This window comes from Burkholderia sp. LK4, from assembly GCF_001043615.1.
In the GTDB taxonomy this organism is placed as follows: domain Bacteria; phylum Pseudomonadota; class Gammaproteobacteria; order Burkholderiales; family Burkholderiaceae; genus Burkholderia; species Burkholderia cepacia.
In genome coordinates this window covers 1-115,343 of the sequence record NZ_LDUL01000045.1, presented here as the reverse complement: position 1 = coordinate 115,343, position 115,343 = coordinate 1, and the positions used below count along the sequence as shown (strand labels likewise).

General features: G+C 66.2%; 96 protein-coding genes (1 of these 96 running past the window's edge). 55 read left to right on the top strand and 41 right to left on the bottom strand.

All coding sequences use genetic code 11. From position 1 onward, the window contains the following. On the bottom strand, positions 1-1,373 hold the 5' portion of the coding sequence (locus VK92_RS23030) for a TolC family protein (RefSeq protein ID WP_048021818.1). Its footprint begins 43 nt before the window's first position; only the first 1,373 of its 1,416 coding nucleotides appear in the window; it begins with the start codon at positions 1,371-1,373; the stop codon falls past the left edge of the window. Between the two features lie 281 nt (positions 1,374-1,654). Between VK92_RS23030 and VK92_RS41985 the strand changes: the two genes are divergently transcribed. The 7 genes from VK92_RS41985 (at position 1,655) to ppk2 (ending at position 9,284) form a co-directional block, all read left to right on the top strand. After that, positions 1,655-1,828 (top strand): hypothetical protein, encoded by a 174-nt coding sequence (locus VK92_RS41985; RefSeq protein ID WP_006495012.1) that lies wholly within the window; start codon positions 1,655-1,657, stop codon positions 1,826-1,828. A 225-nt stretch (positions 1,829-2,053) separates the two neighbouring features. Next, positions 2,054-2,239 (top strand): hypothetical protein, encoded by a 186-nt coding sequence (locus tag VK92_RS23025; RefSeq protein ID WP_021159490.1) that lies wholly within the window; start codon positions 2,054-2,056, stop codon positions 2,237-2,239. 144 nt (positions 2,240-2,383) lie between these two features. Next, a complete protein-coding gene (locus VK92_RS23020) occupies positions 2,384-4,504 on the top strand; it encodes a peptidase domain-containing ABC transporter (protein ID WP_048021820.1) in 2,121 nt (706 codons plus the stop codon). Beyond that, positions 4,501-5,505, top strand: a complete 1,005-nt coding sequence (locus tag VK92_RS23015; RefSeq protein ID WP_048021938.1) for a hypothetical protein — start codon at positions 4,501-4,503, stop codon at positions 5,503-5,505. Before VK92_RS23020 ends, VK92_RS23015 begins: the two co-directional genes overlap by 4 nt. A 12-nt stretch (positions 5,506-5,517) precedes the next feature. Continuing rightward, positions 5,518-6,813 carry an HlyD family secretion protein gene (locus tag VK92_RS23010; RefSeq protein ID WP_048021822.1) on the top strand — a complete coding sequence of 432 codons (1,296 nt, stop codon included), beginning with the start codon at positions 5,518-5,520 and terminating at the stop codon, positions 6,811-6,813. A 4-nt stretch (positions 6,814-6,817) separates the two neighbouring features. Next, a complete protein-coding gene (locus VK92_RS23005; RefSeq protein ID WP_048021824.1) occupies positions 6,818-8,245 on the top strand; it encodes an OmpW/AlkL family protein in 1,428 nt (475 codons plus the stop codon). Between the two features lie 88 nt (positions 8,246-8,333). Next, a complete protein-coding gene (gene ppk2 / locus VK92_RS23000; RefSeq protein ID WP_021159485.1) occupies positions 8,334-9,284 on the top strand; it encodes a polyphosphate kinase 2 in 951 nt (316 codons plus the stop codon). A gap of 66 nt (positions 9,285-9,350) precedes the next feature. Here ppk2 and VK92_RS22995 read toward each other — a convergent pair whose 3' ends face one another. The 3 genes from VK92_RS22995 to VK92_RS22985 form a co-directional block, all read right to left on the bottom strand. Further along, positions 9,351-9,938, bottom strand: coding sequence for an IMPACT family protein (locus tag VK92_RS22995; RefSeq protein ID WP_048021826.1), 588 nt, complete (start codon positions 9,936-9,938; stop codon positions 9,351-9,353). 248 nt (positions 9,939-10,186) lie between these two features. Then, positions 10,187-10,837 (bottom strand): DUF2625 domain-containing protein, encoded by a 651-nt coding sequence (locus VK92_RS22990; protein ID WP_048021827.1) that lies wholly within the window; start codon positions 10,835-10,837, stop codon positions 10,187-10,189. A gap of 75 nt (positions 10,838-10,912) precedes the next feature. Next, positions 10,913-11,770 carry a LysR family transcriptional regulator gene (locus VK92_RS22985; RefSeq protein ID WP_021159482.1) on the bottom strand — a complete coding sequence of 286 codons (858 nt, stop codon included), beginning with the start codon at positions 11,768-11,770 and terminating at the stop codon, positions 10,913-10,915. Positions 11,771-11,895: 125 nt separating this feature from the next. Between VK92_RS22985 and VK92_RS22980 the strand changes: the two genes are divergently transcribed. Both VK92_RS22980 and VK92_RS41980 read left to right on the top strand, forming a co-directional pair. After that, complete coding sequence (locus VK92_RS22980; protein ID WP_048021829.1) at positions 11,896-12,474, top strand: DUF4865 family protein; 579 nt, start codon at positions 11,896-11,898, stop codon at positions 12,472-12,474. Then, positions 12,471-12,644, top strand: coding sequence for a hypothetical protein (locus VK92_RS41980; RefSeq protein ID WP_155634187.1), 174 nt, complete (start codon positions 12,471-12,473; stop codon positions 12,642-12,644). The genes VK92_RS22980 and VK92_RS41980 overlap by 4 nt, the downstream gene beginning before the upstream one ends. 76 nt (positions 12,645-12,720) lie before the next feature. Here the strand turns inward: VK92_RS41980 and VK92_RS22975 are convergent, their stop codons facing one another. Continuing rightward, complete coding sequence (locus VK92_RS22975; protein ID WP_048021830.1) at positions 12,721-14,922, bottom strand: glycoside hydrolase family 3 C-terminal domain-containing protein; 2,202 nt, start codon at positions 14,920-14,922, stop codon at positions 12,721-12,723. Between the two features lie 810 nt (positions 14,923-15,732). Between VK92_RS22975 and VK92_RS43075 the strand changes: the two genes are divergently transcribed. Continuing rightward, entirely contained in the window at positions 15,733-18,018 is a 2,286-nt protein-coding gene (locus VK92_RS43075; RefSeq protein ID WP_231600506.1) for a hypothetical protein, read from the top strand. A gap of 296 nt (positions 18,019-18,314) precedes the next feature. Here VK92_RS43075 and VK92_RS22955 read toward each other — a convergent pair whose 3' ends face one another. Continuing rightward, positions 18,315-19,496, bottom strand: coding sequence for a polysaccharide biosynthesis/export family protein (locus tag VK92_RS22955; protein WP_124544750.1), 1,182 nt, complete (start codon positions 19,494-19,496; stop codon positions 18,315-18,317). A gap of 717 nt (positions 19,497-20,213) precedes the next feature. On the opposite strand from VK92_RS22955, the gene VK92_RS22950 reads away from it, so the two are divergent. From VK92_RS22950 to VK92_RS22920, 7 genes are all read left to right on the top strand, one after another. Further along, the gene (locus VK92_RS22950) at positions 20,214-22,529 is read left to right on the top strand and encodes a GNVR domain-containing protein (RefSeq protein WP_048021833.1); all 2,316 of its coding nucleotides are present in this window, start codon (positions 20,214-20,216) and stop codon (positions 22,527-22,529) included. A gap of 150 nt (positions 22,530-22,679) precedes the next feature. Then, a complete protein-coding gene (locus tag VK92_RS22945; protein ID WP_048021835.1) occupies positions 22,680-24,107 on the top strand; it encodes a DUF6418 domain-containing protein in 1,428 nt (475 codons plus the stop codon). Positions 24,108-24,233: 126 nt separating this feature from the next. Beyond that, positions 24,234-25,379, top strand: coding sequence for an acyltransferase family protein (locus VK92_RS22940; protein WP_048021837.1), 1,146 nt, complete (start codon positions 24,234-24,236; stop codon positions 25,377-25,379). A 197-nt stretch (positions 25,380-25,576) separates the two neighbouring features. After that, positions 25,577-27,388 (top strand): serine aminopeptidase domain-containing protein, encoded by a 1,812-nt coding sequence (locus VK92_RS22935; RefSeq protein WP_048021838.1) that lies wholly within the window; start codon positions 25,577-25,579, stop codon positions 27,386-27,388. Between the two features lie 96 nt (positions 27,389-27,484). Then, positions 27,485-28,435, top strand: a complete 951-nt coding sequence (locus tag VK92_RS22930; RefSeq protein WP_048021840.1) for an IS481 family transposase — start codon at positions 27,485-27,487, stop codon at positions 28,433-28,435. Positions 28,436-28,819: 384 nt separating this feature from the next. Beyond that, entirely contained in the window at positions 28,820-30,010 is a 1,191-nt protein-coding gene (locus VK92_RS22925) for a glycosyltransferase (protein ID WP_048021842.1), read from the top strand. Between the two features lie 38 nt (positions 30,011-30,048). After that, the gene (locus tag VK92_RS22920) at positions 30,049-31,302 is read left to right on the top strand and encodes an oligosaccharide flippase family protein (RefSeq protein ID WP_048021844.1); all 1,254 of its coding nucleotides are present in this window, start codon (positions 30,049-30,051) and stop codon (positions 31,300-31,302) included. 351 nt (positions 31,303-31,653) lie between these two features. Here VK92_RS22920 and VK92_RS22915 read toward each other — a convergent pair whose 3' ends face one another. Both VK92_RS22915 and VK92_RS22910 read right to left on the bottom strand, forming a co-directional pair. Then, a complete protein-coding gene (locus tag VK92_RS22915) occupies positions 31,654-32,733 on the bottom strand; it encodes a glycosyltransferase family 4 protein (protein ID WP_048021845.1) in 1,080 nt (359 codons plus the stop codon). A 21-nt stretch (positions 32,734-32,754) separates the two neighbouring features. Beyond that, a complete protein-coding gene (locus tag VK92_RS22910; protein ID WP_048021847.1) occupies positions 32,755-33,909 on the bottom strand; it encodes a glycosyltransferase in 1,155 nt (384 codons plus the stop codon). A 716-nt stretch (positions 33,910-34,625) separates the two neighbouring features. Here VK92_RS22910 and VK92_RS22905 point away from each other — a divergent pair. Beyond that, positions 34,626-35,870: a right-handed parallel beta-helix repeat-containing protein gene (locus tag VK92_RS22905; protein ID WP_048021849.1), complete on the top strand. Its 1,245-nt coding sequence runs from the start codon at positions 34,626-34,628 to the stop codon at positions 35,868-35,870. 98 nt (positions 35,871-35,968) lie between these two features. Here VK92_RS22905 and VK92_RS22900 read toward each other — a convergent pair whose 3' ends face one another. Genes VK92_RS22900 through VK92_RS42555 form a run of 3 tightly spaced genes read right to left on the bottom strand, consistent with a single transcriptional unit; the run spans position 35,969 to position 38,386 of the window. Beyond that, a complete protein-coding gene (locus VK92_RS22900; protein WP_048021851.1) occupies positions 35,969-37,489 on the bottom strand; it encodes a mannose-1-phosphate guanylyltransferase/mannose-6-phosphate isomerase in 1,521 nt (506 codons plus the stop codon). Further along, positions 37,486-38,070 carry a GNAT family N-acetyltransferase gene (locus tag VK92_RS22895; protein WP_048021852.1) on the bottom strand — a complete coding sequence of 195 codons (585 nt, stop codon included), beginning with the start codon at positions 38,068-38,070 and terminating at the stop codon, positions 37,486-37,488. Before VK92_RS22895 ends, VK92_RS22900 begins: the two co-directional genes overlap by 4 nt. Further along, complete coding sequence (locus tag VK92_RS42555; protein WP_131723272.1) at positions 38,051-38,386, bottom strand: hypothetical protein; 336 nt, start codon at positions 38,384-38,386, stop codon at positions 38,051-38,053. Before VK92_RS42555 ends, VK92_RS22895 begins: the two co-directional genes overlap by 20 nt. A gap of 1,149 nt (positions 38,387-39,535) precedes the next feature. On the opposite strand from VK92_RS42555, the gene VK92_RS22885 reads away from it, so the two are divergent. Beyond that, complete coding sequence (locus VK92_RS22885; RefSeq protein WP_042975033.1) at positions 39,536-40,927, top strand: sigma-54 dependent transcriptional regulator; 1,392 nt, start codon at positions 39,536-39,538, stop codon at positions 40,925-40,927. A gap of 45 nt (positions 40,928-40,972) precedes the next feature. Here the strand turns inward: VK92_RS22885 and VK92_RS22880 are convergent, their stop codons facing one another. The 6 genes from VK92_RS22880 to VK92_RS22855 all read right to left on the bottom strand — a co-directional run bounded on the left by VK92_RS22880 (position 40,973) and on the right by VK92_RS22855 (position 47,895). Beyond that, the gene (locus VK92_RS22880; RefSeq protein WP_048021941.1) at positions 40,973-43,453 is read right to left on the bottom strand and encodes a glycoside hydrolase family 2 protein; all 2,481 of its coding nucleotides are present in this window, start codon (positions 43,451-43,453) and stop codon (positions 40,973-40,975) included. Continuing rightward, positions 43,450-44,508: a DUF1839 family protein gene (locus VK92_RS22875; RefSeq protein WP_048021943.1), complete on the bottom strand. Its 1,059-nt coding sequence runs from the start codon at positions 44,506-44,508 to the stop codon at positions 43,450-43,452. The genes VK92_RS22880 and VK92_RS22875 overlap by 4 nt, the downstream gene beginning before the upstream one ends. Beyond that, entirely contained in the window at positions 44,505-45,479 is a 975-nt protein-coding gene (locus VK92_RS22870) for an amino acid--[acyl-carrier-protein] ligase (RefSeq protein WP_048021856.1), read from the bottom strand. Before VK92_RS22870 ends, VK92_RS22875 begins: the two co-directional genes overlap by 4 nt. Continuing rightward, a complete protein-coding gene (locus VK92_RS22865) occupies positions 45,476-46,672 on the bottom strand; it encodes an acyl-CoA dehydrogenase family protein (RefSeq protein WP_021159460.1) in 1,197 nt (398 codons plus the stop codon). Before VK92_RS22865 ends, VK92_RS22870 begins: the two co-directional genes overlap by 4 nt. Next, entirely contained in the window at positions 46,669-46,920 is a 252-nt protein-coding gene (locus VK92_RS22860; protein WP_006490451.1) for an acyl carrier protein, read from the bottom strand. The genes VK92_RS22865 and VK92_RS22860 overlap by 4 nt, the downstream gene beginning before the upstream one ends. A gap of 192 nt (positions 46,921-47,112) precedes the next feature. Then, positions 47,113-47,895 (bottom strand): Crp/Fnr family transcriptional regulator, encoded by a 783-nt coding sequence (locus VK92_RS22855; protein WP_175850445.1) that lies wholly within the window; start codon positions 47,893-47,895, stop codon positions 47,113-47,115. A 924-nt stretch (positions 47,896-48,819) separates the two neighbouring features. On the opposite strand from VK92_RS22855, the gene VK92_RS22850 reads away from it, so the two are divergent. Together VK92_RS22850 and VK92_RS22845 are read left to right on the top strand one after the other, a co-directional pair. Continuing rightward, entirely contained in the window at positions 48,820-49,602 is a 783-nt protein-coding gene (locus VK92_RS22850; protein WP_021159458.1) for a Crp/Fnr family transcriptional regulator, read from the top strand. A 32-nt stretch (positions 49,603-49,634) separates the two neighbouring features. Continuing rightward, positions 49,635-51,029, top strand: a complete 1,395-nt coding sequence (locus tag VK92_RS22845) for an undecaprenyl-phosphate glucose phosphotransferase (RefSeq protein WP_048021860.1) — start codon at positions 49,635-49,637, stop codon at positions 51,027-51,029. A 45-nt stretch (positions 51,030-51,074) separates the two neighbouring features. Here VK92_RS22845 and VK92_RS22840 read toward each other — a convergent pair whose 3' ends face one another. Continuing rightward, positions 51,075-51,998 carry a LysR family transcriptional regulator gene (locus tag VK92_RS22840; protein WP_048021862.1) on the bottom strand — a complete coding sequence of 308 codons (924 nt, stop codon included), beginning with the start codon at positions 51,996-51,998 and terminating at the stop codon, positions 51,075-51,077. A 213-nt stretch (positions 51,999-52,211) separates the two neighbouring features. On the opposite strand from VK92_RS22840, the gene VK92_RS22835 reads away from it, so the two are divergent. The 9 genes from VK92_RS22835 to polX all read left to right on the top strand — a co-directional run bounded on the left by VK92_RS22835 (position 52,212) and on the right by polX (position 60,902). Beyond that, on the top strand, positions 52,212-52,874 hold the full coding sequence (locus VK92_RS22835) for an amino acid ABC transporter permease (RefSeq protein WP_021160657.1): 663 nt from the start codon (positions 52,212-52,214) through the stop codon (positions 52,872-52,874). Next, on the top strand, positions 52,871-53,632 hold the full coding sequence (locus VK92_RS22830; RefSeq protein WP_021160658.1) for an amino acid ABC transporter ATP-binding protein: 762 nt from the start codon (positions 52,871-52,873) through the stop codon (positions 53,630-53,632). Before VK92_RS22835 ends, VK92_RS22830 begins: the two co-directional genes overlap by 4 nt. A 44-nt stretch (positions 53,633-53,676) precedes the next feature. Beyond that, the gene (locus VK92_RS22825) at positions 53,677-54,990 is read left to right on the top strand and encodes an aminotransferase family protein (RefSeq protein ID WP_021160659.1); all 1,314 of its coding nucleotides are present in this window, start codon (positions 53,677-53,679) and stop codon (positions 54,988-54,990) included. 11 nt (positions 54,991-55,001) lie between these two features. Beyond that, entirely contained in the window at positions 55,002-55,682 is a 681-nt protein-coding gene (locus tag VK92_RS22820) for a CoA transferase subunit A (protein ID WP_021160660.1), read from the top strand. Further along, on the top strand, positions 55,657-56,319 hold the full coding sequence (locus tag VK92_RS22815; protein WP_048021867.1) for a 3-oxoacid CoA-transferase subunit B: 663 nt from the start codon (positions 55,657-55,659) through the stop codon (positions 56,317-56,319). The genes VK92_RS22820 and VK92_RS22815 overlap by 26 nt, the downstream gene beginning before the upstream one ends. Next, on the top strand, positions 56,316-57,545 hold the full coding sequence (locus VK92_RS22810; protein WP_048021869.1) for an acetyl-CoA C-acyltransferase: 1,230 nt from the start codon (positions 56,316-56,318) through the stop codon (positions 57,543-57,545). The genes VK92_RS22815 and VK92_RS22810 overlap by 4 nt, the downstream gene beginning before the upstream one ends. Before the next feature lie 38 nt (positions 57,546-57,583). Further along, a complete protein-coding gene (locus VK92_RS22805; protein ID WP_051392305.1) occupies positions 57,584-58,357 on the top strand; it encodes a transporter substrate-binding domain-containing protein in 774 nt (257 codons plus the stop codon). 237 nt (positions 58,358-58,594) lie between these two features. Beyond that, positions 58,595-58,987: a TraR/DksA family transcriptional regulator gene (locus VK92_RS22800; protein WP_021160664.1), complete on the top strand. Its 393-nt coding sequence runs from the start codon at positions 58,595-58,597 to the stop codon at positions 58,985-58,987. A gap of 148 nt (positions 58,988-59,135) precedes the next feature. Beyond that, positions 59,136-60,902 (top strand): DNA polymerase/3'-5' exonuclease PolX, encoded by a 1,767-nt coding sequence (gene polX / locus VK92_RS22795; RefSeq protein WP_048021870.1) that lies wholly within the window; start codon positions 59,136-59,138, stop codon positions 60,900-60,902. A gap of 45 nt (positions 60,903-60,947) precedes the next feature. Here the strand turns inward: polX and ald are convergent, their stop codons facing one another. Next, positions 60,948-62,063, bottom strand: a complete 1,116-nt coding sequence (gene ald / locus VK92_RS22790; RefSeq protein WP_048021871.1) for an alanine dehydrogenase — start codon at positions 62,061-62,063, stop codon at positions 60,948-60,950. Positions 62,064-62,364: 301 nt separating this feature from the next. Between ald and VK92_RS22785 the strand changes: the two genes are divergently transcribed. Next, on the top strand, positions 62,365-62,781 hold the full coding sequence (locus VK92_RS22785; protein WP_027791422.1) for a DUF3995 domain-containing protein: 417 nt from the start codon (positions 62,365-62,367) through the stop codon (positions 62,779-62,781). Between the two features lie 9 nt (positions 62,782-62,790). Here VK92_RS22785 and VK92_RS22780 read toward each other — a convergent pair whose 3' ends face one another. After that, the gene (locus VK92_RS22780; RefSeq protein WP_048021873.1) at positions 62,791-63,375 is read right to left on the bottom strand and encodes an RNA 2'-phosphotransferase; all 585 of its coding nucleotides are present in this window, start codon (positions 63,373-63,375) and stop codon (positions 62,791-62,793) included. Between the two features lie 604 nt (positions 63,376-63,979). Between VK92_RS22780 and VK92_RS22775 the strand changes: the two genes are divergently transcribed. The 4 genes from VK92_RS22775 (at position 63,980) to VK92_RS22760 (ending at position 69,828) form a co-directional block, all read left to right on the top strand. Further along, entirely contained in the window at positions 63,980-64,717 is a 738-nt protein-coding gene (locus tag VK92_RS22775) for a gluconate 2-dehydrogenase subunit 3 family protein (protein WP_048021946.1), read from the top strand. Further along, positions 64,717-66,495: a GMC family oxidoreductase gene (locus VK92_RS22770; protein ID WP_021163240.1), complete on the top strand. Its 1,779-nt coding sequence runs from the start codon at positions 64,717-64,719 to the stop codon at positions 66,493-66,495. Before VK92_RS22775 ends, VK92_RS22770 begins: the two co-directional genes overlap by 1 nt. Beyond that, complete coding sequence (locus VK92_RS22765) at positions 66,492-67,904, top strand: c-type cytochrome (RefSeq protein WP_048021877.1); 1,413 nt, start codon at positions 66,492-66,494, stop codon at positions 67,902-67,904. Before VK92_RS22770 ends, VK92_RS22765 begins: the two co-directional genes overlap by 4 nt. 208 nt (positions 67,905-68,112) lie before the next feature. Beyond that, complete coding sequence (locus VK92_RS22760) at positions 68,113-69,828, top strand: cation:proton antiporter domain-containing protein (RefSeq protein WP_048021879.1); 1,716 nt, start codon at positions 68,113-68,115, stop codon at positions 69,826-69,828. 63 nt (positions 69,829-69,891) lie between these two features. Here VK92_RS22760 and VK92_RS22755 read toward each other — a convergent pair whose 3' ends face one another. The 4 genes from VK92_RS22755 to VK92_RS22740 all read right to left on the bottom strand — a co-directional run bounded on the left by VK92_RS22755 (position 69,892) and on the right by VK92_RS22740 (position 74,539). Further along, positions 69,892-70,656, bottom strand: coding sequence for an SDR family oxidoreductase (locus tag VK92_RS22755; RefSeq protein ID WP_048021880.1), 765 nt, complete (start codon positions 70,654-70,656; stop codon positions 69,892-69,894). A 19-nt stretch (positions 70,657-70,675) separates the two neighbouring features. Further along, the gene (locus tag VK92_RS22750; RefSeq protein ID WP_048021882.1) at positions 70,676-71,671 is read right to left on the bottom strand and encodes an arabinose ABC transporter substrate-binding protein; all 996 of its coding nucleotides are present in this window, start codon (positions 71,669-71,671) and stop codon (positions 70,676-70,678) included. A gap of 210 nt (positions 71,672-71,881) precedes the next feature. Next, the gene (locus tag VK92_RS22745) at positions 71,882-73,777 is read right to left on the bottom strand and encodes a peptidoglycan D,D-transpeptidase FtsI family protein (RefSeq protein WP_048021884.1); all 1,896 of its coding nucleotides are present in this window, start codon (positions 73,775-73,777) and stop codon (positions 71,882-71,884) included. 417 nt (positions 73,778-74,194) lie between these two features. Then, the gene (locus VK92_RS22740) at positions 74,195-74,539 is read right to left on the bottom strand and encodes a DUF3564 family protein (RefSeq protein WP_021164050.1); all 345 of its coding nucleotides are present in this window, start codon (positions 74,537-74,539) and stop codon (positions 74,195-74,197) included. 646 nt (positions 74,540-75,185) lie between these two features. On the opposite strand from VK92_RS22740, the gene VK92_RS22735 reads away from it, so the two are divergent. Further along, entirely contained in the window at positions 75,186-76,397 is a 1,212-nt protein-coding gene (locus VK92_RS22735; protein WP_048021887.1) for an SDR family oxidoreductase, read from the top strand. Between the two features lie 55 nt (positions 76,398-76,452). Here the strand turns inward: VK92_RS22735 and hpaR are convergent, their stop codons facing one another. After that, complete coding sequence (hpaR, locus tag VK92_RS22730) at positions 76,453-76,893, bottom strand: homoprotocatechuate degradation operon regulator HpaR (protein WP_021164054.1); 441 nt, start codon at positions 76,891-76,893, stop codon at positions 76,453-76,455. A gap of 152 nt (positions 76,894-77,045) precedes the next feature. Between hpaR and VK92_RS22725 the strand changes: the two genes are divergently transcribed. The 9 genes from VK92_RS22725 to VK92_RS41975 all read left to right on the top strand — a co-directional run bounded on the left by VK92_RS22725 (position 77,046) and on the right by VK92_RS41975 (position 84,516). Next, complete coding sequence (locus VK92_RS22725) at positions 77,046-77,735, top strand: fumarylacetoacetate hydrolase family protein (protein ID WP_048021889.1); 690 nt, start codon at positions 77,046-77,048, stop codon at positions 77,733-77,735. Beyond that, on the top strand, positions 77,732-78,496 hold the full coding sequence (locus VK92_RS22720) for a fumarylacetoacetate hydrolase family protein (protein ID WP_048021890.1): 765 nt from the start codon (positions 77,732-77,734) through the stop codon (positions 78,494-78,496). The genes VK92_RS22725 and VK92_RS22720 overlap by 4 nt, the downstream gene beginning before the upstream one ends. A 22-nt stretch (positions 78,497-78,518) precedes the next feature. Further along, the gene (hpaE, locus tag VK92_RS22715) at positions 78,519-79,982 is read left to right on the top strand and encodes a 5-carboxymethyl-2-hydroxymuconate semialdehyde dehydrogenase (RefSeq protein WP_048021891.1); all 1,464 of its coding nucleotides are present in this window, start codon (positions 78,519-78,521) and stop codon (positions 79,980-79,982) included. 49 nt (positions 79,983-80,031) lie between these two features. Next, entirely contained in the window at positions 80,032-80,880 is an 849-nt protein-coding gene (gene hpaD, locus VK92_RS22710) for a 3,4-dihydroxyphenylacetate 2,3-dioxygenase (protein ID WP_048021892.1), read from the top strand. A 33-nt stretch (positions 80,881-80,913) separates the two neighbouring features. Next, positions 80,914-81,306 carry a 5-carboxymethyl-2-hydroxymuconate Delta-isomerase gene (locus tag VK92_RS22705; protein WP_027791434.1) on the top strand — a complete coding sequence of 131 codons (393 nt, stop codon included), beginning with the start codon at positions 80,914-80,916 and terminating at the stop codon, positions 81,304-81,306. A 20-nt stretch (positions 81,307-81,326) separates the two neighbouring features. Then, a complete protein-coding gene (gene hpaH, locus VK92_RS22700) occupies positions 81,327-82,130 on the top strand; it encodes a 2-oxo-hept-4-ene-1,7-dioate hydratase (RefSeq protein ID WP_021164056.1) in 804 nt (267 codons plus the stop codon). A gap of 12 nt (positions 82,131-82,142) precedes the next feature. Continuing rightward, entirely contained in the window at positions 82,143-82,949 is an 807-nt protein-coding gene (gene hpaI, locus VK92_RS22695; RefSeq protein ID WP_048021894.1) for a 4-hydroxy-2-oxoheptanedioate aldolase, read from the top strand. 212 nt (positions 82,950-83,161) lie between these two features. Beyond that, positions 83,162-84,361 (top strand): SEL1-like repeat protein, encoded by a 1,200-nt coding sequence (locus tag VK92_RS22690; RefSeq protein ID WP_231600507.1) that lies wholly within the window; start codon positions 83,162-83,164, stop codon positions 84,359-84,361. Continuing rightward, positions 84,352-84,516: a hypothetical protein gene (locus VK92_RS41975; RefSeq protein ID WP_155630249.1), complete on the top strand. Its 165-nt coding sequence runs from the start codon at positions 84,352-84,354 to the stop codon at positions 84,514-84,516. The genes VK92_RS22690 and VK92_RS41975 overlap by 10 nt, the downstream gene beginning before the upstream one ends. Before the next feature lie 81 nt (positions 84,517-84,597). Here VK92_RS41975 and VK92_RS22685 read toward each other — a convergent pair whose 3' ends face one another. Then, positions 84,598-85,389, bottom strand: coding sequence for an AraC family transcriptional regulator (locus VK92_RS22685; RefSeq protein ID WP_048021895.1), 792 nt, complete (start codon positions 85,387-85,389; stop codon positions 84,598-84,600). A 95-nt stretch (positions 85,390-85,484) separates the two neighbouring features. Between VK92_RS22685 and VK92_RS22680 the strand changes: the two genes are divergently transcribed. Together VK92_RS22680 and VK92_RS22675 are read left to right on the top strand one after the other, a co-directional pair. Next, positions 85,485-85,736: a hypothetical protein gene (locus tag VK92_RS22680; protein ID WP_048021897.1), complete on the top strand. Its 252-nt coding sequence runs from the start codon at positions 85,485-85,487 to the stop codon at positions 85,734-85,736. Positions 85,737-85,782: 46 nt separating this feature from the next. Next, positions 85,783-86,748: a quinone oxidoreductase family protein gene (locus VK92_RS22675; RefSeq protein ID WP_048021898.1), complete on the top strand. Its 966-nt coding sequence runs from the start codon at positions 85,783-85,785 to the stop codon at positions 86,746-86,748. 168 nt (positions 86,749-86,916) lie between these two features. On the opposite strand, the gene VK92_RS22670 is transcribed toward VK92_RS22675, so the two are convergent. The 5 genes from VK92_RS22670 to pdxR form a co-directional block, all read right to left on the bottom strand. After that, on the bottom strand, positions 86,917-88,008 hold the full coding sequence (locus tag VK92_RS22670) for a porin (protein WP_048021900.1): 1,092 nt from the start codon (positions 88,006-88,008) through the stop codon (positions 86,917-86,919). Positions 88,009-88,168: 160 nt separating this feature from the next. Continuing rightward, complete coding sequence (locus VK92_RS22665; protein ID WP_021164062.1) at positions 88,169-89,236, bottom strand: ABC transporter ATP-binding protein; 1,068 nt, start codon at positions 89,234-89,236, stop codon at positions 88,169-88,171. Then, positions 89,229-91,001 (bottom strand): ABC transporter permease, encoded by a 1,773-nt coding sequence (locus VK92_RS22660; RefSeq protein ID WP_048021901.1) that lies wholly within the window; start codon positions 90,999-91,001, stop codon positions 89,229-89,231. The genes VK92_RS22665 and VK92_RS22660 overlap by 8 nt, the downstream gene beginning before the upstream one ends. Before the next feature lie 122 nt (positions 91,002-91,123). Then, entirely contained in the window at positions 91,124-92,224 is a 1,101-nt protein-coding gene (locus VK92_RS22655; RefSeq protein ID WP_021164064.1) for an ABC transporter substrate-binding protein, read from the bottom strand. A 218-nt stretch (positions 92,225-92,442) separates the two neighbouring features. Next, the gene (gene pdxR / locus VK92_RS22650; RefSeq protein ID WP_048021904.1) at positions 92,443-93,930 is read right to left on the bottom strand and encodes a MocR-like pyridoxine biosynthesis transcription factor PdxR; all 1,488 of its coding nucleotides are present in this window, start codon (positions 93,928-93,930) and stop codon (positions 92,443-92,445) included. Positions 93,931-94,032: 102 nt separating this feature from the next. On the opposite strand from pdxR, the gene VK92_RS22645 reads away from it, so the two are divergent. The 3 genes from VK92_RS22645 to VK92_RS22635 all read left to right on the top strand — a co-directional run bounded on the left by VK92_RS22645 (position 94,033) and on the right by VK92_RS22635 (position 97,591). After that, positions 94,033-95,274: a multidrug effflux MFS transporter gene (locus tag VK92_RS22645; protein WP_048021906.1), complete on the top strand. Its 1,242-nt coding sequence runs from the start codon at positions 94,033-94,035 to the stop codon at positions 95,272-95,274. Between the two features lie 138 nt (positions 95,275-95,412). Next, positions 95,413-96,093: a response regulator gene (locus VK92_RS22640; protein WP_048021907.1), complete on the top strand. Its 681-nt coding sequence runs from the start codon at positions 95,413-95,415 to the stop codon at positions 96,091-96,093. Positions 96,094-96,172: 79 nt separating this feature from the next. After that, positions 96,173-97,591, top strand: a complete 1,419-nt coding sequence (locus VK92_RS22635) for a sensor histidine kinase (protein WP_042978283.1) — start codon at positions 96,173-96,175, stop codon at positions 97,589-97,591. Positions 97,592-97,726: 135 nt separating this feature from the next. On the opposite strand, the gene VK92_RS22630 is transcribed toward VK92_RS22635, so the two are convergent. From VK92_RS22630 to VK92_RS22595, 8 genes are all read right to left on the bottom strand, one after another. Beyond that, complete coding sequence (locus VK92_RS22630; protein ID WP_048021909.1) at positions 97,727-98,593, bottom strand: MOSC domain-containing protein; 867 nt, start codon at positions 98,591-98,593, stop codon at positions 97,727-97,729. A gap of 88 nt (positions 98,594-98,681) precedes the next feature. Beyond that, positions 98,682-99,635 carry an ABC transporter substrate-binding protein gene (locus tag VK92_RS22625; RefSeq protein ID WP_048021911.1) on the bottom strand — a complete coding sequence of 318 codons (954 nt, stop codon included), beginning with the start codon at positions 99,633-99,635 and terminating at the stop codon, positions 98,682-98,684. 37 nt (positions 99,636-99,672) lie between these two features. Beyond that, positions 99,673-100,866 carry a c-type cytochrome gene (locus VK92_RS22620; protein ID WP_048021913.1) on the bottom strand — a complete coding sequence of 398 codons (1,194 nt, stop codon included), beginning with the start codon at positions 100,864-100,866 and terminating at the stop codon, positions 99,673-99,675. Positions 100,867-100,916: 50 nt separating this feature from the next. After that, positions 100,917-101,744 (bottom strand): ABC transporter ATP-binding protein, encoded by an 828-nt coding sequence (locus VK92_RS22615; protein ID WP_048021915.1) that lies wholly within the window; start codon positions 101,742-101,744, stop codon positions 100,917-100,919. After that, positions 101,738-102,844: an ABC transporter permease gene (locus VK92_RS22610; RefSeq protein ID WP_048021950.1), complete on the bottom strand. Its 1,107-nt coding sequence runs from the start codon at positions 102,842-102,844 to the stop codon at positions 101,738-101,740. Before VK92_RS22610 ends, VK92_RS22615 begins: the two co-directional genes overlap by 7 nt. Before the next feature lie 4 nt (positions 102,845-102,848). Further along, the gene (locus tag VK92_RS22605) at positions 102,849-103,910 is read right to left on the bottom strand and encodes an ABC transporter substrate-binding protein (RefSeq protein WP_048021917.1); all 1,062 of its coding nucleotides are present in this window, start codon (positions 103,908-103,910) and stop codon (positions 102,849-102,851) included. A 32-nt stretch (positions 103,911-103,942) separates the two neighbouring features. Then, a complete protein-coding gene (locus tag VK92_RS22600; protein ID WP_021163692.1) occupies positions 103,943-104,782 on the bottom strand; it encodes a class II aldolase/adducin family protein in 840 nt (279 codons plus the stop codon). 22 nt (positions 104,783-104,804) lie between these two features. Continuing rightward, entirely contained in the window at positions 104,805-105,890 is a 1,086-nt protein-coding gene (locus tag VK92_RS22595) for an LLM class flavin-dependent oxidoreductase (protein WP_048021918.1), read from the bottom strand. A 314-nt stretch (positions 105,891-106,204) separates the two neighbouring features. Here VK92_RS22595 and VK92_RS22590 point away from each other — a divergent pair, with 314 nt between their 5' ends. Next, the gene (locus VK92_RS22590) at positions 106,205-107,563 is read left to right on the top strand and encodes an acyl-CoA dehydrogenase family protein (RefSeq protein WP_048021920.1); all 1,359 of its coding nucleotides are present in this window, start codon (positions 106,205-106,207) and stop codon (positions 107,561-107,563) included. Between the two features lie 61 nt (positions 107,564-107,624). Here VK92_RS22590 and VK92_RS22585 read toward each other — a convergent pair whose 3' ends face one another. Then, positions 107,625-108,599: a LysR family transcriptional regulator gene (locus tag VK92_RS22585; protein ID WP_196491065.1), complete on the bottom strand. Its 975-nt coding sequence runs from the start codon at positions 108,597-108,599 to the stop codon at positions 107,625-107,627. A gap of 17 nt (positions 108,600-108,616) precedes the next feature. Between VK92_RS22585 and VK92_RS22580 the strand changes: the two genes are divergently transcribed. Next, positions 108,617-109,183 (top strand): cysteine dioxygenase, encoded by a 567-nt coding sequence (locus VK92_RS22580; RefSeq protein ID WP_048021924.1) that lies wholly within the window; start codon positions 108,617-108,619, stop codon positions 109,181-109,183. A gap of 105 nt (positions 109,184-109,288) precedes the next feature. Further along, complete coding sequence (locus VK92_RS22575; protein ID WP_048021927.1) at positions 109,289-110,914, top strand: rhodanese-related sulfurtransferase; 1,626 nt, start codon at positions 109,289-109,291, stop codon at positions 110,912-110,914. Positions 110,915-110,975: 61 nt separating this feature from the next. On the opposite strand, the gene VK92_RS22570 is transcribed toward VK92_RS22575, so the two are convergent. After that, positions 110,976-112,121: a glycerophosphodiester phosphodiesterase gene (locus tag VK92_RS22570; RefSeq protein ID WP_048021929.1), complete on the bottom strand. Its 1,146-nt coding sequence runs from the start codon at positions 112,119-112,121 to the stop codon at positions 110,976-110,978. A gap of 375 nt (positions 112,122-112,496) precedes the next feature. On the opposite strand from VK92_RS22570, the gene VK92_RS22565 reads away from it, so the two are divergent. Together VK92_RS22565 and VK92_RS22560 are read left to right on the top strand one after the other, a co-directional pair. Then, positions 112,497-113,561: a phytoene/squalene synthase family protein gene (locus VK92_RS22565; protein WP_048021932.1), complete on the top strand. Its 1,065-nt coding sequence runs from the start codon at positions 112,497-112,499 to the stop codon at positions 113,559-113,561. Positions 113,562-114,040: 479 nt separating this feature from the next. Further along, positions 114,041-115,261, top strand: a complete 1,221-nt coding sequence (locus tag VK92_RS22560; protein WP_021159262.1) for a porin — start codon at positions 114,041-114,043, stop codon at positions 115,259-115,261. Positions 115,262-115,343 lie beyond the last annotated feature (82 nt).

Genomic DNA, 115,343 nt, shown 5'->3' with positions numbered 1-115,343 from the left:
ACCGCGATCAACGACTGTTCGTCGAGCGTGCCGAGCACGCTTTTCAGCTTCAGTTGCAGCTTCAGCGCGTCGAGATAGCTGTCGAACAGCTTCTGCCGGATGCCCGAGATGTCGCGCCGCAGGTTCAGCGTTTCGTACGTCGTGCTGTAGCCGACCTGATGCGCCTTCATCGACGAATCGTATGCGAGCCGTGCGGCCTGCAGCGACTGCTGCAGCGCGCGGATGCGCTTGCCGACCGATTCGAGCGCGGACAGCGCCTCGCGATGATCGGTGCCCAGTTGCTCCTCGACTTCGCGCAGTCGGTTGCGGTACTGCTCGGTCACGTGCTCGGCTTCCACCTGCCGGTAGTACACGCTGCCGCCGGAGAAGATCGGGATCGTCACCTGCACGCCGACCGCGCTCTGATGGAAGTCGGAGCGATCGGTCAGGCCGCGCAGGTTCGGGTTGAGCCCGCGCGAATACGACGCGAACAGGTCGACGGTCGGCAAGTGCTCGGCGCTGACGCGCTTCGCGGCGAGCCGCGCGACCTGGACGTCGCGGTACGCCTGCCGGTACGCGGGGTTGTCCTGCGGCGCATAGTCGCCCGACGGAATGCGCGGCGACGAGCCGCGCATCGCGAGCCGCGGCCAGCGCGAGAAATCGATCGTCGACCCGAGCAGCGTCTCGTAGCGCGCACGGCGCGCGTCCACGTCGGTTTGCGCGAGGGCTTCGTCGGATTGCGCAAGACTGCGGCGCGCCTCGATTTCGGCCGTGTCGCCGATCGTCTTCATGCCGAGCTGTGCCATGCGTCGCGTATCGCTTTCGAGCCGGGTGAGCGCGTTCACTTCGTCGTCGGCCGACTGCAGTTTCTCGCGCGCGCTCAGCAGGTCGAAACACGCGTTCGCGACGCGCAGGATCAGGTCCTGCTTCGCGACCTCGAGCTTCTGCTTCGCCGATTCCTCGTACTCGGTCGCGCGCCGCATGTCGTACAGGTAGGGCACGTTGAACAGCGCCTGCGTGACCTGCGCGGAACCGTATGCGGCATTGCTCGATCCGCTGACGTCGATGCCGAACAGGTTCGCGTGCGTGCCGTAGCGTCCCCACTCGAGCTGCGCGGCGGCCTGCGGCAACATCTGCGCGCGTGCTTCGGGGAATTTCTGGCGGGCCGCATCGTATTCGCTGCGCGCCTGCAGGTAGCGCGGATCGTGCACGACCGCGTACTGGTAGGCGGTGTCGAGGCAGAACGCACGCGCGTTCGCCGATACGCCGGTTATCGTTACAGCGAACAATGTCACGGTTGCAAGTCGGGGATTCCACCTAGTCGTAAAACTTGATAGGGAATTACCCGAATTCCGCGTCGCCGATCCGCAATTCGCGCGCCTCGTTTCAAACATGGCCGTCTCCGTCTCCTGCCCGTGCCGCAATGCATTGCGCCGGGATTTAAACGTATTGAAATTGAAATTCAAACAGCGTGAATGCCTGCCATCCGTGGCGCACCGGAAAACGCGCCTGTAAGAGTGTGTCCTCCATTGAATTCCGATGCGCCCGCATGATAGCCTGATTTCGGCTCGTAATCGCAGTGATTATTAGATTAACAAGTCGCTAGGGATTAAAAGCCGTTTGTCTTTCTATGAAGGTTCTTTGCATCATCTTTATTTTTTACGAGGAGAGAATGATGAAGGTCATGACGACGGAACAGGTCAGGAATGTGCATGGCGGCGGTGCGATCAGCTCGCTGGGTAGCCTCGCCGTTGACGCCGCGCCGGTGGTGACCGCGCTCGGCCAGTTCCTGCCGAGCCTCGGCAATTACCTGCAGAACCCGAAGACGTTCAATAACACCGGCAAGTAACCGCCGTGCGCGGGGAGGCGCCCCCCGCGCGAAATGCCGCTAAACAGAAGGAAAAGAATCGATCGCCGAAGTGGCAATAAAGCGAATCCGGAATGCATTATTTCCGGTTCGGGCGATTATCAGGAGGCGGGAGTGCCGGATTATCACCGTAATAAAGTAAACGGCCATTGAGATTGCAATTGGCTGACGGTGGCGGGCATTCCGACAATATAAAGGCCACAACAAATGCGAGACATCACGGAAGAACAGGCCCGCCAGATTCGCGGCGGCGCGTCGCTTTACTCCAATTCGGCCGCCTATACGGTCGATCTCGTCAACCAGTCGATCGGGACCACGCTGCAGGGCCTGATGACCCAGTACCAGGCCCGCGCCGTCGAACAGTTCCGGATGTCGCTCGGCTCGTCGCGCTGAGCGGCCCGCCAGGCGGCCGGTAATACCGGTCTTCCGTCGCAGCCGGCAGCGTGCCGGCTGTGCCCTTGCGTATCGCGCACGACCCGCCACGGGCCCGCACCGGCAGGCCCGGGCGGCGTGTCGTCGCGCCCCGGGTGCCCGACCATGCTCTTCAATACGCGTAAAGTCCGTCCGGTCCTGCAGGACGAGGTGACGGAGTGCGGCCTGGCCTGCCTCGCGATGATCGCGTCGTGGCACGGGCGCGAAACGACGTTGCGTGCGCTGCGCAACCGCTATCCGGTCCGGATCGATTCCGGGCTGTCGTTCTTCGACCTGATGGAGATCTCAAACGATCTCGGCCTGCGCGCACGCGGGCTGCAGTTCGACGCGGGCGAACTCGACGCGCTCAAGACGCCGTGCATCCTGCACTGGGGGATGAACCACTATGTCGTGCTGACGAAGGTCGGCTACGGCAGCGTGCACATCGTCGATCCCGCGCTCGGCGAAACGAAGCTGCCGCTCGCGCAGGCGCTCACGCACATCACGGGCTACGCGCTCGAACTGAATCCCGATATCGGCTTCACGCGGGCGGGGCGGGCCGACCGGATCCGGCTGCGCGACTACCTCGAAGGGCTGACCGGCATTCGCAAGAGCCTCGCGATCGGCATCGCAGGCGGCGTCGCCGCGCAGCTCCTGCTGCTGCTTGGCCCGTCGTACGTGCAACTGACGATCGACGAGGCGCTGAAGAAGACCGACGTCGACATCCTGTACCTGCTGACGATCCTGTTCGCGATCGTGTTCCTGTTCGACACGCTCTACGCGAACCTCGTCGGCAACATCAAGAGCTACCTGCGCAACATCGTGTCGCAGCAGTTGTCGGCGAACATGGTCGGGCATCTCGCGCGGCTGCCGATCGGTTATTTCCTGTTCCACAACACCGGCGATTCGATCTCGCGCGTGTCGTCGGTGTCGGAGGTCGGGCGGTTTCTCGTCGACGGGCTGGTCGGCGGGCTGCTCAATATCGTCACCTGCACGCTGACGCTCGTGCTGATGCTGTACTACAGCCCGGTGCTGGCCGGCATCAGCCTGGCCGGGATGATGCTGTTCGCGCTCAGCCGGCTCGCGATCCAGCCGCAACTGCAGGACGCGATGTCGCAGATCCTCACACGCGGCGCGGAAGCCGACGCACTGCTGATCGAGAACATCCGCTCCGCGCACTCGATCAAGCTGCTGTCGGCCGAAACCGCGCGCAGCAGCCTGTGGGTCAACGCGTTTACGCAGAAGCTGCAGGCGATGCGCCAGCAGGAGCGGCTGCAACTGCTGTTCGATGCGGTGTCGAAGGGGATCGTGCACGTCGAGCAGCTCGCGATCGTCACATACGGCGCGTGGCTTGTCATGCACGGCCAGAGCACGATCGGCGTGATCTACGCGTTCATCCAGTACAAGAACCTGTTCGCGGACAAGTTCATCGATTCGATCCAGCTCTACGTGCGCCGCAAGGTGTTGCAGGTGCACATGGACCGCGTCGCCGACGTGTTGCAGACCGAGACCGAGGAACCCGCGCCGGACGCGGTCGTGCGGCCCGTCGACGGTTTCGACGGCACGCTTTCCATCCGCGCGCTGTCGTACACGCCGAAGGGCGGCAACCGCCCGATCCTGCGCGACATCGCGCTCGACGTGCCGGCCGGCAGCAAGATCGCGATCGTCGGCCGCACCGGCAGCGGCAAGACGACGCTGCTGAACCTGATCTGCGGGCTCGTGCGGCCCGAGCCCGGCACGCTGTTCGTCGGCGGCGTCGATCTCGCGGAAGTGAACCTGCGGCAGTACCGCAAGCATCTCGCCGCCGTCACGCAGTCCGACCAGCTGTTTCGCGGCACGATCCGCGACAACATCACGAACTTCGCGCCCGCGCCGCGCATCGGCGCGATGTTCGACGCGGCGAAGCTCGCGTGCATCCACGACGAGATCGAGCGGCTCGACCATCGCTACGACACGCCGCTCGGCGATACGCAGAAATTCCTGTCGGCCGGGCAGATGCAGCGGCTCCTGATCGCGCGGGCGCTGTATTGCGAGCCGCGCCTGCTGATCCTCGACGAATTCTCGTCGAACCTCGATCAGGCGACGACCCACGAGATCTGCCGCAACGTGCTGACGCTACCGTGCACGATCGTGCTCGTCACGCACGACGCGTCGATCCTGTCGATGGTCGACCGGATCTACCAGATGCACGACGGCGTATTGACCGACGCGACCGATGCGTGGCGTGCGGCCGAGGAGGCACGGTGATGCTCGGGCGACTCTTCCTGCTCAATCCTTTCTCGTATGCGTTTCTGGTGCGGCGCGCGGTGCGGGCCGTCGCGCTGCGCACGTCGCCGGCGCGCGGGCTGCGGCTGATGCGCTGGTGCTCGGGCGCGTGCCTGCGCTGCTTTCCGTGCATTCGCGAGTCGATCGAGCGCGCGGTCGCGTACATGCTGAGCGCGCACCTGAACGACGATCCGCGGCGCGTGCGGGACGTGTCGGCGGCGATCGTGCGCGAACTGTTCGAAGCGGAATTCGCGGGGCTCAAGCTGCGCACGCACAGCCTTGAATCGATGAAGTCGATGATCGACGGGATGGCGTGCGAAGGCGACGAGCAGCTGCGGGCGGCACTCGCGCGCGGCGGCCCGCTGATGCTCGCGGGGCTGCACTTCGGCAACCTGATGCTGTTCGTCACGAAGCTGCGCTTCATGATTCCCGACGACCGCAAGCTGATGGTGATCCTGCACCGGGATGCGCCCGGTGCGTTCTTCGACGATGCGCTGCGGCTCGTCGCCGAATACGGCGCCGGCGAAGTCGAGTTCATCGACATCGAGGAGCGCGTGCACCTGCGGCGGCTGATCACGAGCCTGCGGCGCGAGGCGCCCGTGTTCCTGCTGTTCTCCGACCTGCACGGCAAGTTCGGCAAGACCAACCGCTGCCGGCTCGGCGGCCGCTGGGTGCGGATGGCCGGCGGCGGCGTGAAGCTCGCGGTCGAGCAGGGGATTCCGCTGCTCGTCGCGTATGCGACGGGCGTGCCGTTCCGCGATCGCTGCGCGGTGCATTTCACCGAGCTCGCGGCCAGCCCGCTCGTGCCGATGCTCGGCGCGGACGACGACGCGTCGCCGGTGCGCGCCACGCACCAGCGCATCGTCGACCGTCTCGAACAGGCGCTCGTACGCCAGCCGGAGCAGTGGCATTTCTGGGAACACTTCACGCCTTACCTGATGCCGACGCCGCTGCTCGATGCGGCCGCGCGGCGTCGCTCCTGACGAGCCCGCCCCATGCCGACCTGGAATTCCGCCCTCCGAGAACAGAAGCCGTCGCGCAAGCTCGCGCGCGGTACGACTTTCGGCACCGTGATCCACGGCGTCGTCGACGTGCCGGTGTCGATGCGCTTCTTCTGCTACCTGTCGCTCGCGATGTTCGCGATGTTCGTGACCGCGCTCGTCGAACTGAGCTACGCGAATACCGAGAGCGTGTCGGGGATGCTGACGCCGCGCTCGGGGCTGATCGGTGTCAGCGCGCCGCCGGGCTGGGCCGTGCGCGACGTCTACGTCGGCAAGGACCAGTACGTGAAGGCCGGCCAGCGGCTGCTGGCGGTGACGCGCGACACGAGCTTCGTGAGCCAGGCGAACAACGTGCAGGGGATGCGTGCGGCGCTCGACCGGCAGCGCGTCGAGGTCACGCAGCAGATCGACGCGGCACGCCTCGAATACAGGTCGTCGGTACAGCAGATCAACCAGCAGATCGCCGCGCAGGGCGAGAGTCGCGGGCTGATCGACCGGCAGATCCAGGACCAGAAGCGCATCGTCGACGAGTACGGCGAACGGCGCGCGCGCGTGAAGCAGCTGCTCGACGAACAGGTCGTGACGCTCGAACAGTACAACCAGGTCAACACGCAGTACCTGCAGGCCGGGCAGGCGTACCAGGACCTGCTGCTGCGGCGCGCCGAGCTCGCGAAGAATGCGATGAAGCTGCGCGGCGACCTCGACACGATGCAGAGCAAGTACGACGGGGCGAACGCGGAGCTGAAGATCAAGCAGGAGGAGCTGAACGCGAAGGAATACAACATCGACGAGAACGTGAACCAGGTGCTGTACGCGCCGGCCGACGGGCAGATCGTGCGGCTCGACGTCGTGCAGGGCGGCGTGATCGACCCGCCGGGTACGCGCGTCGTCGAAATCCTGCCCGCGAAGGCCGACGGGCTGATCGCCGAGGTCTACATTCCGTCGTCGAAGGCCGGCTTCGTGAAGAAGGGGCAGGAGGTGAAGGTTGCGTACGCAAGCTATCCGGTCGAGAAGTTCGGCACCTATCGCGGCAAGGTGCTGTCGATCTCGCCCGTCGCGTTTTCCGCGAAGGAGCTGAACCTGCCGGGCGATGCCGCCACGCCGCAGACCTACTTCAAGACCTGGGTCGAGCTGGCCGACCGCACGCCGGCGTTCGAAGGGCGGCCGCTGTCGCTGCGGGCCGGGATGATGCTGAAGGCCGACATCGTGCTGGAGCGGCGCAGCCTGCTCGAATGGCTGTTCGAGCCGTTGTACCGGATCCGTCAACGCCTGTTCGGCGTGCCGGCCTGAGCCGATGGCGAGCCGGGACACGTACCGCCGCCGTGCGCGGCCGGGCGCCGTGCGTCCGCTGTCGCGCTGGCTCGGCGCGACGCTGTTCGCGTGCGCGGCCGCCGCGCATGGCGCGCCGCAGCCGGACGCGGACGCCGAACCACGCTGGCAGGCCGGCGCCGACGGGATCGGCTTCTGGCCGGGCGGCGACGCGGACGGATTCGATGCGAGCGCATGGGCGACCGACGCGGGGCCGGCGCGCGGCGGGCGCGGCAGGCACGGCAGACACGGAGAAGAGGCCGACGGGCCGCAACCCGACGCCGTCCCGTTGACGGCGCGCAAGATCACGCTCGGCCAGCGAACCGGCGGGGCGGGGCGCGCATGCGCGGCAGCACCCGACGACGGCGCGGACGGCATCGGCTTCGACGACGGTGGCGCCAGTGCCTCCGGTGGCGCCGTTGGCGGCTGCGATCCGGCCGCGCCGCGCGACGCGGCGGCGGGCGACATGCCGGCGCCCGGCGTCGTCCACGCCGACCGGATGCCGTACGAACTGCATCCGGTCGATCCGTCGCGGCTGCCCGATCTGCCGGCCGCCCAGGCGCCGCCGTTGCTGACGCAACTGATGGGTGACGACCGCAACATGGTCGGCCTCGGCTGGCACTTCGTCGGCACCACCGGCCGATCGACGCCCGTGACGACGCACACGGACGCACTCGGGCTGAACAGCTTCCAGAACCAGGGGTCGCAGCTGTCGCTCGGCAACACGAACACGCTGGCGTTCACGCTGACGCATTTTTTCTCGGAGAACTGGGCGGCCGAACTCGGCGCGGGCATTCCGCCGGTGCTGACGCTGCGCGGGCACGGCAGCATCGCGCTGCCGCTCGACCGGATCTTTTCAGGCGTCCAGGGGCGCTTTCCGCTGATCGATCTCGCGAACACGCAAAGCAACCCGCTCGCGACCACGCGCGCGTGGCTCGGGTCCGTCGTGTTCAAGTATTACCTCGGCGAGCGCGACGACCGTTTCCGCCCGTTCGCGGGCATCGGCGTCAGCTATACGCGCTTCACGAACACGAACCTGAATCCCGTGTTCCAGCGCAAGCTCGCGTCGCTCGGCGGGCTGCTCGCGGCGGGCGCGGACATCGGCAGCCTGCAGTCGCTGCTGCTCGACCCGGCGCTGTTCCAGCGGATCTGGGATGCCGGCGGCGACCTGCTGCTGTCGGGCAAGACCAACGTGTCGGCGAAGGTGAAGAGCGTGTGGGAGCCGGTGTTCACCGTCGGCGCGAGCTACCAGATCACGCGCCAGTTCTGGATCACCGGCATGGTGACCTATATCCCGTTACGTACGAAGATTACGCTGGATATCGACCAGCCGAACCGGCAGCTCGCGTCGAACACGTTCGACATTGCCGCGAACCCCGTGCTGGCGAGCGTGCTGCTCGCGTTCCGCTTCTGACCGGTGCGCCGGCCCTTTTTCATGAATTTGACGCGCGACGCTGGGATAATGTCGGCGTTTGGCTGCGTCAACGATGGAAGGAGGCCCCATGGGCGACAACGATAACCGCACCGAGACCGACAACCGCGCCGATCTCGAATCGATGGAAGCGCGCCAGCGCCGCTTCGAGGAAGACCTGGTCGACGCTTACGACGAAGAACTCGAGATGGAGCTCGACGATCGCCGCTTCGACGACAGCGACGACCTGCTGTTTTCGCAGGAGCGGCGCGAAGCGCGCAAGCAGTATTTCCGCGAGCTGTTCCGCCTGCAGGGCGAACTCGTGAAGCTGCAGGACTGGGTCGTGAGCACGGGGCACCGGCTCGTCGTCATTTTCGAGGGGCGCGATGCGGCCGGCAAGGGCGGCGCGATCAAGCGCATCACGCAGCGGCTGAACCCGCGCGTATGCCGCGTGGCGGCGCTGCCGGCGCCGAACAACCGCGAACGCACGCAGTGGTATTTCCAGCGCTATGTCGCGCATCTGCCTGCCGGCGGCGAAATCGTGCTGTTCGACCGCAGCTGGTACAACCGCGCGGGTGTCGAGCGTGTGATGAACTTCTGTACCGACGACGAATACGAGGAGTTTTTCCGTTCGGTGCCCGAGTTCGAGAAGATGCTCGTGCGCAGCGGGATCCAGATCGTCAAGTACTGGTTCTCGATCACCGACCACGAGCAGGAAGTGCGGTTCCAGAGCCGGATCGAGGATCCGCTCAAGCAATGGAAGCTGAGCCCGATGGATCTCGAGAGCCGCCGCCGCTGGGAAGCCTACACGGCCGCGAAGGAAGAGATGCTGCTTCGCACGCACATTCCGGAAGCGCCGTGGTGGGTCGTGCAGGCGGTCGACAAGAAGCGCGCGCGGCTGAACTGCATTCACCATCTGCTGCAGCAGGTGCCGTATCACGAGGTGCCGCACGCGCCGATCGACCTGCCGCCGCGCGAGCATCACGAGGACTACATCCGCCGGCCGGTGCCGGACGACATGATCGTCCCGGACACTTACTGACCGACCGACTGACCGGCGCCGGGATTCGTCCGGCCACGCGGGGAACGCAGACGCGTTGCCCGCGCGTCACGTCGCCGGAAATCCCGAGCGCCCTTGCGTCAGGTCGAACAGTTCGGTTCTTGCCGCGGCTTCGGCGTTTTCCGGCAGCTTGATCGAGAGCTTCACCGTCATCCCGTACGCGCTGTCCACGAGCGTGTATCCGGCCTGTTCGATCCAGCGGCGCACGCGTGCCTCGTCCGGGTAGCCGATCTCGATCGCGAGCCGCGTGTAGCGGACACGTTCGACGCGCTGGGCGTCGAGCAGCGCCGATGCGATCGCATCCGTATAGGCCCGCACCAGTCCGCCCGCGCCGAGCTTCACGCCGCCGTAGTAGCGTACGACCGCGCCGAGCACGCCGTCGAGATCGTGATGGCGCAGCACTTCGAGGATCGGCCGGCCCGCGGTGCCCGACGGCTCGCCGTCGTCCGACATGCCCGACTGACCACCCGCCAGCAACGCCCAGCACACGTGGGTGGCCGCAGGATGCTCGTCGCGCAGGCGCTGCAGCGCCTGCATCGCGGCGTCGCGATCGTCGACGGGGATCGCGAACCCGATGAAGCGGCTCTTGCGGATCTCGAGTTCGCGGATGCAGGTGGTGGCGAGCGAGTAACTCATGCGTCGCGAGATGAAAGGTGTAGGGAAATCAAGATGATGACGGCCGGGCGATGCGTTGGATATCGACCCGCGCAGGCCTCGGGCGGCGGCACGAGGGGGCGGGATGAAACAGGAATTTTACCGTGGCGCGCATCGACGCCTTTCGAAGCCGTCAAAACGCGATGCCGATGTGAATGCTCAGGTGCGGCCAAGCGCACCGGCTTGGCCACGCGACTCGACGTCCCGGATTCGAAGGCAGGTCCACCGGATCACGGTTGTCTCGACGTCTTGGCGCCGGCGCCGATCTGGAGCGCATACAGCTCGGCAACGTCGACCGCCCGACGGCTGCTGCGTTCGACCGATCCTTCTTTCGTCCACAGGAATGGATGGAAGCTGAAGCATTGATCCGTCGTCAGGCGCTGGACATCGGCCTGCCAGCCGGGCCAGCGCATGCTCGCGTAGAAGTCGCTCAACGTGTCGCCGAGCGACCATCGCACGAAGTCGCCGTACCCGATCCCGAGGGGCTCCCATTCCAGCGTGTCGGGTGCAAAGTAGTACACGGAGCCCGTGTCCTCCCCGAGTGCGCCGCCATTCAAGGCGAAGAATCCGCCGACGGCATCATCCGCGACCAACAGAAAGCCGGAGGAGCGTCCCTGATTCCAGCCGACGATGTCCCGGGGCAACGCGGGATGGCCCGAGCCGAGCAGACGAAGGTAGCCGCCGTCCACGAGCAGGCCGCCGGTCGAATAGGCGATGGCCCCCAGGAGCGATCGCGTGGTGACCTGAAGGGTGGACAGGATTTCGCCATTCCGGCCCGATGGCGGCAATATCTCGCAACGATCACGCGCTGCCGCCGACCACTCGATCAATGACGGCAGGGCGGATTCACGCTCGTTGACCAGTTCGTCCAGCGGACGCATGTGTCTTCTCTCCAGGTGGTTCGGTTCGGCATGGGTCGAGCCGGGGCGATACGGCCTGCACCGGCTCGTGCGGCATCAACGCGCCCCGACCGACGAGCGCAGTGCCGCGCCGAGCGTGCGCAGTGCCTGCCGGGCTCGCGCATCGGTCAGGCTCGAGTGGAGCACCACGTCGCGCGTCGGCAATGGCGGCAGCCCGTATCGCGCACCGACGTCGACCGTGCCGGCGGGCGCCACGCGATGCCCGAGCGCCGCGACGGCCAGCCCCGCGGACACCGCCGCGCCGATCGTCGCGATGCCGCCGCCGACGAACACCTCCGTCCAGGCGACACCGGCCTGGTCGAGCGCGCCGATCGCCATGCGGCGCACGCTGCAGGGCTCGGCTTGCGTGGCCAGCCGCAGCGGTTGCGGCGGATGGTACTCGAAATCCGTCGCGGCCATCCAGCCGAACGACTCCGACAGGATGGTTTCGCCGTCGAGCCGCCGGCTGTCGTGCTGCAGCGCGACGGCCGCGTCGAGCTGGCCGCGGTCGAATGCATCGAGCACGTCGCGCGACGCGGCGACGCGGATCTCCAGCACGAGCGTCGGCTCCGCCTCGCTCATGCGCCGCAGCAGCATCGGGAGATCGGCGCCGACGACATGGTGGCTGACGCCGATCACCAGCCGCCGCCGGCCGGTGCCGAACGCGCCGACCGCACCGTGGTGGGCGGCCACCAGTTCGCGCGCCGGCTCCAGGAATGCGGTGCCGTCGGCCGACAGGCGAACCTGCCGCGGTGTGCGTTCCAGCAGGCGGCGGCCGAGGCCGCTTTCGAGCCGCTTGATCTTCAGGCTCACAGCGGACTGCGTCGTGTCCATCGCCTCGGCGGCCCGCGTGAAGCTCTTGAGGTCGGCGGTCAGCACGAACGCCTGCACGGCTTCGATGTCGAGCGTTTTCATCGCACACTCATCCATTGAAAAATTGAATCATTGAAATATTCTGCCATCGTATTTTCAAATGATTCAAGGTCTTCTACGCTGTTCTCGAGCCATTCGGAATCTCCGTTTCCGTTCAGGAGTCGATCATGCTGACCGCGTACTACGTGCACCGCCTGCCGGCGGACTACGACCTCGACATCGTCCGCCATCGCGTGCGCGAGCGCGGCAAGCTCTGGGACGACGCGCCGGACCTGGTGTTCAAGGGGTTCCTGCTGCGCGAGGCGGGCCGCTACGGTGCGACGGAAAACGGCTATGCGTCGTTCTATCTGTGGCGTAACGAGCAGGCGTTCGCCGGGTTCGTCACGGGCGGCCGGTACCGGGTCGTGACGGACAGCTTCGGCCGCGCGCCGATCGACGTGCAGGTCGCGCTCGATGCGCGCAAGGGCAGTGCGTCGACGGGGCGCTTCGTTCGTCTGGAAGCCGTCGATATTCCGGCGGATGCCGACCTCGAGGCGACGCTGGCGCGGGAGGTGGCGCGCAATCGCGAAGTGGCGGCGCGGCAGGGTGTGGTGGCGGCCGCGGTCAGCCTGGACTCGCTACGCTGGCGGCTCACGTGTGCCGTCGTCACCGAACACGATCCGGACGACGGCGGCGCAGGCACGGTGTATCAGGTGCTGCATCTGGCGAGGCCGTTGCTCGATACGCTGGAAGGGAGCGGAGCATGACGACGGGTGCCGCGTCGCGATCGCGAGCCGGGCCGTCGGGTGCCGTGAGCGACCCGGCATCCGTGCGATTGCCGGCCGGCCTCGTGGTCGCCGCGCATCTGGCCGGGATCGCGGCGGGGATCGCCGCGATTGCCACGCTCGCGACGCTGCTGGCGCTACTGTTCCGGTGAGGATCGCCGGTGCGCACGGCGGAAGACGGAGGAGCCGGGCGCGACACGCGCGGCTCCTCCGCTGGGTTGGCGCCGCTCAGTGCCCCTGCAACCGGATATCCCGCGACGACGCACCGACGTACACGGTGCCGCCCGGCACGAACCGCCAGCCGTTACGCGACGTATCCCACACGCTCTGCATGCGCGGCGACACGGTCACGCGTACACGCCGCGCCTCGCCCGGATTCAGCCGGATCTTCTCCCAGCCGACCAGCCGCTTCGGCGGTTCGTCCTTGTACGGCACGCCGAGATAGACCTGCGGGATCTCCGCACCGGCGACGCGCCCGTCGTTGCGTACCGTGAACGCGACGCTCAGCGACCCGTCCCACTGCTTCGACACCGACAGCCCCGAATACGCGAAGTGCGTGTACGACAGCCCGTAGCCGAACTCGAACATCGGCTTGATGTTGCGCGCGTCATACCAGCGATAGCCCATGTTCAGCTTTTCCGCGTAGACCGGGTCGTTGTCGAACGTGCCGTTTTGCCCCCAGGCCGGCGAATCCTGATCGCGCGCGGGGAAGGTGACGGGCAGTTTGCCGGACGGATTGACCGCGCCGAACAGCACGTTCGCGATCGCCTTGCCGCCGGCTTCGCCCGGATACCACGCCTCGACGATCGCCGACACGTTGTCCTTCCACGGCATCAGCACCGGATTGCCGCTCTGGACGACGACGATCGTATGCGGATTCGCGCGCGCGACGGCTTCGACGAGCGCGTCCTGGTTCGACGGGTTCGCGAGGCTCAGGCTCTGCAGGTCGCCGAAATCCTCGCCGGCCGGCTGGGCCACCACGACGATCGCGACGTCCGAGCGGCCCGCGAGTGCCGCGGCCTGGTCGATTTCCTGCTGCGTATACGCACGGAACGGCGACTGCTGGTCGCTGTTGCCCGCATACGTGACCTGCGCGGCCGGCGCAAGCGCGCGGATGGCCGCGACGATCGGCACGTCGACCTTCAACCACGGATTGCGCCACCAGCTGCACCCGGTCGACGCGCCGAACGTCAGGCCGCCGCAACCCGCGAACGAACCCGACACCGGGTCGCGCGTGTTGCCCGAGCCGCCGCCGGACAGCACGGCCGCGTCCGCATGGCCGCCGATCACGGCAATGCGCGACAGCGCCGATGCTGCCAGCGGCAATTGATTGCCGTCGTTCTTCAGGAGCACGATCGACTGCTCGGAAGCGGCCTGCGCGAACCGGTTCGCGGCCGCGAAATCGATCGTGCCGCCGCCGGTGGCCGGATCGTCCATCACGCCGACGCGGATCATCACGGCGAGCTTGCGCCGCACCATGTCGTCGAGCCGTGCGGTCGACACCGAGCCGTTCGCGATCGCCTGCTTGACGGCCGTCGGCGTCAGGTACACGCTCGGCCCGACGTCCTCTTCCTCGTCGAGCCCGGCATTGATCGCGGCGGCCGTGCTGTGCGTGGCGCCCCAGTCGGACTGCACCTGGCCCTGGAAGCCCCATTCGTTCTTCAGCACGTCGTTCAGCAGGTGAGTGTTTTCGCATGCGTATGCGCCGTTCAGCCGGTTGTAGCTGCACATCACGCTGCCGGGGCGACCGCGCTTCGCGGCGATCTCGAACGGCAGCAGGTAAAGCTCGCGCAGCGTGCGTTCGTCGATCTGCGTGTTGCCGCCCATCCGGCCGTGCTCCTGCTCGTTGCCCGCGTAGTGCTTGATCGTGGCGATGACCTTTTGCCGCTGCGTGGCGAGCGTGCGTTCGGCGAGCAGGTCGCCCGCGAGCAACGGATCTTCGCCGAGATACTCGAACAGCCTGCCACCGCGCGGCTCGCGCGCGAGATTGGTGCCCCCGCCGAGGCCCATGCCGAATCCTTGCGCGCGCAACTGGATCGCGACCTGCTTGCCGTAGTCGTACGACAGCCGGCGATCCCAGCTCGCGGCGACGGCGATCGTCGCGGGGAACGTCGTGCTGGCCTGCGACGTGCTGCCGGAGCCGGTCGCCGAGTCGACCATGTTGAGATCGGGAATGCCGAGCCGCGGCACGCCCTGGATATAGCCGGCGCCGCCGCCCGGCACCTTGGACATTTCGTATTGCGAATGGATGAACTGGAGTTTCTCGTCGAGCGTCATCTTGCGCACGAGCAGGTCGGCGCGTCGTTGCGCGGCGGCCGACGCGAACGCATCGGTCGCATCGCCTTGCGCGTTGAAGTCGGCATCGCCTGCGTAGGCGGTGGTGCAGAGGGTCGCTGCCAGCACGACGGCCGGCCAGAGTGTGTCCCGCATGTTGCTCTCCTGATCGTATTGCCGATTGTTCGGATGATGTCTGGAGCTGCGCTCGTCCGGTGGATTCGCACCGGACGCATTCGGCTGGCGATGCAGGGTGATTGCGCGTCGGCATGCCAGGCCGGGCGGGGAATCGTTACGGCCGGTTGGGCTCGACCGGTCAACGCGGGCGGCGACGCGCGGGCCGCCCGGCACTGCCGAATCGGATGTAGCGATTCTCTGCAGCGACTAATGGTATGAATGTAGTTTGACTACAGCATCGGTGTTTCTACCGATACGTACGATCTTTATTGCGTAGTCGCGCAGGGTGGGTTGGAAAGGCGGTCATCGTTCCCGATGGTGGGGGTGTGGTCGGGTAAGAAGTACCAGTGTGCTGGTGCTATTGCGAGAGCAACACGCCGCGACTAGTTGTCCGGTTCGTTGCGTGCACATCTAACGGGATCGACATTGACATGTCATCGAATACGACGCGGTTGACCGGATGTTCGAAACGTACTTTTCATATGGCGATGGCGGTATCGCTCAATCACTTGGGTCATTTCACGCACTGTTTGCCGGTGAATCTGTTTATAGTCTTGCGCGGGTGCGTACGCTCGATCGAACTCGCACATCTCTTTTCGATAATCAATAAACCGGGCATCGAATCCGAAGGTGCGACAGGAGTTGATTTCCGCTAAGTCCGACAATCACACGTGCAGGATCGATATGGCATTCCAGCTTCAGGATCGGGTTCAGGAAACGACCACTTCCACCGGTACGGGGGCACTGTCCCTGGCCGGTGCAATGACGTGATTCCGCGCATTTTCGTCCGTGTGCGCCAATGCCGATACTTTCTATTACGGGCTGCAAGCCGTCACGGGGGCCGGTGTTCCGAGCGGGAACTGGGAGATCGGAATCGGCACATACAACGCCAGCGGGAACACGCTAGCGCGTACCACCGTGCTGGCGTCGAGCAATGGCGGTGCGGTCGTGAATCTGGCTGCGGGTACCACGCAGGTATGGATGGATTTACCTGCGGCGCTTCCGGCCAATTTGCCGGTTAGCGCCAAATATTTTGGTGCGAAGGGAAACACCCGGATCGTCAACGACGGCGTCACGACATCGGGATCAACATCGTTTTCGTCGGCCTCGGCGGTATTCACGGCGGCGGACGTCGGCAAGCGTATCGACATCGCGACAACGAACGCCAGTGGCGTTGCAACGCTGGTCGTTTCCACCACGATTGCGGCGTTCGTCAGCGCAACGCAGATCACGCTCGCGAAAGCGGCCAATGCGTCGGCGACCGGGGCGAACGTGGTCTACGGCACCGACGACGGCCCGGCCCTGACAGCCTGGCTGAATTACCTGATGACTATCTGGCCGGTCAAAGGCGACCTGCCTGCCGGGGTCTACTATTCGAGCCTCGTGCTTCCGCCGATCACCAAGCCGATAGCCGTGTTCGGGCATTCGGCGCGCACCTCGATCATTCAGTTCGGAGCCGGCGTCAGCGGCCAATGCCTGACGGTATTGAACGCGGGCTTCAACAACGAAGCGACGGATTTGCCGCAGACCGGAAACGTGTCATGGACGTCGAGCATGGCCGTGCTCGCCGGGTGTGTCCTGCGCGACTTTACCCTTCAGGGCAATCGCGCGTGCGCATCACTGCAACATGGCCTCGTGTTGCAGGGCAACGTGGACTGGCTCGATGTCGCTCACGTGAACTGTCTGTATTTCCGCGGCGCCGGCGTGCTGTGGATGGACACCGGAAGCGGATCGACGCAAGCACGCGCCAACGTGCGCGAGATCAATCTGAACACGATGAAGATCAGGCACTGCGGCGACCTGTCGACGAATACGCCGAGTTTCGGGGTCTACCTTGACGACAGCCCGGCTGCCGCTATGTCCGACTCGTCGAACCTGTTCAACCTGAACAATATCGACATCATCTTCAGCTATGGCACCGCGCTTGCCGTGCAGGATCGGCGCACGTCGAATACCGGCTTCCCGCTGTACGGAATTCAAGCGAGAAACATCGTGCTGCACGACCGGATGACGACGATGGGACTGAGCGGCGGCCGGATGTTTAGCGTCATCGGACAGGTCACAAACTGCCTGTTCGACATCAACGTCCCGCTGAGCGCACGTAATGATTACGCAGCGGAGATTCTGCCGAACCCGAATTTCAATGTTTATCCCACGGACAATGAATTTACCTTCGCATTCCCGAAGACGGTGAAGGGGGTGACGATCGGGAATATCGGCTACAACACGATCAGGTTCAGGAATTATTTCGGATGTGCCGAGGCGGTGTTCATTTCCACCGAGAGCCCGTACAACCTGCGAATCGATTGCGAGACCGACAGTGTGTTTCAGCAGGTCGCATCCGCCCTGATGCTGACGGGGACGGGCGCCGTCGCGATCCCGGGCTGGTCATTCGGTACGACACCGAACCTGTCGATCTTCATGCCGGTCAACGCAGTCAACGGGACCGGCGATACGACGCTGGCGACCATTTTCGGCATCACGGGCACGATCACGCGTTCGGGAAGCGTCACGGCCGGGACCGACACCTATACGTTTACGCCGTCTTCATCCAGTACCGCGTACATTCCCGCCGGTGAATACTTCTCGAAGATCTGCGTCGACGCTTCGCAAGGCAACGGTGTCGCCGGGCGCTACAAATATATTCCGGAAGACCGCTACGGACGCGCTGTCAACAGCGCATGGGCCAGCGGGCGCCTGCTGCAAATGTGGCCGTGGCAATTTCACATCGAGAATGCAACCGGGCTCGTTCGTTACAGCTACGGCGTGCCGACGGCCGACAGCGCGGGTAACGCGATGGCGGTATGGTCCAACGGCTTCGTCGGCACAAGTTCGACGCCCGGGGTGACCGGTATCAGCAAACTGACGGCGAACTACGCGTCGCCCACGACGCTGACCAACCTGATCGGGGGCATCGACGGCCAGTCGGTGAAGATCGTTGCGACCAACGGCAATTGCACGATCGCGAACAACGCGAACATCCAGACGACAACCGGCGGCAATGTCGTCATGGCGAGCGGCCAGGTCCTGACTTTTACGTTCGACGCAACACTGAACAAGTGGTGTGGCGGTTAGCAAGCCGCGGTCACGATCGCTTTTCAGGGTGTGGCACCATTTCCGTATGAAGTTTGGCGTTCGGTGGGGTTGCTCACATACGCGCCGGGCTGGACGGTGTCCAATCGTGTGTCGCCGCGGGAGCGGCCGCGCCGGAGCACGACCGTGACGGCAGATAGCGCGGGGCGCTAGCCGACTGTATATCGTGCCGCTCACGCGAGGCCGCGGCGTATCCCCCCGGATAAATGAAACAGCGTGCGTCACCGGACGGTGTCTTTCCGGTTCGCACGCTGACTTGCCGAGGCCGACAAGCGGAATTACTTGGTGATGAGCGCGCCGGTCAAACCCGCACTGATTGCCGGCAGCAATAGATTCAGCACGCGGCTGGCCCGGACGAGTCCGGTATTGTCGACATAGACGATGTCCTTCGACGCCAGCGGGAACTGATTCGCCAGCAGCATCGAAACCGGTGACTTCATGTCGAGTCGATAGACTACGGGATCGCTGTCGTCGGCCTTGCGCAACACGAAAACCTGTTTGGCATTCGACGTCTGCTGGTTGAGTTGGCCGGCTTGTGCAAGTGCTTCGTTCAGCGTGAGCGAACCGTCACGTTGCGGCGGCACGGCCAGCGGCTTGTTGACTTCACCCATCACGTAGATCGGATTGTCTTCGCGCGCGCTCACATGCAGCAGGTCGCCCGGCTGCAGCATGATGGCGGCGGGGTTCTTGCCCGTTTGCATCATCCGCGCGACATTCACCGGATACGTCGTCCCATTGCGCGTGATCGTGACGCGACTCTGGTCCGCTGTCGGTGCAAAGCCACCGGCGCGATTGACTGCTTCGACCAAAGTCATCGGAATGTCGTTGATCGCCTGCGAACCGGGTGCTCGCACTTCACCGTCTACATACACCTGCTCGGCACGGAACGATGCCACGCGAACGGTAACTTGCGGCTTGATAAACACCTTCTTGAGTTCGGCAGTGACTTCCCGCTGGATCTGCACCGCGTTTTTTCCGGCGGCGTGGATCGGTCGCGTCATGTATGGAAACTGCACGTTGCCGTCGCTATCGATGACGAAACCGGGCGCCGCGTCCGAGGACTTCGTGTTCGGCGTCGGCTGGCCGGCAGCGGTGGCGAATTCCGGGTGATCCCATACCGTGATTTGCAACACGTCTCCCGGACCGAGCCTGTAGCCGCTTGGCCTGCCGAGCAGATTGTCGGGAATGGGCGACGCGGTGCGGTTCTTCTGCTCCGCGCGAATGAGCGTGATCAGCGTCAGATCGATCTGCTTGACCGGCACCTTCATGTCGCTGGTCACGTCACCGTTGTCGTCAGTCGTGACCGGCAATGCAGGGGACGACGCCATGTGCTGTCCGGGCGCATATGCACAAGCGGAAAGCATGGCGGAAATCGCCAGGCAAAGCGCCGCGCGCGTTCGGCGCCCTGTCGGGTCGTTCTTGTTCGGCACCGATGTGCCGAATCGTTCGTGGCTGCTCATGTCGTCATTCAGCATGGTTAAACAAAAAGCCTTGTCATCGATACATTGACGTATTGCGACGAAGACGTTTTTCGGCAGGTGACGGGGGCTCATGAACCTGAGTTCGACCGAAGACCCACTTGTTTCCTCGCTCGCTTGCCGTTCCAGTCGACCGATTATCAAACGCCTCGACCTCATCGCATGCTGCCGGGCGTACCGGCCGATCCGGGATGGGTTCCCGCATGGGCCATGTTGGACGAACCACGGAAAAAGGATGTGCGTTAGTTCACCCAGCCGTGGATAGCAGGCCGGATTGGTCGCTCGCGAGCAGTCGTTGATTCGTCATTTATTTGTGCGGTTGGGGTAGGTCGAAAACAGGGGGGGAACCTTGCGGTCGGGCGCGTTCAAGTAGGCTGGGCCACATTTCTCGAATCGACCCCCGACGTGGCGCGAGAGGGTCGGCGACCCGGTGATTCGCTTACTCGGGGCCGCTTAATGTAAGGCATCGCACTCAGAAAACCGCGCATTTATCGCATAGTGATCCGGACCAGCAAGGTCACTTGTTTTCTGTTCAACGAATTCGACGGTGCGTTCTCGCGTGCAGGTGGTCGGACTCAGGACAAGTGCCTCGCGTGATGTGCCGAAAAGAGTGGCCCGGAGCGAGTGGCGGGACATGCGTGATCAACAGCATGCACGGCGACAGTAAGCCCGTCAGGACGGCAATTTGGGAGCGTATGCATGACATTGGATAGGCCTTCATCGAAGCGATCTCGAGACGGATCGGGAAGTATTTCTCGAAACGGGGTTGACTTCACGCTGGTCCAGCTGCTGGAAAACGTGTTTGATCACTGGCGCGTTTTCCTGGCTGTTTTCCTGGGGTGTTTGCTGTTGGCGATCATGTATGCCGTTGCGGCAACACCGATGTACTCCGTGGACACGTTGATACAGGTCGAGGAAAACAAGCACAGCGCGCTGGGTTCGCTTTCCGAAATTTCAAACGCGCTGGATATCCAGAACTCGGCCGTCGTCGGCGAGATCGATATCGCTCGCTCGCGCGCGGTTGTCACCCAGGCAATCGATGCTACCGTCGCGCAGGTAGATGTGTCGGTCAGGAATACGATTCCGCTCGTCGGCGGTTTGCTCGGTTCGATCTTGTCGAAGGATCGCAATGGCCTCGTCGAGCCATTGTTAAATACGCCGTTTTGGGCGTGGGGCGGCGAGCGGATCGAATTCACGAAATTCGACGTTCCCGATGCGCAGATCGGCAAGAAACTGGAACTCGACTATCTCGAGGGTAATCGCTTCCTGTTGAAAAACAGCAATGGTCAAGAGGTGTTGGCGGGCCAAGTGGGCCAACCAACCGAGGCAAACGGGTATCGGGTGGAGGTATCGCGGATCGTGGCACGCGCCGGTACGGAATTTCGCGTGCGCCGCGTCGCCACGCCGGTGCGACTCGAGGCTGTCCTGAAGAAACTGAACGGGGCCGAAACGAAACGTCAGTCGGGCATCATGCAGCTGAGTTTCGAGGACCCTGACCCCGTGTATGCCGCGCGGTTGCTCAATGCCATTGCTGCCGCCTATCTGGACGCCAAGACAAAGCGGCGCTCGGAGGATGCCGAGCACAGTCTTGCGTTTCTCGACACGCAATTGCCGGTGGTCAAGAAGCGACTGGAGCAGGCTGAGCATGCGTTGAACGAGTTTCGCAATGCACAGGGATCGATCGATGCGCAAGGCGATGTGCAACTGCTGATCGACCAGTTGGCGCTCGTGGAAAAGTCGCGGCTCGAAGCCAAGCTCGAGTACCAGGATCTGGCGTCGAAATATGTCGCCGGACAACCTCAGCTTACTGCGGTAGCCAGCAAGCTGAAAACGCTGGATCAGCAGTCGGCGGAATTGAAAAGCAAGGTCGCGCGCTTGCCGTCGCAGCAGCAGACCTACTTGCGCCTATCGCGCGACGTCGAGGTCAACAATCAACTCTATATCGGCTTGATGAACAACGCGCAGCAGCTGCAAATTGCAAAAGCTGGCACCGTCGGTAACGCGTCTGTTATCGACAAGGCTGATGTCACCGACAAACCGGTTCAGCCGAAACGCTTGCTCGTCATCGTGCTGGGTGCTGCGATCGGTTTGATACTGGGCGTTGCTTCGGCACAAGGCTGTGCGTTGTTTTTCCAAAACGCCCGGAATCCGGAGCATTTAGAGGAGGTGGCCGGCGTCCCTGTGCTGGGTATTGTCCCGACCTCGTTACATCAGGTCGAGGCCGACCTGAATGACAGATCGGCGTTTATAGCTGTAAGGGAGTATCCCGATACGCCGCTGGCCGAAGCGTTGGACGATCTGGCGCTGTTGTTGCGTTACGCGACGACTGCTACGCAGGGTAAATCAAGGATCGTTCTGGTCACGTCTCCCGAGCCGGGTCAGGGCAGGTCGATGATCTCAGCCAATCTTGCGCATTTGTTCTCGCAAAGCGGTCTCAAAACACTGCTGGTGCGTACCGATGCAGACGAATCGGGCGCTGATCGATACGTGTCCACGAAATACCCGGCAGGGATGTCGGATGTGTTGACTGGCTCGCGGGACCTCGGGAAGGCGATCTACCACGTCCGGGAAAATTTCGATGTACTGCCTGCAGGAAAACGTGTCGAGCCGTCGCGGCACCTGTTCGAAATGGAACGGCTCGATCCTCTGATCACCGCATTGCGACGCGAATACGACGCGGTCGTCGTGGATGCGCCAGTGGCGCGCCCGGTCGCGAAGGTCGCGATGTTGTCGAGGCTGGCGGACGTTACGTTGATGGTGGCGCGGCAAGGTTCGGTCAGCTACGCCGGCGTGGCGGATGTGATCCGGAATTTGAACCGGGTTGGCGTGAAAGTGGATGGGCTGGTATTCAACGGCTTTCAGCCTTCACCGTTGCGTCGGCGCCATTACGCGAACATCGAGCCGCATACGAAAGAAGCCAAGTCGCGAAACGCTCCAGGCGACGTCGTACCCGTTGCATTTCTGTTCAGGGCGTGGGAGCGGGTAAGAAAGGGATTGCTGAGAAACGTTGCCTGATATCGCATGCACCAGTCAATTCGCTGCTTCATGGCTGGATCGAGCGAGGGAGCCGGCAGTGCGCTTGCGGAAGGGGGGCGATCTTGCAGCGGGCAGGGCGCGCGCGGCTAGAACGGTGCGTCACCGGTGGAACGAATTTCGGGTTGCAGCATGATAGACAAAACTGCGCGAACAATACAAATCAACGGGGGGGCGATATCCGCAACCGGGGTGACGATATCGACGTTATTCGCGCTTGCGTTTTTGATCAATGCGATGATGCCGGCGCTCGGCGTGACGGAGTCGAGCGCCACGTGCACGTTGTTGCTGGCAACATCGGGACTTGTCGTCCTGGTCAAGTATCGTCCGGTGTTTGCAGTGTCGGTGCTCTATGTACTCGCGATCGGGCTGACTGCATTCCTTGCCGGTGTCGGACTGGAGAACGGTGGATACCTGAGGGAAACCGACATCTCGGGTGAGGCGACCGGCGCTTTCAGCCGGCTTCTTTCGTTCTATCTGATTTTTGTCTTATGTGCGCTCGTCGCATTCGACAGGTTCCTTGATGAGCGCCCGTCGTACAAGCCGATCAGGGCGCGGATCGCGTTGCAACCAATCAGTATGACGATGGGGTTTGCACTTGCGGCCGCGATCATCGTGACCGGTGTGCTGGCGGGGCTGACGTCGGGATTCTCGTTGTTTACCGGCATCAATAGGTATGCGTTGCGCAATGATGCGTCGAACGGCGCGATGTTCAATCTTTTCCTGAACAATCAAACCTTCATGGGTTTTTTGTTGGGCACCATTGCCACCAGTTCCAATAAACGCATCCGGTGGTTGGCGATCCTCACGATGGCGATCGACCTGGGCCTCAATGTGCTGCATGGCGAGCAATTCATGGCGGTGCTGCATATCGGCCTGTGTTCGCTGGCGCCGTTCATCGCGATTCATGCGATGAACGGTAAGCCGGTTGTCCGCTATCTGGGTATAGGTGCCGGGCTGGCGCTCTTGCTCGGCACCGTTTCCATCGTTTACGCCTACCGGGGGCAGGGGCTGGAAGTTGCGGATGTGATCTCGTCGCGCTTTCTGCTGCAGGGACAGCCGTGGTACGTGGTGGACGGTGATGCGCGGATGTTCACGGCACCGGCACTCGGCGGCGCGGCTGCTTTTTGGCGTTTCGTGAACTCTCTCGCTTCCTGGACGATGCCAACCTTTTTCGACGATTCCGAACCGAGTGGTTTGCGCGACTTGATGATCTCGTATATGGAGCCACAGCTCCTCAAGGCCTACATCTTCGACGACGTCACGTTCACGATGGGAAACATGGCGGTACCCGTGTATTGGTTCGGCTATGTCGGGGGGGCAATTTTCGTCGCGATGACCGGCGTCGTATATGGTGCGCTGGCCGCGTTACAGATCCTGGTCACGATGCGTGGCGGGGTCGTGATGCTGTGGCTGATGGCGAAGGTCTTCTCGTATGCGACCTTCGCCGTTCAGCAGGGCGATTACTGGATGATGTTCGGCTCGCGCACGGCATTTTATGCGTTGGCCGCACTGGTTTGGTGGTACGTGATCGACAGGAGGCGTTCCGGCTCGAGTTGAATGCGGCATTCGCTTGGGCCGTTGCACCGAACGGTGCGATCTCGACGACCGGAATCATTTGGGCGGACGCCGCAGGCATGGGTGTCGCGTTGCGATCGAGATACTTGGGTTTTCACTATTTCAGCCATGTCCCACTCGAACGATTCGAAGCGCTTTCACCATGTCGATGCGATGCGCGCGGTTGCCGTGATACTCGTCATATGGACACACTATGCCGAGCGATTTGCTCCGCTGGCAGGATCGCAATACATGCTCGACACGCTTCAACGCTCCATGAATTTCGGGCGTGTGGGTGTGGTCGTGTTTTTCGCGATCAGCGGCATGCTGATTCCCAGCAGCCTGCACGGAGAGATTGGCGCGGGCACGAAGCGGTTCCTCGTTCGAAGGTTCTTCCGGTTATACCCGGCATACTGGTTGGCGCTTCCTTTGGGATATTTTGTTCATTGGTATCTGTTTGATAAAAAAATGGATATCGATGGGATCGTGGCAAACGTGACCATGATGCCCGCCGCATTCGGAGAAAGCCTGATCTTGCCGCATGGCTGGACGCTCGAGACGGAATTGTATTTTTACGGGCTCTGCCTAATCTTGTTCTGGGGCGGCGTACTTCACCGGATGTTCTGCCTATGTGTTGTCAGCATCGGATTGACCGGGCTGTTCGTGACGATCGTCGAGTTGAAACTCGCCCCGGCCGGTATGCCCAGCGAATACAAGACCATGCCGTACCATCTCGGTATCATGTTTTGGGGTGCCTGCTTTCGGCAGGCATACGACACGCCTCTCAAATTGCTGCGCGTTCGATGGCCAGGGCATGGTGCACCGGGTCGAATGGCGCTCACTTACCGGTCGGCGGTAGGTTGCCTGACGGCGGTGATTGCAAGTGTCGCGCTGATGGGGGCGCTCAGCGATTGGCGACATCACAACATGGAACACTTTCCGACTTCGCTTGCTTACTTCATCGGCATCGCGATATTCGTCGCATTGGCGACCGTTCTGAAGCTCCGCATTCGCCTGCTTTCATGGCTGGGCGAGATCAGTTACTCGATCTATTTGCTGCATAGCCTCCCGTTGTTTGCAATGTTCTGGTTGTGCCAGCGTTTCCACGTCACCGGATGGCCGCTTGGTCTCTACATGATCGTACCGGTCCTGCCTTTGATTCCATTGTCATGGGCCGGCTATCGTTTGTGCGAGGCTCCGTTCGTGGAGTTTGCGCGTACGCTCACCGCACGGCGCAGCAGTAGTCTGTTTGCCTCTGGCGACGCTGACGGCTGATCCGTACGGATCGGTCCGGGCGACATTCGGGCCGATTGAAAAAGAGAAACGCGGATGGTTCTCGGGATCGAGAAGCGGACGCCCGATATCTTCCGGGGGATGCTGGATTGCGGCATGAAACGGATATCGGTCGGCACCGCACGATTGAAGTCCATATAGTGGATTTCGTTAGAGTTTATTAAAACAAGGATAAGACCATGACACCTGTCCAGTTTGATGGATGCGTCGGCTGGCTTCACGAGGGCAATCGAACACACGGCATCGTCATCTGCGAGCCGCTCGGTCACGAAGCACTTTGGCTTCACAAGCTCGTGCGTTCACTCGCCGAGCATCTTTCTGACCGTGGCTTCCCGGTGCTGCGCTTTCATTATCCGGCGAGTGGCGATTCGCTAGGCGACGAAAGCGATCCTGATCGCTTCGGGAAAATGCTCGGGAGCGTTCAGTCCGCGGTCCAGGCATTGCGAGAGCGCGTCACGGTGGACCATCTGACGCTCGTCGGGGTACGTGCCGGCGCGGCAGTGGCGCTCCTCGCCGCGGACGGCATCCCCGGGCTAACCCGTTTCATCGCACTCGCGCCCGTCGTGCGCGGTCGCGGCTACCTGCGCGAGCTCTCTGTCGTCGCGCAACACTGGCTCGACAATGCCCCGCCGACCGTGAGATGCGCGGTTCGCGACGAGAAACCCCTGAACATACTCGGACACCTGTACCCAGATGATCTGGTCGAGGCGCTGCGGCGTATCGACCTGCGCCAGATTGCCGGTCAATTGGGCACATTGCCGGCGCGCGCATTGCTGGTCGATGCACCGTACGGCGACAGTGCGACGCTTTCGGACGCGTTGCAGGCGCGGGGTGTCGAGGTAAAGGTTCATGCATGCACCGACTGGGCGGACGCAATGCGAGAGCCGCTCTGGTCGCGGCTTCCGGAGGCATTGCTCGACACGGTTGCGGACTGGCTCGACGACGATCCGGATCCGATCGTTCGCGCGTGCGCGCAATGCACCGACGCCGGCGTGGTACTGAAGGGAAAAGAAAGTATCGAACGAATCGTTCGCGTGGGTCCGCAGCAGATGGTCGGGGTGCTGTGCGAGCCGGCCGAAGGCATCATGCGTGCCGCCGCACCCACTCTCCTGATAACGAATACGGCCGCCAATCCGCGCATCGCGGATGGACGCCTCGCGGTTCGACTCGCCCGGTCGCTTGCCGCGCAGGGTATCTGCAGTCTGCGGATCGATGCCAGCGGAATCGGTGACAGTGGCGCGCGCGCACGTGACAATCAGCAGGACATCCCGTATTCGGATCAGGTAATCACCGATATGGTTTCAGCTGCAGACTGGCTGAAAGAGCACGGGCATTACAAGGTTGTTTCGTTCGGGATTTGCTCCGGTGCGTATACGTCGCTTCATGCCGCGTCGAACGGCCAGTTTGCCGGCGCGATCGCAGTCAATCTCCAGGTCTTCGTGTGGCCGCGCGGAGAGACGCTCACGAATGTGATCAAGAATCAGACGAATTCGATGCGAGGCTATCTAGCGTCGCTGCGCAGCGCTGGAAAGTGGCGCCGTCTGCTGCGCAGTGGTCGTGATTTGCGTCCGGTACTGCGTGGATTGTCGCGCTTCCTCGTCGATTTCATGTCGGTGCCGATCATGCGTATCGCAGAGCGGGTCGGGAGATACCCCGGCAAGGATACGCCGCGAGGATTGCTGCGCGACATGTCGGCGCGTGGCATTCGCACCCATCTTGTCTACGGCATGCTCGATCCGGGCGTCGATACACTGGTACGGCATTTCGGTCCCGCGTCGCGAGCGTTCGCTCATTTGCCGAACATATCGATCGATCTGCAGGAATCCGTCGATCATTCATTGCACGGCACCGCCGCCGCGCAATATGTCATCGATAGGTGTACTGCACTGCTTGCATGTTGGCGGGCTCCGGTGGAGCTAGCGGTGCCGGAGAAAACGAAACACGCGACTGTGTCGCACTCGCGCAAACGGCACACCGAGTCGACGCTCTAGTTGTGAAGCTTCAATGGGTTGTATCGATGGTTCATCCGGACTGAGTCCGGGAGACTGGAAGTCGCCAAACATCCAACCTTCCGGGAAGCCAGCCGGATGAACACCCATAAGAATGCCCGACTCACCTTTGCCCGCCGACTTGAGATGGTTCACGAGATCACCGAATTCGGTTTGAGTGTGCCGCAGGCGGCAGCCGACCGCGGCGTGACGGCGCCGACTGTACGCAAATGGCTGGGACGCTACTTGGCAGGCGGTGCGGCTGCACTGGCCGACGCATCTTCTCGGCCAACTCGTGCGCCCCGCGCGATTGCGCCGGACACGGCTCTGCTGATCGTTGAGTTGCGCCGGCAGCGCTTGTTGCAGCGTCAGATCGCACGCCAGGTCGGTGTATCTGCGTCGACTGTCAGTCGAGTCTTGGTACGTGCTGGATTGTCTCGTTTGACCGATCTGCAGCGGCGCGAACCGATCCAGCGATACGAGCATGAGGCTCCGGGGGATTTTCTGCACATCGATACCAAGAAGCTCGGCCGCATCGCACGCCCCGGCCATCGCGTCACGTGCGATCGGCGCAATTCGGTGGATGGCATCGGCTGGGAGTATCTGATTGTGCCCGTAAATGACCACGCTCGTATTGCCTTCACGGCGATGCATCCGGACGAGAAGCAGGCCAGTGCCGTGCAGTTCTTGCGTGACGCCGTGGCTTGGTATGCAGCACTCGGCGTGCGTGTGCGCTGGCTGTTGACCGACAACGGTTCGGCGTTCCGCTCACGCGAATTCGCTCGCGCCTGTCAGGAATTGGGTATCCGGCACAAATTTACACGGGCGTATCGTCCGCAGACCAACGGCAAGGCTGAGCAGTTCATCCAATCGGCCTTGCGCGAGTGGGCATACGCCTCGACATACCAAAGCTCCGCCCACCGCAGCGATGCCTTCGCAAGCTGGCCGCATCACCACAACCGGCATCGTGCCCACAGCGCCATCGGCGGAATTGCGCCGATGGCCAGACTGCCCGCGTCGAGAAACAACCTCTTGACGCTTCGCAGCTAGGCCGCAGCCTTAGCGTTGTCGGCGGGGCGGGCAGCGTTATGTCGCCGCCGCTATCGCGGTATTCGTTTCGCGCGTTGCGGGGAACGTTCGCGGGCACACCGGGAAGGTATGGCGAAACCGGCTCTGAGTGACCATGCGAACAGATTCGTCATTCTCGGTACGTTATCGTTGCGACGTAGTGTGTCACGGGGCCACTTGCCGTACGTACGTGGCGCCGTGATTCCGCTCAGGAATATCCATGAAACGAAATTGCCACGACTGCCGGAAATTGCGCAAAATTTACTGCTTGCAAGCGGCCTGCGACACCGTGAAGATCTCGCCGCGACGCGAAGACGATGACGATGCGTCGAGCTTCCGGCATCACGTATGTCGAGGTCCTGCGTGATGCGCGTGCTGGTCATCAACGACTTCGTTCGAAGGGGAGGGGCGGAGGAGGTGTACCGAATGTCCGTTGACGTGCTGCGCGCGCGCAACGACGTGACGGTCGAAACCTTCGACGAGCATGCGCTGCCCGCGGTCGAAAATATTCGGCGCGCTCGTGTATGGTCGCGCGCGACTGCGCGTGCGCTCGTCGCGCAGCTCGATCGGTTTCGACCACAACGCATTCTGGTACACAATTATCACAATCTGCTGTCGAGCGCGATCTTGCCCGTGCTTGCCCGCTACAAGCGGCGCTCGGGGTGCAGTTTGTACCTGACTGCGCACGATTACCATCTCGTGTTCTACAATCCGAGCCTGCAGATCTATTCCCGCGGGCAGACGAAACCATTGTCGCTGGACCAGCTGCACAGTGCCCGACGCATCGTCTCCGTCGCCAGTCCGCACGGAATTCTCCACGACGTCGTTAAGAAATTGCATTGGCACACGGTCAATGCACTTTTCGACCCGCTTGGCCTGTTCGATGAAATCCTCTGCCCAAGCCCGTTCATGCGCGACCTGATCGGGCGATTCGGGCGAACCCGTGTCACGCTTCTATCGAATCCGATCGATTCGGCATTGGTTCCGCGCGCGCCGAAACCTGCGCAGCGCGCTCGCCTGGATCTTGCGTTCGTCGGCCGTATTGAAGCCGACAAGGGACTGGCTCAGTTTCTCGTGCTTATGGCCGATTCCGCCGGCGAAGCGATCGAATCGCTTACCGTTTATGGTGACGGATCGGAGCGCGGTCCTCTCGAGGAACGCCACGCGGACCTCGTCAAAGCCGGAAGGTTGCGTTTTGCCGGCCGTCTCGATCACGCCGCGCTTTTCGCCGAACTGCCTACGCACGACGCGCTTGTGCTTCCGTCGATCTGGGTGGAAAACGCCCCCCTCGTGATAGTCGAGGCCGCGGTGCTCGGCCTGCCGGTGCTCGTGAACGACATCGGCAGTCTGTCGACATTCGGCGACGAAATCGGCAACAAGATCCTCTATCGAAACTTCCCCGAAGATTTCTCCCGCGCAATCGACGCGCTACGCACGCACCTCGCCGACGAAAATCGTCACTACGACTGGTCACGTTACTCGATCGATTGCTACGCATCGTCGCTGTATGCCGCGCTCGGCATTGACGAGCCCGTACCACGCACGCGTGCCTGCTGACAGTCGATGCACTACCCATTTTCACTTCAGAAAGCACGATGACCGCCGTTCGAAAAAACTTCGCCATGTTGTTTGCGTTGCAGATCTCGACGTATGTCGTGCCGCTCGTCACGCTACCGCTCTTGACCCGTGTGCTGGGCCCTCAACAGTACGGAAGGCTGGCGTTCGTGCTTGCGGTGACAACATATTTCATCAATCTGGTGAATTACAGCTTCGACCTGACGGCGACACCGCGCGTCGCGCTCGCGCGTGACAAGATCGAGCGGTCCAGAATTTTCTGGACGACCATCAGCGCCCAGTGGCTGATAACCGTCGCGGGCTTCGCGGTACTCGTCGCGATGACGTCGTTGATTCCGTACTTCGAAGCGGAGCGCACGGCGCTGCTGATCGAATTCGGGATGGCAATAGGCGCCGCGCTCACGCCAGGCTGGTACTTTCAGGGCATTCAGAAGCTGAGCGTGTTCAGCATGACGGTGGTCGGGTATCGCGCACTGAGCGTCGCCGCATTCTTCCTGTGGGTTCACACGCCGGACGATATTCTTCATGCGGTCGCCATTAATGCAGCCGTGCCGTTGCTCTGCGGTTTCACCTCGCTTGCTTACCTGTTCTTTTGTCAAGAGATCGCGCGTGTCCGCGTGCGGTTCGCGGATATTGTCGATGCATTGAAAGGCGGCACGCAGGTCTTCCTCGCATCGACTTCAATCTCGTTCTACGCCTCGACCAATACCGTTCTGCTGAGTATCGTTTCCGGTCACGTGGCCGCAGGCTATTTTGCCGCGGGCGACAAGCTGATCCGGGCCGCTGTCGGCATGTTGCAGCCGCTGAGGGCAACCACTTACCCTCATATCACCTATCTGATGCATAACGCACGTGACGAGGCGTTCGCGTTCCTTCGCAAGCTGATTGTCGTGCAGGGTGCGCTAGTGCTCGCAATGTCGGCGGTGATCTACGAGTTCGCGCCGCTCGCGGTCCGGATCCTGTACGGAGACACGTTCGGGCCGACAGTCGGCGTGCTGCGTTGTCTTGCGCTGGTGCCGTTCATGGCATGCATGACCGATCTATTCGGAATCCAGACGATGCTGCCGCTCGGCATGAAGCGCGTTTTCAGTACCATCCTGATCTCGTCCGGCTTGCTGAACGTCACGATACTGCCGCCGCTTGCCTCGCTATTCGCGGAGCGTGGCGCGGCGATCGCGGTGTTGATGGTCGAAACGATCGTGACCGTCGTACTCATGTACGTGCTCTTCCGTGAACGGGTTGGCCTGATCAACATACCGGCAAGATCGAGGTGATGCGGCTCGTGATGGAATCGGTTCGTCTGCGGCGACGACGGTTCGTTGTCCTCTACCGAGAGCACGAAGGGCTGCTCGCGCCATGATCGCAAGTATGGGCAAGGATCGGATGCTGCGTCACTGGTGATTCAGCCGCGTGACATACGCGAATCAGGTTTCCGGTCGAGTATTTGCTAGTCGAATCGGGGGCTTGGTCATGAACTTCTTTGCCTCGGCGCGCAAATGCCGACCCTTTCCATGATTCCACGGCTTGGTGACGGCGCGAGTCTTGGTTGAGACGACCGTCAGAGTGAGTGCGCCGGATCATGCCGGTGCGAATCCTCCGTCGAAGCGACGGCTTGCTTCGATCGCCTACAGCCCTTCGAATATTTCCGTCATCATTTTTGCGCTTTTGCTCCAGCAGTATTTTTCCGCGTGGAGATTTCCCTTCCGTTTGAGCTCGGCTCTGAGTGCGTCGGAACCCAGCACGCGCCGCAATTTTTCCGCAATGTCGTCCTGCGAATACGGATCGCAGTACAGCGCCGCATCGGCGCAGACTTCCGGCAGCGCCGCGGCTTTTCCGACGATCGTCGGGCAACCATAGCGCATCGCTTCAAGAGGAGGGATGCCGAAACCTTCGTAGATGGATGGATAAAGGAAGCATGCCGCATTTTGGTACAGCGCTTTCAGTTGCTCGTCGCTGATATAGCCGACGAACTTGATGTTCGGTTCTGCCGCCAAGACATGATCCTGGTTTCCGAACACGGTGGTGTTTCTCATCCCGACGATGACGAGGTCGACCGACGGATCGTCGATCTGCCGAAATGCCGCGATGAGCCGGCCAAAGTTCTTGGTGGGATTCATGCTGCTGACCGCGAGCACGAACCGGTTCGGCGTCAGCGAGTGCGCGTCGAGCACGCTCGTGTCGGGCTTCAGCGAGTCGAGGTGATCCGCACCAAGCGGAACGACGCTGATTTTCTCGGTCGAGATGCCACAGTGGTAGGCGAGGCGGTCCCGTGAAAAATAGGAGTTGGTCAGCACGCAAGCGGAGGTTCGCGCCAGGATCCAGAACATGATTCGGTACCACACCCGAAACGAACGCGAAAAGTGGGCGGGCGTGTCGAATACCGCCGCATCGTGCATGTAGATGATCTGGTTGCGGATGAAAATGGACGCGGAATTGCCGAGATTGACGAGCCGACCGGGACGGGCGAAAAACGGGAGCACCAGTTGCTCCCACACGGCACCCTTGTAAAAACCGACCTTGACGGTCCGCGCGCCGTTCACCTCTACGCCGGGCTGTGGAGGCATAAGGAGGGTCACCGGTTCTTGAGGCTGAAACTTGATGAGCGCGGCGATCAGCTCGCGTGCGACCCGTTGTACGCCGGTCGTCTTCTGCGTGGTGAATCGACCGTTGTACACGAGATGTTTCGACTTTTTGAAGGCGGTCATGTCAATCATTGGACATTGAACTCAGAATCGGGCTTTGACGTGATCCAGGGCAACCGGCTTGAAGTCGCGAGTGCCGGCGTGAGAATCGACCGCGTCCAGGCCATAAAGCATGTGCCACTGCCGGAAGACCGTGTTCATCGAAAACCTTTGAACCGCTCTCGTGCGCGCTGCCGCCCCCATTTTTTCGCGAAGTTGCCGGTCGTCCCGCAGCTTGGTCAGATACACGGCCATCTCGTCGACGCTCGACGCGATATATCCGGTTACGCCGTGAATCACCACGTCGCGATTACCGACGACGTCCGTCACCACGGCCGGTATGCCCGCAACCTGGGCTTCGATCAATGCGACCGGCATGCCTTCCCAGCGGGAGGTCTGGACATAGATGTCCAGACCCGACGTGAGTGCCAGCGCGTGTGCGCGAGTCACCCAGCCGCTGCAGATGACGGCCGTGCTCTGGCGTGGATCCGGAATCTCGTCGGCGTTGCCGCCGATCCACAGGAAGTCGACGTCAGCCCGCTGCAGTTTGGTGGCCAGTTCGACGAATGCGTGATGGTTCTTCTGGAACGATGCCCGACCGCTCATTCCAACCACTGTCTTGCCATCGTCTCGTGCTCGGCGGGGCAGGATCTCGGCGACATCGACGCCGTTTTCCACGAGAACTGCCGATTTCGCATGGACTTTTTCCTTGATCTCACCGAGTTCGCTGCCGGAGCACGCGACAATGGTTCCGCCGATATGAGCCGCGATGCGTTCGAAGTTCAGATAGGCAAACTGCTTCATGCGGGAAATATCGAAGCGCAGGAATGAAAGGCCGTGAGGGGAATAGAGGACCGTCGCATTGGGCGCGGCAATTCTCGACGCGAGACGCCCGAGTACGCCTGCCTTCGACGAATGCAGATGAATCGCGGCCGGCTTGCAGTCGCGAAGAATCCTGGCCAGCGCGCGCACGCTCAAAAGATCCTGCCTGATGCTGACCTCGCGTGCCATGTCGACGTAGATCAGCTTCACGTCAGGCCGGAACAACGTTGAAAAATCGGCCGGCGTTTCGGGGCGAATCGAGTGCAGTACCGTCACATCGACGCCGGCTGCCGCGGCGTGATTGGCTAGCAGGGTCACCATCGAAAGCACGCCGCCACCAAACGCCTCGGCAATATGAACGATCTTCTTTGTGGTCATCTTTCGGCCTGTCGGTTCGATCGCGTTTTTCATCGATTGCCGTGAAAGTGGTTGGACGGCGGATTGTCAAATAGCCGGCGGGTCGCGCATACGCGACATCCGGCTCAGTGAAATATGGATTCCTAATTCATGAATTCATGAAAATTGCGCGCATTGAATCCATCATGTTGGGATTGAGGTGGATGATCCGTCGGCGTCGACGGTAGAGTCGACGAGGGCAGGCCTCGGGCCACCGTCCCTCGAAATCACGCAACCGCAAGCGCCTGTCGTGGCGCGCGTTTGACGATGAGGGCATTGTGCAGCGCATGCGCGACGCGCTGGGTGCGATGGCTTACCGACGAAGGAATTAATCGATCGCCGCCTGGGCTGACGACATTCACCGAGCGGTTCGTCCTTGTGAGATTCGCGCTATGTCCGCGTAACGATTCGTGGAATGTCGCGGCATCAGAAGAGATGGGGCTGCATATCTAGGTGTGCTGGCGCACCGAGGTCTAGCAGGATCAAATGGTCTAATGGAAAGCATTACCTCGTCCGTTTTGACGAAATCGCCGATCTGCCCGGCGGTCAATGAGTGGCAAGGATGTAGCTTGTTGTCGTCGCCGCAGAAGCAATCGATTTCGCGGCAGCGGGCGTGAACCACGTCGGCCGCGGCAGCGGGTATTCGAGCGCACGGGGCAACCCCCGTGCATCAGATTTTTCCAGGGAACCGATTCGATATGCATGGTTCACGATGCCAGTCTCGCGCGTACGCCGTGATCGCCGGCATCCTGATGGCTGGCGGATTGATGTGGCCCGGGATCGTCGTGGCGGCATCCGACGTGTCGGCCTCAGGTGCGCTGCATGCGAACGTACCGGATGCATACGTTTATCCCGCCCCCGGCCGAGCAGATCAGGCGGATGAGTTGCAACGCGTGCTGGACGGGTTGCGTCCGGGGCAGCGACTGGTGTTCGCGCCAGGGCGGTATGTGATCGGTCGTTCACTGATCGTGCGGCGGCCGAATGTCGTGCTGTCGGGTTACGGCGCAACGCTGATGGCAACCCGCCCGGGTGACCAGACGGTCGAGATGCGGGGCGACGGTACGACGCTTATCGGATTTCGGCTCAGGGGAACCGGCACGACGCGCCTGGCGACGCGGGAGTCGACCAAGGTCGAGGTGACGGGGCACGACGTCCAAGTACTCGACAACGTGATCGAAGGCGGTGCCAGCGCCGGCATTTTCGTGTTTGGAGGCTCGGACGTCGCGATCGTTGGAAACGAGGTACTGTCAACGCTCGCCGACGGCATTCATGTGACGCATGGCGCGCGTGACGTGCTGGTGCAGGGCAATGTCGTGCGTGACACCGGTGATGACATGATTGCCGTGGTGAGCTACCGGGGCGATGGTGTGCTGAGCCGCAACGTCTTCATCACGCGCAACTCGCTCGAAGGCAACACGTGGGGGCGCGGAATCACGGTGGTCGGCGGCGCGGACGTGACGATCTCGAACAACGTCGTGCGCAACGTGCAGGTGAGCTCCGGGATTCTCGTCGCGCAGGAAGACAGCTTCCAGACCTACGGCGCGTCCGGTGTCCGGATCGAGAACAACATAATTGCGAATATCCAGACGGTGACCGGCCGGACCGATCCGCGCCCACTCACGCAGCAGGCAGCGATAGAGGTCAGCACGTGGTCCGGTACCGTGACGCAAGTGGCCGTGATCGGCAACCGCGTATCGCAAGCGCGCTTCGACGGCATTCGCGTGTGGGGAAACGTGTCTGGGGTCCGGCTTGCGGATAATCAATTGTCGGGGATCGGAGGCATGCCGGTACGGGTTGGCCCGAAGCAGGATTGCGCTGTCGGCGACGCGAAAGCCGAGCCGTGCGCGATGGCGCTTCAAACCCGGCTGGTTACGCCCGATGTAGTCGGTGCGGATACGTCGTTGCTGCCGCGCGTTCGCGAATTCGCGTGGCAGCCTCGTTGATTGCCCGGCGCTGTCGATTGACGGCGGAACGCGCACGGCGAACGGCGTCGTCCGCCAGGTTGATCGATCAAGTGAGATCCGGGCGGGCGCCGTATCGACTATGTCTGCCGGGCAGGCAGCGCCTCGACCGCCCGCCCATACTGATCGTCGAACCGAACGATATCGTCCTCGCCGAGATAATCGCCTGATTGCACTTCGATGATTTCGAGCGGAATCCGGCCGGGATTCTCGAGGCGATGCACTTCGCCGACCGCGATGTACGTCGACTCGTTCTCGCACAGCAGGAACGTCTCGCTGCCCCGCGTCACCTTCGCGGTGCCGCGCACGACGATCCAGTGCTCGGCGCGGTGATAGTGCATCTGCAGCGAAAGCCGCTTGCCAGGCTCGACGACGATCCGCTTCACCTGGAAGCGCTGGCCGAGATCGATCGAATCGTAGTGCCCCCACGGCCGCTGCACCTTGCGGTGCTCGCGCGCCTGCGGGCGCCGGTCGGTCTTCAGGCGCTCGACGATGTTCTTCACGCGCTGCACGTCATGCTTGTTCGCGACCAGCACGGCATCGGGCGTCTCGATCACGACGACGTCCTTCATCCCGACGCACGCGATCAGGCGGCCCTCCGAACGCACGAGGCTGTCCTGCGTGTCCTCGAACACGATCGGGCCGCGCGTGACGTTGCCGTGATCGTCCTTCGGCATGATTTCCCAGATCGCATCCCAGGTACCGACATCCGACCAGCCGGCCGCGAGCGGCACCACGATGCCTTCGATGCCGAGTTCGCCGTGCTCCGCGAGCCGTTCCATCACCGCGTAGTCGATCGAGTCCGACGGGCACGTGTCGAACGCCGCCGCATCGATCCGGAAGAACGGGTCCTCGGGGATGCCCGCGCGCCACGCGGTTTCGCAGGCCGCATGGATGTCCGGTGCGAGTGCGCCGATCGCCTTCAGCCAGACCGATGCGCGCGTCACGTAAATCCCGCTGTTCCACCAGTAATCGCCGGATTGCAGGTAGCGTTCGGCCAGCGTCGCATCGGGTTTTTCGACGAAGCGCCCGATCGCGTAGCCGCCCTGGCCACCGTGGCGGCCCGTGCGCGGCTCGCCGACCTGGATGTAGCCGTAGCCCGTCTCCGCGCGTCGGGGCAGCACGCCGAGCGTGACGATCGCCCCTTCCTGCGCGTAGCGCGCCGCGCGCGCGATCGCGTCCTGGAACGCGCCGACGTCGGTGATCACGTGATCGGCCGGCATCACCGCGAGCACGGGATCGTCCGCGAGCTGGCTCGCGTCGAGTGCCGCAAGCGTCAGCGCGGGCGCGGTGTTGCGCGCGGCCGGTTCGAGCAGGATGCGGGCCGGCGCCGCGCGACCGACCACCTGCGCGGCACTCATGATGCGATGCTGTTCGCCGCAGACCAGCAGCAACGTGTCGCCGAGCGACGCGTTCGCGATGCCGTTCAGGCGGCGCGCCGTCGCCGACAGCGGCGATTCGTTCGAAATCAGCTCGATCAACTGCTTCGGATACTGCTCGCGGGACAGCGGCCACAGCCGGGTGCCGGAGCCGCCGGCGAGAATCACCGGCAGGATGCGCGGCAGGTCGGGATCGGGAACCGGGCGAAGGGTGCGGGTCATCGATTGGCTCCGGTGTCGGCGGGCAGCCGGTTGTGTGTACGGCTGTCGGCACGTGTGTCGTCGTCGCGCGACCGGTGTGCCGAAACGACCCGCTGCAGCAGGCCGCGCAGCGCGCCTGCCGCGCGGTCGCTGGGCCGCACCAGGCCGACGAACGGCGCACCCTGTTCGAGATACGGGCCGTAGGCCTTGCGGAATCCGAAACGCTTGTAGAACGCCTGGCGCGGTGCCGGGACGTGCGTGCGCACCGCGGCGTCGGGCCACGCCGCCTGCGCGGCGGTGAGGGCGCGCCCGATCAGCTGCTCGAGCGTCGTGTCGTCGCGTCGGCGCTCGCTCGTCAGCACCTTGTCGATCACGGCGTCCGGGTCGATGTCGTCGCCGGGCAGGATGCGTGCGTAGGCCGCGACTTCCATCGTGTCGCCGTCGCGTACGGTTGCATAGACATGCAGCGCACCGGCGTCCTTGCCGTCGATGTCGAGATGCGTGTGCGCGTCCTCGACCACCAGCACGGCGTTGCGCGCGCGCAGGATTGCGTAGAGATCGACGGCGCCCAGATGTTCGAATTCACAACAATGCCATTCCATGATGCTGTCCTCGCGTGATGCCTTCGGCACGCCGTACCGCGCGGACGCGATCGTTCCGTGCGGTGCGGCGATTCTCATCATCCGGGTGCGCCGTGCGCCGGTCTGTTCGAAAGCGTACTCTCGCTCCGGATTCGCGCGGCCGGCGCGGCACGCACAGCGCGGCCTGCCGCGCGAGCGCCGCAAAGTGCGGTAGCACACACCGCGGCGGCCCGTGCTTTTCCATAATTGACCCATCGTCGCGGCCCGCCTCGATGCGCGGCCAGCCAACATCGAACGTCAATAAAGAACCGGGGCAGGACTTGAAGATTTCGAGCATTCACGACGGGGCGATCGTGCATGGCGGTGCCGGGCACACGCTCGCGGTCGGCTGCATCGCATGGGCAGACCGTGTCGAGCCTCGTCGAATTCCTTCCGGGTCGTGCGCGCCCGCGCGGCACACGCGTCCCTCATCCCCACGCCATTGTCTGCACGCACGCGCCACCGCGGCGATGCGTCGGTGCCTCGGCCGGCGATCAGGCGGTCTGGCGTGGCCGATTACGACAACGGGCGGCCCGCATCCTTACAGACGGATCGCAGGACACGGGCGTGACGCGACCGGGCGTCGCCATGCTGCACTGCGGGGGGCGGCGGTCGGCACGATCGGCATCGCGTCTGGCCGCGACGATTCGCCGGAGGACGACCGGCGTGCGCGGCGGGCGTTTCGCCGTGTGCCGGCACCGCGGAACGGGATGCACGACGCGGTCTGGTTGATTACGGCATGTAACGGACAAGTGCGTGACAAGTGCGGGACAAGAGCAGGACCAGTGCGGGACGAGCAGGCCGCATGCGGTCGCGATACGATGCGGCCTGCCGGCGGTGGGCCCGATTATGTGGAAAATGAAATGCGGTGCCGACCTTTCAGGGGGATTTCGATGGATATCACATGCAATCGACCGCCCCCATCTTGCGGAAAAGTAGTATTTGCCACTGATTGACTGGAATGCTCGTAGATAATCAAATCTCAGTGAACAAACACGCGCGGTGCGGTGCGACAGGTCGCGTAACCGGTTGATTCAGGATTATCTTTTGGTAACACGACCATCTCGAAACGGGGTGTAAATTCAGATGCGGATGAAATGCGGCGGTCATTCCGGAAGCGGGTTGGCGGCCATCCGGTTCGGCATCGGGCGCCACTGTCGTGTACGACGTAACGCACATGCCGGCGGCATTCCCGTCTGCCGACGCGCTCCGCCTTGACGGCGGGTCGCTTCAAAGCGGGAACGTCGTGGCTCCCGCAGCCGCGCGTTCCCTTCGAGTTGGATGACAACGAGGCCGGATGACATCCGGCTCGACCTCCGGGGGTTCTCGCCGTGTGCAGTTTCGATCTTCGCCAAAGCTGCGGAAACGCAGCGCGGAAAGGCGGCCATGCGCCGCCGGCCGCAGCGCACGCGAACGGTTCGCGGAGTGGAGAAAGTGATGGTTCGTTATGAATATGCCAATAACGCGCGATAAGAGCGCCGGCGCGGGGAGTGGTAACGGGCAGCGTCCGCTGATTTACTGGACGCAGTCGCCGTCCGTCATGCTGCGAAAGGAACTGTCGCGACGCGACTGGAAAGTGTCGATCGTCGCGCAGGCGAGCGAGCTGCGCGACACATCCGGCGAGATCACCTGCGGCATCCTCGACCTGAGCGGCGGCCACGCCGACGCGATCGGCAGCATTGCGTCGACCTGCGCGTCGATGCGCGACGTCGTCTGGGTCGCGCTCGTCGACGTCGGCCAGACGGCGTCGCCGAACGTGCGCGCGCTGTTGCGCGACTATTGCTTCGATTACGTCACGTTGCCGGCGTCGCACCAGCGGATCGCCGATACGGTCGGCCATGCGTACGGCATGGAATGCCTGTTCGCGCGCGACCGCGAACGGCTCGAATCCGAAGAGAAAGGCATCGTCGGCACCTGCAGCGCGATGCTGCGGCTGTTCGATACGGTGCGGCGCTTCGCGCGCACGGACGCACCGGTGTTCGTGTTCGGCGAAACGGGAACCGGCAAGGAGTTGACGGCCGTCGCGATCCATCGCCATTCGGAGCGCCGCAACGGCCCGTTCGTCGCCGTCAACTGCGGCGCCATTCCGCCCCATCTGCTGCAATCCGAGCTGTTCGGCTACGAACGCGGCGCGTTTACCGGCGCGAACGCGCGCAAGATCGGTTATGTCGAAGCGGCGAACGGCGGCACGCTGCTGCTCGACGAGATCGGCGACCTGCCGCACGAGAGCCAGGCAAGCTTGCTGCGTTTTCTGCAGGAGCGCGCAATCCATCGCCTTGGCGGCAGCGATCCGGTGCCGGTCGATGTCCGGATCGTGTCGGCGACGCACGTCGACCTGCGCGACGCGATGGCGGAGGGGCGCTTCCGGGCCGACCTGTTCCACCGGCTGTGCGTGATGCGCATCGACCAGCCGCCGCTGCGGGCGCGCGGCAAGGACATCGAGCTGCTCGCGCATCACATGCTCGAACGCTTCCGCGGCGACGCGCGCCATCGCGTACGCGGCTTCTCGACGGATGCGATCACGGCACTGTACAAGCACGACTGGCCCGGCAACGTTCGCGAACTGATCAACCGCGTGCGCCGCGCGGTCGTGATGACGGAAGGCCGCCTGATCACCGCGCAGGATCTCGAGCTCGAATACTGTCTCGATGCAGCGTCGCCGTCGGTGGCCGACATCCGCAAGTCGATCGAGCGTGAGGCAATCGAAACGGCGCTGCTGCGCACGCGCGGGCGCGTCGCGGCTTCGGCGCGCGAGCTCGGGGTGTCGCGCGCGACGCTGTACCGCTGGATGGAGGCATACGGGATCGAGCGTCCGCGCGGGACGGGCTCGTCCGATTGAGATTCGACCGGGGCGCTCGCGGCGTGCGCAGCCGCGAGCGTCGCGTCAACCGGCCTGCGTGGCGCGCACCGCGCGCGCGGCGTTCACGGCGCGGATTTCCACGGCCGGCGGTTCGTCCGCGGCCCCATTCTTCCCGGCTGTTCCAAGCGGAACGAGCACCACGCGCGCCGGCGTGCCGGGCGCGAGATGGAACCAGTCGTCGCGCGGCACGAATCCCGGCGCATCGATCTGCACATGGCGTGCGACGTGCCGTGTATCGATGTCGACGTGCCACGTGTCGCCGGTGCGCGACACACACGCCTCCAGCCCGAGTTCGCGGCGCGCCAGCACCGCCGGATGCGTACGGGACGGGAAGTGGAATGCCTGCGACAGCAGGGTGCCGTCGTCGCCGCGCAGGGTCGCGACGACGGTGTCGTGTTCGCAGGGCCCGAAGCGGTACGCGTAGGTCCAGTCGAAGAAACGGCCGAGCAGCTCGGCCGAACCGATCCGCACGGTGTCGTGCGCGGCGATCCGAACCGGGCAGCCGGCCCGTGCAACCGCCGTGCGGCCGTCGCGCAGCGCGACCAGTTCGAGTGCCGCCGACAGCGGCGCGGGGCGCTCGTTGACGACATGCACGTCGAGCCCGTTCAGGCCTTCGTCGACGAGCAGCACCTGTACGGGTTGCAGCACCTGGCGCAGCGCGTGCCACGCGGATTTCGGCCGGTGCGCGGCGTCGATTACCCCCCAGCCGGCGCCCGGCATCACGTCCTGGAACTGCCAGATGAGCGCGCCGGCACAGCGCGAGCCGGTGCGCCGCCATTCGGAAAACGTCTCGCGCATCAGGTCGGCGACCACCGCGCGCGACAGTTCGAAGTAGCGCGCCGGATCCTCGCGCCGCAGCCGGTCGGGCACGACGTCGTACAGCGTCTGCAGATAGTGGTCGCGAATGTCCTCGAAATCCCACGACGTGCCGGGGTCGCGCGGCACGGCGGCTTTCCAGCGCGGCTCGTGCACGCCGGGCCAGCCGAGCTCGGCGAGCGTCGCGTCGCATGGCACGTTCGAGAACGCGAGGCATTCGCTCGCGAAGCGCACGTCTGCGCGGCGCGCGTCATCGAGCGGGCGCAGGTAGGCACCGACACCGTAATAGTGCGACACGCGTTCGCGCGGCATGAACGGCAGCACGCCGCCGTCGGGCGAATCGGGCACGTACGGGACGTCGGGCCGGCATGCGGCCGCATGGCCGGCCAGCCGGTCGGCGGTCAGCTCGAGGAAGCGCTGCTTCGGCCCGAGCCCGGACATCGCGGCCTGCTGCGCGATCTCGCTGCCGCCGCACAGGACGGCAAGCGACGGCGATGCGCCGTGACGCGAGAGGAACTGTCGGGCTTCGCGATCGACGTTGGCCGCGAACGCGGGATCGTCGAGCGCGTAGTCGAAGTTCGCGAACATGAAATCCTGCCAGACCAGCAGCCCGAGCCGGTCGCACCACGCATGAAAGGCATCGGCCTCGTAGGTCATCGTGCCGCCGACGCGGATCATGTTGAAGCCGGCGTCGCGCGCGAGCCCGAGCAGGCGGGCGTAGGTGGCGTCGTCCGCGTGCAGCGCGAGCGGCGCGGCACTGCTCCAGCACGCGCCGCGCGCGAACACGGGCACGCCGTTGACGCGCAGCCCGAAGCCCTTGCCGTCGGCACCGGGGTCGACGTCGATCGTGCGGAAGCCCGTCGCGCCGAGCGGTCGACGCTCGTCGCCGATATGCAGCGCAATGTCGTACAGCACCGGTTCGCCGTGCGTATGCGGCCACCAGCGGCACACGTTGGGCACCGCGACGCTTGCGCGCAGGCGATCGGGGCCCGCACGTTCGAGCGTGGCGTGGTGCTGGCCGCACGACAGCCGTGCCGCGAGCGCGTCGGGCAGCGGCGCGGCGAACGTCAGGTCCGCGTCGAGCCAGCCGGTGTCGCCTTCGATGCGCGCGTGCAGGTTGCAATCGGCGAGCACGGGCCCGTCGGCCGGATCGAGCACGTCCACGGGCCGCCACGGGCCGGTCGGCACATGCGGCGGAAACCAGCCCGGCATGTGCCCGAACAGCGACGTGCGGATCGTGCGCAGGGCCGCCGGCTCCGCGAGGCGCGTGCGCCAGCGCGCGCGGCGCGGCGCACGCGCGTCGCGCAGGTGCGGGGCGAGCGCGCGGAAACAGAGGGTCAGCCGGTGCGCCCCGTCGAGCGACACGGGCACGTCGTGCGCGACGAACATGCTGTCGGAGCGGAGGATCGGCGTGTCGTCGAGCCACGCCTGCGCGAGCGTCGCGAGGCCGTGAAAGCGCAGTACGCGCGGCCCGTGTCCGCGCAGTTCGATCCGGTACCAGTGGTCGCGCTCGTCGAGCGATACGGCTTCGTCGAGCCGGCCGGCGAGCGCGAGCGACTGGGCCACGGTACCGGGCACGGCCGCCGGAATCCAGCCGTTGCCGGCGGCCGGGAGATCGCGCGGTTCCCGTGCGGCCCCCGCGGCCGTCGCCAGCATCGACCACGCGGGTTGGGCGCGCGTGCGCGTCACCGCATGACCGGCACGGGTGCCGCCGCGTCGCTGTGCACGGGCGTCATGTGCCGCAGCGGCAAGGCGATCTGCCGTGCGCATGCGACCACGTCCGCGTAGGCGGCCTCGATCGCTTCGAGCGTCGAATCGCCGCGTTCCTCCTTGCCGCGCGCACAGGCGCGTGCGAGCCGGAATTCCAGCACCATCGCCTCGGACGCGATGCGGTCGCACGCGGCGCGGATCTCGGCGAACGGCCCGACGCAGCCGCTGGCCTGCAGCCAGCGCGCGTAATGGCCGAACAGCTCGAAGTTCGCGCCGAGCTGCCGCACCGAGTTGAACGAGTACGCATGAAAGCGCTCGAGCGGCGAATCGGCGAGCGTCCGCGCGTCGGTCTGCAATTGCCGCCGGAACGCGGCGATCGGGTCGACCACCGGCAGGCGCCGCAGGTGGCGCTGCAGCGCGGCGAGCGACGTCTCGCACAGCGTGCGCTCGTCGAGCGGTGCAAACCGCCGTTTCGCGCATTCGACATAGGGTGGCAGCGTCATCGGCGAGCTGCCGCCGACGAGCCCGTCGTAGTCGAAATCCTCGGCCACGTAATAACCGCTGTTATGGAAGTAGCCGATCTGGCGATTCGCGCGGTCGATCGCATCGACGCCGATCGTCGTCTTCGTGTGCTGCGTGCGGTAGCTGCTGCCGCGCGTATCGGGCAGGAACCACGCGTCGACTTCGACGATCATCAGGTGACCGCGCGCGACCTGCGTCTCGATGTGCCGGTCGAGCGGTTCGTAGATCGAGTGCTCCTGCACGACGATGCCGTACAGCCGCTCCAGTTCGTCGTGCGGAAACTTGAAGAACGTGAACTGGTCGCCCTCGAAATCGAGCGCGATCGTAAACGGCAGCGCCGCGTACGGATTGAAGCCCCACCACCGGAGCACTTCGAGCCACATGTCGACGTAGCAGTTGGTCTGCTTCCAGACCATCTCCTGGCTGTGCAGCGGATGCGGCCGGTAGTGGCGCGCACGGTGGCGCACATCCTCGAACGACGCGTCTTCGCCGTCGCGGGACACGAATCTCATCGCGTGCCCCACAGCACGTCGCGGACTTCATGCGGCCATGCATCGATGTCGAAGCCGTGGTGGCGGAACAGCGCGAGCGTGAGCCGTTCGAGGCCGAAGCCGACGCAGCCCGTGTGCGCGACCTCGTCCGTCGCGGTACGGATGTTCCACAGCAGCCCGAAATGGTCCATGTGGTAATTGAAGCTCAGGCAGGCGGTCTGGCGATCGTCGTGCTCGATCGGGATCAGCAGCTCGAACTTCAGGTTCTGCTCGCGCTGGCTGTTCGCGACGATCTTGCCGCCGCGCCCGAAGAACGGGTCGTTCGCAAGGTCGATCGCGTTGGGCAGGCGCAGCGCCTCGATCATTCGCGTGCCGCGCTCGATCCAGGTCTCGCGGAACGAGACGATCTGCTCGGGCGTGCCGATCCGCACGTATTCGCGCATCCGGAACAGCTGCATGCGGGTCGGATCGAGCGACGGCTCGTGGCGGAAGCAGTACGAGAATACGTCGACGATCCGGCCGTCGGCCGGCAGCGCGCCCGCGCGTGCGACGACAGGGTAGACGGGGTAACACGCGGCCGGCGTCATCACGACGTAGGTCGGCTTCTGGTTTTCGGTCCAGTCGTCGCCGCGATCGAGACACTGCAACAGGCGCTGGTGCTGATGCTCGTCGCCGCAGAACGCGTGCACGCTGCCCGCGAGCTGCGGGAAGCTCTTCATGTATTCGCTGCGCTCGAACTCGATGCGGCTCATGGCCGGGGGGAAGCGCAGCACTTCGGCCTGCTGGTCGGCGCCGATGCGCGTGACGAACGCGTCGAGCGCTTCCACGACGCGCTCGAACCGTTCGCTGCGGCCGAACAGGCCCTGGATGCCGGTCGAGACCAGCAGGCCCGCGTCGATCAGTTCGTCGCGCAGCGGGTTGACGCCCGCGCGGTCGAGCGGTGCGTCGGCGGGAGCGGAGGCGGCGGAGGGCACGGCAAGGCGATCGTTCACGTATGTTTCTCCAGCGTCGCAGGACGCAGCGCGAGCAGCAGGTTCGAGGTGTTGGTGGCAATGCGGTCGTTGCTGATCATCAGCGGCGCCGCATGCAGGTCGCGAATGTGGCGGCCGATGCTGAACGGCGTGCCTTGCTTGTAGCCGGCCATCCCGCAGATCATCATGGCCTGGTGCGCGACTTCCAGCGCGGTCGTCGACACGTAGGTCTTCAGCGTGTTGATCTCGGCGGCCCAGGCCATCCCGGCCGACCACGAGCGCGCGGTCGCATTCGCATGGAGGCGCAGCACGTTGTCGACGCGGGCCTGCATCGCCTGCATCAGCGCGAGCGATTCGGCGATGCGTCGCGACGCGGGCGACGGTGCGCCGTCGGTCTGGCGTGCCTGTGCGCGGAAGAACTGGTGCGCGCGATGGAACGCGTCGCCGGCCACGCCGATCCAGACCGCGGCCCACAGGATGTGCGACACCGGCACCATCGTTTCCTCGGCGATCTTCGCGAACGGCACCGGCAGGCACTGGACGGCGGCGCCTTGCGCGTCGAGCTCGAAACCGTTGCTGCAGGTGCCGCGCATCCCGAGCGTGTCCCATTCGCCGCGGCGCGTGAGCGTGTAGCCGTCGCGCAGCAGCGTGACGAGCACCTGCTCGGAAGCCGGGGCGTCCGCATCGCGTCGTGCGGTCGCGAGGATGCCGTCCGCATAGTCGCCGTACGAGATCGTCGGCGCGGATTTGCGCAGCCGGAACTCGCCGCCGTCGGTTTCGAGCGCGCACTGGCTCGCGCGCAGGTTGCCGCCGACGCCGTTTTCCGACGTAGCCGATGCGAGCAGCCACTGGTGGCGCACGAGTTGCTGCAGGAACAGCTTGTGCCAGCCCTGGTCGACCGCGTGATCGACGATGCAGGCGACCTGGATCTGGTGCATCGCGAACACCATGGCCGACGACGCGCAGGCCTGGCCGAGAATCGAGCAGGCCGACGCGATGTCCGCCAGCGACGCGCCAGCGCCGCCGAGATGGGTCGGCACCATTGCGCCGAGCAGGCGGCGCGCGCGCATCGCCTCGATCGCCTCGACGGGGCAGCGCGCGTCCCGGTCGACCGCGTCCGCGTGCTGCGCGGCGATCTGTGCGACGGCATGCGCGGCCTCGTCGAGCCGATGCGCATCGCTGTCGGTCGCGAGTTCGGGAAGCAGCGCGCTCATGCGGAATGCTCGGTGCGTTGCAGCGTGGCGATCGTGTCCGCGAGCGCGTCGATGCTGCGGAACAGGTTGCGGTTCAGCATCTCGTCGGGAATCTCGATGTTGAATTGCTTCTCGATCGCGAGCATCAGCTGGATCGTGTCGAGCGACGAGAGGCCCGCTTCGTAGAGGTCGTCCCCGTCGCCGATCGAATCGATCGCGGCTTCGAGGTGGGCGACGTGCTTCAGGATGGTTCTGATTTCGTTTTTCACGTGCTGCTCCGGCGTGCGTGGTGTCGTCCGCTCGGGGCAGACGCGGCATACGCGCTGACGTCCCCCCGGCAGTCCGGCATCAGTAGACCATTGGCAGGCACGGCGTTCTGTTCGCCACCCTACAAACCGCTAACCCTGCTTATCGAGGAAGCGCAGCGCCGAAGCGCCGCGCGGGCAGGTCGGGCAGGCGGGTCAGGCGCGCGAAGCGGCCGGCACACCCGAGTCGGCCGACAGGATGCGCTTCATCTCGTCACGCACGATCGCGCGGCAGCCGCACGACATTTTCTCGAGACCGTCGAGGTCGGCGAGCTCGATCGAACTCCGGTATTGCCGGATCAGGCCCAGCTTCTGGATCTCGCCGGCGGCATCGGTGACCGTTTCGCGCCGCACGCCGAGCATCTGCGCCAGCATGCTGTGCGTCACCTGGATCTCGATGCTGCGGGTCCGGTCGTACGCGAGCAGGAACCATCTGCATAACTGATGTTTGAGCACGTGATGACGGCTGCAGAACGTGATCTGCGAGACCTGCGCCATCAGCAGCCGCACGCAGACGAACACGAGATGGCGAATGACCGGCGACGCGTCGAACGCGGCGGCGAACACGCGCCGGTCGAGCCGGTAGACGAACCCGTCGCGGCAGGCCACGGCCCGGCAGGGCATCCGGCCGCTGCCGCCGATCACGTCGTCGCACGCCACGCTCTCGCTGCCGATCTCCGCGACTTCCAGCGTCATGCCGCCGGACGACACGTACTGCAGCGAAATCGCGGTCGTGACGGGCAGGTAGACCGCGGCGAGCATTTCGCCGGGCTCGCAGAGCACTTGCCCCGATTTCAGGTGGACGAGTTGAAGGTGGGGGACGAATGTCGCGAGATCGTCGCGGTCGACGGCCGCGAGAAACCGGTTCGCATCGAAGCTGTGGGACAGCTCGATCATCCCGTTCGCGTACGCGACGGTGTCAGGGGCCTGGTGAGTCACGGCGCATCCTCGTAGGGTGGCGGTCGCGCGTCGTCTCGGCGATACCCCGAAAATGGGGAATTCGCACGATCGTGCGGACTTGTGTTCGTCAGAAATGGAGTGACGATACTCGCGAAAAGGCTAACACGCCATTGAATTCGATCAATTGCACATTGCGTCATTTCACAAAGTTTGACGATTTTGGGCGGGCGGGAATGTTATCCGGATTTAATGATTCGTTTTAGCGGAATTAATCATCCGGAAATCGAATGGGACGTTCGGCATTCATTCGATGTCGAACGGGAATCAATCGAACGGTGCCGTGCTGCGTGCGAAGAAAGTCCCGGGCGGACATTGAACATTCTTTGACAATTAAAGGGATGTCACGAAAATATCCATAAAAATCAATGTGATGCGGGAGAAGTGTGCGTCAGATGACAGAGCCGGAATTTAGTGTGTCGATTCAAATTTGAGACAGTTTCAAACAGCTGTGCGAGGCATGGTGACGCAGAGAAGTGCTGCCGGGTACATCACGGAAACAATTGAAAATCGACTGTAAGTATATGAGCGACAAGCCTGGGAGCCGCGCCGTGTCTGTCTCGGTTCGATGCAGGGGAAATGATCAGTCAAATCGCTCGCGGTGTCCGGCGTCCGGAGGAGTGTCCGGAAATGAGACGCTTTTTTTGGTTTTGGGCCGGTAATTCGGGCGATCTAAATCGGGCGTGATTCATATATTAAGGATGGGCATGGTTTGGCACGTAAATCGCTTATTCGGGCTGGCGTGTCGAAACGGGACGGCCGATTCGATCCGGCGGCAACAAAGCCGACGGTCGGTCGGAATCAGGGTTGTGGGCCGCAACCACTGCCGGCGTCCGGGCGCGCATCGCGATAACGAGTTCCGTGCCCGCGGCTGCAGGCGGCGCGGACGATAAAAGGGATACAGACATGCTTCATCTTCACTCGAGCTACTCGGCGAATGCCATCCTCGATGCCCTCCCGGAGGACAGCATCCGCAACATCGCACCGCATCTCGAACTGGTCAGGATCAAGGCCGGGATGCTCGAGCGGGTCGGCGAACCGATGCGCCACGTGCATTTCCCGACGACGTCGATGATGTCGGTGCAGCACCTGATGGAAGACGGTGCGATGGTCGAGGTGGCGCAGGTCGGCCGCGAGGGAGTGGTCGGTCTGGCGACGCTGGTCGGTGGCGCCGCGGCGTCGCACCGGGTCGAGGTCCGCATCGGCGGGATGGCCTATCGTGTGCCGAGCTGCGTGATGCGCGCCGAATTCGAGCGGTCGCCGGCGACCTACCGGCTGCTGCTCAGCTACTGCCAGGCAGCGATGGCGCAGATCTCGCGCGGCGCGCTGTGCAACCGGCATCACTCGGTCAGCGAGCAGCTCAGCCGCTGGCTGCTGCTCGCGCACGACCGCATCGACGGCGACGAACTGGCGGTCACGCAGCAGACGATCGCGAACATGCTCGGCGTGCGGCGCGAAGGCGTGACGGAAGCGGCCGGCAACCTGCAGGAATCCGGGCTGATCCGGCAACGCCGCGGCCGCATCACGGTGCTCGACCGCGACGGCCTCGAACATCACGCGTGTGAATGCTACGACCTGATTCGCGCCGACTATCGCAGGCTGCTCGGCACGCGCGGGACGGCAAGGCCGACACCCGTTCGGCCCCGCATGCCGGACGAGCGTCGCGGGTTCCCCGCACATGGTGCGTGACGATGCACCCGAGGTTCGGTGGAACGAATGCGATGCGGCGTGCCGCGATCGCAGCGACCGACGCCGTGCTCGTGCTGGCCGGCGCGCTCGCGGCGCAGGCGGCCTCGGGCCTCGCGTGGCGCGCGCTGTCCGACGCGCAGCGCGGCGCGATCGCGCTGCTGTGCGTGCTGACCGTGGCGTTGCTGCCGCGCTACCTGCGCACCGCGCGTGGCAGCGTGGCGCCGCAAGGCGGCACGCATGCGCTGACGCAGACGATCGTGGCGCTCGTCTGCGCGAGCGTGCTGACGGTGGCGGCCGCGATGTGGATCATGAACCGAGGCGGCACGATCACGACACGCTGGATCGCGCGCACGGTGCTGGCCGGCGACGCGGCGCTGCTGCTCGGTCGTGCCGCGCTGCTGGCGCTGGCACTGACGCGCGACGATCCGCGCGCGCGGCAGCGCCGCGTCGCGGTGGTCGGTGCGACGGCGTACGGCCGTGTCGCGGTCGAGCGGATGCAGCTCGCGCCGCAGGGGCCTTTCGTGGCGGCGTGCGTATTCGATGACGACGCACCGGCTGCCGCCGGCGGGATCGGTGGCATCGGCGGCGTGCCGGTGATCGATGACTGGAACGCACTGCGCGACCTGATTCGCGGTGGCGAGATCGACGAGGTATGGCTCACGCTGCCGATGTCGCACGAGTGGCGGATCCAGCGCATCGTCCGCGAGTTGCGCGACGAGTTCGTGGAATTGCGGCTGCTGCCCGACGTGCGACAGATGGCGATGGTCGATCGCTCGGCGACCGACGTGCTCGGCATGCCGGCGATCAATCTCGCGACCACGCCGCGCTCGGCGCCGGAGCTGTGGGCGAAGTTCGCGTTCGACCGGCTGTTCGCATTCGGTGTGCTGATTCCGCTGCTGCCGCTGCTGTCGATGCTGGCGATCGCGGTCAAGCTGTCGTCGCCGGGGCCCGTGCTGTTCAGGCAGCGCCGCAAGGGCGTCGACGGCCGGGAGTTCGATATCCTGAAGTTCCGGACGATGCGCGTGCATCGCGCACAACCGGGCGTCGTGCGGCAGGCGTCGCGCAACGATGCGCGCATCACGCGCGTCGGCGCGTTCCTGCGGCGCACGTCGCTCGACGAGCTGCCGCAGTTCTTCAACGTGCTGTTCGGGCAGATGTCGGTTGTCGGCCCGCGTCCGCATGCGATCGAACACGATGACCTTTACCGGCAACTGATCGACTGCTACATGTATCGCTACCGGGTGCGGCCCGGCATCACCGGATGGGCACAGGTGAACGGCTATCGCGGCGAGACGCGCAAGGTCGAGGCGATGGAGGCGCGCGTCAAGTTCGACCTGTTCTACATGCAGAACTGGAGCTTCTGGTTCGACATGAAGATCATCCTGCTGACGGTCGTGCGCGGTTTTATCGGGCGGAATGCCTTTTGACGCTGCGTGGCAAGCGGGCGACGTGCCGGCCCCGCCCGCCGCGCATCAGCGCACCACGAATGCGTCGGGGTACGCGGAGTTTTCCGCCGTATCGCGCACGCACGCCTGCGCGATATCGAGGACGTCGCGCACGGCCGGATTGTTCTTCAGCGCATGCTGGTGAACGAGATAGAAATTGAACCACTGGCTCGAATCGAACGGGCGCGCCACCAGCTCGCGGTTCGCGCACAGGTCGGCGGCGGTCAGCGCGTTCAGCAGGCTCACGCCGTCGGTCAGCCGAATCACTTCGCCGAGCGAGCTCATGCTCACGCGCAACTCGTAGCCGAGCCGCCGGCGGTCGCTTGAATCGTCGTAGATCAGGTGGTCGGACTGGATCGGCTTGATGTACTGCTGATCGGCGAGATCGTCGTATGTCAGCAGCTTGCGCGCGGCGAGCCGGTTCTTGCGCGTCAGCAGCGCGACCATCTTCGCGCCGAACACGGGCACGAAGATCAGGCCCGGTTCATGGATCTCGTACGATACGATCGCGAGATCGAGGCGGCCGCCTTCCACATCCGATATGAGCCGCCCGCTCGCGGCGACATCGAGCGCCACGCCCGTGCCCGAGTGCGACTGTGCGTAATGTTGCGCGAGCCGCGGCCCGAACCGGTGACACAGCCCCGGCGCGCAGCCGATGCGCAGCGACGCGACACCGCTGTCCTGCAACAGCGAAATTTCCTCTTCGATGCGATTCAGCCGGTCGAGCAACTGTACGGCCTCGTCGAGCATGTAGCGGCCTGCCGGCGAGATCTGCAGACGCTGGTTCTCGCGCGCGAAAAGCCGGATGCGCAGGCTGTCCTCGAGCCGCGCGAGCGCATGGCTGACCGCCGACTGCGTGATGCCGAGCTGAACCGCCGCCTGTCGCGTGGAGCCGGCCGTGGCGATCGCATGGAAGATTTCGATGTCGCGCAGGCTGAAGTCGCTCCGCATGTTCGCTCCGGTCAATCAATTGATTAAAAAAGATCATATATTGACCGAAAAATAATTCAAAGCGAGACTGCGAACCAGTCAAACAACAGGCCGGTTCCTTCTGCAGCAATGGCTTTCGGGCCGTCTGCAGATGATGAATCAAATCGGTCACTCATCATACGGAGACACCCGCAGTGCCGTTGCGCCGCCGCGCAGCGCGCTGGCCGCCATGCCATGTTCGATTTCCATCTCGTCTTCAAGTACCTGCCGATGCTGTTCGAAGCGGCGGCCGTCACGGTGGAGCTGACGCTGCTCGCGATCGTATTCGGCCTCGCCATCGGCCTCGGCGCCGCCCTCGGCAGGTTGTCGCGCCATCGCGTGCTGCGCGATGCCACCGGTGCTTATATCTGGCTGATCCGCTCGACGCCGTTGCTCGTCCAGCTGTTCATCATCTATTTCGGGTTGCCGCAGTTCGGGCTCGAGCTGTCGCCGTTCAGCTCCGGCGTGATCGGTCTCGCGCTCAACGTCGGCGCGTACAACGCGGAGACGATCCGTGCCGGCATCCTCGCGATTCCGCACGGGCAGGTCGAAGCGTCGCGGTCGCTCGGCTTCGGCGCCGCGCGCACGATGCGGCTCGTCGTGCTGCCGCAGGCGCTCAGACTGATCGTGCCGCCGCTCGGCAACAACCTGATCATCCTCATCAAGGACACGTCGCTCGTGTCGACGATCACGCTCGCGGAGCTGTTCATGCGCACGCAGCAACTGGTCGGCGCGACCTTCAAGCCGTTCGAACTCTACTTTGCGTGCGCGATGATCTATGCGTTGCTGACCACCGGGACGAGCCTCGTGCTGCGCCAGTTCGAACAGCGCCTGATCCTGAAAGGAGGCCGGGCATGAGCGGGAACCAGCCGCAGATCGTCCTGCGCGACATCCACAAGACCTACGGGACGCTCGACGTGTTGAAGGGCATTTCGCTCGACGTCCACAAGGGTGAGGTCGTCGTGCTGATCGGCCCGAGCGGATCGGGCAAGAGCACGCTGCTGCGCTGTGTGAACCACCTGGAGACACCGACGCGCGGCGAGGTGAGGGTGCTGGGCAGCCTCGTCAACGATCCCGGCCGCGGGCATCGCGCGCAGGAGCGCTACCTGAATGCGATGCGGATGAAGGTGGGCATGGTGTTTCAGCACTTCAACCTGTTTCCGCACCTGACCGTGCTCGACAACCTGACGCTCGCGCCGATGCAGTTGCTCGGCATGACGGCTTCGCAGGCGCGGGACGAAGCGCGGGAGCTGCTCGACAAGGTCGGTGTGCTCGACAAGCAGGACGTCTATCCCGGCAACCTGTCCGGCGGGCAGAAGCAGCGTGTCGCGATTGCGCGGGCACTCGCGCTGAAGCCCGACGCGATGCTGTTCGACGAACCGACGTCGGCGCTCGACCCGGAGATGGTCGGCGGCGTGCTGGCGGTCATGGAGCGGCTGGCAAAGGCCGGCATGACGATGATGGTCGTCACGCACGAGATGCGCTTTGCCGAACGCGTGGCCGACCGTGTCGTCTTCATGGCCGACGGCCGGGTTGTCGAGGACGGTTGTCCGACCGAGATCTTTCATCGGCCCTCGCACGAGCGGACCCAGGCGTTTCTCGCCGATATCCGCTGACCGCGCGGTACCGAATTCCCTTACGCAATCAGACAAGGACGTCAATGAGCGACCATCTCTTTTATCAGTCCGCCGTGCAGTTGCCGACCGTCGCGCGCGCCGAAGGCATCTATGCGTGGGATACGGACGGCAAGCGTCACATCGACGCGTGTTCCGGCGCCATCGTGGCCCAGCTGGGCCACGGGCATCCGGCGATTCGCGACGCCATGCTCGCGCAGCTCGACAAGGTTGCGTTCGCGTATCGGACGCAGTTCGAGAATCAGCCGGCCGTGGATCTTGCGGAGAAGCTCGTCGGTCTCGCAGGCGGCCGCTTCGACCGCGTGTTTTTCTCGAGCGGGGGCTCGGAATCGGTCGAGTCGGCATTGAAGCTCGCGCGCCAGTACTGGGTGTGCAGCGGTGAGCCGGAGCGCAGCGTGTTCATCGCGCGCCGGCCGTCCTATCACGGCTCGACGATGGGCGCGCTCGCGATGACGAGCTACACGCCGCTCACGCAGCCGTTCGAGCCGATGATCCGGCTTTATCCGAAGGTCGCTTCGCCGACGCAGTATCGCGTGCCGCACGGCAAGAGCGCGGAGCAGCACGCGCTCGATTGCGCGGACGAACTCGACGCGGCGATTCGCGAAGTCGGTGCCGAGCGGGTGGCCGCGTTCGTCGCGGAGCCGATCGGTGGCGCGAGCACGGGCGCCGAGGTGCCGCACGACGCGTATTTCGCGCGTATCCGCGAGATCTGCTCGCGCCATGGCATCCTGCTGATCCTCGACGAGGTGATGACGGGCATCGGCCGCACGGGGCGCTGGTTCGGTTTCCAGCACTGGAATGTCGAGGCGGACATCCTGTGCGTGGCGAAGGGGCTCGGCGCCGGTTACTACCCGACGTCCGCGATCGTGACGCGGGCCGGGCTGACCGATCCGATCCTCGCGTCGGGCGGGTTTCAGCATGGCTATACCTACGCCGGCAATCCGCTCGCGAGCGCGACGGCGCTGGCTGTGATCGACGTGATCGAACGCGAGGGGCTGGTCGAGCATGCGGCCGAGACGGGCGATTATCTGCGCGGCCTGCTCGACGCTCTCGCGACTCGGCACGACTTCATCGGCGACGTGCGCGGACGCGGCTTCCTGCTCGCGCTCGAGTACGTCGCGGATCGCGACACGAAAACCCCGTTCGACCCGGCACTCCGGTTCGGCGAACAGGTGACGCGCGCCGCGCGCGAGCAGGGGGTGATCGTTTATCCGCGCAAGTCGCTGATGGGGGAAACCGGCGACCATACGCTGATCGCGCCGCCGCTCATCACGACACGTGCGCAATGCGACGAGATCGTCGAACGGCTCGATCTCGCGTTCCGGACGATCGGACGATGACGGAGCGACGCATGGACAAACGCATGCAGCTCGCCGACGCGGTCGCACCGATTCCGGACGGCGCATCGATCATGGTCGGCGGTTTTGGTTCACCGGGCACGCCGTTCTCGCTGCTGGCCGAGTTGCAACGGCAGGGCAAGCGCGACCTGACGATCATCAAGAACGATGCGAACCAGGACAACTACGGCGTGTCGAGGCTGATCGAGGCTGGCGTCGTGAGCCGGCTGCTGACGACGCATCTCGGCCTGAGCGGCCCCGCGCGGCGCGCTTACCTGTCCGGCACACTGCAGATCGAGTTCTTTTCGCAGGGGTTGTTCGCCGAACGAATCCGCTGCGCGGGCGTCGGCTTGCCGGGCATCGTGACCGATATCGAGTTGCCGCCGGAACTGGGTGTCACGCGCGAAACGATTTCGGTCGACGGCCGGACGCTGTTTTTCGAACGCGCTCTGCGTGCGGATTTCGCGCTGCTTCGTGCGGATCGCGCGGATACCTGCGGGAATCTCCGCTATCGCGGCGCAGCACGCAATTTCTCGCCGCTGATGGCGATGGCCGCGGATCGGGTGCTGGTCGAGGCGCGCGTCGTCGACGCGACGCCGCTTGCGCCCGACGATATCCACACGCCGGGCATCCACGTGCATGGCCTGATCCAGATCGACGGAGACACCGATGAATACCAGCCCATCCCGCGCTGACCCGCGCCACGTGATCGCGCGCCGGGCCGCGCGCGAAGTGGCGCGCGGGCAACTGATCAATCTCGGTATCGGCCTGCCGACGCTGATTCCCGCGTATCTCGACGATCCGTCGGCCACCTGGATCCACTCGGAGAACGGCATCGTCGGAGTCGGCGCGCTTGCGCGCGCCGCCGATCTCGACCGCGATCTGATCGACGCCGGCGGCGGTTACGTATCGGTCGTGCCGGGCGGCGCGATCGTCGACAGCGTCGATTCGTTCGGCATGATCCGGCGCGGGCTGGTCGATATCACGTTCCTGGGTGCGTTGCAGGTGTCGGCGCACGGCGATCTCGCGAACTGGCTCGTGCCGGGTAGCCTCGTGGCAGGCATCGGCGGCGGCGCGGAACTGGCACAGAAGGCGCGGCGCATGATCGTCACGATGCCGCACACCGACAAGAACGGGCGACCGAAGATCGTCGAGCGATGCGCGCTGCCGCTCACGGCGCGCCGCCGCGTCGCGATGATCGTCACCGAACACGCGGTGTTCCGGTGTGCGGCGCATGGACTGACGCTGGTGGAACGGCTCGATTCGCTGAGCGTTGCCGAGATCCGCAACCTGACCGAAGCCGATTTCACGGTCGACAAGGAGGCCGCATGACGGACACCAGTCGCGACGCCTGGATCGTCGGTTATGCGCGCACGCCGATCGGGCGCGCGTTTCGCGGTGCGTTCAACGACACGACGTCGCCGACGCTTGCCGCGCTTTCGCTGCGTGCCGCGGTGGCGCGCAGCGGCCTCGATCCCGAACGGATCGACGACGTGATGCTCGGCTGCGCATTGCCGGAAGGGACGCAGTACTACAACATCGGGCGGCTTGCGGCACTGGCGGCGGGCCTGCCCGTCAGCGTGCCGGGCATGACCGTCGACCGGCAATGCGCGTCGGGGCTGATGTCGGTTGCACTGGCGTCGGCGCGGATTTCGGGCGGCGAAGCCGATGCGATCCTGGCGGGCGGCGTCGAATCGATCAGCCTCGTGCAGAACGCGCACATGAATCGCCACCGCCAGCAGGACGAGCAATTGCTCGCGCGGTACGCTGACGCCTACATGCCGATGGTCGAGACGGCCGATGTGGTTGCGAGCCGCTATCGCGTGTCGCGTCGTGCTCAGGATGACTACGCGACACTCAGCCAGCAGCGTGCCGCGCGCGCGGTGCAGGCGGGGTTGTTGCGTGACGAAATCGTTGCGGTCGACGTGCGCAAGGTCGAACGCGACAAGGCAAGCGGCGACGGCGTCGCCCGCATGCTGCGCGTGAGCGAAGACGAATGCGGGCGTCCGGGTACGACCGGCGACGAGCTGGCGGCGCTCGATGCCGTGCGCGACGGCGGTACCGTGACGGCCGGCAACGCGTGCGCGCTCGCGGACGGATCGGCCGCATGCGCGGTCGTCTCCGGCGCGATGCTGCGCACGCTCGACACGCCGCCCCTCGGACGCATGATCGCGTGCGCGGTGGCCGGCTGCCGGCCCGACGAGATGGGTGTCGGCCCCGTGCCTGCCGTGCGCAAGCTGCTTGCCCGCACGGGCCTGTCGGCCGCCGACATCGGCCTGTGGGAACTCAACGAGGCGTTCGCTTCGCAGGTCGTGCATTGCGTCGACACACTCGGCTTGTCGTACGAGGTCGTCAACGTCAACGGTGGCAGCATCGCGCTCGGCCATCCGTACGGGATGACGGGAACGCGGATGGTCGGTCACGCACTGCTCGAAGGGGCACGACGCGGCGTGCGCCACGTCGTCGTCACGATGTGCATCGGCGGCGGGCAGGGGGCCGCCGCGTTGTTCGAAGTCGCGCGGCATCAGGCGCCGTGCGATGCCACGTCGAACGCATAGATGCGTTCGATTCACGATCAAGATCCTGGAGACTGGAGATGACTTTGCTGCAACGAATGACGATGGTCGCCTGCGCGGCGCTCATCGGCGCCGCGAGCGTCGCGGCACATGCCGACGATCTGGACAAGGTCCGGCAGACGGGCAACCTGACGTTCGCGTTGACCGGCAAGTATCCGCCGTTCAGCTTCATCGACGAGTCGGGCAAACTGACCGGCTTCGACGTCGATATCGGCACCCGCGTCGCGGGCAGGCTCGGTGCGAAGCCCGTGCCGGTCATGACGGCATGGGACGGCATCGTCGGCGGGCTGCTGGCCGGCAAGTACGATGCCGTGATCGGCAGTCTGGCGATCACCGACGAGCGCCTGAAGGCCGTGGATTTCACGCAGTCCTACTATCGTTCGGGCGCGCAGCTGTTCGTGCCGAAGGGCAGCAGCGTGCAGGACATCGCGCAGTTGAAGGGCAAGGTGGTCGGCGTCACGCTCGGGGAAACCTATGAAGCGTGGTTGCGCAAGAACCGGCCCGACGTGCAGGTGAAAACCTACAAGGGGCTGCCCGACATCCTGATCGACATGCAGAACCGCCGTATCGAGGGATTCGTCTCGGATCGCATCGCAGGCATCCTGACGATCCGTGACAAGCACATTGACGCGAAACCCGTCGGGCCGCTGCTGTATCCGGAGAAGATGGGGATCGCGGTGCGCAAGGACAGCCCGAAGCTGCGCGATGCGATCAACGCCGCGCTCGACACGATGCTCAAGGACGGCGAATACGGCGCGATCAGCAAGCGGTGGCTCGGCGAGGATGTGCGCTGATTGCTGGCCCCGATTTCGCGTCGCCCCCATCGCTTTTAGGGGCATTCGGTGCAGCACTGATTCCGGTCAACACACACCCGCTCAATGGGTTTATCCTGCATCGCATGCGTCCGGCGCCTGATGCGTCCGGGCGCGTATCCGTGGCGCGGCGGCGCCGGTCGAACCTTGCCCGCCGCACACCGGCGCGACACTGCGCGCGACCGTTTTCCGCGCGGAACCCGGAACAGGAGAGACGCCATGGCGCTCGACGCACAACAACGGCAGACGCTGAAGCAGCGGCTGAACGAGAGCGAGCAGACGTTACGTGCGGAGATCCGCACGAGCGAAGACCAGCGCGCGTCGGAATCCTATGCAGATCTCGCCGGCGCGGCGCCGGACGAGGGCGACGAGGCGAATGCGGACCTGTTCGTCGACGTCGATCATGCATTGATCGGCATGAAACTGACCGAACTGCGCGCCGTCGGCCGCGCGCAGCAGCGGATGCGCGACGGCAGTTACGGCGAATGCATCGACTGCGACGGTTCGGTCGGCTATGAGCGCCTGCTGGCGCGCCCGACTGCCGAACGCTGCACGCATTGCCAGTCGATCTACGAGCGGCACTACGCCACGACGCCGCGCGCTACCCTCTGACGTCGGGCCGCAACGTCGCAGCACGCGACGCACGGCCGGCGTACGATGATGAACGTGCGCCCGGCGGCGTCGGCATGCGGCACCGCGCGGGCAGACGGCGTCGCGCACGCGCGCGGCACCATCCACGTGGAAGGGAGCCACGCCGATCATGCCGATCCACAATGCTGGGTATGCGGCCGTGTTCGCCGAGATCGCCGACATGCTCGAGATCCAGGGCGCCAATCCGTTCCGGGTGCGCGCGTATCGCAACGCCGCGCGCACGATCGCCGACTACGGGCGCGATATCGCGACGATGATCGCGAACGGCGACGATCTCGGGAAGATTCCGTCGATCGGGCCCGATCTCGCGTCGAAGCTGCGCGAGATCGCCGCGACCGGCACCTGCGAATTGCAGCAAACGCTGCGTCACGCGCTGCCGGGCGCGATCGTCGAGCTGCTTGACGTACCGGGGCTCGGCGCGAAACGCGTGAAGGCGCTGCATGAAGCGCTGCACGTCGATTCGCTCGAACAGCTTCGCGCCGAGGCGAAGAGCGGGCACGTGCGTGAATTGCCCGGCTTCGGCGCGAAAACCGAAGCCCATCTGCTCGAAGCGATCGACGACCGGCTGCAACGCGAACCCCAACGCTTCCTGCTGCCGGATGCGGCGCACTCGCTGCTGCCGCTGCTCGAACGCCTGCGCGCGATTGCCGGTGTCGGCAAGGCCGTGCCGGCCGGCAGCTTCCGCCGCCGCCGCGAGACGGTCGGCGATCTCGACATCCTCGTCACCGCACGCGATCCGCAGGCCGTCGCCGACGCGTTCGTCGGCTACGGCGAGGTGGCGCGCGTGCTGGCGCACGGCAAGACGAAGTCGAGCGTCGTGCTCGCGAACGGGTTGCAGGTCGACCTGCGCGTCGTCGATGCCGATGCATTCGGCGCGGCGCTCGTCTACTTCACCGGATCGAAGGCGCACAACATCGCGTTGCGAAGGATTGCGCAGGCCGGCGGGCTGAAGATCAACGAATATGGCGTGTTCCGCGGCGACGAACGGATCGCCGGCGCGACCGAGGCGTCGGTTTACGCGGCGATCGGGCTGCACGAAGTCCCGCCCGAATTGCGCGAGGATCGTGGCGAGATCGACGCGGCGCGCGCGGGCACGCTGCCGGCGCTGGTCGAGCGCAAGCATGTGCATGGCGACCTGCATGCGCATACCGACGCGTCGGCCGGCCGCGACAGCTTGCGCGCGATGGCCGATGCGGCGCGCGCGCGCGGATTCGCGTACCTGGCCATCACCGACCGGGCACCGGATTCCGGCGGCGGCCGCAACGGCTTCGACTGGCTTGCCCGGCAACTCGACGAGATCGACCGCCTGAACGCGTCGTTCGACGATTTCGTGCTGCTCAAGGGAGTGGAGGCCGGCATTCTCGAGGACGGCAGCCTCGACGTGCCCGACACGTTGCTCGGCCGGCTCGATCTCGTGGTCGGTGCGGTACGTGACGGCTTCGAGTTGTCGCGCGACGCGCAGACCGCGCGCGTGCTGCGCGCGATGGACCAGCCGCATTTCACGATTCTCGCGCACCCGACGGGCCGCGTGCTCGGCGAGCGCGACGCGTGCGAACTCGACGTGGCACGCGTGATCGCGCACGCCGCGGCGCGCCGCTGTTTCGTTGAACTCGACGCGCAGCCGCGGCGGCTCGACCTGCCGGACATCTGGTGCCGCGAGGCCGCGAAGGCCGGCGTGCCGGTGGCGATCGGCTCGGATGCGTGCAGCACGGACGAACTCGACAATCTCGCCTACGGCGTCGATCAGGCGCGACGCGGCTGGCTGACGCGGCCCGACGTGCTGAACACGCGCACGCTCGCGCAATTGAGGCCGCTGCTTGCACGCACGATGGGCGCGGACTGCGCGTCCAGGCGCCGCGGCTCGAAGGGCGCATGAACGCACCGGCGGGCGCGTCGCCCGCCGCGCGTGAAGGCGGTCACGTCACGCCAGCACGCCGGCCGCCGGCACGTAGGGCAGGCCGAGCGCCAGCGCGACCGCTTCGTACGTGATGTGCCCGTCGCACACGTTCAGGCCCGCGCGCAGGTGCGGATCGTCGGTCATCGCCTGCTTCCAGCCCTTGTCGGCGAGTGCGAGCGCGTGCCCGAGCGTCGCGTTGTTCAGCGCGAAGGTCGACGTGCGCGCGACCGCGCCGGGCATGTTCGCGACGCAGTAGTGCACGACGCCGTCGACGACGAAGGTCGGGTCCGCGTGCGTCGTCGCGTGCGAAGTCTCGAAGCATCCGCCCTGGTCGATCGCGACGTCGACGACGACCGCCCCGGTGCGCATCGTCGCGATCATGTCGCGCGTGACGAGCCGCGGCGCCGATGCGCCCGGCACGAGCACGGCGCCGATCACGACGTCGGCATCGCGCACGGCTTCGTCGATCGTGTGCGCGTTCGAGCAGACGGTCGCGATCCGGTTGGCGAACACGAGGTCGAGCTGGCGCAGCCGGTTCACGTTGGTGTCGAGCACGGTGACGCGCGCGCCGAGGCCGACCGCCATCTGCAGCGCGCCGGTGCCCACCACGCCCGCGCCGAGCACGACGACATGCGCGGCCGGCACGCCGGGCACACCGGCCATCAGCACGCCGCGCCCGCCGCGCGGGCTTTCGAGGTGGGTCGCCGCGACCTGGATCGACATGCGCCCGGCCACCTCGCTCATCGGCGCGAGCAGCGGCAGGCCGCCGCCCGGGCCCGTCACGGTTTCGTAGGCGACGCAGACGGCGCCGGACTTCACGAGTGCCGCGGCCTGTCCGGGATCGGGCGCGAGATGCAGGTACGTGTAGAGGATCTGCCCGCGCCGCAACATCGCGCATTCCGCCGGCTGCGGCTCCTTGACCTTGATGATCATGTCGGCGCGCGCGAAGACTTCGTCGGCACCGTCGCAGAGCGATGCGCCCGCGGCCGTGTAGTCATTGTCGAGCAGGCCGATCGCGGTGCCCGCGCCGCGCTGCACCAGCACGCGGTGGCCGTGCCGAGTGAGTTCGCGCGCGCCGGCCGGCGTGAGGCCGACACGGTATTCGTGGTTCTTGATCTCCTTCGGCACGCCGATCAGCATGAGTCGCCTCCATGGCCTTCGTTATCGTTGTCGTGCAGGTGCGCCGTGCGGCCGGTCGCGCGGATGCGTATCGACCGCGGTACTGGAATAACAGGGTAGTGGTGCGCGGAGGGAAGTCAAGCGGCCGGCCCGCGCGCACTGCGTTGCAACATCGGTCGTGGCGGGTTGCGACCGGAGGTCGCAATGCAGCGGCTGCCGGGTTTCGGTATCGTCACGGGTGTCGCGGCCCGGGGCCGCGTGCCGGCGCTTCGCCGGCAGCACGTCGAGATAACGACACAACGAGACGAGGGCATTGACCGACATGACCGGGGCGTATTTCAGCGTGCCGACGCTTTGCGCGATCGCGCTCATTCACGTGTACTGGGCGTTGGGCGGGCGGCGCGGCAAGCGTGCGGCCATTCCCGAGCAGGACGGCGAGCCGCTGCTGCGGCCGACCGCCATCGGCACGCTCGCCGTCGCGGCGGCATTGCTGGGCGGCGCGTGCGTGGTTGCCGCGCGCGCCGGCTGGCTGGGGCCGAACCCGTATCCCGGCACGATCTCGTTCGCGGTCGTTGCGCTCGCATTGATTTTCGCGGTGCGGGCCGTCGGCGATTTCCGTTACGTCGGCTTCTTCAAGCGGATTCGCGGGTCGCGTTTCGCGCGGATGGACACGCTGTATTACTCGCCGCTGTGCGCGGCGCTGGCGCTGTCCATCGCGTCGATGTTCTGGCCGCGGTGAACGCGCGTTTCAGCGCTTAGGCGCTTCCCGTTCCGTAAGGTATTCCGCCGGCACGGTATCCGTCAGCCATACGCCGTTTTCGGCGACGAAGAACGTGTGGCCTTGCCGATGCATGCGCTGCGCATCGACCTCGAGAATCACGGGCACGCCGTAGCGCGTGCCGACGGCCAGCGCGGTCCGGATGTCCGACGACAGATGCACGTGATGACGGGCACCGGGTATCAGCCCTTGCGCCCGAATCGAATCCAGGAAGCGCGTCGCGGTGCCGTGATAGAGGCGCTCGGGCGGTTGCGCGGCCGGATAGTTGCGCTGCACGACGGGCGTCGAATGGCCTTGTACCGCGCGGATACGTCGGCCGTCGTCGGAGAGGGCGAAGCGCTGCTTGTCGTTGGTCGCGCAGACGGTTTCGAGCGTCGCGCGATCGATGGGATGCCCCAGGCGGGCGATGCCGGCGATCAGTTCGTCGATGTCGGCCCAGCCTTCCGGGTCGAGCCGCAGCCCGATCGTTTGCGGCGCGTGGCGCAGCAGGTAGCTGAGGGTTCGGCTGATGCGGGTCGCGTCGGCCGTCGGCAGTTCATTCTTATGTGGTCTCATGAGACGCGGAGGCTACCAGAGCGCGATGCAAACCGGCACCCATCGGTGCGCCGCGTGGCTGGAAAGCCACAGCCTTCCGCGAAACCCGACACACGACAATCCTTTGCCTGACGCCCGCGTCAGCGGGTAATCGCGCGAATCCTTTCGCGTTCCGGCTTCCGGACTTTTCAATTGTTGCGATTTTCGATGCATTGAATTGCATTGGCGTACCTTTGAATGGAACCGGTTCCATATATAATTCGCGGCACTTGTCGCCGGGCCCGAAAGAGGGTCGTGCACGTTGCGCTTGCTGTCGGCAAACGCGACGTCTAAGTTGAATGAGGGTCATGAGCGATGAGGGGCAGATGCGGGCAGATGCCGGTATTTGTCAGACGATAAGGCTCACAAAGAAGCCGATCCGTGCAGCGCAGCCTGAACCGGCGCGACGCGCGGCCGCATGAAGGCGCTGCCGCGCATTGCATGGGCGGCGCCTGCATCGAGGTGGTTCGCAACAGACGAAAGAACAGGACGGCCAGCCGATTGCGGCGAGGCTGCCATGCCGGGCATGCCGCATGCGGAGTGCGCGCGTCCGGGCCCCGAGATCCCCAACGATCAACATCCGACCATGTCCACGTCACCTGACAAACCCAACTCGCGCCGCCGTTTCCTGCGCACGTCGGTCGCGCTCGTGCCGATCGCGTCGGTCGCCGGCTGCGACCTGCGCTCGTCGTCGCCTTCCGCGACGACCGGCAACGCGCCCGGTGCATCGGCCGGCGCCGAACGCGCCCCGTACAAGCCGACCTTCTTCGATGCGAAGGAATGGGCGTTCGTCCAGGCCGCCGTCGACCGGCTGATTCCGGCCGACGCCGAAGGCCCCGGCGCGCTCGAATCGGGCGTGCCCGAATTCATCGACCGCCAGATGGAGACGCCGTATGCGCACGGCGCGACCTGGTACATGCAGGGGCCGTTCCAGCAAGGCGTGCCCGAGCTTGGCTACCAGCTGAAGCTGGTGCCGCGCGACATCTACCGGCTCGGTATCGCGGCGGTCAACCGCTATTGCGAGAAGACCCACGGCAAGGCGTTCGCGGATCTCGACGCGCCGACGCGCGACACCGTGCTCGGCGCGCTGGAGAAGGGCGGCGCGCAGATCGACGACGTGCCGCCCGGCGTGTTCTTCGGCCAGTTGCTGCAGAACACGCGCGAAGGCTATTTCTGCGATCCGGTGCATGGCGGCAATCACGACATGGCCGCGTGGAAGATGATCGGTTTTCCCGGCGCACGCGCGGACTTCATGGATTTCGTCAACCAGAGCGGCAAGCCCTATCCGTACGGCCCCGTCTCGATCAACGGGGAGCGCAGCTGATGGCCGCAGAGAAAAAACCGCATGTCGATGCGGTGATCGTCGGCTTCGGCTGGACCGGCGCGATTCTCGCGAAGGAACTGACCGAAGCGGGCTTGAACGTGGTCGCGCTCGAGCGCGGCGAGTATCGCGACACCTATCCGGACGGCGCGTATCCGAACACGATCGACGAGCTGACCTACAACATCCGCAAGAAGCTGTTCCTCGACCTGTCGAAGACGACGGTGTCGATCCGCCACGGGCTGCAGGACACCGCGCTGCCGTACCGGCAGCTCGCCGCGTTCCTGCCGGGTGAAGGCGTGGGCGGAGCGGGGCTGCACTGGTCGGGCGTGCATTTCCGGATCACGCCGGAAGAGCTGCGCCTGCGCAGCCACTATGAAGAGCGCTACGGCAAGAAGTTCATCCCCGAAGGGATGACGATCCAGGACACCGGCGTGACCTACGACGAGCTCGAGCCGCATTTCGATTTCGCGGAGAAGGTGTTCGGCACGTCGGGGCAGGCGTACAAGGTCGGCGGCAAGGTGGTCGGCGACGGCAACGTGTTCGAAGCGAACCGCAGCGACAACTTCCCGCTGCCCGCGCAGCTCAACACGTATTCGGCGCAGCGCTTCTCCGATGCCGCGAAGTCGCTCGGCCTGCATCCGTACCGGCTGCCGTCGGCGAACACGTCGGGCCCGTACACGAACCCTTACGGCGTACAGATGGGCCCGTGCAACTTCTGCGGCTACTGCAGCGGTTACGCGTGCTACATGTACTCGAAGGCGTCGCCGAACCTGAACATCCTGCCCGCGCTGAAGCAGGCGCCGAACTTCGAGCTGCGCTCGAAGTGCCACGTGCTGCGCGTCGACCTCGACGACACGAAGAAGCGCGCGACGGGCGTGACCTATGTCGACCCGGCCGGGCGTGAAGTGCACCAGCCGGCCGATCTCGTGATCGTGGCCGCGTTCCAGTACCACAACGTGCACCTGCTGCTGCTGTCGGGCATCGGCAAGCCGTACGACCCGATCTCGGGCGAAGGCGTGGTGGGTCGCAATTTCGCGTACCAGAACCTGTCGACGATCAAGGCGTTCTTCGACAAGGACACCTACACGAATCCGTTCATCGGCGCGGGCGGCAACGGCGTCGCGGTGGACGATTTCAACGCGGACAATTTCGACCACGGCCCGCTCGGCTTCGTCGGCGGCTCGCCGCTGTGGGTGAACCAGGCCGGCGTGAAGCCGATCAGCGGCATCGCGACGCCGCCCGGTACGCCGCAGTGGGGCTCGGCGTGGAAGAAGGCGGTCAAGGACAACTACGCGCACACGATCTCGATGGACGCGCACGGCACCAACATGTCGTATCGCGACGTGTACCTCGACCTCGATCCGACCTATCGCGATTCATACGGCCAGCCGCTGCTGCGGATGACCTTCGACTGGAAGGACAACGACATCAAGATGGCGCAGTACGTGACCGGGCAGATGAAGAAGATCGCGGAGGCGATGGGGCCGAAGGCGATCGGCGTGTCGACGCGCGAGTTCGGCAAGCACTTCGATTCGCGCGCATACCAGACGACCCACCTCGTCGGCGGCGCGATCATGGGCACCGACCCGAAGACGAGCGTGCTGAACCGCTACCTGCAGTGCTGGGACGTGCACAACGTGTTCGTGATGGGCGCATCGGCGCTGCCGCAGGGCATCGGCTACAACCCGACCGGGATCATCGCGGCGCTGGCCTACTGGTCGGCACGTGCGATCCGCGAGCAATACCTGAAAAATCCCGCTCCGCTGGTGACCGTATGAAGAGGACGATGAACCACAACGTCGCGCGCCGCATGTCGCGCGCGCTGGCGGCCGGCGCGGCCTGGGCCGCGCTCGGCTTCGCAGGCGCGACGGCGTTTGCGCAGCCGGCTGCGCCTGCGGCGGCTTCCGGCCCGGCGGCTGCACCCGCGGCCCGGTCCGCCGACGCGAACCTGATCAAGCGCGGCGAATACCTCGCGCGGGCGGGCGACTGTATCGCGTGCCATACCGCGAGCGGCGGCAAGCCGTTCGCGGGCGGGCTGAAATTCGACACGCCGATCGGCGGCATCTATTCGACGAACATCACGCCGGACCCGAAGACGGGCCTCGGCGGCTGGACTTACGAGGACTTCACGCGCGCGGTGCGCGAAGGCGTGCGCAAGAACGGCGACACGATGTATCCGGCCATGCCGTTCCCGTCGTACGCGCGCCTGACCGACGACGACATGAAGGCGCTGTACGCGTACTTCATGCACGGCGTCGCGCCCGTCGAGCACGAGAACCGTGCGGTCGACATCGTGTGGCCGCTGTCGATGCGCTGGCCGCTTACGATCTGGCGCAAGATGTTCGCCCCGACGCCGAAGCCGTTCGACGCGGCGCCGTACACCGATCCGGTGGTCGCGCGCGGCGCGTATCTCGTGCAGGGTCTTGGCCACTGCGGTGCGTGCCACACGCCGCGCGCGCCGACGATGCAGGAGCGCGGGCTGACCGACGCGGACGGCCCGGATTTCCTGGCCGGCGGTGCGGCGATCGACGGCTGGGTGCCGACGAGCCTGCGCGGCGAGCCGCGCACGGGTCTCGGCACGTGGAACGAAACCGAGATCGTGCAGTTCCTGAAGACGGGCCGCACGCTGCGCACGGCTGCATTCGGCGGGATGACGGACGTGGTCGGCCACAGCATGCAGCACATGACCGACGACGACCTGAACGCAATCGCGCGCTACCTGAAGACGCTGCCGCCGCGCGTGCAGGGCGAGCAGCCGCACGTGTACGACGCGGCGGCTGCCAAGGCCCTGCAGGCCGGCGACGCGAGCAAGCCGGGTGCGGCCGTCTATCGCGACAACTGCACGGCCTGCCACCGCAGCGACGGCCATGGCTACACGCGCGTGTTCCCGGCGCTCGCCGGCAACCCGGTCGTGCAGGGCGACGATCCGACCTCGCTGATCCACGTCGTGCTGGAAGGCAGCGCGCTGCAGGGCACGCGCACCGCGCCGTCGACGTTCACGATGCCGCCGTTCGGCTGGCGCCTGTCGGACCAGGAAGTCGCGGACGTGTCCAACTTCGTGCGCACGAGCTGGGGCAACACGGGGGCGCCGGTGACCGCCGCGCAGGTCGCGAAGGTGCGCAAGAGCGTGCCGTCGACCCGGCCCGAACCGCCGCCGGGCGCGCGGTTCCCGCAAGCGTCGCGCTGACGGGGGCGGCGGGGCGCCCGCCCCGCCTGTCCGATGTGCTTCAAGGCGCCGCGCGATCCGCGCGGCGCCTTTCGTTTCGCCGGGGTTGCACCCCGCCAAGGCGGGCCGCCGCGTGAATTTTTCGCGGCGGCGCGCCATTCTTCCGCCTCATCCCTTATCCTTTCGTTCTTGAACCTTACTAAATCGTTACAAGAACTTGGGAGGGGGGATGCCTCATGACATCAGCCTGATTGCGTTGCTCGCGGCCGGTTTCGGTCTCGCGATGGTCTTCGGTTACTTCGCGTCGCTGCTGAAAATGCCGCCGCTCGTCGGCTATCTGCTCGCCGGGATCGTGATCGGCCCCGGCACGCCCGGTTTCGTCGGCGACCTGTCGCTCGCGCAGCAGCTCGCCGAAGTCGGCGTGATGCTGCTGATGTTCGGCGTCGGCCTGCATTTCTCGCTCGGCGATCTGCTCGCGGTGCGCAAGATCGCGCTGCCGGGGGCCATCGTCCAGATCACGGTGGCCACGCTGCTCGGCGGCGGTCTCGCGCTCACCTGGGGCTGGAGCGTCGGTGCGGCGCTCGTGTTCGGGCTCGCGCTGTCGGTGGCGAGTACCGTCGTGCTGCTGCGTGCGCTGGAAGGGCGCGGGCTCGTCGAGACGGTCAACGGGCGCATCGCGGTCGGCTGGCTCGTCGTCGAGGATCTCGTGATGGTGCTCGTGCTCGTGCTGCTGCCGCCCGTCGCGGGGCTGCTCGGCGGCACGCCGCCCGGCGACGCGCACGCGGCCGGCGGCAGCGTGTGGGGCACGCTCGGCGTCACGATGCTGAAGGTCGCGGCGTTCATCGCATTGATGCTGGTGGTCGGCAAGCGCGTGTTCCCGCGCATTCTGTGGCTCGTCGCGCGCACGGGCTCGCGCGAGCTGTTCACGCTGTGCATGATCGCGGCTGCGGTCGGCATCGCATTCGGCGCGGCGAAGCTGTTCGACGTGTCGTTCGCCCTCGGCGCGTTCTTCGCCGGGATGATGATGCGCGAGTCGGAGTTCAGCCGGCGCGCGGCCGACGAGACGCTGCCGCTGCGCGATGCGTTCTCGGTGCTGTTCTTCATTTCGGTCGGGATGCTGTTCGACCCGAAGATCCTGCTCGCGGAGCCGCTGCACGTGATCGAGGTCGCGGCGATCGTGGTGATCGGCAAGACGCTCGCGGCGGTCGCGCTCGTGATTGCGTTCCGCTATCCGCTGAATACCGCGCTGACGGTCGGCGCGGGCCTCGCGCAGATCGGCGAGTTCTCGTTCATCCTCGCGGGGCTCGGCCGTGCGCTCGGGCTGCTGTCGGCCGAGGGGCAGAGCCTGATCCTCGCGGTCGCGCTGATCTCGATCGCGATGAACACGCTGCTGTTCGCGATGATCGATCCCGCGCTTGCGTGGATCCGCAAGCATTCGGCGTTCGCGCGCAGGCTCGAGGCGCGCGACGATCCGCTCGCCGCGCTGCCGATGTCGACGCCGCAGACACATCTCACCGGGCAGGTCGTGATCGTCGGCTACGGCAAGGTCGGCACGCGCATCGCACATGCGCTCGACGAGCGCGGCATCGCGTACGTCGTCGTCGAGCAGAATCGCGAGCTCGTCGAGAAACTGCGCGCGGAAGGCGTTGCTGCCGTGTCGGGCGATGCGATCGAGCCGATCGTGCTGGTGCAGGCGCATATCGCGCGCGCCGGGATGCTGGTCGTCACGCTGCCCGACGTGTTCGACGTACGGCAGATCGTCGAAATCTCCCGCACGCTCAACCCGGCGCTCGAGGTCGTGCTGTGCACGAACAGCGGCGACGAGGCCGCGCTGCTGTCGAACGAGGGCATCGGCACCGTGTTCATGGGCGAGACCGAACTCGCGCGCGGGATGACCGAGCACGTGCTCGGCAGGATGGCGAAGCCGGTCGCGGCCGCGCATTGACGGCGGGCGGCGGCGCGGCGGCGCGGCAGCGGGCAGCGGCCGCCGGCGCCGCGGGCTTCGGTTTCAGTAGAACGTCTCGAGCGTCAGCTCCTGCGCCATCACGCGATTGCCGGCCAGCAGGCCGCCGTCGACGGGCAACGCGACGCCCGTGATGATCCGCGCCGCCGGCGAGCACAGGAACAGCGCGGCCTGCGCGACGTCGTCCGGCGTCGCGAAATCGTCGAGCGGATACCACTTCCTCAATTGCTCGAACACCTGCGGATTGCGCTGCACGCGTGCTTCCCATGCGGGCGTCTTCACGGTGCCCGGCAGCACGATGTTCGCGCGCACGCCATCGCGGCCGAATTCGATCGCGAGCGATTTCGTGTAGCTGATCAACCCGGCCTTCGCCGCGCTGTACGCCGGATGCCCGAGTGCATGCACGCCGTTGACCGAACCGATGATCGCGATTGCGCCGCGCCCGCGTGCGCGCATGCCGGGCAGCACGGCTTCGACGCTCATGTAGGTGGCCGTCAGGTTCGCGTCGAGATCCGTGCGCCAGGTGGCGGGCGTCGTGTCGCGCAGCGTGGTCGATGCGGCCGTGCCCGCGTTGGCGACGAGCACGTCGGCTTGCGGATGCGATTCGAGCGTCGATTGCAGCCGTTCGGCGTCGGTCAGGTCGTCGACGACCGGCGTCACGTGCGCGTCGCCGAGCGTATCGATGAAGCGGTCGAGCGCCGCGCGGTCGCGATCGAGCGCGAGCACGCGGTCGCCGGCGGCGAGGAAGGTGCGGCACAGCGTCTGGCCGATGCCGCCGGCGGCGCCCGTCACGAGGGTGGTGCGTGTCATGTCGGCTCCTTGTGCCGGCTCACAGGCCGAGCGCGGCGCGCGCCTGCTTTTCGTTGTCGCGCGTGATCAAGGTGCCGGACGTCAGCACGAGCGGCGGCGGCGCCTGGTTTTTCGTGATCCAGTCGTACATGTCGATGCTCGTCTGGTAGCCGTGCTGGCGCGGATTCAGCAGGATCGAGCCGTAGAAGCCCGTCGGCTTCGGCTTCGCGAATTCGTTGAGCGCGATCTGGCTGCCGTTGATGCCGACCGCGACCATCGCATCCGCGCCGATGCCGCGCCCCTCGGCGGCGCGCACCGCGCCGACCGTCGTGTCGTCGTTCGAGCCGAACGCGACCCAGCGCTTGAAATTCGCATGCTTGGTGAGCGCGATGTTCGCCGCGTTGAACGCGCCTTCGGTGTCGGCCGTCATTTCGGGTGCATCGATCACGTTCGCGGCCGGGAAACCGGCGGCCTTGAGCGCATCGACCGCGCCGGTCGTGCGTTCGCGTGCGGTCGGCAACTGGTCGTACGCGATCCGGATGATGCCGACCTCGGCCGGGTTCCAGCCGCGCCGCTTCGTCTCGTCCGCGATCGCCTGGCCGACCTGCTGGCCGATCCTGTACGCGGAGATGCCCATGTGCGGCACGCCCTGGAGCGGTGCACCGTGGCCGTCGACGAGCTGGTCGTCGACCGACATCAGCTTGATCCCCGCTCGCTTCGCCTTCGCCGCGATGCCGGGGCCGAGCTTCACGTCGGGTGCGCAGATGATCACGCCCTGTGCCTTTTGCGCGGCGAGGCTGTCGAGCGCGGTCGATACCTTTTCGCCGCTCGGCGTCGCGATCTTGATCAGCGTGAAGTGCTTTTCCTTCGCCGCCTGGTCGGCGAAGCGCCATTCGTCCTGGAACCACGGATCGTCCGGCTGTTTGACGAGGAAGCCGATTTTCACGTCGGCGGGGTCGGCGGCATGGGCGGGTACCCCGCCGACCAGCGCCGCGCTCGTAATGGCCAGTGCGAGCGTCTTCCAGTGGAATCGCATGCGTCTCTCTCCTTTTTTGTAGTCGCGCGCACGGGCAGGGCTGCCCGACACGCGGAAAAATTGTAGGAGGAGGGAGCGGGAACGCTCAAATGATGCGCGGCGTTCCTAGAAAGTGGGACGGTGCCCGATGGCGGGGAAATGCGTGGCGGCCAGGGGCCGCCGGTGTGCCACGCGCGCCGGCGGGCGCCGTGCCGCGGGGACGTGCCGCGCTTATCCGGCCGCCGTGGCCGGCTGCACCGGTACGTTCGACGGCGCGGCAGTCTTCAGCGGCGCTGCGGTTTTCGGTGCCGCAGCCGTCCTGGTTTGCGCAGCCGCTTTCGGCGCGGCCACCGTCTTCTGCGGCGCGGCGGCCTTCGCCGGCGGCGTCTTCTCGGGCTCGACCGGCGCGTCGGGCGGCACGCCGAGCAGTTGCAGCGAGCCGCTCGTGACCGACGCGAACACCGGGCCGGCCACCGTGCCGCCGTAGTAGCCCTTGCCGCGCGGCTCGTCGATCATCACCGCGACGATCAGGCGCGGGTTGCTCATCGGCGCCATCCCCGCGAACAGCGCGCGGTACTTGCCCTTCGCATAGGTCGCGCCGACCTGCTTGCGCGCGGTACCGGTCTTGCCGCCGATCCGGTAGCCGTCGACGCGCGCGCGGCGCCCCGTGCCGCCTTCGCCGACCGCCATCTCGAGCATCGAGCGGATCGACGCGGCCGTTTGCGGCGACGTCACGCGGTGGCCGCGATGCGCGTCGATCGTCTGCTGATCGGTGCCGTTCTTCAGCAGCGACACCGGGTGCAGCGTGCCGTCGCCGGCATAGGCCGTATAGGTTTGCGCGATCTGCAGCAGCGACATCGACAGGCCGTAGCCGTATGCCATCGTCGCCTGCTCGATCGGCCGCCAGCGCTTGTAGCCGCGCAGCCGGCCCGACGCGACGCCCGGGAACGTCAGCTCCGGCGCGCGGCCGATCCCGTATTCCTGGTACTTGTTCCAGATCGTTTCGGCGGGCAGGCTCAGCGCGAGCTTCGCAAGCGCGACGTTGCTCGACTTCTGCAGCGCCTGCGAGACCGTCAGCGAACCGTGGTTCGACGTGTCGTGGATCACGGCCGGGCCGATCTTGTAGGTGCCCGGCGACGTGTTGATGATCGTGTTCGGCGTGACCTTGCGTTCGTCGATCGACAGCGCGACGACGAGCGGCTTGATCGTCGAGCCCGGTTCGAACGTGTCGATCACCGCGCGGTTGCGCAACTGCTGGCCGGTGAGGCGCGCGCGGTCGTTCGGGTCGAAGGTCGGGTAGTTCGCCAGCGCGAGGATCTCGCCGTTCTGCGCGTCGAGCACCACGACGCTGCCGGCCACCGCGTTGTTCTCGACCACGGCCGCCTTGAGCTGGCTGAACGCGAGCTGCTGGATGCGGCGGTCGATCGTCAGCTCGATCGTCGCGCCATGCTGCGCCGGGACAAGCGGGCGCGTGTCCGACACGATGCGGCCGAGCCGGTCGCGGATCACCTCGCGCTGCCCGGACGTGCCCGACAGGCGCGCATTCGCCGCGAGCTCGACGCCTTCCTGACCCTTGTCCTCGACGTTCGTGAAGCCGACCACGTGCGCGGCCGATTCGCCTTCCGGGTAGAAGCGCTTCGAATCGGCGATCTGCGTGATGCCGTCGATCGCGAGCTTGTCGAGCCTGCCCGCCGTGTCGGCGTCGACCTGCCGCTTGAGCAGCACGAACGTCTTGTCGTTGCCGAGGCGCCGCTTGACCTCGACGAGCGGCATGTCGAGCAGCTTCGAGATCTGCGGGTAGTCGGTGTCGGCGACCTGCTTCGGGTTCGCCCAGATTTCATAGGTCGACAGGCTGACGGCGAGCATCGCGCCGTTGCGGTCGACGATGCGCCCTCGCATCGCGTCGAGCTCGATCGTGCGCTGGTAGCGTTTCTGGCCCTGGCCGACGTAGAACTCCTTGTTCGCGACCTGCACCCAGAACGCGCGGCCGATCAGCGCGGCGAACGCGAGGAACACGATGATCACGATCAGCTTCGAGCGCCACATCGGCAGGCGCGACGCGAGCATCGGGTTCTTGGTCGCGGCCGCGTACGGATCGGCGGGGTGGGTCTTCTTTTTCACGCTCATGCAATGGCCGGGTCGGGCCGCCGGAAGGCGGCGAGTCAGTCTGAATAATGCGATTGTAATAAATGAGTAAACGCCGTGTGGGGAAAGTATGTTCCGGCCCCGTGAAAAGGCGCGAATCGGCGATCCGGCAAAGGGTGGAACAGGGCATACGAAAAGAGGGCGGAAGCGGAGCTTCACAGACGCAGCAGGTGATTGAAGGCGGCCGATTCGGTGCGTATCGATCCGCTTACACGATCTCCTGGACAATCGATGCCGACCGTCCCCGGCGCGCGATCAATTGCCCGGTTCGCGATTATTTATTTGCACCAGAAAATGGAAACGCCCCGAAGAGGGGCGCCGCTAATACTGAATATCGAAATGAATATCACTGAAACCGGAATAAACCCGAAAACCGCAGACGAATTACATCGATAATTTCTACCGGGTGACGGAAATGAATTCCCGATATTCCGGCTCGCTCGTGCAGCGATCGACAGCCTGCAGTCGCCATGCGCCGGGGTGATTGCCGGCGAGTACGGCGGAGCCCTGTTCGCGCTGGGTCGCACCGAACGACAGTCCCTTCAACTGGCACACGGCATTCCCGCCGTCAGCCGCGCAGAGCGCCATCGCGCCCTCGACGTCGCGAACCTTGCCCCAGGCGGGAAGATCGATGCCCTGATGTGCCTCGCGCGACCACAGTCCTTCGTCGGTGTCGACCCACAGTACCGCGAACGAGTGTCGGGTTGCTGATTCGCTGCCATTAATCCGAATGGTGAGGCGCATTGTGATCGTCTCCAAAAAAATGAACATTCGACCGTTTTGACTTGATCAGTCTAGATAGACTGGTGTGAAACGCAAGTGATAATCCGCAATAAATCCGCATTGAGTTCATTGCGGTTTCAGATGAAACGATGTCTGACGATTCATGGTTATTCCGGCGGCGCGCGCGAACACACGCCCACCGGCGATCGCGGCGCCGATCGGGGCCCGGTTGATCCTCGAGACATGGGACGACACCGCCGAGAGGCGCGTCGATCTGTCGCGTGCAACCAGCCGCGGAAACCCGGCCGGCCGACGCGGTCCGGCCGTGCCGGAGGGAGCGCGACCGGATGTCGAGGCGTTCCGACTGCATTGCCGGACGACAGACTCCGACAATCGCATACAAATCGGCACACTTTCACGAAACTTTCGGGACAGACTTGCCTGCGGTCGGGCCCCACACTGAGATATTCCCGATCCAGTGCCGCGGACGCCCGTCCTCGGCGGCTGCCGCCGCCTCGTGCCAGAGACGCGATCGACGCGATCGCGGGCCGCACGCCCGATCGGGACTGCCGGGGCGCGCGTCAGGCCCCGGCCCGGCCGGTGAGCCGTGCGCAGCCCGCAACCGCGGGCGCCGCGCCGCCCGGCCGATTCTTCGAAGGAGACTATCGTGCTGATCTGGAAAACCGCGTTGTCGCTCAACTGGCGGACGAGCCTCGTGTCGCCGGCCAGCGCACCGGTCGCGGCGGCGAACGTCGGGCGGCTGGTGCTGACCGGCGCAACCGGCTTCATCGGCAGTACCGTCCTGACGGCGCTCGTCAATGCGGGGCTGCTCGACCGCATCATCTGCGTCGTGCGCGCGCAGGATCGCGGCCATGCCGTCGCGCGACTGCGCGAAGCGGCGCTGCGCGCGGGGCTGGCGCCGTACTGGGCGTCGCGCCTGACCGACGCGAACGTGATCGTCGGTGCGCTCGGCGACGTGTGGCAGGGCGCCGACGCACCGCGCCTCGCCGCCGCGACGCACGTGATTCACTGCGCCGGCCATGCGTCGCCGGCCGACGGCGCGCACCTGCGGGCCGACATCGCCGACGCGGTGCGTTTTGCCGAGCGCTTTGCACGGGCGCCGCGCCTGCTGCGCTTCGTCTACGTCGGTACGGCCTACGCGCATGCGGGTCGTGGCGGGATCGTGCAGGAAGAGGCGGCGGGCGACGCGGCGAACGACGTCGCGCGCGACGAAGAAGGCTTGCCGGGCGCGGTGCTCGCCGCGGACTACCTGCATGCGAAGGCGGAGACCGAGCAGCGCCTGCGTGCGCTCGGGCTGCCGCTCGTCGTGGTGCGGCCGTCGCATGTGGTCGGCCATACTGTACTCGGTACGCGGCCCGCGCCGAATTCGTTCTGGATGTTCCGGCTGGCGCATGCCGCACGCCGCTTCACCGCGCGACCGATGACGCGCATCGATATCGTGTCGGTCGACGACGTGGCGCGCGCGACGATGCTGCTGGCCGTCAAGCCGACGCTCGCACACGACCTGTATCACGTGTCGGCCGGCGACGAGGCGCCGCAGGTCGCGCAGATCGTGCGTGCGATGGACGAGGCGGCGGGGATGACCGGCGCACCGCGCTACGCGGCGTGTGCGCCGTCCGAATTGCCGCTCGTGGTGCGCGACGTGCTCGGGCGAACCGATCCGGCACTCGAGCGCGTGATCGGCCGGGCGTTGCAGCGCTGCGGGGAATTCGCGACGGTCGATCGCGTGTTCGACAACCGTCGCGTGCGCGACGAAATCGATTTCGAGCCGCTGCCGTTCATCGATTACGTCGAGGAATGCATGCGCACGTCGCGCGGCGTGGCCGTGACCGAGCTGATGCGCGGCGCCGTGCACTGACCGTCCGCGCCGCACCGGCCCCCGTTCCCGCGGCCGGCGGGAACGGGGGCCGTCATCACGTGTTGCCGCCGAGCTCGATGAGCCGGTCGAGCGCGCGATAGATGTCTTCGAGGCCGTCCTCGCCGAACCGCGATTCGAGCTGCCGGTACTGCTCGTCGATCCGCGGGCCGATTTCCGTGACCAGTTTCCTGCTTTGCGGCGTCAGGCTCACCAGCAGCCGGCGCTGATCTTCCTGCGCGCGCGTGCGCGTGATCAGGCCGTCGCGCTCCATCCGTTCCAGCACGCCCGTGAGGCTCGGGCTCAGGATGCAGCAGCGGCGCGCAATCTGTCCCGCTTCGAGCGCTTGCGCCGGTTCGCCGTCGAGCACGCGGATGATCCGCCATTGCTGTTCGGTCAGCGCGAATTCCTTGAGAATGGGGCGGAACAGACCCATCAGCGTTTCGCGGGCCTCGAGCAGCAGCATGGCCAGGTTGCGATGGTCGAGCGTACGGTTCATCGGGGTGAGCAGTGGACGGGGACGCATCAATCTTAACAGCCGAACGGAGTGAATTTCGCGTATCAGGGTAATCGAGGTTGCCAGCGTTCGATTGTTTACTTAAGATATTAAGTATTGACGATGCGCCGCGACGCGCGGCAGGGGAATGACGCATGGAGCTGTCTTGCATGACCGCCGCGGCGCCGCCGTTGCCGGTCGCCATCGGTACCGTCTACGGTGCGCTGCTCAACGAGCGTGCGGCGCTCGACGCACTCGGCGATGCCGTGAACGCACCGCCTTACGGCCGCCCGCCGCAGGCGCCGATCCTGTACATCAAGCCCGCCAACACGCACGCGGCCGACGGCGCGACCGTCGTCGTGCCGGCCGGCGTCGACGCCCTGGAGATCGGCGCGTCGGTGGCCGTCGTGTTCGCCCGGCGCGCGACGCGCGTGCCGGCCGCGCGGGCGCTCGACTACCTTCACGGCTTCACGCTCGCCAGCGACGTGTCGATCCCCCATCCCGACTACTACCGTCCGGCCGTGCGCTTCAAGTGCCGCGACGGTTTCTGCCCAATGGGCCCGGCCATCGTGCCGGCCGCCGCGCTTGGCGATGTCGACACGATCGGCCTGACCGTGCGGATCGACGGCGAGGTGGCCGTCTCCGCCTCGACGTCTACGCTGATTCGCTCCGTGCGCGAACTGATCGCCGACGTGACGGCCTTCATGTCGTTCGACGCGGGCGATGTGTTGCTGCTCGGCGTCGCGGGCGGCGCGCCGCGCGCCCGCGCGGGCAGCACGATCGAGATCGCCGCCGCCGGCATCGGCACGTTGCGGCACACGCTGATCGCGGAGGAAACACGATGAAGACGGCACGCGTGATCTACAACGGCGCAGTGCATGCGGCCGAACCGGCCGGCGATGGCGCGATCCGTCTCGACACGGGGCGGGTCGTTGCCGAGGACGCGGTTGCGTGGCTGCCGCCCGTCGCGCCGCGCACCACGTTCGCGCTCGGCCTCAACTACGCCGACCACGCGAAGGAACTCGCGTTCAAGGCGCCGAGCGAACCGCTGATCTTCCTGAAGGGGCCGAATACGTTCATCGGCCACCGTTCGCGCACGGTGCGCCCGGCGGACGCGACGCACATGCATTACGAGTGCGAGCTGGCCGTCGTGATCGGCCGGCCTGCGCGCAACGTGAGCCGCGCGCAGGCGCTCGACTACGTGGCCGGCTACACGGTCGCGAACGACTACGCGATCCGCGACTATCTCGAGAACTACTACCGTCCGAACCTGCGCGTGAAGAACCGCGACACCTGCACGCCGCTCGGGCCGTGGTTCGTCAGCCGCGACGAGATCGGCGATGCGGGCGACCTGACGCTGCGCACGACGGTGAACGGCCGGGAGACGCAGCGCGGCAGCACGCGCGACATGATCTTCGACGTGCCGGTGTTGATCGAGCACATCAGCGGCTTGATGACGCTCTCGCCGGGCGACCTGATCCTGACCGGTACGCCCGAGGGGCTGGCGGACACGAAGCCGGGCGACGAAGTCGTGACCGAAATCGAAGGGATCGGCCGGCTCGTGAACACGATCGTCGGCGAAGCAGACTACTATCGCGCCGGCTGAGCCCGTCGCCCAAGGAGAGAGCATGACCATCAAGCACTGGATCGACGGCCGCGAAGTCGAGAGCCGCGAGACGTTCACGACGCTGAATCCCGCGACGGGGGAAGTCATCACCGACGTCGCATCGGGCGGCGAGGCCGAAGTCGACGCGGCCGTGCGCGCCGCGAAGGAAGCCTTCCCGAAATGGGCGAACACGCCCGCCAGGGAGCGCGCGAAGCTGATGCGCAAGCTCGGCGAGCTGATCGAGAAGAACGTGCCGATGCTCGCGGCGCTGGAGACGCAGGACACCGGCCTGCCGATCGCGCAGACGAGCAAGCAGCTGATTCCGCGCGCGTCCGAGAACTTCAACTTCTTCGCGGAAGTGTGCGTGCAGATGAACGGCCGCACCTATCCGGTCGACGACCAGATGCTGAACTACACGCTGTACCAGCCGGTCGGCGTGTGCGCGCTGGTGTCGCCGTGGAACGTTCCGTTCATGACCGCGACGTGGAAGACGGCGCCGTGCCTCGCACTCGGCAACACGGCCGTGCTGAAGATGTCGGAGCTGTCGCCGCTGACGGCCGACCAGCTCGGCCGCCTCGCGCTCGAAGCCGGCATCCCGCCGGGCGTGCTCAACGTCGTGCAGGGTTACGGCGCGACGGCCGGCGACGCGCTGGTGCGTCATCCGGACGTGCGTGCGGTGTCGTTCACCGGCGGTACGGTGACCGGCAAGCGGATCATGGAGCGTGCGGGCCTGAAGAAGTATTCGATGGAACTCGGCGGCAAGTCGCCGGTGCTGATCTTCGACGACGCCGATTTCGACCGCGCGCTCGACGCGTCGCTGTTCACGATCTTCTCGATCAACGGCGAACGCTGCACGGCCGGCTCGCGGATCTTCGTGCAGCGCACGATCTACGATCGCTTCGTGCAGGAATTCGCGCGCCGCGCGAACAACCTGGTGGTCGGCGATCCGTCCGATCCGGCCACGAACCTCGGCGCGATGATCACGCGCCAGCACTGGGAAAAGGTGACCGGCTATATCCGCATCGGCGAGCAGGAAGGCGCGCGCGTGGTTGCGGGCGGCGCCGACAAGCCGGCGGGCTTGCCCGACCACCTGCGCAACGGCAACTTCGTGCGGCCGACCGTGCTGGCCGACGTCGACAACCGGATGCGCGTCGCACAGGAAGAAATCTTCGGGCCGGTCGCGTGCCTGATTCCGTTCGAGGACGAGGAAGAAGGGCTGCGGCTCGCGAACGACACGTCGTACGGCCTTGCGTCGTACATCTGGACGCAGGATGTCGGCAAGGTGCATCGCCTCGCGCGCGGCATCGAAGCCGGGATGGTGTTCGTGAACAGCCAGAACGTGCGTGACCTGCGCCAGCCGTTCGGCGGCGTGAAGGAATCGGGCACCGGGCGCGAGGGCGGCGAATACAGCTTCGAGGTGTTCGCGGAGATCAAGAACGTGTGCATCTCGATGGGTTCGCACCACATTCCGCGCTGGGGCGTGTGACGGGCGCGGGTCGTCTGCAGCACGAAAGAACCAAACGGAGACTTGAACGATGGGCAAACTGTCCCTCGCCGCGAAAATCACGCACGTGCCGTCGATGTACCTGTCGGAACTGCCCGGCAGGCATCACGGCTGCCGCGAGGCAGCGATCCGCGGCCATCAACTGATCGGCGAGCGCTGCCGCGCGCTCGGCGTCGACACGATCGTCGTGTCTGACGTGCACTGGCTCGTCAACGCCGGTTATCACGTGAACTGCAATGCGCGATTCGCGGGCACGTACACGAGCAACGAGCTGCCGCATTTCATCCGCGACATGGAGTATGCGTATCCGGGCAACCCGGCGCTCGGCCGGCTGATCGCCGAGACGGCCAGCGCGCGCGGCGTCGCGACGCGCGCGCACGAGATCGACAGCCTCGAACTCGAATACGGCACGCTCGTGCCGATGCGCTACATGAACGCCGACCAGCACTTCAAGGTCGTGTCGATCGCCGGCTGGTGCATGTGGCATCAGCTCGACGAAAGCCGGCGCTTCGGCGAGGCGCTGCTCGAGGCGATCGAAAGGAGCGATTCGAACGTCGCATTCCTCGCGAGCGGCTCGCTGTCGCACCGTTTCAACGACAACGGCAGCCCCGAGGAATCGATCCACCAGATCAGCCGCGAATTCTTCCGGCAGGTCGACCTGCGCGTGGTCGAGCTGTGGAAGCAGGGCGATTTCAAGACCTTCTGCGCGATGCTGCCCGAGTACAACACGCACTGCCACGGCGAAGGCGGGATGCACGACACGGCGATGCTGCTCGGCCTGCTCGGCTGGGATCGCTACGATAAACCCGTCGAGATCGTCACCGACTATTTCGCGAGTTCGGGTACCGGGCAGATCAATGCGATCTTTCCGGTGGCCTGAGCACCGCGCCACGCACTCGACTGGAGACCCGCCATGCCACATATCGTCGTCGAATACACCGCGAACATCCGCGACGACGCACGCATTCCCGCGCTGCTGCGCACGATCAACGCCACGCTGATCGCGCAGGGCGGCGTGTTCCCGACGGGCGGCATCCGCTCGCGCGCGATCGAACTGCAGGACTACTGCGTAGCCGACGGCACGGAAGACGATGCGTTCGTGCACGTGACGCTGAAGATCGGCTCGGGCCGCAGCGACGCGCAGAAAAAGGCCGCGTGCGACGCGCTGTTCGACGCGATCAAGGCGCATTTCGCGGAACTGTACGCGAAACGGTACCTCGCGCTGTCGATGGAGCTGACCGAGTTCAGCGAAAGCGGCTCGTACAAGCACAACAATATCCATGCCCGCTACAAGCGGGCCGGCTGAACCCCATTCCCGATCCGACCATGCTCGAAACCGCCCTCATCGACCAGCTCGCGCAGCGTCTGCACGACGCCGAGCGCGAGCGCAAGCAGATCCGCCAGATCTCGCTCGACCATCCCGACATCACGATCGACGACGCGTATGCGATCCAGCGCGCGTGGGTCGCCCTCAAGCTCGCGGAAGGCCGCACGCTGAAGGGCCACAAGATCGGCCTCACGTCGAAGGCGATGCAGAACACGTCGCAGATCGACGAGCCCGACTACGGCGCGCTGCTCGACGACATGTTTTTCGCCGACGGCGGCACGATTCCCACCGGGCGCTTCATTGTGCCGCGCGTCGAGGTCGAACTCGCGTTCGTGCTCGGCAAGCGGCTCACCGGCCCGGACTGCACGATCTTCGACGTGTACGACGCAGTCGACTACGTGGTGCCTGCGCTCGAGATCATCGACGCGCGCAGCCAGTCGATCGACCCCGACACGAAACGGCCGCGCAAGGTGTTCGACACGATCGCCGACAACGCAGCGAATGCGGGCGTGGTGATCGGCGGGCGCCCCGTGAAACCGCAGGACGTCGACCTGCGCTGGGTCGCGGCGATCATGTCGCGTAACGGCGTGGTCGAGGAAACGGGCGTCGCGGCCGGCGTGCTGAACCATCCGGCGAACGGCGTCGCGTGGCTCGCCAACCGGCTGGCCCGCTTCGACGTCGCGCTGGAGCCGGGGCAGATCGTGCTCGGCGGTTCGTTCACACGGCCGTGCGCGGCGCGGCCGGGCGACACGTTCAGCGTCGATTACGGCCCGCTGGGGACGATCCAGTGCTACTTCGAGTGAGGTGAGCGAACGATGCGGATTCCTACGAATGTCTTCAAGGCCGCGCTTGAGCGCGGCGACGCGCAGGTCGGGCTGTGGCTCGGGCTCGCCAATCCGTACAGCGCGGAAGTGGTCGCGGGCGCCGGTTTCGACTGGCTGCTGATCGACGGCGAGCATGCGCCGAATACGGTGCCGACGATCCTCGCGCAGTTGCAGGCAATCGCGCCGTATCCGTCGCATCCGGTCGTGCGCGTACCGTGGAACGATCCGGTGATCGTCAAGCAGGTGCTCGATCTCGGCGCGCAGACGCTGCTCGTGCCGATGGTGCAGAGCGCCGACGAGGCGCGTGCGGCGGTGGCCGCGACGCGCTATCCGCCGCACGGGATTCGCGGCGTGGGCAGTGCGCTGGCGCGTGCGTCGCGGTGGAATCGGGTCGGCGATTACCTGCATCGCGCGAACGACGAGATGGCCGTGCTCGTGCAGGTCGAGACACGCGCGGGGCTCGACGCGATCGATGCGATAACGCGGGTCGAGGGCGTGGACGGCGTGTTCATCGGGCCGGCGGATCTCGCGGCCGATCTCGGGCATCTCGGCCATCCGGGGCACCCGGACGTGCAGGCCGCGATCGATGGTGCGATCCGCGCGATCAAGGCGGCCGGCAAGGCGCCGGGCATTCTCAGCGCGGATGAGGCAGCCGCGCGGCGTTATCTGGACGCGGGAGCGCTGTTCGTCGCGGTCGGGGTCGATACGACGTTGCTGGCGAGGAGTGCGGAGCGGTTGGCGGCGCAGTTCAAGGGGAATGGCGGCGATGCGGTGAAGAAGGGCGACGGGACGTATTGACGATACGGCGACGGGCGACGGTTGTCGGCCCGCCCGTCTGCCTTCCGCTGCGCGGCTTCAAGCCACAACTGCGTCCGCGGAAGAGGACAAGCCTGTAACCAGTACATTCAGTGTTGTTGATGAGCGAAGCGGGATGGAGGACTATGGGACACATCACCAAAAACCAATCCTGATGGTGGCGGTGTCGGCGGCCCTCCTGAAAATGTGTACGCATGAAAAATCTTATCTACGTATTGCGTTTTGCCATCGCCGCTTTGTTGCTGGCAACTACGGCACATGCTGGCATCCTGACTTCTATCGGCAATAAGTTGACCACTGCTATGTCTGATCTGCCACGAAACGAAAAACTACCGCTATTTGACCCACACCGAAAAGATTTTACCTGTGCATATGAGGCGCAACGAGTGCCGTCCGTTGATCCGCAGGCAGAAATGTGGTTCCAGCAAGCGTTGAAGCTGGACGACCCTGCGGTGCCTGCCGACAACATTGATTATGCGAAGGTGTATCAGCTCTATCTGCAAGCAGCTGAGAAAAACCATTGGAAAGCGATGCTGAATCTGGCGTCGTTGATCTTGAGTGATCATTCCGGCGTACCGGAACACAATCCGGAAGTGGCAATTCAATGGGTCGAGAAGGCGATGAGGCTCGATATTCCCGACGCGTACGACAGGATGGGTGTATATCATCTCAACGGCGTGGTGAAGGAGGCGGACGCTACGAGCGCTTACGCTTTTTTCCAGCGAGCAGCAGATATGGGTAGTCCGGCCGCAATGACGTTCCTGGGATACAAGCTGGCCGCGTCTTACGATAACCCCAGCGAGGGTTTTTGGGCCAACCAAGCGGTGGGAACCAAGATGCTCGAATGTGCTTTTGCACAGGGATATGGGGATGCCGCCGAGAAGTTGGGTTTGATCTATGCGCGTCCCAATACACTCGAGGCGAAGCTCCGCGCGCTGAAGGTCTTGCATGAAGGTGTAAAGCTCGGGAGCACCAAATGTGCGGATAGCCTCGTTTCGGAATTTGACGGGATGGATCTCGACAACGGGACCAATCTGGTAGGGCATATCGACAAAGCGCGTGCTCAACGCTACGGTAAAATTGCCGATACTTTGAAGCTTTACGACGGACGGTTGAAGCTCCCCAACCTGGACAAGATACTGCCGTTACCGCCAGCGCCGCTTCCCAAATGGAACGGTGACGGACAAACGCTGATCAATGCCGCCAAGGCGGTTACTCCGCCAGTCCGGCGGCAAAAGAGCAGTACGCTTCAGGGGCGTTCTTTTATGCCCGATGGTCATGCGCTCGCAGCATTGGGAACGAGCACGCTTGCAGTCGGGGAGATCGAAGCGTACCCAAAACGGGATACTGGCTGGCACTGTACGGTTCATCGAATGAGCCCAATGTGCGGTTGATTGTGCGATCCGGCTCGCCAGAGCGTTTTGAAACCGGCGAGCGGTTCGAGCCGCCGCTGCACGAGTGGTTATCGCCGGATCGCGTGCAATGGTATTTCCTCGACGAAGCGTACCGTCTGCCGCCACAGCGTGCAGATTTTCTGGCCGCAGCGTGACAACGATGTGTGCTGTGCAGTTCGAATATCCGACATATCAGTAAGTGGGCCGCGACCGTTCACGCCTGCGGGCGGTCGCACCTATCCCGCCGCTCGTCGTCCCGCCTCCATATACTTCCCCGGCGTCGTCCCCAACGCCCGCCTGAACATGTCGATGAACGCGCTCACGTTGTCGTACCCGAGATCGAGCGAGATCGTCGTCACCGGCACGCCGTCGGCGATTTTCTCCAGCGCCCGCAGCAGCCGGGCCTGCTGACGCCACTGCGCGAACGTCAGCCCCGTCTCGGCCACGAAGCGGCGGCTCATCGTCCGCGCGCTGATTCCCGCCCATTCGGCCCATTCCTCCAGCCGCCGGTTGTCCGCGAGATCCGCGGCAAGCGCATCGGTGATCCTCGTCAGCCGCGGATCCTGCGGCCGCGCCAGCCCCAGCGCCTCGATTTCCGACGACGCGATTTCATCGAGGATCACGTCGGCGATCCGGGTTCGAGCGGCATCCAACTCCGACCCCTCCCAACTCGCCGCGCGCTGCACGGCTTCGCGCAGCAGCGGCGTCGTGCGGATCGCGCGCGGGGTATCCGGCAAGGCCGCGCAGCGCGCTTCGGCGATGAACGCCGACCAGCCGGAAATCGGCCCGAACGAATGCAACGAATGGCGGCAATGCGGTGGAATCCAGATCGCATGGATCGCCGGCACGACCCAGTCCTGGTCGTCGAGGCCGATCGTCAGCAACCCGCTCAGCGCGCCGACGAGCTGGCCGCGCGCATGCGAATGAGGTGGCGTCACGCGCGGGTCGCGTTGCGACAGCACGGCGGCAACGACGAACGGGCCGTCGTCGGACGTGACGAAGCGGGCGGGCAGGAGCGGATCGGACATGGCCGGATATCGGTATCGAATGGCCGTTATACCGGAGATCGGCCGAATTTGCACGCCTACACTGCGTCCATCGATAACAACCGGAGTACGACACGATGCGAGCCGAACAGATGCTTCCCGACCAGACCGACCGGATCACGCTCGGCGATACGACGATCCGCAAGGGGACCGTCGGTGCGTTCCTGGTCAACGCGCGGGTGCTGACCGACCCGAACGCCGCGCCCGCCGACCGGGCGCGCGCGGAAGCCGACGCGATCGATGCGTTGCCCGCGCTGCGTGCGCTCGGCCTGTTCGACGTGCTGGAAGTGCGCGATCCCGCGCTGCGCGCGTGGCTCGACGCACGCTGATGCGCACCGGAACCGTCGATCAGGATCCCCGATTCAAGGAGTCACCATGAAAGCAGCAGTCGTGACGGGCGCCGGCGTGCGCCCCGTTCATATGGAGTTCGATGCGCCGCACGCGATGCCGGGCCACAGCCTGATCGACGTGACGGCGTCCGCACTGAGCCGGATCGCACAGGGGCGCGCGGCCGGCACGCATTACTCGTCGGATGGGCGTTATCCGTTCGTCGTTGGCGTCGACGGGGTTGGCCGCCGTCTCGACGACGGGCAGCGCGTCTACTTCTTCGGCGCGCCCGCACCGTTCGGTGCGATGGCCGAACGCACGATCGCGCCCGATACGCGGTGCGTGCCGCTGCCGGATACGCTCGACGACGTCACGGCGGCGGCGATCGCGATTCCCGGGATGTCGTCGTGGGCGGCGCTGACCGAACGCGCGCGGCTCGTCGCGGGCGAGACGGTGCTCGTCAACGGTGCGACGGGCGCGTCGGGGCGGCTGGCGGTGCGGATCGCGAAGCATCTCGGCGCCGCGAAGGTGATCGCGACGGGCCGCAACGCGGCCGCGCTGCAGGCGTTGCTGAATGCCGGCGCGGATGCCGTCGTGTCGTTGCAGCAGGACGACGCGCATTTGGCGCGCGCGCTCGAGCCGCATTTCCGCGCGGGCGTGGACGTCGTGCTCGATTATCTGTGGGGCGCCAGCGCGCAGACGCTGCTGGTGGCCGCCGCGAAGGCGACGCCCGAGGGCCGCCGGCTGCGGTTCGTGCAGATCGGCTCGATCGGAGGCGCGGATGTGCTGCTGCCGGGGGCGGTGCTGCGGGCGACCGCGATCGAACTGATGGGCAGCGGCATCGGCAGCGTGTCGCTGCCGCGCTTGCTGGCGTCGGTGCGCGGTGTGTTCGACGCGGCCGGACCGGTGGGGCTGACGATCGACACACGCACGGTGCCGCTGTCGGCGGTTGGCGAGCACTGGAGCGATACGAGCAGCCTCGTTCGCCCGGTGTTCACGATGCATCGCGAGTGACCGGCAAGGGCCGCGGATGAGGGCGCGGTCGTCGTGTGCGGGAAGCTGACCGCGCACGTTGTCACGCTGATGCGCGCGGCGGATGCGATGCAGGGCCGCACGCACGCAATGAACCGCACAAGACGGGCGGCGCGATTCGAAGACCGCTCGCCGCCCGTATCGTCAAACTCAGAACCGCTGCTGAATCCCCGCCGTGACACCGACCTGCGTGGTGCCGTAGCCCACGAAATCGCGCGACACGCCGACTTTCTGGTCGTGCTTCGCGATCGCGAACGCACCGGCCGCGTACAGCACGGTGCGCTTCGACAGCGCGTAGTTCGCGCGCAACGATACGAGCGTCGGGTCGGCATCGCTGCCGCCCTTGATGTTCTGGTGATAGACGGCCGCGATCAGCGAGAACGCCGGCGTGAACTGGTACGAGCCGCCGAGCCAGTACGTGTCGCTCAACTGGTTCGCCGCCGTGGTGCGGAACGTGCGCTTGTAGTTGCGATAGCCGGCCATCGTCTTCAGGTTGCCGAAGTCGTAGCTCAGGCCCGCGTGGATGCCCTGGATGTAGTTGACCGTATCGGCCGGCGTGACGCTGTCGGCCGCGCCGTTCTGCCGGTCGAACGTGACCACCGCCGCGAACGGGCCTTTCTCGTAGCCGACCGCGAAATCGTATTTGGAGCTGGTCTTCACGCTGCCCGGCACGTTGCCGAAGCCGTACAGCGCGCCGAACTTGAACCCGCTGAATTCGCCGTCGTAGCGCACCGCGTTCGACGAGCGCGTGAACATGCCGTCCTTGCGGCCGCCCGTCGCCGTCGCCGCCGATGCCCACGAGTAGTTCTGCGCGTACCCCATCGGGTCGAAGGGCAGCATGTAATCGTAGGTGACGGTGTAGTTGCGGCCGAGCGTCAGTTCGCCCCATTTGCTTTTCAGGCCGACCGTCGCGCGGCGCGCGAAGATCGAATCGGGGCCGTCGTCGAGCGCGCCGTTCGCGAGGTCGATCCCGCTTTCGAGGCGGAACACGGCTTTCAGCCCGCCGCCGAGATCCTCGACGCCGCGCAGGCCCCAGCGCGACGTGTTCTTGTTGCCCGACTTCAGCTTGACCGAGCTGCCGCCCTCCGGCGCCGCGTGGTTCGTGTATTCGATGCCGGCATCCATGATCCCGTACATCGTGACCGACGACTGCGCGTGTGCGACGGATGCGGCGATGCAGGCCGCGGCGGCCGATCCCGTGAGGACTACTGTGCGAATCGAACGTTCTGCGCGTGACTTCATTGACGGTGTCTCCTTGGTTCTTGTGGGTTGGGGTGAAACGGATGGGGCGCGCAGCAGCCCACGACAGACGCCGGAAGACGTCCGCCGGAAGGCATGTCATCACATGACGCGATGTGCGCGGTGCGTGCGCGACGGCGAGCGTGCTGCCGCCGCGCGCAGGTCAGCCCGCTTTCGCGAACGCCCAGCAGTCGTTGGTCGGGAATTCGATCCAGTGCTTGCCCGCGGCGCGCGGCACGTGGCCGAATGCGCGAAGGCGCATCTCGCCGCAATGGAACAGGTACTCCCAGCGATCGCCGAGATACATCGACGTGACGAGGTCGGCCTGCAGCCGGTTCGCGCCCGGGCCGTCGGCGACCTGCACGCGTTCGAGGCGGATCACGGCCTGCGCGTCCTGGCCCGGCGCGAACGTGTCGCGGGCGAGGGCCTGCAGTTCCCAGCCGTCGCCGGCGAGCGTCACGCGTTCGCCGTCGACGGCCGCGACGCGCGCGTCGATCCGGTTGTTGCTGCCCATGAACTCGGCCGTGTACAGCGAGCGCGGCGCGCCGTACAGCTCGGCCGGCGTGCCTTCCTGCTCGATGCGGCCGTTGCGCAGCAGCAGGATGCGGTCGGACATCGCCATCGCCTCGGTCTGGTCGTGCGTCACGCACAGGGCCGACAGCCCGAGCGACACGATCAGTTCGCGCAGCCACGCGCGCGCTTCCTCGCGCAGCTTCGCGTCGAGGTTCGACAGCGGTTCGTCGAGGAGGATCACCGGCGGGTTGTAGACGAGCGCGCGCGCGATCGCGACGCGCTGCTGCTGGCCGCCCGACAGCTGATGCGGGAAGCGTTCCGCGAGATGGCCGAGGCCGAGCTGGTCGAGCGCGGTCTGCACGCGGCGCTTCTGTTCGGCCGGCGCGACGCGGCGCAGCTTCAGCCCGTAGCCGACGTTGTCGGCGACGGTGCGGTGCGGCCACAGCGCGTACGACTGGAACACGAGGCCGAGCGAGCGCTGTTCGACGGGCAGGTCGACGCGCTGCGCGCCGTCGAAGAACACGCGGTCGTCGAGCTGGATGCGGCCGTCGGACGGCTGTTCGAGGCCGGCCACCGCGCGCAGCAGCGTGGTCTTGCCGCTGCCCGACGCGCCGAGCAGGCACACGACTTCGCCGGCCTTCAGTTCGAACGACACGCCCTTGAGGATCGGATTGGCGCCGTAGCTGAGATGCAGGTCGTCGACGATGAGCTTATCCATGAAGTTTCACTCCGAAGCGCAGGGCCACGCCGAGACCGGCGCCGACCATCGCGATGTTGATGACAGAAAGCGCGGCGACCTGGTCGACGGCGCCGGTCGCCCACAGCGACACGAGCAGCGCGCCGATCACTTCGGTGCCGGGCGACAGCAGGTAGACGGCTGTCGAGTATTCGCGCTCGAAGATCATGAAGATCAGCAGCCACGCGGCGAGCAGGCCGAAGCGCACGAGCGGCAGCGTCACGTCGAGCGACACGCGGCTGCGGGTCGCGCCGACGCTGCGGCCGGCTTCCTCGAGTTCCGGGCCGACCTGCAGCAGCGCGCTCTGGATGAGCCGCATCCCGTATGCGAGCCACACGACCGTGTACGCGATCCAGATGCTCCACATCGAGTTCTTCAGCTCGCGCAGGCCGGGCACGAACAGGAAGATCCACAGGAACGCGAGACCGGCGAGCAGGCCGGGCACCGCGCGCGGCAGCAGCACGAGGTAGTCGAGCAGCTTGGTCGCCCAGTCGGGGCGACGGTGGCCGGCGAACGCGACGAGCGAGTAGAAGCCGATCGCGAGCGCGCCGCCGATCACGCCGATGCCGAGCGTGTTGACGATCGCGCGCACGAGGTTGTCCTGCTCGAACAGTTCGGTGAAGTTCGACAGCGTCAGCACCTCGGCGAGCGCGACGCCTTCGCCCCAGTTGGTCACGAACGCGCGCAGCACGATGCCCGAGATCGGGACGATCACGGTCAGCATCAGCCACAGCACGACGATCGCGAGCGCAACCCAGCGCCACACGCCGAGCGGCAGCACCGTCGTACGGCCGGCCTTGCCCTTCACGGTGACGAAGCGGTTCGCCGTCTTCAGCAGCCGGCGCTGCAGCAGCACGAGCGGGAACGTGATCGCGACGATGCACACCGCGACCGCGGCCATCAGGTGATACGACGGCACGCCGAGCTTGTTGGTCAGCTTGTACAGGTAGGTCGCGAGCACGAAATGGCCTTCCGGGTCACCGAGCACGAGCGGCAGCCCGAACACCTCGAAGCCGAGGAAGAACACCAGCACGCCGGCGAACAGCAGCGCGGGCATCGTCATCGGCAGGCTCACGTCGAGCGCGACGCGGAACGGGCGGGCGCCCGTGACGCGCGCGGCTTCCTCGACGTCCGAGCCGAGGTTGCGCAGCGCGGCCGACGAATACAGGTACACGTGCGGCACGTGCGTGAGGCCGACGATCACCGTGATCGCGAAGATCGAATACACGTTCCAGGGCACGTTCTGTACCCCGAACAGTTCCTTGAACCACACCGAATAGAAGCCGACCGGGCCGGCCGCGACCACGTAGCCGAACGCGAGCACCATCGGCGACACGAACACGGGCGTGAGCAGCAGCGGTTCGAGCCAGCGGCGGCCGGGCAGGTCGGTGCGCACCATCAGGAACGCGAGGATGCCGCCGAGCGGGATCGAGATGAACAGCATCCCGCCGGCGATGATGAACGAGTTCTTCACGGCCGACCAGAAGTCGGGATCGCTGAAGACGAAGCGGAAGCCCTCGATGCCGAGCGTCTTGTTCGCATCGAAGAACGGTGCGGACAGCAGGCTCTGGAACAGGATGAAGCCGAGCGGCAGTGCGACGGCGATGGTGAGTACCGCGACGACGATCCAGCGCAGCATGCCGGCGAGCGGCTGCAGGCTGTTGACCGGCAGCGCGGGAATCGCGTCGCGCGGGCCGGCGGCAGGTGGCGCGGCCGGTGCCGTGCCGCGGGTGCTGGTTGAAAGCATGAGTTCGCCCCTGCGGCCATCCGGATGGCCGCCTCAAGGAAGTCGGTAAGGGGAAGGGGCCGCCCGCGCGACGTGCGGCGGGCGGCCGTGGGTCAGCCGGAGCCGATCAGCCGATCAACGGATCAGCTCTTGATCGCCTGCTGCCATTGCTTCAGGAACGCGAGCCGCTTCGACTGGTCCAGGTAGACGAGCAGGCCGGTGCCGATCTGGATCGGCTTCAGCGAATCGCCGAGTTCCTTCGTGAGGCTCGCGGCCGACGTCTCGCCGGTCACGTCCGTGCGGATCGCGTACAGGTTCGCCTGGTTCGCGATCATGGTCTGGCCGCGCTTCGACAGCAGGTAGTCCACCCACAGCTTCGCGGCGTTCGGGTTCTTCGCCTTCTTCGAGATGGTGGCGAGGCGGCTCACGATCTGCGTGTAGTCCTTCGGGAATACGTAGCCGATCGACTTGTCCTTCTTCGCCTTCGCGTACGCGTACGAACCGATGATGTTGTAGCCGATCAGGTTTTCGCCCGACGAGATGCGTTCCATCATCGCGCCGGTGCTCGATTGCAGCTTCGGGCCGGTCTTGCCGATGGCCTTCACGAGTTCCCACGTGACCTTCTCGTTCAGGTGCGCGTCCTGCGTCAGCGCGTTGAAGCCGACACCGGATTTCTCGACGTCGTAGGTCGTGAGCTTGCCCTTGAACTTGTCCGGTTGCGACGTGAGCAGCTTGATCAGGTCGGTGCGCGTTTTCGGCACTTCGTTTTCGGGGATCAGGCGCTTGTTGTAGACGATCGCGAGCGGCTCGAACGTCGTGCCGTACGCCTGCTTCTGGTATTGCGCCCATTGCGGCACGTTCGGGCCTTCCGGCGAATCGTACGATGCCATCAGGCCGTCGTTGACGAGCTTGACCTGGAGGTCCATCGCCGAGCTCCACAGCACGTCGGCGCTGGTGCTGCTCGCCGCGTTCTCGCTGATGTAGCGGTTGTACAGCTCGGTGCTGTTCATGTCGTTGTACTCGACCTTCACGCCGTACAGGCTTTCGAAGTCCTTGATCAGCGGGCGCACGAGGCCCGTGTCGGTCGTCGAGTAGACGATCAGCTTGCCTTCCTTCTTCGCGGCGTCGATCACGCCCTGGTAACTCCCCGGATACCCGGCCGGAACCTGCGCGGCGGCGCTGCCGGCGGCAGTGCCCAGAACGACCGCCAGCGCGGCGGCGAGGTGCTTCGGTGCAAACGGCATGTCTTCCTCCAGTTACGTGTAGGTGTTGTTCGAGTGACGCGGATGTTAATTGCGGCGCACTTTCAGCTCGCTTTCATTTCAGTTCACAATCGCGTCGTTCGTGTCATGGATTTCCCGAGGTCGATGCGGCGGCGATCCGACGTTTCGCGGCGCGCGGCACGATCCGGCAACGGAGGGAAGCGGGTTGCCGCGGGGCGCGGCAACGACGGCGGGGGCGCCTAGGCGGGGTGCGCGAGCAGCTTCGCGAGCAGCCGGCCGCCATGCCGCGCGTGCGCGGCCGTCAGCGCCGAGTACCCGACGACGACGCCTGCTGCGCACCGCGCGCTTCGACAGAATCCGCGGACCGGCTGCAACTCGATGCCGGCCGCCCGGGCTTGCGCGACATACGTTGCGTCGTCCATCCCGGGCGGCAGCCACAGCACGAAATGAAAGCCCGCGTGTTCGCCGGACACCGTGTACCGTCCGCCGGCGTGTTTCGCCAGCTGATCGAGCACGATGTCGCGCCGCTGGCGGTACGCGTGACGCGCCGCGCGCAGGTGCTTCGCAAAATCGCCGTGCGCGATGAAGCGGGCCAGCGCCAGCTGGGGCGCCACGCCGACCGAGCGCGCGGTCGCGTGCCACACGGCCGACAGCGCCGGCCGCAGCGCCGCCGGCACGACCATGAAGCCGATACGCAGCCCCGAGAACAGCGTCTTGTTGAACGAGCCGCAGTAGATCACGCGATCGCACGCGTCGAGCGATTTCAGCGCGGGCAGCGGGGCGGTCTGGTAGCTGAATTCGCCGTCGTAGTCGTCTTCGACGATCCACGCGCGGGTGCGCTGCGCCCAGTCGAGCAGTTCGAGCCGGCGCGACACCGACATCGTGACGCCGAGCGGCGCCTGGTGGGCGGGCGTCACGTAGGCCGCGCGCGCATCGGGAAACCGGTTCAGCGACGCGGTATCGATGCCTTCCCGATCGACCGGCACGTCGATCACGGTCGCGCCCGCGATCGTGAAGATCTGCCAGGCCGACGCGTAACCGGGGTCCTCCATCAGCACCGTCGAGCCGGGCGTGAGCAGCGTGCGCGCGACGAGATCGATCGAATGCCGGATGCCGGTCGTGATGAAGATGTCGCCGGCGCTGCACGGGATGCCGCGATATTCGCGCAGATAGGCGGCGATTTCGTCGCGCAGGCTTTCGACACCTTGTGCCGGCGTCGCCCCGAGGTCGTTCGCCGTCGCGGCAAGCAGGCTGGCCCCGAGCGCCTTCTTCCATTGCTGCATCGGCAGCAGGCCGGGATCGGCAAGCCGCGCGACGAACGGGACGCCCGGTCGCACGCCTTGTTCCGGCTCGGCGGCGTCGGTCGTGCGCGCCGGCGCGGGGTGCGCGTCGGCAGGGGGCGCGCCGTTGTCGCGAGATTGCGCGGCCGCGCGCAGGTAGCTGTCCGGTACCACCGCGCATACCCGCGACCCCGACCCTTGCGCGCGGGCGATGTACCCCTCCGAGCACAGCCGGTCGTATGCCGCCTCGACCGTCCCCCGGGCGACGCCCCAGCGCGCCGCGAGGGTGCGGCTGGACGGCAGCGGGCTGTCGCCGGGGAGCAGGCGTTTCAGGATCGCGTCGCGTAGCGCGTCGGCGATGCATTCCTGCTTCGACTGCGGATTGCCCGTGGACAGCCCGGCAGGGCACGGCAGATCGAGCGGTATCGCGGCTTTGCCTCGCGCCATAGTGGTCCAGTCAGGGTCGAATTTAATGGCCCTTCAGCTTATATCACTTTGACCTTAGATTTCAGTCGACCACATCGATCCGACCGGAGGCGGGCTCACCGCATGAAAACGCGTTCATTACCCCAGTGGGGCTGGCTGTTCCTGTTGATGCTCGTCGTGTGCCTGCCGCGCGTCACGATCGATGCGTACCTGCCGTCGCTGCCGGCGATGGCGGACACGCTGCACGGCACCGACGCCCAGTTGCAGCTCACGCTGACGCTCTACATGGTCGGTTATGCGCTGTCGATGCTGGTGTCGGGGCCGTTGTCCGACCGTTACGGCCGTCGCCCTGTCCTGATCAGCGGCCTGTGCCTCTACGTGATCGCGAGCGTCGCCTGCGCGTGCTCGACCAGCATCGCGGCGATCGTCGCCGCACGCATTTTCCAGGCATTGGGCGGCTGCTGCGGCACGGTGGTCGGGCGGGTGATCGTGCGCGAGCGCTTCCCGGCCGCGATGCAGGCGACGATGCTGGGCCGGATCTCAGCCGGCATGGCGCTGTCGCCCGTGATTGCGCCGCTGGCCGGCAGCGCGCTGGCCGAGTGGCTCGGATGGCGCGGCGTGTTCGGATCGCTGGCGGCGGGCGGGGTGGTCGCGGCGGCGATGGTGCTGCGCTACCTGCCGGAGACCCGCGAAAGCGACGCGCGGCCGGCGCCGGGCGCGGGGCTCCTGCGGACCTACGCGGGCCTGCTGCGCGAGCGCCGTTTCCTGCGCTACTCGCTCGCGATCAGTTTCGCGTACTGCACGTACTACCCGTTCATCGCGGAATCGTCGACGCTGTTCCAGCGGCAGCGCGGCGTATCCGGCCCGGTGTATGCCGCGATCTTCGGCCTGACCGTGCTCGGCTACCTGATCGGCTCGCACGTGTTCGCACGGACCGGCACGCGCTGGAAGGCCGATTCGGTCATCGCGGCGGCGGCGGGCGTGAATCTGGCCGGCACCGCCGCGTTGTGGGTCGGCGGAGCGGTCGCGCCGACGGCGGTGGCGGCGCTCGTCGTCCCGATGTTCTTCGTGATGATCGCCGTCGGGATCGCGATCCCGGCCTGCCAGTTCGCGGTGATGCAGCCGTACACGACGATCGCCGGCACGGCGTCCGGGCTGTTCTTCTTTATCCAGATGGCGATCACGGCCGCGTGCGGCGGCGTGCTGGCGTGGCTGTCGGACGGTACCGCGCGCCCGATGATCGTCGTCACGGCCGGGGCGAGCGTCGCGTTCCTGGCGGTGGTGGTCGGCCTGCGCGAGCGGCGGCACGCAGGTGAAGGTTCGCGCTTCGCGCCGCGAAGCCGCGCCGCCGCCGCCGAGCGCTGAGCGCCAAGCGTTCGGCGACGGTCGGCGGGCCGTCCGACGCGCGGGCGGGCCCGCGGCGCAACCCGTGTTTCCGCGAGGCGTCGCGACGGAAAGGATCATGTAATGTAGCGGCCTGTCGCTGACCTTCCCGGAATCCCCATGCGTGTGCTGCTCGTCGAAGACAACCCGAACCTCGCCCAGTCGCTGAGCGACGCGCTGAGCGCGGCGCGCTTCGCTGTCGATCACATGGCGGACGGCGAGGCGGCCGACCACGTGCTGCGCACGCAGGATTACGCGCTGGTGATCCTCGATCTCGGGCTGCCGAAGCTCGACGGGCTGGAAGTGCTGCGGCGGCTGCGCGCGCGGCGCAATCCGGTGCCGGTGCTGATCCTGACTGCGCACGGGTCGGTCGAGGATCGCGTGAAGGGGCTCGATCTCGGCGCCGACGACTATCTCGCGAAGCCGTTCGAGTTGACCGAGCTGGAGGCGCGCGCCCGCGCGCTGATCCGCCGCAGCCACGGCCACGAGCATTCGCGGGTCGAATGCGGGCCGCTTTCGTACGACAGTATCGACCGCAGCTTCCATCTCGCGGGCGAGCCGCTGTCGCTCACGCCGCGCGAGCGTTCGGTGCTCGAGGTGCTGATCCTGCGCAACGGCCGTGCGATCAACAAGGAAACGCTGTCAGAGAAGATTTTCGGGCTCGACGAATCGGTCAACGCCGATGCGATCGAGATCTACGTGTACCGGCTGCGCAAGAAGCTCGAGAACACGGGTGTCGCGATCGTCACGCTGCGCGGGCTCGGTTATCTGCTGGAGGCGCGGGCGGAGGCGGCGGAATGAGCGTCCCGCCCATCCGCGGCGGTTCGCTGCGCCCCGACGCGGCGCGTGGCGTCGTTGCGGCGGCCCGGCGGAACGCATGATGCCCCGCCCGAACCTGCGCACGCAGGTCGCGCTGTGGCTGCTGCTGCCGCTGCTCGGCCTGCTCGCACTCGACTCGTGGCTCACGTATCAGCGTGCGATGAACGCCGCGCACGTCGCGTTCGACCGCACGCTGTCGTCGTCGCTGAAGTCGATCCGCGAAGGCGTGCGGCTCAATGACGGCGAGATCGAGGTCGACCTGCCGTATCTCGCGCTCGAAATGCTCGAATCGAGCGACGGCGGCAAGATCTACTACCTGATCCGCGAGGACAACGGCCACACGGTCACCGGCTACCCGGACCTGCCGCTGCCGCACGGGCGCGACGCGGGCGACGGTGCGCTGTTCGTCACGCGCTACTACGACGTCGTCTATCGCGGCGAACAGCTGCGGATGGCCGCGCTGCGCATCCCGGTGCACGACGTGCCGACCGCGCAGTCGCGCATCGTGTGGGTGATGGTCGGCGAGACGATCGAGGCGCGCCAGGCGCTCGCGCGCGAGATCCTGGTGGGGTCGCTGCTGCAGGAAGGGCTGCTGGTCGTGCTGGCGCTCGGCATCGTGTGGCTCGGCGTCGGGCGCGGGCTGCGGCCGCTGAACCGGCTGTCGGCGACGGTCGCCGCGCGCAGCGAGGACGATACGACGCCGCTCGATACCGGCGCGATGCCGAGCGAACTTGCGCCGCTCGTCGAGTCGATCAACCAGTACATCGGCCGCACGCAGCGGATGCAGGTCGCGCGGCGCCGCTTCTTCGCGGACGCGGCCCATCAACTGAAGACGCCGCTCGCGGCCGTGCAGGCGGGCGTCGAGCTCGCGCTGCGGCCGGACGAGCAGCCGCGCGCGAACGGGCACCTGCGGCGCGCGAACGGCGCGGTGCGGCAGGCCGCGAAGATCGTCCAGCAACTGCTGTCGCTGTCGCGGCTCGATTCGGACAGCGGCCACGCTGTTGCCCACCAGCCGGTCGCGCTGCACCGCCTCGCGCGCAGCGTGACGCTCGACTGGTCGCCGGTCGCCCGTGCGCGCGACATCGATCTCGGCTTCGAGCATGAAGCCGACATCGACGTGCACGGGCAGCCCGACCTGCTCGGCGAGATGATCGGCAACCTGATCGACAACGCGATCCGTTATGCGGGCGATCGCGCGGTGATTACGGTACGCGTGTCGCGCGACGGGGCGCATGCGCGGCTCGACGTGATCGACAACGGGCCGGGCGTGCCGGCGGACGAGCGCGACGCGGTGTTCGAGCGCTTCCATCGCGGCAGCAAGACGCAGACGGTCGAAGGGACGGGGCTCGGGCTGTCGATCGTGCGGGAGATCGCGCGCGTGCATCAGGGCACGGTGACGCTGGCCGATGCGGCCGGCGGGGGGCTGGTCGTGACGATCCGGTTGCCGGCGGCGAACGACGCGGGGGCGCATGCCGCGTGATGGCGAGTTGCGATGTGGGCAGCCGGGAGCGGTAACGGGTAAGCGGGAGGCGATTAGCAGGCAGTAGGAAGCCGCTCGGGCGGCTTCCGGGCTACGAAGACGATGTGATCGGGTGAGCGGTGCCGTGTGCGGGCCTCAATCGCCGAACCCGATCTCCGCTTCCAGCGCCTGGCCGACTTCGAGCCACCCGCCCGCGCCTTCGACGACGATCGCGTTGATGCCGAACGTCAGCTCGCCGCCGAAGTTCGGGTTCGCGCGATAGGTCTGCATCGTGTCGGTCGGCTCGTGCGGCCACGCGGGATCGGGCGCGCCGGTGACCTGGTCGATCGTCGGCATCGGGCAGCGCGTGCACGGCTTCACGAGCCGCAGCCGCACGGGCGACGCACCTTCCGTGTCGAGATGCTCGACGAAATCCTCTTCGTATGCGTCGAGATCCGACACCACGATGTTCGGCCGGAAGCGGTTCATCGGAATCGCCGGTGCACCTTTGGCGGTGAGCCGCGCGTTCAGGTCGTCGAGCGACGACTGGCCGATCACGAGCAGCGGGTAGCCGTCCGCGAACTGCGTATGCGTATCGATCTCGCCGGTCCATTTGCGGTTGCAGCCGCGGCGCGCGTCGGGTGCGAAGCGCGCGAGCTTCGCGGGCGTGCCGAGGAATTCGGTGAGCCAGGCGGCCGTTTCGGCGCCCGTGTCGATCGCATCGACGGTGTCGCGCCACACGGTCGCGGCCATTTTCGGCGTGGCGGGGGATACGTCGCCGTCGAGCGGCGTGCGGATCTCGCGCATGCCCGGCGCGCTCAGCACGAGCGCATCGTTGTTCAGTGCGGTGCGGATCAGCGCGAGGCGCGGGTGCGTGCGCTGCGTGATCATCTGTCCGGCGGGGTCGGTGATCAGCCAGTGGCGGTCGTACGCCAGGCCCGTTTCGAGCAACTGCGCGCGCGACAGCGCGATGCCGGCGCAGGATTTGATCGGATAGACGAAGAGTTCGGCGATGGCTGGCATGACGCTGGCTGAAGGCGGATGGCGAGAGTGCGATTGTGCCAGATCGCGCCGCAGCCGTTCGGACGGCTGCGCTGCGTCGCGCGGCCGGTCATGCGAGCGGGAAGCCGGGGTCGAACGTGGTACGCACGTCGAGCGGCTGGCGCAGCAGTCCCGCCTTCAGGTAGAAGTCGGCCGTGCGCTGCTGTTCGGCGACGACCGTCGCGTCGATCGGCAACCAGCGCGTGTTGCGGCGCTCGAACTGCAGCTTCGCAGCCGCCGGCGGAATGCCGATGATGCGCGCGAGCGCCGCCGAATACGCGTCGGCATGCCGGTACGACCAGGCCTGCGCGCGCACGACGCGCCGCAGGAAATCGTGCAGCACGTCGCGCTTCGACGCGATCGCCGCGTCGGTCGCCGCGATGTAGCTGAGGCCCGACCACAGCCCGCGGCCGCTGACGAGCACGCGCGCGCGCCCGCTCGTTTCCGCGAGTGCCGTATAGGGCTCCCAGGTCGCCCACGCATCGATCGAACCGGTTGCGAGCGCAAGCATCGTATCGGCCGGCGGCAGGAAGCGGAACGAGACGGCGTCGGGAGGCAGGCCGGCCGCGTCGAGCGCCTTCAGCGTGACGAAATGCCCGATCGAGCCGCGTGTGGTGCCGATGCGCTTGCCTTTGAGGTCGGCCGGCCCTTTCAGCGCGGCATCGGGCCGCACGAGCACCGCCGTGCCGTACGGGTCGGAGCGGTTCGCGCCGATCACCTTGATGCGTGCGCCCGACGCGAGCGCGAAGATCACCGGCGCATCGCCGATCGGCCCGCAGTCGACGGCGGCCGCATTCAGCGCTTCGGCGAGCGGCGCGGCGGCCGGGAACTCGGTCCACGCGATGTCGTACGGCAGGCCGTTCAGTTCGCCGGCTGCTTCGAGCAGCGCGCGCAGCCCGCCTTTCTGGTCGCCGGCGCGCAGCAGCGGCCGCGTGCCCGATTGCGCGCGCACGGCGGCGGGGGCCGCGGCGATCGTGGCGAGGGCGCTCGCTTGCGCGAGGAAGTGGCGTCGGGTCGGATTCATCGTGAAGTTCGGTCGAAAGAGAAAGTCAGGGATTCAATCAATGCGGGAGCCCGGCCTGTACGTCGCGCACGGGTTCCGTGTCGACGCGCAGCAGCAGCGCGGTCAGCGCGTCGCCGCTCGCGGCCGGTACCGCCGGTCGTGCCGTGGCGTCCGAGCGGCACAGCAGGTCGGCATCCGACCAGCCCGCGCTGCCCGGCAACGCGCGCGCCCGCAGCCAGCCGCGGCGATCGGCGAGGAGTTGCGTGCCGCCGAGCGCGGCGGGCGCCACGCCGGCGATCGTCGCGAAGGCGGGCCACGCATCGGGCGTCGACGCGACGCAATCGGCTCGCGCCGTGCCGGCCGCCTGCGCCACGGGCGTGCCGCTTGCCGTGACGAGCAAGGTTTGCCAGCGCGCGTCTTCCGGCGGGGGCGTCGCGCCCGGCGCGAGTGCGACGATGCGCACGCGCTGGCCTGCGCGCCAGCGATCGAGCGGTTGGGGCGCGGCGCTGCCGCAGCGGACGTCGAGCGCCGGCAGCGGTACGGGCACGGGCCACGCGCCTTCTGCCTGCGCGCCGCTGCCCGCGGCGAGCGCTTTCAGGTAGTCGAGCACGGCCCAGGTGTCGCGGGGCCCGAGCGTCGCGGCGAAGCCGGGCATCGTCGGCGCACCGTGTTCGTCGCGTGTCCCGTGGCGCACGCGCCAGAACAGTTCGCCGTCGAGGCGGCGGGCGAGCAGGGCGCCGGCGAAGGTCGGCGGCCAGTGCGGGAGCGTGGCCGCAAGCGGCCCTTCCCCGCGTCCGTCCATGCCGTGGCACGCCACGCAGTGTTGCGCATACAAGTGCGCGCCGCGCATCACGTTCGATACCGAAAACGGCGCGGGATCGCGCTGGAAACTCGTCGGCACGGCGGGCGAAAGCCACAGCGAAGCCGGCGGCCACGGCGCGAACCACGCAACGGCGAGCGCGGCCAGCACCGCAAGCGCCGACGCCGCACGCCGCTTGCGTAACGCGAGCGCGATGCACGCGAGCACGGCGGCCAGCGTCGTCGCCGCGACGGCGAATGCGAGTTGCCGCGTGAGCCCGGCGTCGATGCGCAGTGTTTCGAGCGCGATGCGACGGGCCCACGGCCACGCAGGCTGACCGTCGGCGTCGCCCGTCAGCCCGATCGCATGCAGCACGCGCGACAGCGCGACTTGCGCGCGATACAGTCCTTGCAGAAACAGCAGCGCCCAGTCGGAGAACGTCGATGCGTTCATCGGCTACGTTCCGGTCGCACGGCGGCCCATCGTCGAACGGTACCGCGCATCTACCAGCTCGCATCGAGCCCGAGATGCCGCAACGCGTCGTGACGCAGCTCGGCGAGGCGCGGGTCGCCGCGATGGCGCGGGTAGGGCAGGTCGACGCGCAATTCGGCGACGATCCGCGCGGGGCGCGGCCCGAACACGATCACGCGCTGCGCGAGGAACAGCGCTTCCTCGACATCGTGCGTGACGAGCAATGCAGAGAAACCGTCGCGTTGCCACAGCGCGGTGAGTTCGGCCTGCATCGTGAGCCGGGTGAGCGAATCGAGCTTGCCGAGCGGTTCGTCGAGAATCAGCAGGCGCGGATCGTTGACGAGCGCGCGTGCCAGTGCGACCCGCTGCGCCATCCCGCCGGACAGCTGATGCGGGAACACGTTCGAGAATTCCTGCAGGCCGACGCGCGCGAGCGCATCGTCGACGCGATGCTGCGACGCGCGTGCCACGCCGCGCGCCTCGAGGCCGAGCGCGACGTTCGCGCGCACTCGCCGCCACGGGTACAGCGTCGGGTCCTGGAACACGACGATGCGCGACGGATCGGGTTGCTCGATCGGCACGCCGTCCTGTGCGATTCCGCCTTGCCGTGCGGTGTCGAGGCCCGCGACGAGGCGCAGCAGCGTCGATTTCCCGCAGCCGCTCGGGCCGAGCAGCGCGACGAATTCGCCGGCCGCGACCGACAGCGTGACGTCGTCGAGTACGGGCAGCGGGCCGCCGGGGCCGTCGAACGCATGGCTCACGCGGCGGATGTCGATGCGTGCGCCGCGCGGCGCCGTGACGGCAGGCGACGCGGCGGGCGAAGCGGAAGCGGACGATTCGAGTACGGCGGCGCTCACCATTTGACGGTTCCTTTCTGCCACGCGAGCACACGGTCGCGCACCGCGAACAGCAGCGCGATCAGCCCGGAAAACAGCAGCGCCATCACGATCAGCGCCGCATACATGTTCACGTACGAGGCCCAGCCCTGCGCCCAGCTCAGGTACCAGCCGAGCCCGGACTTGACGCCCATCATCTCGGCGACGACCAGCACCGTGAACGACGCGCTCAGCCCCATGAAGATCCCGACGAACACGTGCGGCAACGCGGCCGGAATCGCGACGCGCAGCACGAGGAAGCGCGCGTTCGCGCCGAGCGTGCGCGCGACGTCGTAGTACTGCTTGTTGACGCTCGCGACGCCCGACCACGTCAGCACCGCGACCGGGAAGCCGGTGGCGAGCGCGATCAGGAACGCGGCGGCGGAATAGCTCGACGGGAAGAAGTAGAACGTGAGCGGCAACAGCGCGGTGGCCGGCACGGGGCCGAGCACGCGCAGCACCGGATGCACCCAGTAGCCGATCCGGCGCGACCAGCCGATCGACACGCCGACCGCGAAACCGACCGAGACGCCGTATGCAAAGCCGAGCGCGAGCAGCTTCAGCGTGTTGCCGGCGCTGCCGAGCAGGCGCGGCCAGTCGTCGACGTAGACCTCGATCAGTGCCTGCGGCGGCGCGAAGAACGGCGTCGGCAGCCAGCCGGTTTTCGCGGTGACGATTTCCCACGCGGCGAGCACGAGCGGCAGCGCGACGAGCCACGGGCCGGCCGGGCGCACGCGCGCGAGCCGCGTGCGCGTCGCGGCGACGAGATGGCCGAGCGTCGCGGCGGCGAGCAGCAACGCGGCGATCGTCCACGCGGCCGTGCCGAACGTGTCCGTGTACGCCCAGTCGCTGAAACCGACGATGCGGTTCGGCCACAGCTGCGTGACGGCGCCGAGCGCGGCCCAGGCGAGCGCGGCGGCGATGCCGGTCGGCCAGGTGCGCGCGCGGCGCGCTTCGGCCGCGAGCGTCGCTTCGCAGGCCGTGCAGGCCACGCGTGCGGAGGCAGCGGAAGCAGCGGAAGCGGGCGCACCGCCGGCCGGTGACGGTGCGGTGTGCGCGGTGGAGGCGTGTTCGATCGTCGACATCGCGTCACCCGAGCACGTTCGCATAGACCTGCTGCGCGAAGCGCTGCGGGTCGGTGCTCTTCTTCAGCACGCTGATGCGGCGGAAATCGTCCGCATAGAACGCGATTTCCTGCTGCAGGTCGACGTTGGTCGGGTGGTGCGTGTAGGTGAGCGTCGCGTACAGCTTGCGCAGGTCCTCGGGGCTGATCTTCGGCGAATATTTCGCGAACACCTTCGCGGCTTCGTTCGGGTTGTCGTGCGTGAACTCGGTGGCCTGCACGATCGAGCGTGCGAGTGCGGCGGCGGACGGCCGGTCGTTGCGCACGAGATCGCCGCGCGCGCCGATCACGCAGCACACCTTGCGTGCGTATTCGCCTGACAGGTTCGTGGCGAGTTCCGTGTACGCGCCGTTGCTGCGCTTTTCGAGGAGGTAGAGGTTCGGGTCGCCGTCGGCGATCGCGTGGATCTCGCCCTTGTCGACCGCGACGCCGAGCAGGTCGGCCGGATACTGCCGCCACGTGATGTCGCGCTCGGGATCGATCCCGTTCTTTGCGAGCAGGATCGAGAAGAAATGCTTGCCGGGCGCGGCCAGGTCGCTGACGCCGACCGTCTTGCCCTTCAGCGCCTGCAGCGTCGTGACGCCGGCCGCCTTCGAGCCGAGCAGCCGCACGCAGCCGCCGTGCGAGCTGCCGATGATCTTCACGTCGAAACCGGCTTCGAGCGGCTTCAGCCAGCGGTGGATCATCCCGACCGCCGCATCGGCCTTGCCGGTCGCGATCGATTCGAGCAACTGGTCGGTCGAGCCGCTGTAGTTGATCAGTTCGACCTTCAGGCCGTTCTTCTCGAAGAAGCCGCGCTCCTGTGCGACGACGATCGGCGTCAGGCAGAACGCGTTCTGGTTCCACGCGAACGTGAGCTTCTTCAGCGGCGGCGCAGACCAGGCCTTGCGGCCAAGCGTGATCGCGGGCGCGGCGAGCGCGGCGGCGCCGGCCGCGCGCAGCAGCTTGCGGCGTTTGTCGTCGTGCGTATCGTGCGTATCGTGCGTATGGCGCGCATTGGCGGGCGCGGGTGCGGCGGTTCGGGTCATGTGGTCTGGTCTCCGGTCGTGCGGGAAGGCGCTCAGTCGAGCAGGTCGGGTTCGTCGGCGACGACGCGCGCGAACAGGCTGTCGAACGCATGCAGCGCGCCCTCGGGGCCGCCGATCTGGCCGTGCGTGTGGCGCGCGGTGGCGTGATCGATCGGTTGCGGCGTGCCGGCCGCCTCGGCCAGCAACTGCGTGTGCGCGGCGTTGTCGAGCGCGATGTACCACCATGCGGCGGCCTCGACCGTCGGGCCGGCGGTCAGGATTCCGTGGTTCTTCAGGATCGCGCCCTTGTGCGTGGTGCCGTCCGGTTTCGCAAGCGCATCGGCGATCCGTGCGCCTTCGCTCGTGTCGACGACCATCCCCGTGAAGTCGTCGAACAGCGCGTGGTCTTCATAGAACACGCACGCGTCCTGCGTGAGCGGATCGAGCGGGCGGCCGAGCGTCGACCACGCCTTGCCGTACGTCGAATGCGTATGCGCGGCGGCGACGATGTGCGGATGCGCGTCGTGGATTGCCGCATGGATCGCGAACGCGGCCTTGTTCAGCGGGCGCGTGCCGATCGCGGTTTCGCCGCGCGCGTTGACGAGCAGCAGGTCGGACACCTTGATCTGCGAGAAATGCACGCCGAGCGGATTCACCCAGAAGTGGTCGGGCAGTTCGGGGTCGCGTGCGGTGATGTGGCCGGCGAGCCCCTGTGCGAAGCCGAAGCGAGCGAACAGGCGGAACGCGGCCGCGAGCCGCTCCTGACGGTGACGGCGCTCGGCGGCGACGTCGATGCGCGGCGCGGGCGGATCGAACCAGAAATGCTGGCGCGGCGACGCGGCGAGCGCGAGGCCCGACGCGGTGCGTTCGAGTGTGGACGGAACGGCGGACATCGTAAGGGTCTCCCGGGTTGCGTCAGGCCGCGCGGCGCGCCGCGTCGCGTGCGGCGACGGCGCTGCGCACGCGCGGAATCAGTTCGCGGCCGTAGTCGATCGCGTCTTCCAGCGGATCGAAGCCGCGGATCAGGAACGTCGTGACGCCGAGGTCGTAGTAGTCGAGCAGCGCATCGGCGACCTGTTCAGGCGTGCCGACCAGCGCCGTCGAATTCGAACGCGCGCCGGTGAGGCTGGCGATCTCGGTCCACAGCCGCTTGTCGACGCGCGAGCCGCGTTGGGCCGCGGCCAGCAGGCGGCGCGCGCCTTCGCTTTGCTGCGGGCCGCCGGCGCCGAGGCCGGCCGCTTCGCGCAGCCGGCGTGTTTCGTCGAGGATGCGATGCGCACGCGCCCACGCTTCGTCCTCGGTCGCGGCGAGGATCGGGCGGAACGACACCGAGAAACGCACCTGCCGGCCGTGCTTCGCGGCTTCGGCGCGCACCCGGGTCGTCAGGTCGCGCACCTGGTCGAGCGATTCGCCCCATAGCGCGTAGACGTCCGCATGCTTGCCGGCCACGGCGAGCGCGGCTTCCGATGCCCCGCCGAAATAGATCGGCACATGCGGCTGCTGGAACGGCTTCACTTCCGAGAACCCCTGTTTGAACCGGTAATGCGCGCCGTCGTGATCGAACGGCTGCGCTTCGGTCCAGATCCGCCGCAGGATGCCGAGGTACTCGTCGGTGCGCGCATAACGTGCGTCATGGTCGAGGAAATCGCCGTCGCGCTGCTGCTCGCTGTCCGAGCCGCCGGAGATGAAGTGCACGGCGAGCCGGCCGCGGCTGAACTGGTCGAGTGTCGCGATCTGCCGCGCGGCGAGCGTCGGCGCGGTGAAGCCCGGGCGATGCGCGAGCATGAAGTGGATGCGCTCGGTCGCGGCCGCCGCGAATGCGATCGTCAGCGTCGCCGACGGGCCGGTCGAGTGATGCGGCACGAGGATCCGGTCGAAGCCGGCCGTCTCGTGGGCGCGGGCAAAGTCGCGCACGTAGCCGGGATCGACCACGGGGCCGGCCGGCGGGTGGATTTCCGACTGCTTCTGGCTCTGGATCATGCCGATGAATTCGACGCTCATCTGGGTCTCCGGTGCGGGGATGTCCCGGCACGCGGCCGGGCAGGAATGGAGCGCAGGTTAACGCCGCGATCATGCGGAATGGAAATAATCAATCCCGATTTGAATATCAGATTTGCATGGTTTGGGCGCGTGTGCGCTACGCATACGCTGTGGGCTCACGAACGATCGGGCGCGCGGGCGCCGGCGAATCGGGGGGGTACGCGTTGCGGATCGCCCGGTTCATGGGATACCGCGCCGCGTGGCGATCGATTGCCGCGGTTGCCGATTTCCGTCGCGCTTGCCGCCTGTCCGTATTACCCAGGGAATCCGTTTCGATGTCCGCCAGCCTTGCCGCTTCCTCGCCGTCGCCGCAGCCGCCCGCGCTGCGCCTCCTGCCCACCGACGATGCCGACGACGCACGCGTCGCCGCGCTGCTCGAGCGCCTCGCGCCGGAACTTGCCGCCGACGCGGCGCGCAACGACGTCGATGGCCGCTTTCCGCACGAGAACTTCGCGCGGTTGCATCGCGCGGGGCTGATCGCGCAGGTCGTGCCGCGCGAGCATGGCGGTGCCGGTGCGACGCTCGCGCAGGCGAGCCGGATCGTTGCCGCCGTCGCGCGGGCCGATCCGGCCACCGCGCTGGTGCTGACGATGACCTATCTGCAACATCGCGCGCTCGGCCGGGCCGACAACCGCTGGCCCGCACCGGTGCGGCGCGCGGTGTTCGACAGCGCGGTCACGCACGGTGCGCTGATCAACGCGCTGCGGGTCGAACCCGCGCTCGGTTCGCCGTCGCGCGGCGGCCTGCCGGAAACCGTTGCCCGGCGCGACGGCGACGGCTGGCGGCTGTCCGGCCACAAGCTGTACAGCACCGGGATTCCGGCGCTGCGCTGGCTGGCCGTGTGGGCGCGCACCGACGAACCGGCGCCGCGGGTCGGCGTGTTTCTCGTGCCGCGCGACCGCGATGCGGATGGCGATCGCATCCGCGTGATCGAAAGCTGGAATCACCTCGGCCTGCGTGCGTCGGGCAGCCACGAGGTCGTGTTCGACGACGTCCGGCTGCCGGCCGATCACGCGGTCGACGTGCGCGCACCGGACGCATGGGCCGTGTCGGCCGCGACCCACGCGGATGCCGACGCGCAGGCCGACCAGCAGGCGTGGATGGTCGCGCTGCTCGGCAGCCTGTACGACGCGGTGGCGCGTGCGTCGCGCGACTGGGTGGTCGAATTCGCGACGACGCGTGCGCCGAGCGGGCTGGGCGCGCCGCTCGCGACGCTGCCGCGCGTGCAGGAAGCGGTCGGCGAAATCGAGGGCTGGCTGCACGCGAACCGCGTGCTGCTCGACGATCACATCGCGCGCACCGACGCTGGCAGTGCGCCGCCGGTCACGACGAGCGGGCTGGTCAAGCGCACCGTGACCGAGCACGCGATCCGTGCGGTCGAGCAGGCGCTGAAGCTGTCGGGCAATCACGGGCTGAGCCGCGCCAATCCGCTCGAACGCCACTATCGCGACGTGCTGTGCAGCCGCGTGCATACGCCGCAGGACGACGCGATCGCGGTGGCGGCGGGGCGTGTGGTGCTCGACGCGGCGAGCCGGGTCGAAGCGAAGGGCGAGACGAAGGGCGAAGCGAGCGGCGAGACGGAAACGGGCGAGGCGTCGGTCAACGGGACCGAGCGCGGCCGCAGCGATGCGTGAGCGGAGCAGGGCTGGCGCGAGCATCGACCGGGCGGCGCGATGCTGCCGCCGCCCGATAAGGTCACGCAGCCTGGTCGTGCGCCTGCTCGGGCAGCGCGAATGCCGCACGCGCATGCGCGGCGACGGCCGCGAGCGGCACGCCGAAGCGGGCCGCATCGTGCCGGCGCAGCAACCACAGATCGATGTGCGGCTTGAAATCGGCGAGCGGCACGATGTCGAGCGCGTCGCGCAGCGGGCTGCCTTCGACGAGCGGCAGCGGCATCAGCCCGATGCCGAAGCCGTTCGCGACGCTCTGCAGTTGCAGGTCGCGGCCGTAGGCGTCGAGCGTGACCGGCATCGGCAGGCCCTGCGCGTCGAGCGCGCGCCGCAGGCCCGCACGAAAGCCGCAACCGTCGGGATTGAGCACCCAGCCATGAGCGTGGCAATCGGCGAGCCGGTAGCTGCGGCGCGGCCAGTCACCCTTGCGGCCGACCGCGACGAGCCGCGTGGCCAGCAGCCGTTCGCCGTCGACCTGTGCCGGCAGCACCATCTCGCGGGCGAGGAACACGAGCGCCGCATCGAGTTCGCGGCGGGCGACGCGCTCGACGAGCATGCCGCCCCACGCGGTCGTGACCTGCGTCGCAAGCGCGGGCCACTGCGCGGCGAGTTCGGCGATCAGCGCGGGCAGCATCAGTTCGCCGAGGCCCTGCGTGAGCCCGATCCGGAACTCGCCGGCGGGCGGCTGCTCGCCGGCCGTCAGCTCGCGCAGCGCATCGACTTCGCGCAGGATCGCGCGACACTGCTCGAAGACCTGCCGGCCGATGTCGGTCGGGCGCGGCGGCTTCGTGTTGCGATCGAGCAGGGTCACGCCGAGCGCTTCCTCGAGATTCTGGACGCGCCGCGTGATCGCGGGCTGCGTCATCCCGAGCTCGGCCGCGGCCTGGCTCAGGGTCTGGCAGCGGACAACCGCTGCAAAAGCGTCGATATCGCTAATTTTCATGTTTGTTCTGCATGGTCTTTCAGGTGCATCATGACGATCCATCATATTCGGCATCATATTCGAGGAGCCAGCCGATGAGTACGCTTTCGTTGCATCAGACGCCGCTGCGTCCGTTCGTCGACGGTCTGGGCGCGCTGCTCGCGTCCGGCGCGGACGAGGCGCGCATCCTCGACGAGGGCGGTGCGCTGCTCGCCGCGCTCGTCGAACACGACGACTGGTTGCCCGACGCGTTCGCGCAGCCCGACCCCGCGCGCTATCGGCAATACCTGCTGCATCTCGACCCGGACGAGCGGTTCTCGGTCGTCAGCTTCGTGTGGGGCGCCGGCCAGACGACGCCGATCCACAACCACACGGTGTGGGGGCTGATCGGAATGCTGCGCGGCGGCGAATTCTCGCAGCCGTACCGGTTCGACGCGGCGGGCCGGCCGGTGCCGTCCGGCGAAGCCGTGCGGCTGGCGCCGGGCGAGATCGAGGCCGTGTCGCCGCGCATCGGCGACGTCCATCGCGTGACCAACGCGTTCGCCGACCAGGTATCGATCAGCATCCACGTGTACGGCGCGAATATCGGCAAGGTCGAGCGCGCGGTGTACCTGGACGACGGCACCGTGAAGCCCTTCGTGTCGGGCTATTCGAACGCCTGATGCAACGCCCGCCGATGCGGCCGGTTGCCCGCACACGCCGGCTGGCCCAAGATTGATCCGTTCCGCTTTCTTCACCGACTTCAACGCATTCAATACAGAGACATCGTGACGCACTCCGCCGATTCCACTTCCCGTTTTCCCGTCGCGTCGTACCAGGATGTGCGCGCGCGCCTGCTTGCCCGCGACGAGATCGCACTGATCGACGTACGCGAGGAAGACCCGTACGCGCAGGGCCACCCGCTGTGGGCCGCCAACTTTCCGCTGTCGAAACTCGAACTCGACGCGTGGACGCGGATTCCGCGCCGCGACACGCCGATCGTCGTATTCGGCGAAGCGGGCGGCGAGGATCTCGCGCCGCGCGCGGCCGAGAAGCTCGCGCAACTCGGCTACACCGACGTGCGGCTGCTCGACGGCGGCCTCGCGGGCTGGCTCGCGGCGGGCGGCGAACTGTTCATCGACGTGAACGTGCCGAGCAAGTCGTTCGGCGAATGGGTCGAGGCCGAGCGCCATACGCCGTCGCTGTCCGCGCAGGAGGTGCAGGCGCTGATCGATGCGAAGGCCGACGTCGTGATCGTCGACGCGCGCCGCTTCGACGAGTACCAGACGATGAACATCCCGACCTCGACGAGCGTACCCGGCGCGGAACTCGTGCTGCGCGTGCGCGCGCTTGCGCCGAACCCGGCGACGCAGGTCGTCGTCAACTGCGCGGGACGCACGCGCAGCATCATCGGCACGCAGTCGCTCGTCAACGCGGGGCTGCCGAATCCGGTCGCGGCGCTGCGCAACGGCACGATCGGCTGGACGCTCGCGGGCCAGACGCTCGAGCGGGGTGCCGCGCGGCGCTTTCCGGACGACATCGACGCGACGCAGCGCGACGAAGCGCGCCGCGCTGCGCGCGCGGTGGCCGAACGCGCGGGCGTGCCGCGCATCGCGCTCGCCGACGTCGCCGCGCTCGACGAACCGGGCCGCACGCTGTACCGCTTCGACGTGCGCACGCCGGAGGAATACGAAGCCGGCCATCTGCCGGGTTTCCTGAGCACGCCGGGCGGCCAGCTCGTGCAGGAGACCGACCATCATGCGGCCGTGCGCGGCGCGCGGATCGTGCTCGCCGACGACGACGGCGTGCGTGCCGACATGACCGCGTCGTGGCTCGCGCAGATGGGCTGGTACGTGCGTGTCGTCGAGCCGGCCGGCGCGGCCGCTTTCGGCGAGCGCGGCCAGCCGCCGCGCGACGTGCCGGCGACGCCGGCCGTGGCGGAGGTATCGCCCGCGACGCTCGCGGGCTGGCTGAAGGAGGCGGCGCCCGGCGAGCTGGCGATCGTCGACGTGACGGCCAGCGCGAACTACGTGAAGCGCCATATCCCGGGCGCGTGGTTCGCCGTGCGTGCGCAGCTGCGCGACGCGCTCGCGGCGATTCCGGCCGCGAAGCGTTATGTGTTCACGTGCGGGTCGAGCCTGCTCGCGCGTTTTGCGGCGGACGACGCGCGTGCGCTGCTGCCGGCTTCGGCCGAGATACGGGTGCTCACCGGCGGCACGGCCGCGTGGATCGACGCCGGGCTGCCGCTCGAAAGCGGCGAGACGCGACTGGCGTCACCGCGTGTCGACCGCTACCGGCGCCCGTACGAAGGCACCGACAACGCGGCGGCCGCGATGCAGGCGTATCTCGACTGGGAATACGGGCTGGTCGACCAGTTGAAGCGGGACGGCACGCACCACTTCAACGTGATCTGACCGATGCGATGCAACCGGGCGCAACGCGCGCGTCGCGCGCCGCGCCCGGTCGACGCGCGTGTCAGCGCTTGAACGTATCGACGGCCGTGCGGCCGACGGCAGGATCGTCGGTGAAGAAGCCGTCGATGCCCGCGCGCAGGTACGCCTGGATCTCGCGCACCGAGCCTGCCGTGTTGCGCGTGGCCGGCGTGCCGCCGTCCTTCAGCGACGCGGGCAGGAAGTTGTTCTCCGGGCGGAACGTGTACGGATGCACGACGAGGCCGGCCTCGTGCGCGTAGCGCACGTACTGCGTCGGCTGCTGCAGCGTGCCGTCCGCGGCGACCGCGATGATCGACGTCTTGTACGGGCCGACGCCGTTCGCATAGGTCGCGACCTCGCGCATGCCGTCGCGCGTCGACAGGTCGCCGTAGGTGCGCTTGTCGTTCGCCTTCACGAAGTCGTACGGGCGCTGGCCGGCTTCGTCCATCAGCTGCACGAGCTTCCAGTTCGGCTGGCTCGACTTGATCCGGTTGCGGATCGCCTTCAGGTTCGCGACCTCGAACGACTGGATGTAGACGGTCGCGGTGCGGGCCGTGTACGAATCCTTCAGCAGCGCATCGACGAGGCGGTCCTCGAGCGGCAGGCCGATCGACTGGAAGTAGGTCGGGTGCTTGGTTTCCGGATACAGGTGGATCGTGCGGCCGGTCTGTGCGGACATCTGCTTCGCGAGCGCGACGATTTCGTCGAACGTCGGAATCTCGAACTGGTCGTTGTACGCGGTGTTCGCGGGGCGGACCTGCGGAATGCGCTCGCGGGCGCGCAGCGTCTTCAGCTCGGCGAGCGTGAAATCCTCGGTGAACCAGCCGGTCAGCTGCGCGCCGTCGATCGTCTTGGTCGCCTTGCGGCTCGCGAACTGCGGCAGCGCGGACACGTTCGTCGTGCCCGAGATCTCGTTCTCGTGCCGCGCGACGAGCACGCCGTCGCGGGTCGACACGAGGTCGGGCTCGATCACGTCCGCGCCGTCTTCGATCGCCTTGCGGTACGACGCCAGCGTATGTTCGGGGCGCAGCGCGCTCGCGCCGCGATGGCCGACCACCTGGACCTTCGCGGAAATCGGCTGGGTGGGATCGGACGCGACGTCGTCGTCGCCGCCGCACGCGGCGAGCAGGAACGCGGCGGCACAGGCGAACGGGACGTAGCGCAGGGAGGTCGGGCGCTTGAAGAGCATGTCGATGAACCTTCGAAACGAGAGTCGGAAAGGGGCGGTCGCTCCGGCGGCGCGGCTGTCGTGCCGTGTCGCACGGAGTCGGATGGGACGCGATCGTCGCACCGAATAATTACATATGTATTACTTCGGCCTTTCCGTTTCCTGTTTTTGGGGCGCGATGTGCGCGGCGGGGCGGTTGACGGCGGCCCGACGGATGACGCATTCCGGCCTTCCCGGGCAGGCCGTGCGCCGGATGCACTAAACTTGCGGGAATTTTGCATCGCCGTGCCGGGCCGGACGCCCGCCTGGCGCGACGATGCGGCGACTCGCGGGCCGGCGCGGGCGCCCGGCGCCCGTGTGCGTCCGGGGCCCGCGCCGGCCGATTTTTCCCGACCCATGACGACTCGAACCGATTCCGCCTACCTGCTCGGCGACCTGCTGAAGAACGTTTCCCGCTCCTTCTACCTGACGCTGCGCGTGCTGCCCGACGGCATGCGCGACCCGGTCGGCCTCGCGTACCTGCTTGCGCGCGCGGCCGACACGATCGCCGATACGGCGCTCGTCGCGCCCGATCGCCGGGCGGCATTGCTGACCGAGCTGCGCGACGAGGTCGAGCAGCTCGGCGACGGCGTCGCGCTGTCGCGTGCGCTCGAGGACGTGACGCGGATGCAGACCGATTCGCACGAGCACGTGCTGCTCGGCTCGATGGAGCCGATGCTCGCGCTGCTGCGCGCGCAGCCGGACGCCGATCGCGCGTCGATCCGCAAGGTCGTCGCAACGCTGACGGCGGGGATGGTATTCGACCTGCGCACGTTCCCCGACGAGCAATCGGGGCAGGTCGCGTCGCTGCGAACGCGCGACGAACTCGACCGCTACACCTATCTCGTCGCCGGCTGCGTGGGCGAGTTCTGGACCGACATGACGGGCATGCACACGCCGGCCGCGCGCGGCTGGAACCTGCCGGACATGGTCGAGAAGGGCATCCGCTTCGGCAAGGCGCTGCAGATGACCAACATCCTGCGCGACTGCGCGAAGGACCTGCGCATCGGCCGCTGCTACCTGCCCGACGATGTGCTGGGCGCGCACGGGCTGAGCGTCGCCGACCTGATGTTGCCCGATGCGTCGGCGCGCGCGCGCGGCGTGCTGGTCGACCTGCTGCGCGTGACGCTGGACCAGTATCGCGACGCGTGCCTGTATACCGTTGCGATCCCGCGCCGCTTCGTTCGGCTGCGGCTGGCATGCCTGTGGCCGATCATGATCGGCCTCGAAACGCTCGAGCTGCTGGCCGGCCATGACGCATGGCTCGATCCGGCGAAGCCGGCCAAGGTGCCGAGAAAGCGCGTCTACCGGATCATGGCGTCGTCGCTCGCGCTGGTCGGCTCGAACAAGGCGATTCGCGCGCGCATGACCGCGCTTTCCGATGCCGTGAGCGCGCATCTCGTGCAGCCGGTCACCCGCTGACACCCACCGAACGATGCCGGCGCGACAGGTGCCGGCGTCGCCCCTCGGCCCGCGTTCGCCGGGCCGGTTCTCCCGCATCGTCTAAAAACGTTTTCATTATTTCGTTTCGCGAAACGTGGGTGTCATGAACGTCAGCGATCCTTCGCGGCGGCGTGAATCGTGGCGTCGGCCACGGTCGCGCATTTGTAAGATGTATTTCGCCGAAGGCATCTGACAACATCCGACGGTCGTGTTGCACCCGTAAAAATGTAAAGCTAGGGTTTTCACCGGGAAATGCCGGAAAGGCCCGCTGCGTAAGCGTTTTCAGGTGTTATGTAACTGCTTGGTGAACCCGTGCGTTGCGTCGATCATACGATGACCGACTGCACATGTTGGGAAATGATTGGTAATCCGTCAGAATCGCGTCGGCATGTACTCGCACATGTGTCAGTCATAAAACCACACCAGAAAAGAAATCATTCTTTGAGGACGGAGAATCAATGAAAAAGCGCGTCGCTTTCGCCATGACGGCAGCGGGCCTTGCAGCCGCTACCGCCGCCCACGCACAGAGCAGCGTGACCCTGTACGGTATCGTCGATAACGGTATCGCATACCAAAACAACTCGTCGGCAGTCGGCGCGACCACGGGTGGTCACTCGAAGGTGCAGATGTCCACCGGCGTGTGGGCAGGCAGCCGCTTCGGCCTGAAGGGCAGCGAAGATCTCGGCGGCGGCACGAAGGCGATTTTCCAGTTGGAAGCCGGCGTCAACACGGCTAACGGTTCGTCGCAATGGACCAACGGCATCTTCACGCGTCAGGCGTGGGTTGGCCTGACCAACAATACGTACGGTACGCTGACGGCCGGCCGCCAGTACACCGCGTACTACACGCTGCTGTCGCCGTACAGCCCGACGACCTGGCTGACCGGTTACTACGGCGCGCACCCGGGCGATATCGATTCGCTGGATACCAGCTACCGCGCGAACAACTCGCTCGTCTACATGTCGCCGAAGTTCTACGGCTTCACGGTCGGCGGTTCGTACTCGTTCGGCGGCGTCGCAGGCGCGACGAACCGCGGCTCGACGTGGAGCGCGGCGATCCAGTACCTGAACGGCCCGGCAGGCATCGCCGTCGGCTACCAGCGAGTCAACAACGCGACGCTCGGCGGCGGCGCGTGGGGCGCGAACTCGACGGTGCAGAACGGCCTGAACGCAGCCGGCACCAACGGTGTCGAGCCGGCAGTTTCGTCGATCAACAATGGCTACCAGTTCGCACAGTCGCAACAGCGCCTGGCCGTCACGGCTGGCTACCAGTTCTCGCCGGCGTGGGACATTTCGGCGTCGTACTCGAACGTTCAATACATTCCGGGCACGGGTTCGGGTTTCAAGAACACGGCGATCTTCAACACGGCTGGCGCCGTGCTGCACTGGAAGCCGGTCGCTCAGTGGGACTTCGCGGCAGGCTACTCGTACACGGCGGCAACGCAGTCGAATGGCATCACGAGCTCGGCCAAGTACCACCAGGTCACGGTGTCGCAGTACTACAGCCTGTCGAAGCGCACGGGCCTGTACGCAGTTGAGGCTTACCAGCACTCCAGCGGTAACACGCTGACCCCGACGGGCGGCATCATCGCCGCAACGACGTCGATCGGCGACGGCGTGGGCGCAGGTTCGAAGCAGAACCAGATCGGCGTCGGCGTCGGCATGATCCACCGCTTCTGATGTCGCGCGGCGCGCAAGCGCTGCTTGCGGCATGCGGTATGAAAACCGGCCTTCGGGCCTAATGCCGTTCAGTTAAGCAACT

Coding starts and splice junctions, on each gene's coding strand:
- VK92_RS22635 (WP_042978283.1), top strand. CDS start 96,173: ATGCCCCGCCCGAACCTGCGCACGCAGGTCGCGCTGTGGCTGCTGCTG.
- VK92_RS22915 (WP_048021845.1), bottom strand. CDS start 32,733: ATGACCGCCTTCAAAAAGTCGAAACATCTCGTGTACAACGGTCGATTC.
- hpaH (WP_021164056.1), top strand. CDS start 81,327: ATGCTCGAAACCGCCCTCATCGACCAGCTCGCGCAGCGTCTGCACGAC.
- VK92_RS22645 (WP_048021906.1), top strand. CDS start 94,033: ATGAAAACGCGTTCATTACCCCAGTGGGGCTGGCTGTTCCTGTTGATG.
- ald (WP_048021871.1), bottom strand. CDS start 62,063: ATGCTGATCGGCGTGCCGAAGGAGATCAAGAACCACGAATACCGTGTC.
- VK92_RS22595 (WP_048021918.1), bottom strand. CDS start 105,890: ATGAGCGTCGAATTCATCGGCATGATCCAGAGCCAGAAGCAGTCGGAA.
- VK92_RS22785 (WP_027791422.1), top strand. CDS start 62,365: ATGACCGGGGCGTATTTCAGCGTGCCGACGCTTTGCGCGATCGCGCTC.
- VK92_RS22900 (WP_048021851.1), bottom strand. CDS start 37,489: ATGACCCGCACCCTTCGCCCGGTTCCCGATCCCGACCTGCCGCGCATC.
- VK92_RS42555 (WP_131723272.1), bottom strand. CDS start 38,386: ATGCTCGAAATCTTCAAGTCCTGCCCCGGTTCTTTATTGACGTTCGAT.
- VK92_RS22745 (WP_048021884.1), bottom strand. CDS start 73,777: ATGAGCGTGAAAAAGAAGACCCACCCCGCCGATCCGTACGCGGCCGCG.
- pdxR (WP_048021904.1), bottom strand. CDS start 93,930: ATGGCGCGAGGCAAAGCCGCGATACCGCTCGATCTGCCGTGCCCTGCC.
- VK92_RS22740 (WP_021164050.1), bottom strand. CDS start 74,539: ATGCGCCTCACCATTCGGATTAATGGCAGCGAATCAGCAACCCGACAC.
- VK92_RS22690 (WP_231600507.1), top strand. CDS start 83,162: ATGAAAAATCTTATCTACGTATTGCGTTTTGCCATCGCCGCTTTGTTG.
- VK92_RS22810 (WP_048021869.1), top strand. CDS start 56,316: ATGACGGACACCAGTCGCGACGCCTGGATCGTCGGTTATGCGCGCACG.
- VK92_RS22905 (WP_048021849.1), top strand. CDS start 34,626: ATGCATGGTTCACGATGCCAGTCTCGCGCGTACGCCGTGATCGCCGGC.
- hpaR (WP_021164054.1), bottom strand. CDS start 76,893: ATGAACCGTACGCTCGACCATCGCAACCTGGCCATGCTGCTGCTCGAG.
- VK92_RS22675 (WP_048021898.1), top strand. CDS start 85,783: ATGAAAGCAGCAGTCGTGACGGGCGCCGGCGTGCGCCCCGTTCATATG.
- hpaD (WP_048021892.1), top strand. CDS start 80,032: ATGGGCAAACTGTCCCTCGCCGCGAAAATCACGCACGTGCCGTCGATG.
- VK92_RS22990 (WP_048021827.1), bottom strand. CDS start 10,837: ATGCGTCCGCTGGACGAACTGGTCAACGAGCGTGAATCCGCCCTGCCG.
- VK92_RS23010 (WP_048021822.1), top strand. CDS start 5,518: ATGCCGACCTGGAATTCCGCCCTCCGAGAACAGAAGCCGTCGCGCAAG.
- VK92_RS22610 (WP_048021950.1), bottom strand. CDS start 102,844: ATGTCGACGATCGAACACGCCTCCACCGCGCACACCGCACCGTCACCG.
- hpaI (WP_048021894.1), top strand. CDS start 82,143: ATGCGGATTCCTACGAATGTCTTCAAGGCCGCGCTTGAGCGCGGCGAC.
- VK92_RS22725 (WP_048021889.1), top strand. CDS start 77,046: ATGGAGCTGTCTTGCATGACCGCCGCGGCGCCGCCGTTGCCGGTCGCC.
- polX (WP_048021870.1), top strand. CDS start 59,136: ATGCCGATCCACAATGCTGGGTATGCGGCCGTGTTCGCCGAGATCGCC.
- VK92_RS22950 (WP_048021833.1), top strand. CDS start 20,214: ATGACATTGGATAGGCCTTCATCGAAGCGATCTCGAGACGGATCGGGA.
- VK92_RS22720 (WP_048021890.1), top strand. CDS start 77,732: ATGAAGACGGCACGCGTGATCTACAACGGCGCAGTGCATGCGGCCGAA.
- VK92_RS22615 (WP_048021915.1), bottom strand. CDS start 101,744: ATGGTGAGCGCCGCCGTACTCGAATCGTCCGCTTCCGCTTCGCCCGCC.
- VK92_RS23005 (WP_048021824.1), top strand. CDS start 6,818: ATGGCGAGCCGGGACACGTACCGCCGCCGTGCGCGGCCGGGCGCCGTG.
- VK92_RS22670 (WP_048021900.1), bottom strand. CDS start 88,008: ATGAAGTCACGCGCAGAACGTTCGATTCGCACAGTAGTCCTCACGGGA.
- VK92_RS23020 (WP_048021820.1), top strand. CDS start 2,384: ATGCTCTTCAATACGCGTAAAGTCCGTCCGGTCCTGCAGGACGAGGTG.
- VK92_RS22850 (WP_021159458.1), top strand. CDS start 48,820: ATGCTTCATCTTCACTCGAGCTACTCGGCGAATGCCATCCTCGATGCC.
- VK92_RS22585 (WP_196491065.1), bottom strand. CDS start 108,599: ATGATGCCGAATATGATGGATCGTCATGATGCACCTGAAAGACCATGC.
- VK92_RS22625 (WP_048021911.1), bottom strand. CDS start 99,635: ATGAATCCGACCCGACGCCACTTCCTCGCGCAAGCGAGCGCCCTCGCC.
- hpaE (WP_048021891.1), top strand. CDS start 78,519: ATGACCATCAAGCACTGGATCGACGGCCGCGAAGTCGAGAGCCGCGAG.
- VK92_RS22820 (WP_021160660.1), top strand. CDS start 55,002: ATGGACAAACGCATGCAGCTCGCCGACGCGGTCGCACCGATTCCGGAC.
- VK92_RS22600 (WP_021163692.1), bottom strand. CDS start 104,782: ATGTCCGCCGTTCCGTCCACACTCGAACGCACCGCGTCGGGCCTCGCG.
- VK92_RS22570 (WP_048021929.1), bottom strand. CDS start 112,121: ATGCTCTTCAAGCGCCCGACCTCCCTGCGCTACGTCCCGTTCGCCTGT.
- VK92_RS22775 (WP_048021946.1), top strand. CDS start 63,980: ATGTCCACGTCACCTGACAAACCCAACTCGCGCCGCCGTTTCCTGCGC.
- VK92_RS22655 (WP_021164064.1), bottom strand. CDS start 92,224: ATGCCGTTTGCACCGAAGCACCTCGCCGCCGCGCTGGCGGTCGTTCTG.
- VK92_RS22770 (WP_021163240.1), top strand. CDS start 64,717: ATGGCCGCAGAGAAAAAACCGCATGTCGATGCGGTGATCGTCGGCTTC.
- VK92_RS22840 (WP_048021862.1), bottom strand. CDS start 51,998: ATGCGGAGCGACTTCAGCCTGCGCGACATCGAAATCTTCCATGCGATC.
- VK92_RS22605 (WP_048021917.1), bottom strand. CDS start 103,910: ATGACCCGAACCGCCGCACCCGCGCCCGCCAATGCGCGCCATACGCAC.
- VK92_RS22590 (WP_048021920.1), top strand. CDS start 106,205: ATGTCCGCCAGCCTTGCCGCTTCCTCGCCGTCGCCGCAGCCGCCCGCG.
- VK92_RS22985 (WP_021159482.1), bottom strand. CDS start 11,770: ATGAAAACGCTCGACATCGAAGCCGTGCAGGCGTTCGTGCTGACCGCC.
- VK92_RS22665 (WP_021164062.1), bottom strand. CDS start 89,236: ATGGATAAGCTCATCGTCGACGACCTGCATCTCAGCTACGGCGCCAAT.
- VK92_RS22765 (WP_048021877.1), top strand. CDS start 66,492: ATGAAGAGGACGATGAACCACAACGTCGCGCGCCGCATGTCGCGCGCG.
- VK92_RS22750 (WP_048021882.1), bottom strand. CDS start 71,671: ATGCGATTCCACTGGAAGACGCTCGCACTGGCCATTACGAGCGCGGCG.
- VK92_RS22755 (WP_048021880.1), bottom strand. CDS start 70,656: ATGACACGCACCACCCTCGTGACGGGCGCCGCCGGCGGCATCGGCCAG.
- ppk2 (WP_021159485.1), top strand. CDS start 8,334: ATGGGCGACAACGATAACCGCACCGAGACCGACAACCGCGCCGATCTC.
- VK92_RS22815 (WP_048021867.1), top strand. CDS start 55,657: ATGAATACCAGCCCATCCCGCGCTGACCCGCGCCACGTGATCGCGCGC.
- VK92_RS41980 (WP_155634187.1), top strand. CDS start 12,471: ATGACGACGGGTGCCGCGTCGCGATCGCGAGCCGGGCCGTCGGGTGCC.
- VK92_RS22935 (WP_048021838.1), top strand. CDS start 25,577: ATGACACCTGTCCAGTTTGATGGATGCGTCGGCTGGCTTCACGAGGGC.
- VK92_RS22975 (WP_048021830.1), bottom strand. CDS start 14,922: ATGCGGGACACACTCTGGCCGGCCGTCGTGCTGGCAGCGACCCTCTGC.
- VK92_RS22800 (WP_021160664.1), top strand. CDS start 58,595: ATGGCGCTCGACGCACAACAACGGCAGACGCTGAAGCAGCGGCTGAAC.
- VK92_RS22835 (WP_021160657.1), top strand. CDS start 52,212: ATGTTCGATTTCCATCTCGTCTTCAAGTACCTGCCGATGCTGTTCGAA.
- VK92_RS22875 (WP_048021943.1), bottom strand. CDS start 44,508: ATGAGATTCGTGTCCCGCGACGGCGAAGACGCGTCGTTCGAGGATGTG.
- VK92_RS22845 (WP_048021860.1), top strand. CDS start 49,635: ATGCGGCGTGCCGCGATCGCAGCGACCGACGCCGTGCTCGTGCTGGCC.
- VK92_RS22760 (WP_048021879.1), top strand. CDS start 68,113: ATGCCTCATGACATCAGCCTGATTGCGTTGCTCGCGGCCGGTTTCGGT.
- VK92_RS22620 (WP_048021913.1), bottom strand. CDS start 100,866: ATGAACGCATCGACGTTCTCCGACTGGGCGCTGCTGTTTCTGCAAGGA.
- VK92_RS22805 (WP_051392305.1), top strand. CDS start 57,584: ATGACTTTGCTGCAACGAATGACGATGGTCGCCTGCGCGGCGCTCATC.
- VK92_RS22580 (WP_048021924.1), top strand. CDS start 108,617: ATGAGTACGCTTTCGTTGCATCAGACGCCGCTGCGTCCGTTCGTCGAC.
- VK92_RS22885 (WP_042975033.1), top strand. CDS start 39,536: ATGAATATGCCAATAACGCGCGATAAGAGCGCCGGCGCGGGGAGTGGT.
- VK92_RS22940 (WP_048021837.1), top strand. CDS start 24,234: ATGTCCCACTCGAACGATTCGAAGCGCTTTCACCATGTCGATGCGATG.
- VK92_RS22995 (WP_048021826.1), bottom strand. CDS start 9,938: ATGAGTTACTCGCTCGCCACCACCTGCATCCGCGAACTCGAGATCCGC.
- VK92_RS22680 (WP_048021897.1), top strand. CDS start 85,485: ATGCGAGCCGAACAGATGCTTCCCGACCAGACCGACCGGATCACGCTC.
- VK92_RS23025 (WP_021159490.1), top strand. CDS start 2,054: ATGCGAGACATCACGGAAGAACAGGCCCGCCAGATTCGCGGCGGCGCG.
- VK92_RS22825 (WP_021160659.1), top strand. CDS start 53,677: ATGAGCGACCATCTCTTTTATCAGTCCGCCGTGCAGTTGCCGACCGTC.
- VK92_RS22920 (WP_048021844.1), top strand. CDS start 30,049: ATGACCGCCGTTCGAAAAAACTTCGCCATGTTGTTTGCGTTGCAGATC.
- VK92_RS22865 (WP_021159460.1), bottom strand. CDS start 46,672: ATGAGCGCGCTGCTTCCCGAACTCGCGACCGACAGCGATGCGCATCGG.
- VK92_RS22565 (WP_048021932.1), top strand. CDS start 112,497: ATGACGACTCGAACCGATTCCGCCTACCTGCTCGGCGACCTGCTGAAG.
- VK92_RS22640 (WP_048021907.1), top strand. CDS start 95,413: ATGCGTGTGCTGCTCGTCGAAGACAACCCGAACCTCGCCCAGTCGCTG.
- VK92_RS41985 (WP_006495012.1), top strand. CDS start 1,655: ATGAAGGTCATGACGACGGAACAGGTCAGGAATGTGCATGGCGGCGGT.
- VK92_RS22895 (WP_048021852.1), bottom strand. CDS start 38,070: ATGGAATGGCATTGTTGTGAATTCGAACATCTGGGCGCCGTCGATCTC.
- VK92_RS22955 (WP_124544750.1), bottom strand. CDS start 19,496: ATGAGCAGCCACGAACGATTCGGCACATCGGTGCCGAACAAGAACGAC.
- VK92_RS22660 (WP_048021901.1), bottom strand. CDS start 91,001: ATGCTTTCAACCAGCACCCGCGGCACGGCACCGGCCGCGCCACCTGCC.
- VK92_RS22945 (WP_048021835.1), top strand. CDS start 22,680: ATGATAGACAAAACTGCGCGAACAATACAAATCAACGGGGGGGCGATA.
- VK92_RS22560 (WP_021159262.1), top strand. CDS start 114,041: ATGAAAAAGCGCGTCGCTTTCGCCATGACGGCAGCGGGCCTTGCAGCC.
- VK92_RS22930 (WP_048021840.1), top strand. CDS start 27,485: ATGAACACCCATAAGAATGCCCGACTCACCTTTGCCCGCCGACTTGAG.
- VK92_RS22780 (WP_048021873.1), bottom strand. CDS start 63,375: ATGAGACCACATAAGAATGAACTGCCGACGGCCGACGCGACCCGCATC.
- VK92_RS22980 (WP_048021829.1), top strand. CDS start 11,896: ATGCTGACCGCGTACTACGTGCACCGCCTGCCGGCGGACTACGACCTC.
- VK92_RS22925 (WP_048021842.1), top strand. CDS start 28,820: ATGCGCGTGCTGGTCATCAACGACTTCGTTCGAAGGGGAGGGGCGGAG.
- VK92_RS22910 (WP_048021847.1), bottom strand. CDS start 33,909: ATGACCACAAAGAAGATCGTTCATATTGCCGAGGCGTTTGGTGGCGGC.
- VK92_RS22685 (WP_048021895.1), bottom strand. CDS start 85,389: ATGTCCGATCCGCTCCTGCCCGCCCGCTTCGTCACGTCCGACGACGGC.
- VK92_RS22630 (WP_048021909.1), bottom strand. CDS start 98,593: ATGCCAGCCATCGCCGAACTCTTCGTCTATCCGATCAAATCCTGCGCC.
- VK92_RS22830 (WP_021160658.1), top strand. CDS start 52,871: ATGAGCGGGAACCAGCCGCAGATCGTCCTGCGCGACATCCACAAGACC.
- VK92_RS22705 (WP_027791434.1), top strand. CDS start 80,914: ATGCCACATATCGTCGTCGAATACACCGCGAACATCCGCGACGACGCA.